The organism is Pseudomonas berkeleyensis (assembly GCF_014109765.1).
GTDB lineage: Bacteria > Pseudomonadota > Gammaproteobacteria > Pseudomonadales > Pseudomonadaceae > Aquipseudomonas > Aquipseudomonas berkeleyensis.
This window is the reverse complement of sequence record NZ_CP059139.1, coordinates 5,355,281-5,470,623: the sequence shown is the minus strand read 5'-3', so window position 1 is coordinate 5,470,623 and position 115,343 is coordinate 5,355,281. Positions and strand designations below refer to the sequence as shown.

Sequence of the window (115,343 nt, the reverse complement as noted above, 5' to 3'; positions counted from 1 at the left end):
CTTCCGGCTGGTCAGTTCACGGCCAGCAACAATGTAGAGCGCTCGCTGGTGTTCGATGTGGATCGGGAGGAGGGACGCTTCTCGCCCACGCTAGGGCTGGCGATCAAGCCGGGGTTGGACTGGCTGCAGCTCTACACGCGCTGGGGTAAGGGCTGGCGTCCGCCGGCTGTGACTGAGGCGTTCATGTCCGGCCGCCCTCACGGCGGTGGTGGATCGGAGATGGTCTACCCCAACCCATTCCTCGAGGCCGAGCGTTCCCACAACTGGGAGGTGGGCTTCAACATCTTCAAGGAGTCCTTGCTGCGAGATGGGGATCGCCTCGGAGCCAAGGTGGCCTACTTCGACACACGCATCGACAACTTTTCCTTCATGGACATAAACGTCAGCGTGCCGGGCGGTACTGTCGGCGGTATCGGTCTGGGGCGCTCGGCTTACCAGAACAATCTGGAGGAAACCCGTTTCCGCGGTATCGAGTACAACCTTGATTACGATGCCGAGGACTACTACGCCCGTATTAGTTACACCCACATGATCGGTAGCAACGACTTCTGCTCGAAGGAGTTCTACATGGGCGGCGCGCAGGAGCGTGTTCAGGTGGGCACCGTGCCCGGCTTCATTCAGGTCGGGCCCATTCAGATTCCAGTGCAACGCCCTCTTTACGAGGCGCGGCCCAATGCTGCGCTGAACGATCTGGTCACCTGCAGCCAGATCATGGGCAATGCGTCCTATATGCCGGCTGATCGAGGCTCGCTGACGTTGGGTATGCGCTTTCTCGACAAGCGCCTGGATGTGGGCGCGCGCCTGCGTTACAGCAAGGGCAACGGTGAGAACCTCGAGTCTCATGGGTATACCCAGATCGACCAGGCGCTCTGGCCGCAATACAAGGTCTACGACCTCTACGCCAGTTACTGGATGACGCGCAGCCTGAACCTGGCGCTGTCGATGGAGAACGTCACCGACCAGGCCTACTTCGTCGCCATGGGGGATGCCAACAATCTCTCCCTGGCGCGCGGTCGCACCCTCAGTGGGATGCTCGAATATCGATTCTGAACGGCCCCGGCCAAGGGCCGGGGCAAGGCTTTGCCCGTTTCGGGCAAAGGCGGTGGTACCTGATGTATCGCCGTCCAAACTCTCTGTACTAGAGGACTTGTCATGAGCGTTTCTGTTACCTACGACCCAATTTTCGGCAGCTCGACCATCGATGACTACCTGGCGTTCTGGTCGACCGGCTTCGCCACGGCGGGGCACGGCTACAGCAACACCGGTGGCTTCAGCAATGGCACCTTCAGCGGCGATCAGTACGCCACCCACGGCGCCAACGGCTCGGACTACGCCTTTATCGCTGACAGCGACACGAGTCTGAATTACGTGTTCAACCCGGCTCTGCCCGCCAGCAGCAATCAGAACCACTACCTCTACGGCCAGCTGGACAACATCTCTCTGGGTGAGGTGCTCGGCGGTGGTTCGGGTAGCGATTTCAGCCTGAGCAATTACGTGGTCACCTTCAGCGGCCTGGATCTGTCCGCTGCCTTTGGTGCTGGCCGTGTCGGCAACGAAGTGCACGAGACGCTCTACAGCCTGATGCAAGGCAATACCGCTCCACTGGAAACGGTGCTGGACGACCTGTTCGCCGCCTACGGCGTGTCCACCGACGACACCTTCGACGTGGTCGCCGCTGCCCTGGCGGCTGGCCCGCTGAGCACCAGCTCGGCCGAGCTGATCGGTGTTCCGGAACTGGCGGACGATCTGGCCCTCGCGGCCTGACCGAGCGGTGATGAAAAAGGCGGCGGGGAGATCGCTCTCCCGGCCGCCGGCAACGACCACCGTGGTGCTGGCCTGAACAACTCGCGCCACGGTGGCCGACGAATTCTCGACATGCGCGGCCTGCTGCGTCAATCCGGCAGGCGGCGTTTCTGGGGCCCGAAGGCATGCAACCCTCCAATGAAATCCTCGCCGCCCTGGCGATCTGTCGGCGTGGCTTCCTCAGCGTCGGCGCGTTCAGCGCAGTGATCAACCTGCTGATGCTGGCTCCAGCGCTGTACATGCTGCAGGTCTACGACCGTGTGCTGGCCTCGGGCAACCAGATGACCCTGGCCATGCTGACCCTGATGGTGCTCGGTCTGTATGTCTTCATGGGGGGGCTGGAGTGGGTGCGCAGCCTGGTGGTGATCCGCCTTGGCGCGCAGATCGACCAGCGCCTGGGCGCTCGCGTCTACGATGCCACCTTCGATGCCAGCCTGCGCGTGGGGCGTGGCAGCAGTGCACAGCCGCTTAACGACCTGACCAGCCTGCGCCAGTTCGCCACCGGCAATGCCTTGTTCGCCCTGTTCGATGCGCCCTGGTTTCCGCTCTACCTGGCGGTGCTGTTCCTCTTTCATCCCTGGCTCGGCTGGTTGGCATTGGGGGGCGCGGTATTGCTGCTAGCGCTGACCTGGGGCAATCAGTGGCTGACTCGTGCGGCCCTGGCCGAGGCCGGGCAACTGGCGATCCAGTCGACCCAGGCGGCCAGTGCGCACTTGCGCAATGCCGAGGCGACCGAAGCCATGGGCATGCTGGCGCGTTTGCGCCAGCGCTGGCAGGCCGAGCACGGCCGTTTCCTGCACCTGCAGAACCGTGCCAGCGAGCAGGGCGCTGGTTTCGCGGCAGCCTCCAAGGGCGTACGCCTGGCATTGCAGTCGCTGATGCTCGGCCTCGGCGCACTGCTCGCCGTGGAGGGTCAGATCACCCCCGGCATGATGATCGCCGGTTCCATTCTCGCCGGCCGTGTGCTCAGCCCACTGGATCAGTTGATCGGTGCCTGGAAGCAGTGGAGCGGCGCGCAGCAGGCCTATCAGCGCCTGCGCGACCTGCTGCGTGCGCAACCGCCGCGTGCCAGCGGCATGCGCCTGCCGGCACCGCGTGGCGAACTGCGTGTGGAACAGTTGTCGGCCTGTGCGCCGGGTTCGCGCACACCGGTGCTGGCAGGGGTCAGCTTCGCCCTGGAACCGGGCCAGCGCCTGGTGGTTCTGGGGCCCTCCGGTTGCGGCAAGTCCAGCCTGGCGCGCTTGCTGGTAGCGGCGCAGGCGCCGTTGTCCGGCAAGGTACGCCTGGATGGTGCCGACCTGCAGCAGTGGGACAAGAGCGTGCTCGGCCCGTATCTCGGCTACCTGCCGCAGGACGTGCAACTGTTCGCTGGCAGCATCGCCGAGAACATCGCCCGTTTCGCCGAAGTCGAGGCGGACAAGGTCGTCGCGGCAGCGCAGATGGCTGGGGTGCACGAGCTGATCCTGCGCTTGCCGCAGGGTTACGACACGCGTCTGGGCGAGGGCGGTGCCGGGCTGTCCGGCGGGCAGAAGCAACGCATCGGCCTGGCCCGGGCAGTCTACGGCTTGCCGGCGCTGATCGTGCTCGACGAACCCGACGCCAACCTCGACGAAGCGGGCGAGCAGGCACTGCTGGCCGCGCTCGACCGTCTGCGCGAGCAGGGGCGTACGCTGGTGCTGGTCAGCCACCGCCCGGCGCTGCTCAAGGGCGCCGACCAACTGCTGGTACTGCGTGGCGGGCAGATGCAGGCCTTCGGTCCGGCCGCCCGGGTGCTGCAGGATCTGCAGCAGGCCGCACGTCCGACGCCGCAGAGCGCACCGGTACGGCGTGTCGCGCCGACCCTGAGCATGAGCTACGGCGCCGTGCCGGGAGGCCAGCAATGAGCGCGCCAGCGACGCTTCAGCCCCTGCACGTCGTCGATGCCCGTGCACCGACGCGGCTCGGCTGGTGGCTGCTGCTCGCCGGTTTCGGTGGTTTCCTGGCCTGGGCCGCGCTGGCGCCGTTGGACAAGGGCGTACCGGTAAGTGGAACGGTCATGGTCAGCGGCAATCGGCAGGCGCTGCAGCACCCCACTGGTGGCACCGTACGGCGCATTCTGGCTCGCGATGGTGATGCGGTTCAGGCCGGCCAGCCGTTGTTGGAGCTGGATGACCAGGCGCTGCTGGCGCAAGCCGAGGCACTGCGGGCGCAACTGATAGGCAGCCGGGCCAGCGCCGCGCGTTTGGCGGCCGAGCGCGATGGCGCCGACAGCATCGACTTCGACCCCTGGTTGCTGGCGCAGCCGGACGATCCCCTGGTGGCCGCCAGCCTGGAGCTGCAGCGCCAGTTGTTCGCCAGCCGCCGCCAGGCCCTGGCCTTGGAGCTCGACGGCCTGGCGCAGAATCTGGCCGGCAGCGAGGCGCAACTCGGTGGCCTGCGTGCGCTGCGCATCAGCAAGCAAGCTCAGTTGCATGTGCTCGACGAGCAACTGTTGGGCCTGCGTGAGCTGGCTGCTGAACAGTACATCCCGCGTAACCGCCTGCTCGATGTCGAACGCCAGCGTGCCGAGCTGAGCGGCCTGCTGGCCGATGACATTGGGCGCATCGCCCAACTGCAGCGGCAGATCGCCGAATTAGGTCTGCGTGGCGCGCAGCGCCGTGAGCAGTTCCAGGAACAGGTGCGTAGCCAACTGGCCGAGACGCAGGTTCGCAGCGAAGAATTGCACCACCGCCTCGCCGGAATCGAGGCCGAGCGGCAACTCACCCTGCTGCGTGCCCCGGCCAGCGGCCTGGTGGTCGGGCTCAGCGTCTTCACCGAGGGTGGTGTGGTCGCACCTGGGCAGGCATTGATGGAGATCGTCCCACAGGATCAGCCGCTGCTGGTCGAAGGCCGCCTGAGCCCGGCCCTGGTGGATAAGGTGCACCCCGGTCTGCCGGTGGAGTTGCTGTTCACCGCCTTCGAGCAGCGCACCACGCCCCGTGTCGCCGGTACGGTGGAGTTGGTTTCCGCTGATCGACTGCAGGATGAGCGCAGCGGCGAGCCGTACTACGCCATTCGCATCCGTGTCGACGAATCGGCTATGCAGCAACTGGACGGGCTGCGCGTCCGCCCTGGGATGCCGGTGGAGGCGTTCATCAGCACCGGCGAGCGTTCGCTGCTCAACTACCTGTTCAAGCCGCTGCTCGACCGTACCCACCTGGCCATGGCGGAGGAATGAGCGTGCGTCTGCTCTGCTTGTGCCTGCTGTTGTGCTGTGTCCTGCCGGCGCATGCCCTCGGCCTGCTCGATGCCTATGCCCTGGCGCTGCGCCATGACCCGACCTTCCAGGCTGCCATCGCCGAGCGTGATGCGGGCCTGGAGAGTCAGGCCATCGGCCGTGCCGGACTGTTGCCACGGCTATCGTGGAGCTACAGCAACCAGCGCAACGACTCCGAAGTGACGGCAGGGGAGCAGCGCGTCGACCGTGACTACCGCAGCTACGCCTCGGTGCTCAGCCTGCAGCAACCGTTGTTCGACTACGCTGCCTGGGCCGACTACCGCCAGGGTGTGGCGCGTACCCTGTTGGCCGACGAGCGCTTTCGCGGGCGCAGCCAGGAGCTGGCGGTGCGTCTGTTCGAGGCCTACAGCCAGGCGCTGCTGAGTGACGAGCGCATCGCCCTGGCACGAGCCCAGCGCCGTGCCCTGGCCGAGCGCCTGCGCCTCAATCAGCGCCTGCTGCAGGCCGGTGAGGGCACGCGCACCGACGCGCTGGAAACCGAGGCGCGCCTGGCCCTGGCCGAGGCCGAGCTGATCCAGGCGCAGGACGACCTGGACGTGGCCCTGCGTGCGCTGGAAGCCATCGTCGGCGAGCCGTTGGCGCACAGCGACCTGCAACCGTTGCTCGATGACTTCCCGATCCAGCCGCCGCAGCCGTCTCGTTTCGAGGCCTGGCGCGACCTGGCCGTGGCCGGCAACGCCGATCTGGCGGCGCAGCGCCGTGCTGTCGACGTGGCTGCACAGAGCATCGAAAAACAGCGCGCCGGCCATCTGCCGACGCTCAGCCTGGTGGCCAGCAGTCGCCTGACCCGCTCCGATTCGGAGAGCAGCTACAACCAGCAGTACGACACCGACAGCATCGGCATCCAGCTTAGCGTGCCCTTGTTCGCCGGTGGCGGGGTGAGCGCGGCGACCCGTCAGGCCACGGCCGCCCATGTCCAGGCCGGCTTCGAGCTGGATGCGCAGACCGCCGAGGTGCTTACCCGCCTGCGTCAGCAGTTCAACCTGTGCAACAGCGCCGCCGCGCGCGTGCGCGCCTACCGTCTGGCAGTAAGCGCCGCGCAGACACTGGTGGAGGCGACGCGCAGGAGCGTGGCCGGCGGCGAGCGGGTCAACCTCGACGTGCTCGACGCCGAACAGCAACTGCACAGTGCCCGCCGCGACCTGGCCGAGGCGCGTCACGGCTACCTGCGGGCCTGGTTGCAGCTGCGTTATCTGGCGGGAATATTTGATGAGCAGGATCTGCTCAGTCTGGCGGGGTATTTCGTTGCGGAGCGGGGGTAGGGGGCGCCATGCGCACCAATTCTGGCGGCGAACGGCCGGTGCGCGTGGCGCACCCTACGGAAGGCGGCGCGCCCTGGCGTGCGGATGATTCACGCAAGGGCGGCCGGAGGGGGCTTAGATATCCCAGACCAGGTTGATCGCGAAGTTGCGACCGGGCTGGCTCAGGCGGTCGAGGTTGGCTGGAGCGGTAACACCTGCCTCACCATTACCGTCGTAACCGCGTACGTCGTCCCACAGCCAGTACTGCTTGTCGGTCAGGTTGTACAGGCCGGCGTTGATGGTCAGATCGTTGGTCAGCTTGTAGTAACCGGTCAGGTCGAGGATGCCGTAGCCGGGCGTGGCGAACTGGCTGCCGTCGCCGGTCGGGGAGTTGAATCCGCTGTTGTCGATACGGCTCTTGCGTTTGACCAGCGTCCAGTTCAGCAAGCCACCGAAGCGCTCCTGCTCGTAGCCCAGACCGAATACGCCGGTCAGCGGGTTGACGCTGTTCAGCGGCTCGCCGCTTTCTTCGTCACGACCGCGGGCATAGGCAATCGAACCCTGGGTGTAGAGACCTGGCAGCGCGCCGAAGCTGTCCAGATTCAAACGTCCCTTGGCCTCGGCACCGCGGATGGTGGCGCGGCTGATGTTGCGGCTTTGGAATATGGTCTGGCCGCCATTGGCTCCTACGGCATCTTCATCGATGAAGTCGCGATAACGGTTGTAGAACACCGCCAGGCTGAAGTTGCCGCCTTCGAAGTTACCGCGCAGGCCGGCTTCCAGGCTGCGACTGGTTTCCGGGTCGAGGTTCGGGTTGGGTTCCACGATGTAGGACGGATTGTTGTTCTGGAAGCGACCATACATCTCCTTGGCCGTAGGCGTACGGAAGCCTTCTGCGTACTGGGCGAAGCCGGTGTATTGCTCATCGAAGGCATAGGTCACGCCGAGTTTGGGCGAGACGCGCTGCCAGGTCTTGCTTGCCTCGGTGGGCTCGAAGGTGCTGGTGGGCGGGGCGCTGGCAAGGTACTCGTCGGTCAGGTCGGGCTTGAGTTTGGTGCGGTCGTAACGCAGACCCGGCAGGAAGGTCCACTGATTCCAGCGGATTTCGTCCTGCAGAAACACGCCGTAGACATCGACGGTTGGGTCTGGGAAATCGCTCTGGGTGGTGAGGGTATCGCCCGTGTTGTTGCTGATCGCACCGACGCTGGGGCAGTTGGTGCCCAGTGCCTGCAGGCATACACCATAACCGCTGCGTTGGCCGGTTACATCCTGGTGCTTGAGGTTGAAGCCGTAAGTCAGCAGGTGATCCGTTTCACCCAGGGCGAAGGCTTTGTCCAACTGTGCGTTGAGCACCCACTGGCGATCCTTGTAGTCGGTGCTGCGATAGCGCATCACGTCGCGGGTGATGGCCTGGGTAAAGAAGTTCCTGGCGGTGTAGTGCTCCTGGGTTCTCTGGTCGGTCTTGGCGATTTGGTAGTTCAGGCTCCATTTCAGGCTGTCGGCCAGCAGGCTGTCCAGGGCTAGGCTGTGCTCCAGGCCGAAGCGCTCACGGGTGATGGTGTCGTTGCCGCTGCGGCCCGCGTAGTAGTTCTGCCCCACACCAATGGTCGGGGCATTGAACGGCCCGCCGACGGCACTGAGTTGATTGCTGTCGCGGTCGTCTTTGTACTTCTCGTAGGTCAGTTGCAGGCGGTCGCTGTCGTTGTAGTTCCAGCCCAGCTTGGCCAGAACGTTGGTGGTGCGTACGTCCTCGGGGTTGGCCTCGGTGCGGCCCAGGCCGGTACCGCCGTGGTTACCGTAGGACTCGGTCTCGTGGCCGTTACGCTGAGATAGATGCAGCAGGGCATCGAAGTCCTGATAGCGGCCTGCGATGGTCGCCGAACTCAGCCAGCTTTCGTCTGCGGAGCTGTAGCCGCTTTTCAGCCGAGCACCGACATCGCGGCCTTCCTTGATGATGTCGCTCGCGTCGAGTGTGAAATAGCTGACCGCCCCGCCAATGGCATTGCTGCCATACAGGGCCGAGGCCGGGCCGCGGAGGATTTCCACCCGCTTGATGATTTCCGGATCGACATAGTTGCGCTGGGTATTGGCATAGGGGCCGTAGTAGAAGCTGGCAGGGATCTCGACACCGTCGACCTGAGTCAGCACCCGGTTACCATCGATACCGCGGATGTTGTAGCCGGTGAGGCCGGAGCGCTGACCAGTTCCGCCGACAGAGACGCCTGGCTCGTCGCGTACCAGCTGCTTGATGGTGTTGATGTTGTTGCGATCCAGAACGGTTCGATCACGCACGCTGACCGTGCTGGGAACGGCGTTTACATCCTGCTCGTGAAGCGTGGCGGTGACCGTCATCGCTTGCAGGGCGAGCGATTGAGACGGGTTCTTCACCAGCACCACGCTGCGCTCACCAATGCTGCGGTAGCTCAGGCCGGTGCCTTCGAGCAGGCGCGCCAGGGCCAGCTCTGGCGACAGTCGGCCATTGATCCCCGGTGATTCAATGCCGTCGGCCAATTGTGCCGGCAGGCCAATCTGCCAACCCGTGACGTCACTGAATGCGTTCAGCGCAGCAACCAGGGGCTGGCGCTCGATGGCGAAGCGGTAACCGCTCTGACTCTGCTGTTCGGCGGCGGGTGAACCATCGGCGGCTTGAGCCAGCAGTGGCAGGCTGGCGCAGGAAATGGAGAGTGCCAGTAGCGACAGGCTGGCGCTGGACAGCCGCAGGGAACGCTGGCGTCGGGTGTGAAGGGACATGGGTAAGCTCTCTGTGTGCGTCGGTCAGTTAATGCGAATTGTTTGCATTGTTCTGACGAGACGAACGACTCTTGCGAGAGCGTAAAAATTATTCTTCTCAGTTGAGAATCAGTAGCGACGGGTATTCGTGAAGCTGGGCCGAGGTCACTTGTGCCAGCGAGCGCATGATGTCGGTGGGTTCGCTCAGGCGATAGTTTCCGGTGATGCGCAGGTCATCCAGGCGGGAATTGCCGTTGATGATCCAGCCGGGGTAGTAGCGGCGCAGCTCGTCCAGCACTTCGTGCAGAGGGCGATCATCGAAGATCAGACGGCCCTGAACCCAGGCGAGTTGGTTGGCCGTGGCGCCGTGGGTGCGATTGCCAATACCGTCTGGGCCGACCCGGATGCTGTCGCCGCTGGCCAGGTAGATGCGGCTGTCGTTGCCTCGTGTGTGCACCTCGATCTCGCCGCGTTCGACGCTGACTTCGGCCTCGTCGCCGAGATAGCGGACGGAGAATGCGGTGCCGCGTACCGAGATCAGAATGGGCCCGGCGGCAACCTGGAAGGGGCGGCTGCTGTCCTTGGCAACGTCGAAGTAGGCCTCGCCACGCAGCAGTTGCGTGACGCGCTGGCGCTCGTCGATCTGGCTGGAGAAGGCACTGCCGGTGTTGAGCAGTACGCGCGAGCCGTCGGCCAGATCCAGGCTTTGCCGTTGGCCGATGGCCGTGACATGGTCGGCCCGCAAACGCAGTAGCAGGTCGCTTTGCAGGGTGATACCGACTACCAGCAGCAGTGAGGCGGCAATCGCCAGGGTTCTGCCGATGCGCCGCGAACGCTTGGGTGCTGTCTGTCTGCTGCGCTCCAGGCGAGCGGCGGCGGTCACCAGTATGGGCGCTTGCCAGCAGCGCTGGGCGCGTTCGAACGCTTCGGCATTGGCCGGGGAGGCGGCCAACCACTCGGCGAATCGCGCCCGACAATCGTCGTCGGCATTTTCCAGCAGGAGCAGCCAGTCCAGCGCCTGGCTCAACGGCGTGTCGCTGTCGGTGGGTGATCCCTGCTGCTGATGCATCGGGCTGTTCTCGAAACCGGGGGGCAATATTCTGGCCGAAGGTGTGAGTGAGCGATAGTCGCTCATGTCGGCGGGCTCAGGCGGTCGAGCAGGGTCATGCACAAGGCCATGATCAACTTGAGCTCTTTTTGTACCGTGCTGGGTGAAACACCCAGCTCGGCGGCGATCTCGGCATAGCCCTGGCCATGCAGGCGGCTGAGGATGAAGATGCGCTGCTGGCGCTCGCTTAATTGCTCCAGTGCACTGCCCAGGCGCTGCAGGAGGCGCTCGGCATGCAGGCTGTCTTCACTGGATGAGCCGGGTGCCGGGACGGCCTGCATGATGGCGTCCGGCACGTCATCAAGCATGGTGCGCGACTGCATGCGTTCGCGGCGCAGGTGGTCGAGCGCCAGGTTGCGCCCTGTCTGGAACAGAAAGGGCTCTAGATGATCGACCGGTTTTTCGCGCAGGCTACGGGCCACCCGTAGGTAGGTTTCCTGCACCAGCTCCTCGGCGATGCTGGCGTTCTTCACGATTTTCACCAGGGTACGCAGCAGCGGGGTGCGCTGGTTGATGAATACGCTGTCTAGGTTGGAAATGGTCACTGGCAAGCCCGGTTCGCCGACTACAAAATAAATAATAATCATTTTTAATAAGGTCGACTAGCGAGCGGGGCACTGGCGCGTCGTATCGGGCGAGACCTCGCTGTATTTCACCGTTATTTTTACGGAGGTTGGCAGGTTCGTTCGTCTTTATAAGGCAGTGGTGGTCGAACGCCTTGCGCATCTCGCGCAGCTATCCAGGGCGTTAGATCGGTCTAACTTCATGCCAGTCATCAGCGAGCTTTTCATGAACGCCTCTTCGCAACTTTCCCATCCGCTGCGTTCGCAGCGCCTGAACCAGGTCACTCACGAGCCGCATAGCAAGCTCGACAATCTGGTGAAGAGCCATGATCCGTTCGGCAGCCCGGAGCGGTTCTCCCACTTCGTGGCGGCCCAGTATCTGTTCCAGCGTGATCTGGAAAAACTCTACAACGATCCCGAGTTGATCAAACTGGTGCCGGATCTACCGCAGCGTTGCCGCGTCGAACAGGCCAGGCTGGATCTGGCCGATCTGAACCGCGCACTGCCCGAGGGCGATGACAGTATCCGCAACACGACCATGGGCACCGGTGAGGCCTTGGCCTGGCTGTTCGTGTCCGAAGGTTCCAAGTTGGGCGCGGCTTTCCTGCTCAAGCGCATGCCGGCGCTGGGTTTGAGCGAGACCTTCGGCGCGCGTCATCTCGGTGAGCCGGAAGGTGGTCGTGCGCAAGGCTGGAAAGCGTTCACGGCGGTGCTCGATAGCGTCGAGCTGGATGCCGAGCAGGAGCGTCTGGCCGAGGCGGCGGCGATTGCCGCTTTCGAGCGCTTCACCGTGCACCTGGAACGTTGTTTTGCCTGAAGCCACGCTGGCGCGTTCGGCCTGGCAGCGCTGGCTGTGGTTGCTGGTGGCCTACCTGAGCATCGGCATGGCCATGCTCGGCGTGATACTGCCGGGGCTGCCCACTACCGAGTTCGTTCTGCTTGCCGCCTGGGCGGCTTCACGCAGCTCACCACGGTTGGCCGCCTGGCTGGAGAACCATCGTATCTTTGGCCCACTGCTGCGTGACTGGAAGAACGGCGGTCTGATCGCCCGACGCACCAAATGGGTGGCCAGCCTGAGCATGCTGGTGGCTTTGGCCGTCCTGTTGCTGACGGTCGATCACCTGCCGTCGGTGCTGTTCGCCGCGGCCGGCATGAGTTGCGGTGCGCTGTTCATCTGGACACGGCCGGAGAAACCGAAGGCCGGGTAGGGGGGCAAGATCCCGTAGCCCGGATGCAATCCGGGACGGTCAGCGTGCATCCGGGCTACAGGGCTGTGGCTCCGTAGGGTGCGCCGTGCGCACCGGCGATCTCGTGGTGCGCACGGCGCACCCTACCCAAAGGCGCTCCAGAGGAGCGCCTTTTCCCTTCAGAACAAGGTCTGCGGCAGTTGCTGCGCCCGCGCCCGGCGCAGTTGCAGCCAGCCCATCAGGCCGAGCAGGAGAACCGCTGGAATCCACATGATTTCCTTGGGAGGACGGTGGGATTCCATCTGCAGTTCGAGAATTTCCTGATCGAACTGCAGGCCGGCGCGTTCGGCTGCCGATCTGAAGCTCACCGCGTCGATCAGGGTGCGCTCGCCCTCTTCATACAGCGTCAGGCCGAGGGCCTCCAGGCGTTCCTCGGGCACACTGTCCGGCACCTTGAACATCACCGTCAGGTCGCGGGTGCTGCCGTCCACTTCCTCCTGGCGCACCACCAGGCGTAGATCGTCGCCGGGTTCGGCCTGCTCCAGCGCTTCGGCGAAACGTGCCGGTGGCTCGCTGTGGTAGGGCGGGGTGATGCGATCCAGCCAGAAGTCCGGGCGGAACAGGGTGAAGGAAATCAGCAGCAGCAACGGCAGTTCGAACCAGCGGTTGCGGGTGATGAACCAGCCTTGGGTGGCCGAGGCGAACACCAGCATCGCCAGCGTGGCGCTGAAGAAGGTGATGATGCCCTGGGTGACGGTCACGTCGATCAGCAACAGGTCGGTGTTGAAGATGAACATGAACGGCCAGACGATGCTGCGCGCATCGTAGATGAAGGCCTGGATACCGGTCTTGATCGGGTCGTCCTTGGCGATTGCCGCCGCCGCGAACGAGGCCAGCCCCACCGGTGGTGTGGAGTCGGCCAGCAGGCCGAAGTAGAAGACGAACATGTGCACCGCGATCAGCGGCACCACCAGACCGTGCTGCTGGCCGAGCGAGACGATCACCGGCGCCATCAGCGACGACACCACGATGTAGTTGGCAGTGGTCGGCAGGCCGAGGCCGAGCACCACGCAGAACACCCCGGTGAGCACCAGCATCAGCAGCAGGTTGCCCATCGACAGGGTTTCCACCAGGTCGGCGAGAACGATGCCGACGCCGGTCTGCGAGATGGCGCCGACCACGATGCCGGCGGTGGCGGTGGCCACGCCGATGCCGATCATGCCGCGTGCACCAGCCTGCAGTGCGGCGTACAGGTCATACAGACCATTGCGCAGGGTGCCGGCGCGACGCAGCGGGTCGCGGCGCATCAGGTTGAGCAGCGGGCGTTGGGTGATGAGGATGACGATCAAAGACAGCACGCCCCAGAAGGCCGACAGGCCGGGGGACAGGCGCTCGACCATCAGGCACCAGACCAGGATCACCATCGGCAGCAGGAAGTGCAGGCCGGAGAGGAACACCTTGCGGGTGTCCGGCAACTGGGTCAGGGCGGTTTCCGGGTCTTCCGCGGCGAGCTGTTCGACCCCGGCGGAAATACGGATCAGCACCAGGTAGGCAATGGCGATCAGCCCGGCGATCACCCAGCTGGCATTGCTGCCAAACAGCGGCTTGAGCCAGCCGAGGCCGTAGTACACGGCCAGGGCCAGGGCGCTGACCAGGGCGATGCCGAAGCTCAGCGTCATCAGGCGCAGCAGAATGGGCTTCGGCGTTGGCCGCGGCAGGCCGGCCATGCCCTGCTTGACCGCTTCCAGGTGCACCAGCCAGAGCAGGGTGATGTAGGAAATGGTCGCCGGCAACAGGGCGTGCTTGAGCACCTCGACATAGGGAATGCCGACGTACTCGATCATCAGGAAGGCTGCAGCGCCCATTACCGGCGGCATCATCTGGCCGTTGGTCGAGGCGGCCACTTCGATGGCGGCGGCCTTGGTGCCGGGGTAGCCGACCTTCTTCATCATCGGAATGGTGAAGGGGCCGGTGGTGACCACGTTGGCGATGGACGAGCCGGACATCAGGCTGGTCAGCATCGAGCCGATCACCGAGGCCTTGGCCGGGCCGCCGCGCATGTGCCCGAGCATGGAGAACGCCAGCTGGATGAAGTAATGGCCGGCGCCGGCGCGGTCGAGCATGGCGCCGAACAGCACGAAGAGAAAGACGAAGGCCGTGGACACGCCCAGCGCCACGCCGAATACACCTTCGCTGCTCAGCCACTGGTGGTTGGCCAGCGCCTCCCAGGACACACCGCGGTGCGACAGCATGCCGGGCATCCACGGGCCGGCGACGGAATAGACGAGAAACACCAGGGCGATCACCGCCAGCGCCGGGCCGAGGCTGCGGCGCGTGGCTTCCAGCAGCAGCGGGATGCCGATCAGCGCGGTGAGCAGGTCGAGGCTGGTCGGTGTGCCTGGCCGGCTGGAGAGTTCGCGGTAGAAGATGAACAGGTAGAGCACCGCCGCGCCAGCCAGCAGGGCGAACAGCAGGTCGTGCCAGGGCACGTGGCTGCGCGGTGAACGACTGAATGCGGGATAGACCAGAAAGGCCAGGGTCAGGGCGAAGGCCAGGTGGATGGCCCTGGCTTCGGCATCATTGAAGATGCCAAAACTGAAAATGAACGGCAGGGGTGAAACCAGCCACAACTGGAACAGCGACCAGCTCAGGGCCAGGGTGGCGATCAGCCCGGCCATCACCCCGCTCGGGGAACGAGCACCGGTTTCCTGGGCAGCGAGTTCGGCAGCGCTCTGTTGATTCATGGGTGCAGCTCCAAATCAAACGGCCGATCCTGAAGGATCGGCCGGTAATCTCGGTGACGCGAGTGGTCTCTCCGCTTGCCCGGCTCAGACCGCAACAGGCGGGGTGGCGGCTCTGTCAGAGCCAGCCACGCTCCTTGTAGTAACGCTCGGCACCTTCATGCAGCGGGGCGCTCAGACCGGCGGAGATCATCTCCTTCTCTTCCAGATTGGCGAAGGCCGGGTGCAGGCGCTTGAAGCGGTCGAAGTTCTCGAAGATCGATTTGACCACCAGGTAGACCAGTTCCGGATCGGTCTTGCTGCTGGTCGCCAGCAGCGCCTTGCCGCCCAGCGACGGTACCGGCTGGTCGACGCCCGGATAGAGGCCGCCAGGTACTTCGGTCTTGATGTAGTAGGTTTTCTCTTCGAGGAACTTGTCGATGTCCGGGCCTTCCACCGGGATCAGTTTGCCGGAGACCACGCTTAGGCCTTCCTGGATCGCGCCGTTGGGGTGGCCGACCACGTAGGTCATCACATCCAGGCGGTTGTCGGCCATGGCCGAGGCCATTTCGGCAGGGCGCAGTTCAGCGGCCAGGGCGAAGCTGGAGCGCGTCCAGCCCTTGGCTTCCATGACTTCTTCGAAGGTGTCGCGGCTACCCGAACCTGGTACGCCGATATTGACGCGCTTGCCGGCCAGGTCATCGAAGCTTTCCACACCGGAGGCGACGCTGGCGAGGATGGTCAGCACCTCGGTCTGCATCGACAGCACGCTGCGCATCTCTTCCATCGGGCCTTGCTTGTCGAACGGCGCCAGGCCGTTCATGGCCTTGTACTGGTGGTCGGACTGGATGAAACCGAAGTTGAATTCACCGGTGCGCAGGGCGTTGATGTTGTACACGCTGGCGGCGGTGGACGGTGCGTTGCAACGTACGCCCTGGTCGGTGCCCAGGCGGTTGACGAAACGGCAGATGGACTGCCCGGCAACGTAGTAGACGCCGGTCTGGCCGCCGGTGCCGATGGTGACGAAGCGCTCCTGCGCATGACTGAGCGAGCTGGTGGCGGACAGGGCCAATGCCGCTGCCACGGAGGTGAATACACCGGAAATCGCGAATTTCTTCATGGGATGCTTCCTGTTGTTCTAGTCGATTGTTGTGCTTGGCCCAAACCGCAGGCCTTGCCTATCCAATGGCTATCACCGCGCCACTTAACCCTGTTCAAGGCTCGCTGCGCTTCGGCACTGCTGCATCAGGAGCAGGCTTCGGCTCGCGAAATTCTCAACAGTCTCAGGCTCACTCCGGGAGGGCGGCGGTCAGCATGATTTCCACCAGTACATCCTCGGATGCCAGCGGAGCCTGAAGGGTGGCGCGGGCAGGTGCGCTATTTTGCGGCAACCAGGCAGCCCATACCTCGTTCATGGCCGAAAAGTCTGTCGCAATATCTTTCAGCCAGATCTGCGCGCTGAGCAGACGAGTCTTGTCGGTGCCGGCGCGGGCCAGCAGATCGTCGATCTTGGCCAGGACTTCGCGGGTCTGTCCGGCGCAGTCCAGGCTGCGGTCGGTTGGCACCTGGCCGGATAGGTAGACCAGCCCGCCGTGGATCACCGCGCCGCTGAGGCGAGGATTGCTGTCGATACGCTGGATGCTCATGGTGTTCTCCTAATGGTGCGCAAGGTTCAACCGGCACGCAGGCCGGTCAGGTCGATGGGGCTGGCTGCGCCGCCGATCAGTTCGGCGAGAATCTGTCCGCTGGCGCAGGCCAGGGTGAAACCGAGGCTGCCGTGGCCGACGTTGAGCCAGAAATTGTCGTAAGGTGTAGCGCCCAGTAGCGGCGTGCCGGTGGCGGTGGACGGGCGCTGGCCGGCCCACTCGCGCGCTTCGGCGTAACGGCCGGCGCGGGGAAAGGTTTCTTCGCAATTGGCGCGTAGCGCCTGCATGCGCCGTGGGTCGACTTGATTGTCATGAGCACCAATGTCGACCATGGCGGCCACTCGAAGCTGGCCGCCGAGGCGGGCGTAGACCGTCTTGCGGTCGAAATCGGTGACGCTGATCTGCGGGCAGCCATCGCCGTTGGCGGCAGGCAGCGACAGGCTGTAGCCCTTGAGCGGATAGAGTCCCAGCTTGATGCCCAGCGGTGCGGCGATGGCCTGGCTGCCGTTACCGGCGGCGAGGATGAACTCGTCCGCTTCCAGCTCCGAGCCGTTGGCCAGGGTCAGGGCCTTGATGCGAGAACCTTCGTGGTGGGTGCCGGTTACCTGATCGCGCAGGCGCCAGTAACGGACGCTGGCTTGCAGGCGCTGCTCCAGTGCCTGGCAGAACAGGAAACAGTCGGCAGCTTCGTCGGATGCGCTGAAGATGCCGCCCGCCAGCTTGTCGGCCACATCGGTCAGCGCGGGCTCCAGCGCCAGGCATTCGTCGACCGAGAGCGCTCGTTGTTCATCGCCTTCGGCAATCTTGCCGGCTGCAGTAGCGAAGGTTGCTTGCGAGCGATAGACCACCAGCTTGCCGTTGCGCTTCCAGGCGAAGCCGTCGAGGCCATCCTGCTCGCGCCACTGTTGCAGTACCGCCTGGCTGTAAAGGGCAAGGCGCAGCAGGTGACCGCCGTTGCGCTGGTTCACCGAACGGCGGCAGGCAGCGAGGAAGTTCAGGCACCACTGCCACTGATCGGTCGACAGGCGCGGGCGGAACTGCAAGGGCGCGCTGGCGCCCTGCAGCATCCAGGCGATGGCTTTCAGCGGCACGCCGGCATCCGGCAGCGGCGACACGTAGCGGTAGCTGAGCTGGCCGCCGTTGGCGAAGCTGGTCTCCAGGCCAGGCTGGGTCTGCGCCTCGATCAGGGTTACCTGATGCCCGGCGCGCACCAGTGCATAGGCACTGGCCATCCCGATGACGCCACCGCCAATGATGGCAACCTGCTTGGACATGTCACAGCCTCGAACAATGAAACATGCGTCGGACTGTAGCGGCGCCTCGCAGGCTGGAACCAATGAATAGATGGCTCTAGAGTATTACCTTTGGTTATGTTCTTGAGGGTTGCGCCGTGCGCCTGCGCCATATCGAAATCTTCCAGGCGATCCTGCAGACCGGTTCGGTGACCGGCGCCGCCAGCCTGCTCAATGTCTCTCAGCCGGCGGCGAGCAAAGCGCTACAGCACGCCGAGGCGCAGCTGGGCTTCACCCTGTTCAAGCGGGTGCGTGGTCAATTGTTGCCTACCCCGGAAGCGCGAATCCTTGAGCAGTCCACGGCGCGGGTATTCGAGGAGCTGCAGCGCGCCCGGCGTCTGGCTGGTGGGCTGCGTCAGCAGAGCGCGCGCAGCTTGCGGGTGGTGGCGACACCGAGCCTGGCACAATCCCTATTACCCAAGGTTATTCCGCGCTGGATGAAGCGCTTTCCGGGCGTGCCCTACGAGCTGGCGACTCACCACACCCCGGAGCTGGTGGAGAATCTGCTGCTGCACGAGAGTGATCTGGCGCTGACGTTGCAGGATCCCAAGCATGCCGGTCTGAGCATGCGCACCCTGGCGCAGGGGCAGATGGTGGTCATTGCGCCGCCTGGCCACTGGCCGATCCACAGCCTGGACGAGCCGCTGGATATTCAGGAACTGGGCGGCGAACCGCTGCTGGCGCTGGATACCCGCGATGCGCTGGGCAGCCTGCTCGATCATCATCTCGGCGAAGCGCCGCAGCCACCGCAGGTGGTCGCCCGCGTGCAGACCTGGCTGCTGGCGCGCTCGCTGGTCGCCGAAGGGTTGGGCTTGGCGGTGGTCGACCCGCTGACCGGTTATGGGCCGGGGGCACCGATCCAGGTGCGGGCGTTGCGGCCGATGTTGCCGGTCAAGTTCTACGCACTGACGCGTCCGGATGAAGGCACCAGCGAAGCGCTGGAAGGCCTGCTGGAAGAGCTGAGCAAGGAGGCGGCGGGGTTGATGGGGTAGGGTGCGCCGTGCGCACCAGGGAATACGCGCTGCCTGCAAGGTGCGCATGGCGCACCCTACGGAGAGGGCCAAACGAAAACCCCGCCTGTTGGCGGGGTTTTCGTTGGGGCGAAGGCGATCAGAACGCCGGCACCACTGCGCCTTTGTACTTCTCTTCGATGAACTGCTTCACCTCGGCGCTGTGCAGGGCCTTGACCAGCTTCTGCACGGCATCGCTGTCCTTGTTGTCGGCGCGGGTGACCAGGATGTTGACGTACGGCGAGTCGCTGCCTTCGATGGCCAGGGCGTCCTGGGTCGGGTTCAGCTTGGCTTCCAGGGCGTAGTTGGTGTTGATCAGGGCGAGGTCGACCTGGCTCAGCACGCGCGGCAGGGTGGCCGCTTCCAGCTCACGCACCTTGATCGCTTTCGGGTTCTCGACGATGTCCTTCGGCGTGGCGAGGATGCCGGCTTCCGGCTTGAGTTTGATCACGCCGGCTTTCTGCAGCAGCAGCAGGGCGCGGCCGCCGTTGGTGGCATCGTTGGGGATGGCCACGGTGGCGCCTTGCGGCAGCTCGCTCAGGTTCTTGATCTTGCTGGAGTAGGCGCCGAAGGGCTCGACATGCACGCCGGCAACGCTGACCAGATCGGTCTTACGGCTGGCATTGAACTCGTCCAGGTACGGTTGGTGCTGGAAGAAGTTGGCGTCCAGGTTGCCCTGCTGCACTTGCAGGTTGGGCTGCACGTAGTCGGTGAACACACGCACCTTCAGCTCCACGCCTTCTTTGGCCAGGGCCGGTTTGACGAACTCGAGGATCTCCGCGTGCGGCACCGGGGTGGCGGCGACGTTGAGGGTTGCGGCCTGGGCCGAGAAGGCCGCGCAGGCGGCGATGACAGTCAGCAGTTTCTTCATATCAAGGTTCCTTTTGGGAAGGTTGGTGCGGGTCTCGCGGGTGGCGAGTCGCCGCTTTTCATCATCACTTACGAGAAAAATGTACGACCAGTCGATCACCGACCATCTGCAGCACCTGTACCAGGATCAGCAGCAGGATCACTGTCACGGCCATGACGTCCGGCTGGTAGCGCTGGTAGCCGTAGCGTACCGCCAGGTCGCCGAGGCCGCCGCCGCCAATCAGGCCGCTCATGGCGGTGTAGGACACCAGGGTAATCGCGGTGACGGTGGTGGCCGCGAGCAGGCCGGGCAACGCCTCGGGAAGCAGCGCGCGGGTGATGATCTGCCAGGTGGTGGCGCCCATCGCCTGGGTCGCCTCGATGATGCCGCGCTCCACTTCACGCAGGGCGGTTTCCACCAGGCGCGCGAAGAACGGCGTGGCACCCACCACCAATGGCGGGATGGCGCCGGCGACGCCCAGCGAGGTGCCGACCAGCAGCTCGGTGAAGGGAATCATCAGGATCAGCAGGATGACGAAGGGCACCGAGCGCAGGATGTTCACCACCAGCGACAGTGCGCCGTACAGCGCCGACTGCTCGAACAGCTGGCGCGGGCCGGTAAGAAACAGCAGCACGCCGAGGGGCAGGCCGAGCAGTACGGTGAACAGCATCGAGCCGAGCAGCATGTTCAGGGTGTCGAGGCTGGCCTGCCAGATTTCCGGCCAGAACACGTTGGGCAGCAGTTGTTCGAGCATCAGCGCAGTACCTCCAGATGCACGTCGGCGGCGCCGAAGCGCGCCAGCGCGGCGTCAATGTCGCCACCGGTCAGGGCCAGGGTGAGCTGGCCGTAGGGAGTGTCCTTGATGCGGTCGATGCGCCCGGCGAGGATGCTGTAGTCCACTCCGGTTTCACGGGCCACGGTGCCCAGCAGCGGCGCATAGGTGGCGTCGCCCTGGAAGGTCAGGCGCAGGATGCGGCCTTCGACATGGGCGAAGTCATCACGCTGTTCGGCTTCGTCGACGTGCTCGGACTCCTGCACGAAACGTCGTGTGGTCGGGTGTTGCGGGTGCAGGAACACCTCGGCCACCGGGCCCTCTTCGACGATGACGCCGGCATCCATCACCGCCACGCGGTCGCAGACACGGCGGATCACGTCCATCTCGTGGGTGATCAGCACGATGGTCAGGCCCAGTTCGCGGTTGATCTCGGCCAGCAGGTGCAGCACGGCGGTGGTGGTCTGTGGGTCGAGGGCGCTGGTGGCCTCGTCGCACAGCAGTATCTTCGGTCGCGTGCTCAGCGCACGGGCGATGCCGACGCGCTGTTTCTGCCCGCCGGAGAGTTGTGCCGGGTATTTGGTGGCGTGATCCTGCAGGCCGACGCGGGCCAGCAGCTCGGCGACGCGGGCGTCGATTTCGGCACGGCTCAGTTCGCCGGCCAGGCGCAGCGGCATGGCGATGTTGTCGGCGACGGTTTTCGATGACAGCAGGTTGAAGTGCTGGAAGATCATCCCGACCTGCTGGCGGAAGCGGCGCAGGCCATTGGCATCGAGGGCGGTGACATCGACGCCGTCGATCTCGATGCGACCGCCGGAGGGTTCTTCCAGGCGGTTGATCAGGCGCAGCAGGGTGCTCTTGCCGGCGCCGGAATGGCCGATGATGCCGAACACCTGGCCGCTGCCGACCTGCAGCGTGGTGGGCTGCAGTGCCGGAATCTCGCGGCCTGCGACGCGGTAGGCCTTGTGGACGGATTGAAACTGGATCACGCGAACGACCTTTTGGGTGTGTTCAGTCGCCGGCTCCAGAGGGTTGTCGAGCCGGCCATCGAGCGCCGGGTAGGGCGCAAAAGTGCGCTAGTTTACCCGGCAGTGTTTAGGCCGAGAAAATCTTTGTAGGCCTATGTTTATTACAAAATGGCATTACCGATCAGCGGTAGTACGAGTGCCCTTCCTCAGTTGCGTTGTGGGCTCAACAGCAGGCGCGGTACTTGTTGTGGCGCGATCTTCTGGCTCAGCTGCGGACGGAAGCTCGGGTCGAGCTTCTTGATCCGCGCCGAGAGCAGCGCCGCGACCCAGGGGTAATCCTTGGCCTCGCGCACTTCGATGCGCACCGCACAGCGAAAGGTCACGACATCGGCGGCTACGCCGTCGAGCAGGCGGCGCAGGTTTTCGTTGTCCTGGCTGTCCAGCATAGGCAACGCCACGACGCTGGTGGCGGCGCTTGGGTCGATCAGGCGTGCTTTGGGTGTGCTCTCGACCACGGGCGTCGGCTGGCTCGCCGCTGTCGGGGCGGTTGCTGCCTTGGTCGCGGCCTGGCGTTCACTGGCCAGGCGTTGCTGGCGCAGTTGTTCCAGGCGCTCGGCATCGAGCTTGGCGGCCGCTTCGCGGGCCTGCTGCTCGGCAGCTGCCTGGCGGGCAGCGCGGGCGCTGTCGATGGCCTGGTTGAGGTCATGGCTCAGGGCTGGGGCTTGCGGCATCAGGCTGCGGGCCTGGCCCAGCGCCTGCGCAGCGCGATCCAGATCACCCTGCTGCAGCGCTTCCTGGCCTTGCTGCATGTAGGCTTCGGCCAGTTGGCGTTGGTACTGCTCCAGGCGCGTGTCGCGGCTGGCGCGTTGCTGCAGCGCGCTGAGTTGGCCGCGCGCATCGTCAAGGCGTTCTTCGGCCAGGCTCAGGTCGAGCTGGCGGAAGGCGATGACCAGATCATCGACCGGCGGCACGCTGTGCGACGGTGTGTTCTGGCAGCCGACCAGCAGCAGAACCAGAAAAAGAGGAAGACCACGAAAAGCGAACGACTTCATGACTACGCGTCTCGAATTGTGCAAAAAACGCGCAATCATACAGGTTCGTATCGCTGATTTCACCTCGATCGGTCGCGCCGTAGCCCGGATGCAATCCGGGGAAAACGTGGTGGAGCATTCCCGGATTGCATCCGGACTACGCAGAGCGCGCCATCAGGTGTTGCGCTTGGGCAACGCGAAGCTGGCCAGAAATAGCGCGGCGGCGCTGACCACGATGGATGGCCCGGCTGGGGTGTCCTGATACCAGGACAGGCTAAGCCCTGCACACACGGCCACCAGGCCGAGCAGGCTGGCACCTATCGCCATCTGCTCCGGTGTGCGTGCATGGCGCTGGGCAGCAGCGGCCGGGATGATCAACAAGGAGGTGATCAGCAGCACGCCGACGATCTTCATCGCCACGGCGATCACCACGGCGATCAACAGCATCAACGCCAGGCGAATTGCTGCCACCGGCAGGCCTTCGACCCGCGCCAACTCTTCATGCACCGTGATTGCCAGCAGGGGGCGCCACAGCCAGGCCAGCGCTGCCAGCACCAGCGCGCTACCACCCATGATCCAGGCCAGATCGGTAGGGCTGACGGCGAGCAGGTCGCCGAACAGGTAGCTCATCAGGTCGATGCGCACGTCGTGCATGAAGCTCAACGCCACCAGGCCCAGTGACAGCGTGCTGTGGGCGAGGATGCCGAGCAGGGTGTCGGAGGCCAGCGGCTGGCGCTGTTGCAGGGTCACCAGCAGCACAGCCAGCAGCACGCAGCCGACGGTCACGGTGAGGGTTGGGCTGACGTCGAGCATCAGTCCCAGCGCCACGCCGAGCAGGGCGGCATGGGACAGGGTGTCGCCAAAATAGGCCATGCGCCGCCACACGACGAAGGAGCCGAGTGGGCCGGCCACCAGGGCCAGCGTCAGGCCGGCGAGCAGGGCGTTGAGAAGAAAATCGGGCATCAGTGCTTGCAACCAGGGCCGTGAACGTGGGCCGGGCCGTGGATGGTCAGGCCGGGCTTGACCACGCCGCCATGCAGGTCGTGATCGTGGTCGTGATGGTGGTGATAGACGGCCAGGCTCTTGGCATCCTGACCGAACAGCTCGATGAAGGCCGGGTCGCCGCTGACCTGCTCCGGGTGACCGGAACAGCACACATGGCGGTTGAGGCAGACCACCTGATCGGTGGCGCTCATCACCAGATGCAGGTCGTGCGACACCATCAACACGCCGCAGCCATGGCGCTCGCGTAGCCGTGAGATCAGTCGGTACAACTCGGCCTGGCCGGCGACGTCGACGCCTTGTACCGGCTCGTCGAGCACCAGCAGTTGCGGCTCGCGCAGCAGGGCGCGGGCCAGCAGCACGCGCTGCATCTCGCCACCGGAAATGCTCTGCAGCGGGCTGTCGATCACCTGCTCGGCGCCGACCTCGGCCAGTGCTGCCAGTGCGCGTTTGCGATCCACTCCCGGCACCAGGCGCAGGAAGCGCAGCACCGACAGCGGCAGGGTGGCATCGACATGCAGTTTCTGCGGCATGTAGCCGATGCGCAGGCGCGGTGCGCGGCGCACGTTACCGTGTTCCGGTTGCAGCAGGCCGAGTACCACGCGCACCAGGGTGGTCTTGCCGGCGCCGTTGGGGCCGATCAGGGTAACGATCTCGCCGGGCTGTACGCTGAGCTGCACGTCATCCAGCACAGCCTGGCCGTTGAAGCTGACCGCGACTCCGTCGAGACGGATCAGGGCGTCGTTCATGCTGCTGCCTTGCAACCGGCGCAGAGGCCGACGACTTCGACGGTCTGGCTCTCCACGCTGAAACCGACGCCTGCGGCGCCGTCGACGATGGCCTGACTGATGGCCGGCTGTTCCAGTTCGATGGCCGCATGGCAACTGCGGCAGATCAGGAACTGGCCCTGGTGCGCATGTTCCGGATGGCTGCAGCCGACGAAGGCATTGAGCGAGGCGATGCGATGCACCAGGCCGTTTTCCAGAAGAAAGTCCAGCGCGCGGTACACCGTCGGCGGCGCGGCGCGGCGGCCATCCTCGTCACTCAGCACGCCGAGGATGTCGTATGCGCCCAGCGGCTTGTGGCTGGCCCATACCAGCTCGAGCACACGCTTGCGCAAGGCGGTCAGGCGCAGACCCTGACGGGTACAGATGGCCTCGGCCTCGGCCAGGGCATGGCTGACGCAGCGGGAATGGTCGTGGGGGCGTGAAGCCAGGGGCATGTCGGTCATGGGCAAGGACGGCGCTGGTGAGAGACGTTATTATATTACCCGTTCAATCCCGTCCGAGTATGCCCCGTGTCGCGTCTTTTCTGTCTGCTTGCCCTGCTTTTCATCGCCAATGCCCAGGCCGAGGTGCGCCTGCTCACCAGCATCAAGCCGCTGCAACTGATCGCCGCAGCGGTGCAGGATGGTGTCGGCGAGCCCGAGGTGCTGCTGCCGCCCGGCGCCTCGCCACATCATTACGCGCTGCGACCGTCCGATGTACGCCGCGTGCGCGATGCCGACTTGCTGTACTGGATCGGCCCGGACATGGAAGCCTTCCTCCCGCGTGTGCTGGGCAGCCGCGACAAGCCGCAGGTGGCGGTGCAGGATCTGCCTGGCATGACCCTGCGTCATTTTGGCGACAGCCATGACGAGCATGATCACGACGAGCATGCTGATGAGCACGCGCATACTGCTGACGAGCTGGGTCATGACCACGACCACCGTCCCGGCAGCCTGGATGCCCACCTGTGGCTGGCTGCGGACAATGCCCGTGTGATCGCGGCGCGCATGGCTGCCGATCTGGCCAAGCTGGATGCTGCCAACGCTGCGCGTTATGCCGCCAACCTGAAAGCCTTCGAGGCGCGCCTGGATGCGCTCGATGGCCGCATCCGCCCACAATTGACAGCCTTGCAAGGCAAGCCGTATTTCGTCTTCCATGAAGCGTTCGATTACTTCGAAGCCGTCTACGGCCTCAAGCATGCCGGTGTATTCAGCGTGCTGACCGAAGTGCAACCCGGCGCGCGTCATGTCGCTGCGATGCGCAAGACCCTGCAGCAGGCCGGGCCGAGCTGCGTATTCAGCGAGCCGCCGCTGCGCCCGCGTCTGGCCGAAACCCTTACGGCCGGTCTGCCGGTCAAGTTAGCCGAACTCGATGCCTTGGGCGGCACCTTGCCGGTCAACGCCAGCGGTTACGAGCAACTGCTGGAGAATTTGGCCTCCGGCCTGACGCAGTGCCTCAGTAATCTGTAGGGTGTGCCACGCGCACCGCAGGCAACGGTCGGTACACGCCATCCTACGAACTGTAACCATCCTCACGTTGCCGCTCGCGGGGGCAAACTACTAGGCTTGCGCTTTTGCCGCGAGCGCTCGCCATGTCGCCAACTGCACCTCGCCCGTCCAACGCCACGCTGGTGCTGCTGGCGTCGTTGTACTGCGCTCAGGGCTTGCCTTCCGGGTTGATCGCTCACTCGTTGCCAGTGTTGCTGCGTCAGCATGGCGTAGATCTGGCCCTGATCGGCCTGCTCAAACTGCTGGCGTTACCCTGGCTGCTGAAAGTGTTCTGGGCGCCCTGGATCGACCGCCTGGCATCAAGGCGCCTGGGCCACCATCGTGGCTGGATCCTGCCGCTGCAAAGCGGAGTGATTGTCTGTGTGGCCGTGCTGGCGCTGCTGGCACCACAGACGCTGTTTAGTGAAGGCCTGTGGTGGCTGCTCGGCTTGCTGCTGCTGATCAACCTGCTGGCCTCCACTCAGGATGTGGCTACCGACGGCCTTACCGTGCGCCTGCTTTCGGAGCGCTGGCGCGGCCTGGGCAATAGCCTGCAGGTGGGCGGCTACAAGGTTGGCATGATCGTCAGTGGCAGCGGCCTGCTGCTGGTGATCGACCCGTTGGGCTGGAACCTGGCGGTCGGTCTGGTGGCTGGCCTGATCCTGCTGATGACCGTGCCGATCTGGTTGTTCCCCGAGCGTCGGGTGTTGCCGTTCCAGCCGGTCCTGGCGGAAACCGCCCTCGGTCCGCGCTTGCTGCTGAGCCACTACCGCGGACTGCTGGCGCAGCCCGGTATGTTGCTGTGGCTGGCGGTAGTGCTGACCTTCAAGCTGGGCGATTCGCTGGGTTCGCCGATGATCAAACCGATGCTGGTGGATCAGGGCTGGAGTACCGCAGAGCTTGGCCAGCTGACCCTGATCAGCAGTCTGGCCGGCATCGGCGGCGCCTTGCTGGGCGGCCTGGTCTACGCACGTATCGGCGTGCTGCGTGCACTGATCCTGTTCGGTACCCTGCAAGCCATCGGCATCGCCGCCCTGGCGCTGCTGGTGGGGCAAGGCGCCAACACCGGTCTGGTCTATGCCGTGACCCTGTTTGAACAGGTGGCCGATGGCATGTCCACTGTCGCCCTGTTCGCCGCCATGATGCGCATGTGCCGCCCGGAACACGAAGGCGCCGACTTCACCCTGCAGGCCTCGGCGCAGTTGCTGCTGTCCGGTTTCGTTGGGGCCAGCAGCGGGGTGCTGGCCAAGGCGTTGGGGTATGAGGGGTTGTTCGTTGGGGCGGGAGTGTTGGGGATGCTGGTTTTGATGTTGTTGATTCCGCATGGCCGCAAGATGGTTCAACAAGCGCAGCACTAGTCTGCATGCATTCGGTCAGGGCCCCGCTTGAGCTCTGATATGACGAGATTCGCATAGTCGTGACCTGAGTTTGGGCCGCATGCCTTGCGTGAGATATGTTCGTATAGCGCTTTGAGATACGTCCTGACGGGCCTGCCTAGGCTAAACGGACAACTGATTCAACAAGGATGTTTCATGAATAACCGATTGATCCTCTCTCTTCTCCTGCTCGCCACCCTGGAAATTCGGCTGGCTCGCTACTGTCGCGGCACACCACTGACCGCGCTGCGCAAACAGAGCTCGGCTGCATGTTGAAGCTCAGGATCGGCGAACGCTGGGGCCGACTGACGTCCAGCGGCAGCGGCACATTCATGCTGGTACTGCTGATAATGACGGCGATAAGCATGAGTTTCTTGTGGCTGGCCTTTGAGCCAGCGCGTGACGCCGGTGGCTGCGTTACTCAGGCCGCTCGCGGCATGCGCGGAACGCGGTCCTGCGATCAGGGGAGCGTCAACAGGCATGTGCTGTTAAGCCTGATTATCGGCATACTCTTTGGCTATCTCGCTTTGCGCATGCTCTGGCTCGCAGGTTGTGAATTTTTCAGGCCGCTGCCAGAGGAGCCGCTGAATGCCGTGCTGCAATTGCTGCTGAACCTTGAGTATGTGGAGGTTCTGAACAGAACCGAGCTGGCCGATGGCCTCCAGCTCGATCTACTGCGGCTGGATCGCAACGGTACACCCGATGCAGCTTTCCGCCTTCGCATGCTCGGCTTGCAGCAACACAGCTTCTACTCCAAGGACAGTCGTCCGCGCGACCTGTTACTGCTGCTGAAGACTGGTCGTCGGATGAGCTTTTCCCCAGCCACGTGCCTGGCCCACCCGCAGCATGCTCATATAGACGCGAGCATCTATGGGCCAAGTTTTCTGGACGGTCAGCTCACGCTGAAGGCTGCCAGCCACCGGCTCGAACGTCTGAAGTTGCCGATTGGCAATGAGCAGGTGGATGCGTAGGTGCCATCAGGAGGCTGGCCAAGGCCTTGTGTTGACGTATGTTCGGCATGAAGCCACTCCTGATGGAGCTCGTTTCGTACCTCGGCAAATAGCTCGATGACGGAGGCGTTGCAGGTCGCGCTGGCGGAAGGCTCCACTGAGACTGGACTTCGCCACCTAAGCCGGGTTCTGTCCGTTGGCAGCTTTGTGCTCTCCAGCCATTACACCTCTCCGCGTAGACGCCTCTCACGCTCTTCGCGTTGTTCGCGCCTTCTTGCTGGGCTGAAGGGCGGATCGCCAATGGTAATCATCGGTGGTATGCGGATGTGTTGTGCCGCAGGCAGTTTAGCGACCCTGTTCAAAACGGAATGCACCGACTCCGCACTGCGCTTGGTATTGATCTGCAGGTAAGGCTTTTTGCCGTATGGCACTTTTGTTTTGATGATGTAGCTACGAAACCATGTGGTGCCGTATCGGCCCAGATCTCGATAATGGTCAAGAGTCACCAGTTCAGTGATCTCCCGGTAAGGAACGAAAATACTGGCATGGACCGTCAGGTCTTGCGCATGGCCGATGGCCAGATGAAGCCCCTCAGCGTCGAAGTGAGCTTCGTAGGTGGTGTCGGGAAATATCCAGTTCGCGATTACCAGCACAATGAGCGGATATCCCAACATCAAGCAGAATAATGTGACCGTAAGTCCTGCAACGTCGACTCGGCATGACGCAATAAAAGCCAGAAGAAGTACTAACCAGCCCCATCTCAACACATGGGTCATGGACGTAGCAGAGTGGCGTTCGATCATCGAAACACCACCCGCGTCATCGACGGTGAAAATGCTATCCGGGAAAACCTTTATCAGTGCATTCATAGCGCTATGTGGCCGTGCGAGGGGGAACCCGAAAAACGGTGTACCGCACTGGTTGTGACTATGAGATCAGTGCGCTCTGGCAGTGCAATGCTCGGTCGCCTTCCTCTTTGCTACTTACGCCTTTTGCAGGCCAGTTTGTGGCGAGTTGTCCGCTGCCTGGTTGATGAGCGCGTTGGCTTCCGCCAGAAAATTCTCCGTGAGAGACGCATTACTCAGAAAGAAGCGTTGATTGTCTTCCTTCATGTCGATCGTCAGTGACTTGAAGAATGGATTGCGTCGAATGCGAATCTTCTTGATATCACTGGCGCGAAGAAGTTCGTTGCGACGGTAGGACTCGGATTCGTCAGCGTATCGAATTCCCTCGGCTGTCAAAGAGACGCTTACATATTGATCGCGTCGTGCGAGTGAAGAGGCAATGAATAGAATGATATTGGCGGTAATGGATAACCCGAGGGGCCAGCCGACTAGATAAGCTCCAAAATTAGCAATGGGAAAGAAGATAAGCGCGAGTAGGAAGCTCGTTATCATTGTGCTGAACGTAGTCCAGGACATGACGCTGAGATATTGTGCAGGGTTCCAAGTTGCTTGTGACATGATTCTTCCTTGTGATGATATATTGTTTTTGGGAGTTAATTTGTGTGTCTATTTAACGTGCCGCTGCAGTTAGTAAGGGATTGCTCCCTTGTGTGCGCATTAGGTACCTGCAAGGGGAATAGTTAGGTGTTTGTAAAAAAGACGCCATATCAGTATTGTATTTTTCTATTGTTTTTTAAACTGTAGTACCTCTTTTTTGTGGTGGAAAATAATCTGTCACTTTTCGTGATAATCCGGTTTAGCGTGATTTTCAGAATCTTAACGCAGCGGGTCTACTGGCAACGGGGCGTGGAAGAGTCAGAGTAGCGCACCAGGACGGCAGTCCTTTTCACCGCTATCTAGTGCCAAGCGCAATTGTGCGCGTACTCGCCATTCATGATGCAGGCGTGCTGTCACGCAGATTCCCCGTCCATTATCTGGCTGGTGGTGTGTTCATATACAGTTCGCGGCTATCGGGCAAATTACGACTGATGTGCTTCCCCTACCCTCGATGAACGGCATCGAAGTCATCGGCTTTGGGAGTGGCTGTTATGCCCCTGGCTTCCTGGCTGCGGTAATAGGCTTCGATGCTCAGGCGGGGATCGATCTTTGCCTGCAGGATGCAGGGCTGCTGTTGCCATTTGTGGTCGCGATTACGGGCCATGGTCTCGGCCCTGCCACGACGCTCCCACGCACGATAGGGCATGTCACGCCAGCGACGGGGTGGGCGGCCTTGCTGTTGATCATGGGCAGCGGTAACCGGATCCAAGTGGCGAAACTGTTCGAGTAGAGGCAGATCCGGCAGGGGCTGGGTGGCGTCCATGTAGCGCTGCAAGCTGTCCCAAAATGCCAGGGATTCTTCGAGATTCATGCCCAGCGACTGGAGCTTGCCGCCCAGTGCGACCTGGACATCACAGTAACGGTGATGCAACCAGATGGCGAAACCGCTGTTGCCATGAGAACCTGGACGAAATTCCAGGGTGGCGTCGAACTCGTAGAGTGGCGCCGAGAAGGGTTTGCGCCAAAAGCGACCTATGGTGAGCATGCCGGTCTGACGATTGAAACCACTGCCATCATGGGCAAAGAGACGCAAATAAAGATCCTGCAGGTAATCCCAGCCGATCAGCCCCATAAAGACGCTGAAGGCCATGGCTGCGCAGGCCAAAAACAAATTTGCTCCATGCTGGGACGTTTGGAATGTCAGTATTGATGCAGTAAGTGCAATAAAAAAGCCGATTCCTACTTGGGCCAGATAAGCTCTGGATTTTGGTGTGTCTCGCCACATAAGCCAACTACTCACACCTATCATGCATATGGAAAGAAAAACCAGTATGATTTCGGCTGTGATTTTTAATGACTCATTGCTAAAACTGGGTGTTGGAATGGTAAGCATCCAAAAAAACCATGGAGCAAATAAAATCGACCACCATTTTAAATATGGGATCAAGATCATCCACTTGCTGGAGTTTTCGAATTTCCAGCGTTTATGGTTGATATAAAGATCGTCCTCTCCCTTGCCATCGAGGAAGTTACGCATACCGGGTTGAAGTTGTGCATCGATATCCTGCCAGGGCTCCAGATGGGCATAGTGTCCCCAGCGCAGTGGTGTGCGAGTGGGGCCGTTGCGGTTGGCATCCTGCGGCCATTTGTGTGGCGGCTGGGCAGGGATAGCCGTGCTGCGGTAGGCGGACGGGGCGTAGTGATCAGATGGGGCAGGCGCATTCATTGGTCGGCGAAGTCTCGTTTGCTGATCAGCCAGTAAGCGGCTTCAACACGGGTTTCCAGATCGGCAGGCAAGCCTGGGGAGTAGGGCTGCCATTGACGTGGCGTGGGTTGCGGCAGGGTGATGCGGTTATAGCCGGGGAAGGGGTCGTTGGCATAGCACATGGCTTCCCCCAGGTGGAATTGAGCGCAGACCTTCAGGCCGTATTGGATGGTTTGCAGATTACGGCGTGGATCGCGTTGGGCGATCATCTGGTGCATGGCCGGCAACACGAACAGTAGGCGGTTGTCTTTCAGCAGCACCGCTCCCAGCTTCTCCTTATCGATCTTGATGGGGCGCTGGTTGTTCCAGCCTGAAAAATGGCTACGGGTGCGCAGGCGCTCCCAGGCAAGCAGGTTGAAATCCAGGCCATTACGAAACTGGCCGAGCAGTGGGCTGGCAATCTCCACTGCCCAATCTTCTGTGCTGAGTACGACACGCTGCTCCTGCTGGCTCACTTGTAGGCGCTGGCGGTCATCTTCGCTGGCTTGTTCTCGCCACTGCGCCATGCGTTCGATACGGACGACAGGAGCGCCCATGATACCGAGCAGTTGCTGGTAGGCCTGAAGAGGGTCATTCATTTGCTCCAGACGCTGCTGGCGACCAAACGGCCCGTGCTTGATAGCCTGCTCCAGCGGGCTGGCTGCCATCAGCACAGTGCCGACTACGCCGGCCAGCAGTAGGGTTACCCCAATACCGAGCAACCAGGGACTGGCGATAATGCCAATGGTATAGAGCGCCCATACTCCCGCGCCGCTGGCGGCCACCATATTGGCGATGGCAACTTCGTTATCGCCGTCACGAAAAGCACGGTAAGCGTCCCACGCGAATAGTGTAGCGGTGACAGCCATGGCGGCAGCGGAACCGATGCGCGATAAGTTGAGCCAATGGTTGCCCGTACGTTTCATCAGGTTTTTGGCCCAGAAACCCGAGGTGTTAAATCGTCCGCGCTCCCAGAAAACATGCCAAGGATGAGCTCCTCGTTTTGCATCCGTTAATAGTTTCAGCGCAAGATTATTGGCGGCTAAGCCAAGGTCAATGAGCGCTCCACCTGCTCCGACTCGAAATCTCCATGCTTCACTATTAATTAACTCTTTCGTCCCAACTGTATTCGCATAAAGACTATACGCTGCACACACCGTCGCCAGTATTGGGATCGTTTTGCTATTGGCCAGCGCTTTGGCCGTATCTAGTCGTGGTGCAACGCTGCGCCACTGTCTGAAATCCTCCACCAATGGATCGTTGGCTTCGGCCACTACGACCATGACCTTGCCCAGATCCTTGCTGGCGAAGCCGAGACGCTCGGCTGCCTTGGCGCTACTGGTGGCCACCGTTCTGCCTCGATTGGTCAGATTGGCGTAGTAGTAGTTGTTTCGGGTTAGGGTGAGGCGCTCGGCCGCGGTGATACCGAAGCTGACACCGCCACCGTGTACGCCCAATACCACTTTATGCTCTAGCAGTGCCTTGCCTTGAGGTAGCAATTCCAGGCCCTTGGCCTGGCTATGCAGGTGCTTGAGGGTCTTGAAGGTTGGCAGGAAGCTGCGGTGCAGTTCGACTTGGGTTACGTTCGGGCTTTCTGTTATGCGCTTGATCGCTAGCATGGTGGCGGTCGCCACATGGTTGAGCACTTCGTCAGTTGCCGCTGCCATGTTCTGGGCGATATAAGCGCCGTTTAGGAAGCTGAGGGCGCTGAGGCCGAGGCGCTCGGGGCGTATTGGCTGGCCGCTGGCAAGGTGCTGCTCCAGGCGCTCCAGGGCTTTGGGAAGCTTATCGGCCTGGGGCAGCAGGTCGCGGGTCAGCGCATGGGTGGCTTGCACCAGTTGTTTGCTGAGTTTTTCCACATCTTTGGCGACCTTGGTGTCCGCCGGCTCGATGCAGCGAGGATCACAGCTCTTGGGCGAGCATGTCAGTACCTCCAGTAGCTCTACAAGTTGCACATACGGCTCCAGCAGGCGTTCGTCCTTGCTATGCACGTAGTCCTGCCAGGCAGGTTGTAGCTGTTGCGTTAGGGCGAGTAAGCGCTCTTGTTGGCGGTAGAGTTGCTCGCGGGCTTGTTCCCGCTCGTCGTGGAGGGTGGCCTTCTTGAGTGCGGCCAAATCGACATGGTCGCGGAACTCCTTGAGCGAGCCGGCAGGCGTGAGCATTTCCTGATATAGCACTTCGGCATAACGACCAAACGACTGATGGGGAACCAGGGCATTGAGTGTTTGCAGGAGCTCTGTGCATAGCTTGGTCTGAGCGACGGCATGGCGAAGGGCGAAGATTGGGTCGTGAAGCATGATGCCGACTAGGCGTGGATAGCCACGTAGTTGATATTCGTTCAGTAGATCCTTGTTCTCAGGCAACGGCGGCAATGGCTCTGGTGCAGGTCCTTGAGTCTTGGCAGCCAATTCCTGATGGCGTTGTTGTAATTGGTTGACCAGTGAGTTGACCGGTAGCTCCGTCAGGCCAGAGGTGTAGATCAGTGGATCTTCGAGGAGCGTTTCGAAATGCAACTCGCGAGCACATAGCCCTTTGCTGAGGCGGGTGAGTGGGATGATTGGCATGGCTTGTGTAGCTTTCCACTGCTCGGGGCCGACCACGGCAGCCGACCATGCCGGCGCGACATTCTGGCAGCGCTGCTTGATGCGACCGCTACTGGCTTCCAGCCACTCGATGTATTCCCACGTCCAGGGCAATTCGCTGTAAGCCATTTCATACTGGTCACCTACAAAGCGCCCTTGCAACAACATTGGCAGCAGCAACAGGTATTGCTTGGCACCGACAGGTTTACGTTCATCTGCTTCGCCCCCTGCTTTGGCGATTTTGCGCCAGTGCGGCACATCTACTTCGAATAGCTGACCCTGACCGTCACTTTCCAGCTCGCGCCATAGTTTGCCTTGACAAAAAACATACAACCTGCCTGGGCGCAGCACAGCGCCTTTTGGCGCTTCTCCAAGCTTGTCGTAGCCTGGCAGTCGTCCCATGGGAACAACGGCGAGAAAGGTATTCTGTTGAATGTTTTCCTCTTCCTCGTGGCTACGCATCTGCTGCTCCACGGGAATGCGCAAGGTGCCACCGTCCTGGCGTGGTACATTCAATGCCATAGAGGCACGGCGTGAATTGTCATAGTCCGTACGCTTGCGAACACCTTGCTCGATAGGTTGATCCTTCAACTCGCTCATGCTTCTTCCTCCGGGTCGAGCAATTCAACTTGTCCGCCTTGCTCCGGGTCACCCCAGACGTCCACGATCAATTGTTGCGGCCCCGTAGCCCCTTTTTCAGTTGGAGCCGGCAACTGGTTGATATTGGCAGTGCCGGTTTTCTCGCCTACTGGTGCGGTATCGGCAGGCTTGGGCAATGTCGGCAAGATGGGCGCCGCCCCCGAGCCACTGCCCGGCGCACCGCCAGAGTTGATCTTGATCACCGGCCCCACCAGGGTCACGCCGCCGCCGTCGAGTTTGATGAAGCTGCCGCCACCTTTGAGGGTCAGTTCGCTGCCGGCTTCGAGTACGACTTTCAGGCCGCTGGAGAGGTGGATTTCCTGGCCGGCCTTGATGAATTGGCCATTGCCGAGCTTGATGTGCTGGCTGTCGCCAACGGTGAGGTGATCGTTGGCCTTGATCTCGGTCTTGCGGTCGCCGTGGGTGGTGCGGTGCTCTTCGGCCTTGAAGTGGCTGTAGGCGTTGGCCTCGACGGTGTCGTGGCGTTCGTTGCCGACGCGGATTTTCTGGTCGTGCTCGATGTTCTCGTCCCAGTCACGCTGGGCATGCACGTAGATCTGCTCGGCGCCTTTGCGATCTTCGATGCGCAGTTCGTTGTAGCCGCCACCGCCAGGGCTGCTGAGTGTCTTGAACACGCTGCGGGTCTTGTTCGCCGGCAAGTCGTAAGGCACCACGTGTTCAGCGTGATACAGGCAGCCGGTTACCAGGGGCTGATCGGGGTCGCCTTCGAGGAAGGTGACCAGCACTTCCATGCCGATGCGTGGAATGGTGATGGCGCCGTAGCGGTCACCGGCCCAACTGGAGCTGACACGCAGCCAGCAGCTGGTTTTTTCATCCGCCTGGCCCTCGCGATCCCAGAAGAACTGCACCTTCACCCGGCCGTATTGGTCGCAATGGATCTCTTCGCCAGCCGGGCCGGTGACTACGGCGCTCTGGCTGCCGAGGATGCGCGGTTTTGGATGGGCCAGGGATGGGCGATAGGGCACGTCCCAGGGCGTGGCAGTGAAACGGTTGCGGTAGCCCTGAGTGAAACCGTCGGCAGGCTGGGTGTCGCTGGTCACCGACTCTTCCAGCACCTGCGGCTGTTTACCTTCATGAAGGACTTCGGTGAGCAGCCAGAGCTGGTTCCACTCTTGGCGTGGATGTTCGCTCAGGTCGAGGAAGTGACCACTGACCAGCGTCGGTGAGTCGCCGTCGCCCTGTGCCAACTCGAAGTCGTGGCGGTGCCGTTCCAGCGCGCGCTTGGCCAAGTGCTTGCCGCGTTCGCGGTCGGTGTAGCGGCCGGGATAGTCGTAGTCTTCCAGCTTGGGTTGGGCGTCGCCTTCGGCCTTGGCTTCCAGTTGCAGGCGCGGCTTCTCGAAGTCGTAGTCGCGGCGCGTCACCTGGCTGGTACGGGTTTCCACGCGCACGCCGAAATGCTTGATCACCGGGTCGTCGGCCACCAGGCCGGTGTCCTGCTGGTAGGCCAACGGTGTCAGGCGCGGGAAGGCGGTCTGGTCGTCGCCGAAGGTCAGCACATGACCCTCGCTGCTGTGCTGGAAGTGGTAGTGGATACCTTCTTCTTCGCACAGGCGCTGGATGAAGTGCAGGTCGCTCTCGTCGTACTGCACGCAATACTCGCGCTCGGGATAGATCGAGCCGAGCTGGAATTGATAAGCGTCGGCCTGGATGCCGTGTTCCTCGAGCACTTGGCCGATGATCTTCTCCACCGTCAGATGCTGGAAAATTCGCTGGTTGGTGCGATGAGCCAGGTAGGCCAACTGCGGCACCAGGGTCAGTCGGTAGCGCGTCATGCGCTTGCCGGACTCGCCTTGTGCGATGCGGTGGATCAGGCCGTGGATGCCGGTGTCATTCTGGTCGAAGGCGAGAAAGGCGCGCTGGTGCAGCAGGCTTTCCAGATCGAGGTCGGGACGTTCGCTGATCAGTTCCACGTCGAAGGCGTAAGGCTGGCTGACCGCCTCGCGCCCGCTGAACTCGAGCACCTGCAGGTCGTGCTCGACGCCTTCGATGCTGAGACTGAAATGGGTCTGGTTGGCCTGGGCGAACATTCGTTGTTCCTCTCGATCATTCCATGATGGGCGCGTGGCGCGCTCCAGGTTGTAACCGAATCGGCCGCGCCGTGCTGGCAACGGTCGAGGTTTTCGGCGATCTGCCGGCGCGTTCTATGCGCGGCTTGCCGAAACGCAGCGGCCAGGACGATGCCTGGCCGCTGCGGTGACGCGGACGCGATCCCGGCTTACGCGGAGATCGGGGTACGCCAGTCGTCGGAGCCGGAAGTACCGGAGACTTCGTGGGTCCAGACGATCTTGCGGTAGGTGAAGTAGACGTCTTCCAGGTGGGTGAAGTGGGCCATGTTCGGATCCTGGCAGTTCGGCATGCGCGACTGCACGTCGACGATCACGGCGTCTTCCAGTTCGATGGTGAAGTAGTGCTCCTGGGTACCGGTGGAGGAGGTGCGGTACCACTCCAGGCGGCACTTGCTCAGACGCTCACCGGAGGTCAGGGAGTTGAAGATCAGCGGCGAGGACTTGTCGAAGACCTTGGTGATCATCAGCGGCTTGTGTACGCGCTGGCCGGTCGGTTGGCCGGACTGCGGGTCACGCGGGATGATGACCTGGTGGTTGTAGGCTTGAACCAGAATCTGGTCTTCATGACCTTCCTGGAAAATGTTGCCGACCGAGTCCTCGGTGAAGGTGCCAGCGGTGATCAGACCTTGCTTGGTGCCTTCGAGGGACAGATACGCGGGTGTTGGCATGAGTGCTCTCCTTGCCTGGGTCATGGATCGTGTTCGATCCGGGAGCCAGGGTTATAGCGAGCGGCATGCCAGAAATTGAAAGATCAATAAAAACAAAGAGTTGATGTGACCTGATGGCTGGTGGTGGTCATGATGAGTGTTAGGTCACGCAAAACTGTGCAGCAAGTTGCGCAGTGCTGTGCAGGTTGTTGCGCAGGATGCTGAATGGCGCGTACTTCCTGGCTTGCGCCCGCTTGAGCGCGGTTTTATCCACAGCGCTCTGCGCAAGAATTTGCCAGGTCGATCACTCGGCCCAGTGTCGACCGTGGCGTTCCAGCAGGTGTTGCAGTTGCTCCGGGCCATCGCTGCCGGCCGGGTAGGGGCGCGGGCTCTGGTAGTGCTGGTGCCAGCCTTGCAGGATCGGGTCGACCCATTGCCAGGCCGCTTCGACTTCGTCGCGGCGCATGAACAGGGTGGAGTCGCCTTCGATCACGTCGAGCAGCAGGCGCTCGTAGGCGTCCCAGCGGCGTTGCTGATTGAAGGCGTTGGCCAGGTTGAGATCCAGTTCCACCGGTTTCAGGTGCATGCCCTTGCCAGGGTTCTTGGCCATCAATTGCAGGGTGATGCGTTCTTCCGGTTGCAGGCGGATCAGCAGCTGGTTGGCTTCGCCACCATTGAACAGGCGATGCGGCACTGGCTTGAACTGGATGAGGATTTCCGACGCCTTCTTCGCCAGGCGTTTGCCGGTGCGCAGGTAGAACGGCACGCCGGCCCAGCGCCAGTTGTCGATCTCCACCTGCACGGCGACGAAGGTTTCGGTGTCGCTGTCGTTGTCGACGTTCTTCTCGAAGTAGTAGGCGGGCACGTCGTGGCCGCCGATCTTGCCGGCGGTGTACTGGCCGCGCACGGTCTTGTCCTGCACGTCGAGGCCGTTGATGGGTTTCAGCGCTTCGAGGATTTTCACCTTTTCGTTGCGCACCGCCTCGGCGTCGAAGCGTACCGGCGCCTCCATGGCCACCAGGCAGAGCAGCTGCAGCAGGTGGTTCTGGATCATGTCACGCATGGCGCCTGCGTTGTCGTAGTAAGCGCCGCGGTTTTCCACGCCCAGGGTTTCGCAGACGCTGATCTGCACATGGTCGATGTGTCCGGCGCGCCACACCGGTTCGAACAGGGCATTGGCGAAGCGCAGCGCCATGAGGTTCTGCACGGTTTCCTTGCCCAGGTAATGGTCGATGCGGAACACCCGTGCCTCATCGAATACGGCGCCAATGGCGGCGTTGATTGCGCGGGCCGATTCCAGCGAATGGCCGATGGGTTTTTCCAGCACGATACGCGCTTCGGGGCCGGCCAGGCCGGCGTTGGCCAGGTGGGCAGCGATGTCTTCGAACAGGTTTGGTGCGGTGGCCAGGTAGTAGACCCGTACCCTGCCTTCGTCGCGCCCCAGACGTTTGGCCAGGCGGCCAAAGTCGGCGCTTTGCGCAGCGTCCATGGCGAAATAGTCGAGGCGCTCGGCGAAGCTGGCCCAGGTGTCTGTGGCGAAATCGGCGCGAGCGACCTGAGCGCGGCAGTGACGCTCGGCCAGGGCCTGGTAGGCCTCGCGAGAGTGGCTGCTGCGAGCCAGGGCGAGGATGCGCATATCGCTATGCAAGCGACCTTCGCGGTGCAGGTGATAGAGCGCTGGCAGCAGCTTGTGCAGGGCCAGGTCGCCCGTACCACCGAAGACCAGCATGTCGCAGGGAATACTCAAGGGAAACACTCCGACTCGTTTTTGCAGGCGGGCTGCAATCATGGGGAAACGGCCCGGCAGTATCCATCTGCTGCGCTTGGCTGGGTGCTTCAGGGCGTCTTTTCCACCGCGTATCGGTTTTAAACTGCCTGTTGGCTGTGCGTGAATGCAAGCCATGTAGTATAACTACAAGGTCACTACAACTGCCGACTGCTGATCATAACCGAGCTATGGTCAGTCGAGTGCCCGCGGTAGACCCTTTTCTGCATAGAGCCAATCTAAGTGAATCTGTTGCAACACATCGCCCAGTCGCGCCACCTGCTGCGCAAATCGGAACTCAAGGTGGCCGATCACGTCCTGCTCGACCCTGCATCGGTCATGCACAGCTCCATGGCTGAGCTGGCGCATAGCGTTGGTATTAGCGAGCCGACCATCGTGCGCTTCTGTCGTGCCATCGGCTGCACCGGTTTTCAGGATCTCAAGCTGAAACTGGCGCAGAGCCTGGCCGCTGGCGCCAGCTTCGGCCAGTTCGCCATCCATGAGGACGACTCGGTCGCCGACTTCAGCCTGAAGATCTTCGACACCACGCTGCACACCCTGATGGAGGTGCGCGAGAAGCTTGACCCCGAAGCACTGCAACGTGCCATCGCTGCCTGTGCGCAGGCGCAGCGCGTTGAGTTCTACGGTTTTGGCGCCTCCGGTGCGGTGGCGGCCGATGCTCAGCACAAGTTCTTCCGCCTGTTGCTCAATGCGGCGGCGTATTCCGACCCGCACATGCAGGCGATGAGTGCCGTGACCCTGAAGCCGGGGGATGTGGCCATCTGCATCTCCCAGTCCGGGCGCTCCAAGGATCTGCTGATCAGCGCCAACTTGGTGCGTGAGGCCGGCGCCAGCCTGATCACCCTGTGCCCGAGCCAGACGCCATTGGCCGATCTGGCCACCGTCAACCTGGCCATCGACGTGCAGGAAGATACCGAGATCTATACCCCGTTGACCTCGCGTATCGCCCACCTGGTCGTGATCGACGTGCTGGCCATGGGAGTCGCCATGGCGCGCGGTCCGACCTTGGTCAATCACCTCAAGAGCGTCAAGCGCAGCCTGCGTAGTTTGCGCCTGTCGCCGAAGTCGCTGCGTAACAGCGAGGATTAAAAACAAGGAGTCTTCAGGGATGAAGCGTTTTGTCGGACGGGCCGCGCTGATTGCGTGGATCGTTCTCGTGACTGGGTGCAGCAGTTTTTTCTCTCGCGTAGGGTCGGACAAGCAAGTTGAGCTGTACCCGGCGACGAATGCCACGATGGAGGCCTTCGGTGATCTCTGGTGCTGGATGTTCCTGGCGTGCCCCGCACTGATAATTTCCCTACCCGTCGATGTGGCACTGGATACGCTGCTGCTACCGGTCGATACGGTACGCCTGCTCAATCATCGCGACGACTCGGAGAAAAAGCCTGAAACCAGTGCGGTGCCAGGTGTCACCGAGGCTTCATAGCGCTGCCGCCAAAGCGTCATCTGCCTGAGCGATGCTGGGGACTCCAGCCTTTCGTTCCGGGAGAACCGAGATGCCTCGTATCTTCGATGACGCGCAATTGCACGATCAGTCTGATGCCAAGACCCGCCGCAAACTGCAGGATCAACGGCGCATGGCCTACCGACGGGCCATTGAGGACTACGCCGAACAATGCCAGTTGCAGCGTGAGCTGGCCGACTATCCCGAGCTGATTTCTGCCGGTCGGATGCAGGCTGTCGACCGAGTGCAGCGCAACGCTGCCTGATTGGCGAGCACCGCTCCGCGACTGGCGGGGCGGTGCGCTTGCCCGATTCTACGAACTTATTGCCCGCTTCTGCTGATCTGTCCGGCTCACCGCGACAGCCTCTTTCGTGCCCACTACAGTTAGTGTCTGGCCCCTGAGTGCGGGGTTGACCGTGAGCGCCGGCAGGCCATGCCGGAACCATCAGACACCATCAAGATAAGGTGGGCAGATCATGATTACCCTGAATCTCAATGGCACCGACCATGAGCTGGATGTGGCCGGCGACATGCCGCTGCTCTGGGCTTTGCGCGACGTTGCCAATCTCACCGGTACCAAGTACGGCTGTGGCATGGCGCTGTGCGGCGCCTGTACGGTCAATGTCGAGGGACAGCCGACCCGCTCCTGCGTGACGCCGGTGTCGGCAGTGGCAGGCAAGCGCATCACCACTATCGAGGCCGTTGGCGACGACGCCGTGGGCAAGGTGGTGCAGGAGGCCTGGCGCCAGCTCGACGTGGTGCAGTGTGGCTACTGCCAGTCCGGTCAGATCATGGCGGCGACGGCTCTGCTGAGCAGCAACAAGGCGCCAACCGATGCCGATATCGACGCGGCCATGAGCGGCAACATCTGCCGCTGTGCCACCTATGTGCGGATTCGTGCCGCCATTCACGAAGCTGCTGGGCAACTGGCCTGAAACCTGTCCAAGGTCTGCTGCGCGTCGGTCGTGCTGCGTTAAAAATCGGTTCGGAAAGCCGCTTGCGGCTAACGCGCTTTAGCGCGATCCGAAGGGCGAACGAAGTGAGTAATGCTCATTTACAGCTCGTAAACTCGAATGCGAGCCCAGTCCGTTCCTCACCGATTTTCGCCTTGCACGCCTCTAGCTCGCGAGACCTTGGAGCAGGTTTTCCTCGGAGAACTAAATCATGGGCAAGATCGAAACCCCCGACAGCGCCGCTCGCGGCATTCTCAACGTCAGCCGGCGCAGCCTGCTCAAGGGTGCTGGCGGTCTGGCGCTGGGCTTTTTCCTGGCGCCGTTGATGCGCGGTGGCGAGGCGCTAGCGGCGACCGCCAGCCAGCCATTCGGCCCCAACGCCTTCGTGCGCATCGATAGCGACGGCATGGTGACCGTGTTGGCCAAGCATCTGGAAATGGGCCAGGGCAGTTACACCGGGCTGGCCACGCTGCTGGCCGAAGAGTTGGACGCCGATTGGAGCAAGGTGCGGGTGGAAGGTGCGCCAGCCGACGCCAAGCTTTACAACAACACGGCCTTCGGCCCGATGCAGGGCACCGGCGGCAGTACCGCGATGGCCAACTCCTGGGAGCAGATGCGCAACGCTGGCGCTACTGCAAAGGCCATGCTGGTCGCTGCTGCGGCGCAGCGCTGGGGCGTGCCGGCCAGTGAGATCCGCGTCAGTCAGGGTGTGGTCAGCCATGCCGGTTCGGGACGTCAGGCGGGCTTCGGCGAACTGGTGGAGGCGGCTGCACAATTGCCGGTGCCGCAGCAGGTGCAGCTGAAGGATCCGCAGGACTTCAAGCTGATCGGCAAGCTCGACCTGCGCCGTAAGGACAGCCATGGCAAGACCGATGGCAGTGCCGTCTTCACTCAGGACTTCAAACTGCCGGGCATGCTGGTGGCGATGGTTGCCTATCCACCACGTTTTGGCGGCGTGCCGCGCTCGGTCGATAGCAGCAAGGCCAAGGCCGTGCGCGATGTGGTCGACGTGGTGGAGTTGCGTGATCTGCCCCATGGCCGCACCGGCGTTGCCGTACTGGCGAAGAACACCTGGGCCGCGCGTCAGGGCCGTGATGCGCTGGTGATCGACTGGGACGAAAGCCAGGCATTCACCCTCGGCAGCGAGGAAATCCTTGCCCAGTACCGCGAGAATGCCGGCAAGCCGGGCTTGCCGGCGACGCGCAATGGTGACGCCGAAGCCGCGTTGGCCAAGGCGGCGAAGGTGGTCGAGGCCGATTACGAATTCCCCTACCTGGCGCATGCGGCGATGGAGCCGATGAACTGCCTGGTGAAACTATCGGATGACCGCTGCGAAATCTGGAATGGCGAGCAATTCCAGACCGTGGATCAGAACCTCATCGGTGCATACCTGGGGCTGCCGCCGGAGAAGATCACGCTGAATCAGCTCTACGCCGGCGGCAGCTTCGGTCGCCGCGCCAGCTCGGTGTCGGATTACCTGCTCGAGGCGGTGGCGATCACCAAGGCCGCGCGTGGCAAGGGCGTCGATGCGCCGGTCAAACTGGTCTGGACGCGCGAAGACGATACCCGTGCCGGTTCCTATCGACCGTTGTATCTGCACCGTGTGCGCATCGGGCTGGACGAGGCGGGCAATCTGCAGGCCTGGCATAACCGCCTGGTCGGCCAGTCGATCATCGCCGGCACTTCGCTGGAGGCCGCGCTGGTGCACGACGGTATCGACCATACCTCGGTCGAGGGTGTCTCCAACCTGTCCTACGCGGTGCCCAACCTGCAGGTGGAGTTGAGCACGCCGACCAATATCAAGGTGCCGGTGCTGTGGTGGCGTTCGGTGGGTCACACCCATACCGGTTACGTCGCCGAGACCATGATCGACGAAGCCGCCGTTGCCGCCGGCAAAGACCCTTATGCCTTCCGTGATGCGCTGCTGGAGAAGCATCCGCGCCACCGTGGTGCGCTCAAGCTGGCTGCCGAGCAGGCCGGCTGGGACAAACCGCTGGCCGCCGGTGCGGATGGCGAGAAACGGGGCCGTGGTATCGCCGTACACGAGTCGTTCGGCTCGTTCGTGGCGCAGGTTGCCGAGGTCACAGTGAAGGCCGATGGCAGTTATCGCCTGGATCGCGTGGTGTGCGCCGTGGATTGTGGCATCGCCATCAACCCGGACGTGATCAAGGCGCAGATGGAAGGTGGGATCGGCTTCGCCCTTGCGATGGCGCGGCATAGCGCAATCACCTTGAAGGAGGGGCGTGTCGAGCAATCGAACTTCCACGACTTCCAGGTGCTGCGGATGAACGAGATGCCCAAGGTCGAAGTGCACATCGTGCCTTCTGCCGCGAACCCGAGCGGCGTCGGCGAACCGGGTGTGCCGCCGCTGGCTCCGGCTCTGGCCAATGCCCTGTTCGCGGCGACCGGGGTGCGTCTGCGCAAGCTGCCGTTCCCGGCGCAGATCAAGGCCTGAGGCTGGCTGCAGCAAACAAAGCGCCCGGGCAACTGCCCGGGCGCTTTGTTTGTGGGGGGCTGTGGGAAGCGCTTTAGCGGCGAGATTGCTGCAACGGCGTCGCTGCTAAAGCCCCTCCCATAGGGGTAGATCAGCCGTTTTCCAGATGGCGCTCTTATGTAGGAGCCGCTTCAGCGGCGAGCTTTGGCGATGGATCGCGGCTGAAGCCGCTCCTACGAAGGTGGCGAGCAGTATCCCCGATGTAATCCAGCAGGTAGGGTGGGCTTTAGCCCACCAGACCAGCCGTGGTGGGCTGAAGCCCACCCTACTAGCCTGTGGCCTCGATGCAGTCCGGGGGGCTGGACGCACTTAGCCTGGTCGCCGGCTCGATATTGCTGCAGTCCAACGGGGTCGGCGCATGGATCGCGGCCTGGCGATGCTTGAGCATGCCGCCATTACGTTGATTCAGTGCTGCCGTCATTTCCGCAAGAATCGCTGTGGCCACGCTTTCCGGCGTGTCACCGCCGATATCCAGGCCGATGGGGTAGTGCAGGCGCTCCAGTGCTGGCAGTTGTGTGGTCTGCTGGCGTATCTCGGCAAGCAGACGTTCGGTGCGATCGCGTGGCCCCAACTGGCCGATGTAGGCGGGATTGCCCTGCAGCACGCCGCCCAGCCAGTGGCGATCCTGGCTGTAGCTATGGCTCATGATCGCCACCATAGCGCCGTCGGTGAGATGACCTAGTTCGTATGGCGGACGTGCATCGGCCTGCAGCACCAGGTCGGCATCCGGAAAGCGCTCGGCGCGGGCGAAATGAGCGCGACCGTCCACCACCGTCACATGCCAGTCCAGCAGCTTGGCCATATGACTCAACGGCTGGGCGTCGTGACCGGCGCCGAAGATCACCAGGCGCCGCTGCGGTGCCAGGTATTCGCAGAACACTTCTATCTCGCCCCTTTCGTCGCGGTAGGTGTGTAGCGAGGAGCGGGTCTGCGCCAAGGTCTCGGCCAGGTCGGTGCGTATCTGTGCATCGAGTGCGGGGTCGATCAGGCGGCTGCTGTCGGCCAGCGACGGGTGCAGCGACAAGCGATCGCCCACCCGTACGCGGGCATTGCGATAGCTGGCTATCACCGTGGCCACGGCGCCGGCCTGGCCGCTCTCGCGCACCTGGCGCAGCAGGTCGAGTATCGGTAGCGGTTTCTCGGGGCTGTGACGCTCGAGCAGTACGTGCACGGTGCCATTGCAGCCGAGGCCGAAGGTCAGTGCGGCATCCTGATCGTCATCGTCGTCCTGGGTCGCGGTGCTGTAGCGGCGGATTACCGCTTCACCGCCATCGGTCAGCCACCAGGCCTTCTTCGCCACCTCGGACTCCAGGCAGCCGCCGCTGATGGTACCCACCGTGCCGCCATAGAGCGGGATCAGCATGCGCGCGCCGGGACGCCGATAGGCCGAGCCTTCGACCTTTACCACCGTGGCGAGCACGGCCTGGCCGCTCTCGCGTTCGAGCGCGGTGACGGCGCTGAGCAGGGCGCTGGTTCCCGACAGCATAGGCTTCTCCCAGGCAGGTTTCGTTGGAGTGATCCCAGGGTGGCAATGTCCCGCATGTCAGTTAAGAAGGGTTAGGCCGATCCTGCGAGATTCTTGCCCGATCCTGTGCCGCTGTTCTGGAAGCGTTCCTCCAGCTTGGCGATCGCTGCGCGCTCGCTGCGAATGAAATCGACGAACGCCTGCGCCACTGGCGATAGCCGCCGGCCACGGATGTTCACCACGCACCAGCTGCGCTGCAGCGGCAGTTCGGCCACTGGCAGCTCGCGCAGCAGGCCGTGCTGCAATTCCAGACGTACGGCATGGCGCGGCAGCAGGGCCAGGCCGAGCCCGGCCAGTACTGCCTCGCGCTGCGACTCCAGCGAGCCGATTTCCAGTACCAGTGGAAAGTGCGTGCGCTTCTGGTGGCAATACTCCTCGCAGGCGCGGCGTGTGCCCGAGCCGGTTTCGCGAATCAGCAGCGGGTAGCTGGTGAGATCCTGCAGTTGCAGGCTTTCCTCCGCGCACAATGGGTGATCCGAAGGGGCGACGGCGACGATCGGGTTGTTGAGAAAGGGCAGGAAGTCCAGCGCCATGTCCTGTGGCACCTGGCTCATGATCATCAGGTCGTCGCGGCTCAGGGTCAGGCGGCGCACGACCAGGCTGTGATTGACCACCGTGAGGTTCAGGCTGACCTCCGGGTAATGCTGGCGAAATTCGGCGAACAGGTGGGGAATGAAGTACTTGGCGCTGGATTCGACGCACAAGTTGAGCTGACCCTGCAATGACCCCTGCAAGTCCGAAAGCTGCATGTCCAGGCTCTCCAGCCGACCGAAGATGTCGCTGCTGGCGCGGCGTAGAGCCTCGGCCGCTTCGGTCAGGTAGAGCTTCTTGCCGACGTATTCGAACAGCGGCTGACCGACCAGCTCCTCCAACTGGCGAATCTGCAGGCTCACGGCCGGTTGGGTCAGTGCCATCTCGTCTGCGGCACGGCTGTAGGAGCCGTGTTCGCACACTGCGCGGAACACCTGCAACTGGCGCAATGTCATGCGCAACAGGGTTTTACGCACCGTTTCGTCCCCTTTCGATCAATCTATAAGTAATTGCTTATGACTGATCAAATAATTATTGATTTTAGTTAATTCGTCTAGCCGGCTAGGTTAGCGGGGCGTTCGGCGTACTGGCCGCCGCCCCTGACAGCTTTGCGCTGAGGATTCGAACCGTGATCAAGAAAATCCTGATCGCCAACCGTGGTGAGATTGCCGTCCGCATCGTGCGTGCTTGCGCCGAGATGGGCATCCGCTCGGTCGCCATCTACTCCGAGGCCGACCGCCATGCGCTGCACGTCAAGCGTGCAGACGAAGCGCACAGCATTGGTGAAGATCCGCTGGCCGGTTACCTGAACCCGCGCAAGCTGGTGAACCTGGCGGTGGAAACCGGCTGCGACGCGTTGCATCCCGGTTATGGCTTCCTTTCCGAGAACGCTGAGCTGGCGGAAATCTGCGCCGAGCGCGGGATCAAGTTCATCGGCCCGTCGGCCGAAGTCATCCGCCGCATGGGTGACAAGACCGAAGCCCGCCGCAGCATGATCAAGGCCGGTGTGCCGGTTACCCCAGGTACCGAAGGTAACGTCGCCGACCTGGACGAAGCCCTGCGTGAAGCCGAGCGTATCGGTTACCCGGTGATGCTCAAGGCCACTTCCGGTGGCGGCGGCCGCGGTATCCGCCGCTGCAACAGCCGTGAAGACCTAGAACAGGCTTACCCACGGGTAATTTCCGAGGCGACCAAGGCCTTCGGCAGCGCCGAAGTGTTCCTGGAAAAGTGCATCGTCAATCCCAAGCACATCGAGGCGCAGATCCTCGCCGACAGCCACGGCAATACCGTGCACCTGTATGAGCGCGATTGTTCGATCCAGCGCCGCAACCAGAAGCTGATCGAGATCGCCCCCAGCCCGCAGCTGACCCCCGAACAGCGCGCCTATATCGGCGACCTGGCGGTGCGCGCCGCGCAGGCGGTGGGCTACGAGAACGCTGGCACCGTGGAGTTCCTGCTCGCCGAGGGCGAGGTGTACTTCATGGAGATGAACACCCGGGTGCAGGTGGAACACACCATCACCGAGGAAATCACCGGCATCGACATCGTTCGCGAACAAATTCGCATCGCCAGCGGCCTGCCGCTGTCGGTCAAGCAGGAAGACATCATTCACCGTGGGTATGCCCTGCAGTTCCGCATCAACGCCGAGGATCCGAAGAACAACTTCCTGCCCTCGTTCGGCAAGATCACCCGCTACTACGCGCCTGGTGGTCCCGGTGTGCGCACCGACACGGCGATCTACACCGGCTACACCATTCCGCCGTATTACGACTCGATGTGCCTGAAGCTGATCGTCTGGGCGCTGACCTGGGAAGAGGCGATGGATCGCGGCCTGCGCGCGCTGGACGACATGCGCGTTCAGGGTGTGAAGACCACTGCGCCGTACTACCAGGAAATCCTGCGTAACGCCGAATTCCGCAGTGCCGAGTTCAACACCAGCTTCGTCGAGAGCCATCCGGAACTGACCCAATACTCGATCAAGCGCAACCCGTCGCACCTGGCCATCGCCATCGCCACCGCCATCGCTGCCCACGCGGGCCTGTAGGGGACATCATGAGCAAGAAGATCACCGTTACCGATACCGTCCTGCGCGATGCCCACCAGTCGTTGCTGGCCACGCGCATGCGCACCGAAGACATGCTGCCGATCTGCGACAAGCTCGACCGCGTCGGTTACTGGTCGCTGGAAGTCTGGGGTGGCGCCACTTTCGACGCCTGTGTGCGCTTCCTCAAGGAAGACCCGTGGGAGCGCCTGCGCCAGCTCAAGGCTGCGCTGCCCAACACCCGTCTGCAGATGCTCCTGCGCGGGCAGAACCTGCTCGGTTACCGTCACTACAGCGATGACGTGGTCAAGGCGTTCGTGGCCAAGGCGGCGGTCAACGGCATCGACGTGTTCCGCATCTTCGACGCGATGAACGACGTACGTAACCTGCGCGTGGCCATCGAGGCGGTCAAGGCCGCGGGCAAGCACGCCCAGGGCACCATCGCCTACACCACCAGCCCGGTGCACACCACCGACGCCTTCGTCGCCCAGGCCAAGGCCATGCAGGCGATGGGCATCGACTCCATCGCCATCAAGGACATGGCCGGGCTGCTCACGCCTTACGCCACCTTCGAACTGGTCAAGGCACTGAAGAGCGAAGTGGATCTGCCGGTCTACATCCACAGCCATGACACCGCCGGTCTGGGCTCGATGTGTCAGCTCAAGGCCATCGAAGCCGGTGCCGACCATATCGACACCGCCATCTCCAGCCTGGCCTGGGGCACCAGCCATCCGGGTACCGAGTCGATGGTCGCCGCGCTCAAGGGCAGCCAGTACGACACCGGCCTCGACCTGGAACTGATTCAGGAAATCGGCATGTACTTCCACGCCGTGCGCAAGAAGTACCACCAGTTTGAGAGCGAGTTCACCGGCGTGGATACCCGCGTGCAGGTCAACCAGGTACCGGGCGGGATGATTTCCAACCTGGCCAACCAGCTCAAGGAGCAGGGTGCGCTGAACCGCATGAACGAAGTGCTGGAAGAGATTCCACGCGTGCGTGCCGACCTCGGCTTCCCGCCACTGGTGACTCCGACTTCGCAGATCGTCGGCACCCAGGCGTTCTTCAACGTGCTGGCTGGCGAGCGCTACAAGACCATCACCAACGAGGTGAAGCTGTACCTGCAAGGTCGTTACGGCAGGGCGCCGGGCAAGGTCGACGAGCAACTGCGCAAGCAGGCCATCGGCAGCGAAGAAGTGATCGACGTGCGCCCGGCCGACCTGCTCAAACCCGAGCTGGCGCGCCTGCGTGAAGAGATCGGCAGCCTGGCCAAGTCCGAAGAGGACGTGCTGACCTTCGCCATGTTCCCGGACATCGGCCGCAAGTTCCTCGAAGAGCGCGCTGCCGGGACCCTCAAACCGGAAGAGCTGCTGCCCATGCCCAATGGCCAGGGCGCTGCGCCGGTCGGCGGCGAAGGTGTACCGACCGAGTTCGTGGTCGATGTGCATGGCGAGAGCTACCGCGTGGACATCACCGGCGTCGGCGTGAAGGGCGATGGCAAGCGTCACTTCTACCTGTCCATCGACGGCATGCCGGAAGAAGTGGTGTTCGAGCCGCTCAACGATTTCGTCGCAGGCGCCGGTGGCAAACGCAAGCAGGCCAGCGCGCCGGGCGATGTGTCCACCACCATGCCGGGCAACATCGTCGATGTGCTGGTCAAGGAAGGTGACACGGTCAAGGCTGGTCAGGCGGTACTGATCACCGAAGCGATGAAGATGGAAACCGAAGTGCAGGCGCCGATTGCCGGCAAGGTCAAGGCCGTTCACGTGGCCAAGGGCGACCGCGTCAATCCGGGCGAAGTACTGGTGGAAATCGAAGGTTAACCTCTATGGAGCCCGGCCTGTTGGATGGGCAAATTTGACGGGGCGTAACCCGGGCTCCTTTTTTATTCACTGGCGCTTCACTTGAGGCGCCATAGGGTTTGAGACCCAGGAGCCGCAAGGCTCCTTTTTTTACCCCGGTTCTCTGGCCATGCCCCAGGTGCGCGAGCACAGCGCGGGCGATCAGCACCGCTGGCGCGGGGCATGGCCCTTTCCTTTCAGGCGGTCGGCGCGTTTGGCGCCTGCCTACAATCTGCTGAGCGTCAGCCCAGCGAGATCGTAGACAGGTGTTTTACGTCCTGGCCGTTTCGTTTCAGGCCTGCGGAAAGCGTGCGCGCGGCGTGGCCATCGGTACCTGGTCACCATCGAGCGGCAGGAAGCTGCCCAGCTCGGCGTCGTACGCCTTGATCTGGCTGGTTTCGATGTCGTACACCCAGCCATGGATGAACAGCTGGCCGCGGGCCAGCTTGGCTGCCACCGAGGGGTGAGTGCAGAGGTGGTTGAGCTGCGCCACCACGTTCTCTTCGGTAAGGATGGCCAGGGCCTCCTTGTCGTCACTGCAGTTGCAGTTCTCCGCTACCACGGTGCGCGCCACTTCGGCATGACGCAGCCAGGCCTTGACCGTGGGCATGGTTTCCAGCGATGCCGGATTGAGCACCGCCTTCATCGCGCCGCAATCGGAGTGACCGCAGACCACGATGTGTTGCACGCCCAGGGCCATCACCGCGTATTCGATAGCGGTGGAAACGCCGCCCATCATTTGCCCGTAAGCAGGTACCACATTACCGACGTTGCGGTTGACGAACAGGTCGCCTGGCGAGCTTTGGGTGATCAGTTCGGGCACCACGCGCGAGTCGGCGCAGGTGATGAACATGGCGCGCGGGTTTTGCGCGGTGGCGAGCTTCTTGAACAGCTCTTCCTGTTGCGGGAACACCTCGTTGCGAAAGCGTTTGAAGCCTTCGACGATGTTGTGCAGGGCCTGCTCGGCGGTTTCCTCGCCCTCGTGGGTCTGAAGCGGAATGACCTGGTGTTTGTAAGGCATGCGCTAAACCTCGTTGTTATCGAAAATACGCTGCTAGAACGACAGCCGCAGCGGGGTGCGAGTCACACGCCAAGTGTCGCCTCCGCCAGGCGGCGCGACAACTGGCAGGTTTTTGCAATTCGTGGCGCAGGGGCAGCCTAGCCGTTCATGTCGGTTGGCCAGGGTGTTGTCTCGGAGGTTGGGCCTGGCCCGGTGCGCTGGTGGTGTCGGAACATGTTTGGGAATCGGTGCGCATGGCCAAGGTGGCCCCGCGACACCCTAAGGTCTTTTGCGTACTGTCGCTTAGAGCAGGCTCAACTGTGCGCCCGGCGGGCAGAACTGCGAACAGTCCAGCATCACGCTGCCGCGTCGATCCAGACCGAGCTTGCGCCGCGCCAGGCGAAAGCGCTGTTCCAGCAGATCGGCGAATTGGCCCTCACCGCGCATACGGCTGCCGAAGCGGCTGTCGTAGTTCTTGCCGCCGCGGCTCTGGCGAATCAGGCTCATCACGTGGGTGGCGCGATCCGGAAAGTGCACCTGCAACCATTCCTCGAACAACCCGGCGATCTCCAGCGGCAGGCGCAGCAGCACGTAACCGGCCGAGCGGGCGCCGGCATCACGGGCGGCTTCGAGCAGCGCCTCCAGCTCCATATCGTTGATCATGGGAATCATCGGCGCGCAGATGGCGCTGACTGGCACGCCAGCCTCGTGCAGCGTGCGCATGGCGCGCAGGCGCGCCGCAGGTGCGGCGGTACGCGGTTCCATGATGCGTTTGAGCTCGTCATCCAGGGTGGTCAGGCTGAAGGCCACGCTGACCAGGTTGTGGCTGGCCAGTTCGCTGAGCAGGTCGAGGTCGCGCAGGATCAGCGAGCCCTTGGTGATGATGTGCAGCGGGTGCTTGTAGCGCAGCAGAACTTCCAGAGCCTGGCGGGTCAGGCGCTGCTCTCGTTCGATGGGCTGGTAAGCGTCGGTGTTGATGCCCAGGGCGATGGGTTGCGGCACGTAGCCGGGTTTCTGCAGCTGCTCTTCCAGGCGCTCGGCGAGGTTGGTCTTGGCGATCAGGCGGGTTTCGAAGTCGATGCCGGGCGACATGTCCCAATAGGCATGGGTGGGTCGGGCGAAACAGTAGATGCAGCCATGCTCGCAGCCACGGTAAGGGTTCACTGAACGATCGAAGCCGACATCCGGCGAGTTGTTGCGGGTGATCGCCGTCTTCGCTTTCTCCTTGCGTACTTCGGTGGCGCGGCTGTGCGGTGTCTCGTCCTGGTACCAGCCGTCATCTTCCTGCTGCGAGCGGGTGGGCGCATAGCGGTTGTGCGGATTGCTGGCGGTGCCGCGACCGCGCGGCGGCAGGTTCAGGGACATGTGAAGCGCTCCATATACTGTATGCATGAACAGTATATGGGTTGTCCGATTCGCGCCAGTGCTCCGCGTCGTTCAGTAGTCTTCTTCGACCGGTGGCGGCGGTGGTGGGGTAAAGGGCTCGACCACGTACTGGCGGCCGTAGCGGCGGCAGTCTTCCAGCGTGCCGTTTGCCTGGCGCAGGGTGACGAGGAAGGTGCTGCCCTGCGGGTCGTCGGCATCGATCACGCCGGTCTGCAGGTTGACGGCCTTGTTGAAATACCACTCGAACTCATCGTCCGCCCAGCTCGTGCCGCCGTACCAGCGCACGATCAGTCCGCCTTCGCGCCAGTGTACGGAGGCAAAGGAGTGACCATCCGGCCAGCGGTAGCCGACGATGCAGAAGTGGTTGCGGGTGCTGTAGGCCTTCTTCGACTGCAGCAGGATACGCAGCTCGGGTTCAGGATCCTGATAGGGCGGCGTCGTGGCGATATCGAAGCGGGCGTCCATTCCGGCGTAGATCGACTGGCCGAAATCCGTGGCCAGGGCGGTTGACGCGGCACCGAGCAGGGCCGCGCCGATCAGCTGTGCGAGAGGGCGCATGAACATCCTTGTGAGCGTGGATAACGCCCTGCACGCTAGCGCATCACAGGGCTGCTCAGGAAGCGGTCTTGCTCTCGATCACGTCACATTCCGGACGGCGCGCATAGCGCTGGGCGAGAACGGCGCAGACCATCAGCTGGATCTGGTGGAACAGCATCAGCGGCAGGATCAGTACGCCGATGCTGCTACCGGCGAACAGCACCTGGGCCATGGGCACGCCGGTGGCCAGGCTCTTCTTCGAGCCGCAGAACAGGATGGTGATACGGTCTTCCAAGTTGAAGCCCAGCCACTTGCCGAGCAGATGAGTGATCACCAGCGCCAGTGCCAGCAATACGCAGCAGGCGAGAATTACCGCCAGCAGGGTGAGCAGCGGCACCTGTTGCCACAGCCCGCCGATCACCGCGGCGCTGAAGGCGGTGTAGACCACCAGCAGGATCGAACTCTGGTCGACGTACTTCAGCCAGTTCTTGTTCTTCGATACCCAACCACCGATCCAGCGCTGGGCGATCTGGCCGAGGATGAAGGGCAGCAGCAATTGCAGGCTGATCTTGCCGATGGCATCGAGGATCGAGCCATTGTCGCCGTGCACGCCCATCAGGAAGGCCACCAGCAACGGGGTGAGGAAGATGCCCAGCAGGCTGGACGCTGCTGCACTGCAGATCGCCGCCGGGATGTTGCCGCGTGCCAGCGAGGTGAAGGCGATGGCCGATTGCACGGTGGCCGGCAGCGCACAGAGATAGAGCATGCCCATGTACAGGTCTTTGCCCAGCAGTGGTTCCAGCGCTGGCCTGAGCGCCAGGCCGAGCAGCGGGAAGAGGATGAAGGTGCAGGAGAACACCAGCAGGTGCAGGCGCCAGTGCCCAGCACCGGCGAGAATCGCCTCGCGCGACAGCTTGGCACCGTGCAGGAAGAACAACAGGGCAATGGCCAGGTTGGTGATCCACTCGAAGATCGTGGCGATCTGGCCGCTGGCAGGCAACAGCGTGGCGGCGAGTACCACGGCGAGCAGGGTCAGGGTGAAGTTGTCGGGCAGCAGGCGGGAGCGGGCCATGTTCGATATCCGGTGGTTGTCAGACTGGCCCGGCCACTCTAGCCTGAGTCGCATCGACCGACTAACGCCATCAGGCCAGAGAATGTCGCCTAACGGACAAAACCTGCTTCCCGAACGCGCGGTGCCGCGTTTGCCGCATCTGCCGCGGCCACTCTATGCACGCACCGAGTCGCTGGCGCGGGCTGTCAGCACGCCGCGACATAGCCATCCCTGGGTGCAACTCTCCTATGCGCTGGAAGGGGTGCTGCACGTACACAGCGCGGCGGGCAGCTTCGTCGCTCCGCCGCAGCGGGCGATCTGGATTCCTGCCGATCTGGAGCACGAGGTGGTCAGCTCGCCGGGTACCGAGATGCGCAGCCTGTATATCGACTGCGCCACCAGCGCCTGGGCGCCACCGCGCTGCCGCGTGCTGGAAATCGATAACCTCAGCCGCGAGCTGATCCGCCGCTTCTGCGAACTGCCGGTGGAATACGACGAGGGTGGCGCTGATGGTCGTTTGGCGCAGGTGCTGCTGGATCAGTTGCGTGCAGCGCGGGAGGTGGGCCTTTCATTGCCGCTGCCACAGGATGCGCGGCTGCTGCGCCTGTGCCGTGCGTTACAGGCGCAACCGGACGACAGTCGTAGCCTCATGCAGTGGAGCCAGGCCCTTGGCGCCTCGGAGAAAACCCTCAGCCGCCTGTTCCTGCGCGATACCGGCCTGACCTTCCGCGCCTGGCGCCAGCGCTTGCGCTTGCTGGCGGCGTTGGAGCCTCTACAGCGTGGTGATCGTGTCACCGACGTGGCGCTGACCTGCGGCTACGACTCCACCTCGGCCTTCATCGCCGCCTTTCGTCAGCAGTTCGGCGAGACGCCAGGAGAGTTCTTTCGCGATTAATGTGGATCGGTAGCGGGAGGAGGATCAGTAGATACCGTCTTGCGCCTTACCGTGCAATTGCCAAAGCAAGATCGAAAGGTTTGCGCGATTTCAGTACGCCATAAGCGATGCACAGCAGCTTGCGCATCGCTGCGCAGACGGTTTGTTTACCCCTCTTGCCCCTGGCTCTCAGGCGCTCAGCCTGCGCTTTGATCGCTGGGTTATAAGTGAGCGCCACCACGGCAGGCAGGTACAACGCAGTCCGTAGTCTGGCCGAGCCCGTGCGAGAGATGCCGCTATGGCCTCGGGCGACACCAGACTCTTGTAACCGTGGATCTAAACCGGCAAATGCCGTGACGGCACGTGCATCGGTAAAGCGTTCGATATCACCGAGTTCAGCCATTATCAGAGCCGCGGTCTTCTCGGCGATACCATTGATGCTCACGAGCAAGTCGCGTTTACCACGCAAATCCGGGTCATCGTCGATATGTCGCTTGATCTGTTCTAGCGTCCAGGCGATCTGTTCATCGAGCCTTTGCAGAACCGCCTGAATCGAGCTTTGAACAGTGCTCGAGCTGACGTCGAGTCGATTGAGCTCCATCTGCCGCAGCGACTGCAGATCCTCCAGGCGCCGGGTCAAGGCACGCAGCTGACGCACGGACACCGGCTCCGGGTACCAGCCACGCAAGTGCTCGACGTGTAGCTGGCCATAGGTGGCGATCAGCTTGGCGTCCAGTTTGTCCGTTTTACTGCGTTGCAGTTGGCTCTGGGCATAACGGGCGATCTGCGACGGGTTGAGCACCGCGATCCGATAACCCAGTTCATGGAAATGCTCAGCAAGCGCCTCGTGATAGATGCCCGTGGCCTCCATCACGATCCATGCGCCAGGCTCGGCATGTCGCTGCAGCCAGTCGGCGAAGACCGCAAAGCCTGCCTTGTCGTTGCTCAGTTTGCTTTTGGTTCGGTGCTTGCCGTTAGGTTGCAAGATCGCCAGATCGAAGGTGCGCTTGGCGATATCAACGCCCACTACCGCTGCCATAATGTCCTCCTCCACAGATTTGCACCGATCATCACGTCATCCTGTCCAACCTTGCTGATGCGAGCTCGAAGCTCTGGATACCGTTCGGACTTGGCGGATGAGTGCGGAGAAGCGCAGCGCAATCTACGAGGCAAGCTCAAGGCTTAAGGGTGGGTACGGCCTGCAGCTCCTCCCCCGATGATCAGTCGGGAACCATAACCTCGCAGGAGGCTATGGTCGAGATACAAGGGTGGGTTAGCCGCCTGCCACGCAGCTCAGTCTTTACACGACCACTGTGGCGGCGTAACCCACCATAGGCGCTACGCGGCCTACAGGCTGGTGGGTTAGGCGACGCGCCACGAGCGAGGCGGCTGTCGATTCGTCTTCTGCGCCGCTAGCCCACCCTACGGTTCTCCGAAACCGTGCTAGCCGCTTAATGCAGCTCTACCGATAGTGCCTGGCCGCCGTCCTGCTGCCAGGTACCGCGCAGTGAACCGTCGGCCTGAAGCTGCAGATCGAATGTGGCCGGTGTGTCGCCACTTTCTCGAAGATGCAGGTGGCCGTCGCGCAACTCGTTACCGCTGAGCTCGATACGCGTGGCGTACTTGTCGTAGAAGTAGCTACTGGACTGTGGGCGGCTGTTCTGGCTGGTACCTACGACCAAGGTGATGGGATAGCGGCCGCCAATTTTGCCCCAGTACACGCCGCCGGCCTTTAGATCGCCTGGATGGTGACAGTCGCTGCGTTGCTCCAGCAGCAGGCAGCGCCCGTAGGGGCTGAGGTCAGTGTCTAGCTCCGCATAGGGCACGCTGTTGACGAAGTCGCCAAGGTCATCCAGTGCACGTGTTACATGGGGTGCGCAACCACCGGCAGTCAGCGTCAGTTGTTGTTTGCCGAGTTGCAGGCGGTCGTAACTGAGGTCCGCTTTGCTACGACTGGGCAGGCACTGGCGATACATATCCCGCTGTTCGTCGCTGCGTTCGTCGTGGTCGTCAGGGGAGAGCGATACCAACTCGTCGGTATTTCCGCCGGGTACCGGGATACCGGCCAGATAGTCTTCGATACGCTTGTTTCGTTCTCGGCCGATGCGCTCGCCCAGCCGTTGCAGACCGGCCGATGTGAAGAGCTGGCTCAGGCCGATGGGGTGGCCGCTGGCCAGGTCGAACAGATAAGTGACATGGCCCATGCTGGTATAGGCCCCGGTGTACTCGCCGCTGATGGTCAGGGACAGAAAGCCGGGTTGTTCCGTGTCGATCTGGTAATCCAGGCTGTTGGTACCCCAGATTTCCCCTTCCTTGGGCCAGATACGTTCGAAAGGCGAACGCTCGAAGCGTCCCGGCAAACCTTCCAGTTCCATGGCGTGCAAGTAGGTATTGATGCGCCGGACAGCCAGGCTATCGCCTTGCAACAGGGGGAAGCGATAGGTCTCCCAGTCGCTTCGCTTGGCTTCCAGGTTTTCGAAGCGCAGCTCAGCGGCCACCGGCAATGCGGCGCTGAGCAGGAAGAGGAAAAGAAAACGCATAAGGCCCTCCGTGGCCAGAAGTGAGCTACTCGCTGGGCTTTTTCAGCTTGGGATTGGGGAAGAACTGCACGGCCTGAACGCCTGCACTGGCCTTGGGTTTCAGGCCGCTGACGTTGACCCGCGTGGGAACCTCCTTGGGCACTGAATTGCCACGCGCATCGAGGGTGTCGGCGTAGCCGCAGGCCACGCATTCGCGGTGCGGTACGCCATCTTCGTCCCACATCTGGATCTTGTCCTGCTCGCTGCAGGCCGGGCACACGGCGCCGGCAATAAAACGCTTTTTCACGCTGCCTCCTGGCTCAGGCCGAGGTGGCGCAGCAGGGCATCGATACTTGGCTCACGGCCACGGAAGTCGACGAACAGCACCATCGGTGCCTGCGAGCCGCCACGGGCGAGGATGGCCTCGCGGAAGGCGCGGCCGGTGTCGGCGTTGAACACGCCTTCTTCCTCGAACTTGGAGAAGGCATCGGCGCTCAGCACCTCGGCCCACTTGTAGCTGTAGTAACCCGCCGCATAGCCGCCTGCGAAGATATGCGCGAAACCGTTGGCGAAGCGGTTATAGGCCGGCGGGCGCAGCACCGAGACTTCGCTGCGCACGCCTTCGAGCACGTCCAGCACGCTGCGGCCATCGCCATGGGTGGCGTGCAGTTCGAAGTCGAACAGGGAAAACTCCAGCTGGCGCACCATCATCAGCCCGGACTGGAAGTTCTTCGCCGCCAGCATCTTGTCCAGCATGGCTTGTGGTAGCGGTTCGCCGGTTTCGTAGTGGCCGGAGATCAGCGCCAGGCCGTCCGGCTCCCAGCACCAGTTCTCCATAAACTGGCTGGGCAGCTCGACCGCGTCCCAGGCCACGCCGTTGATGCCCGAGGCGCCGGCATGCTCGACGCGGGTCAACAGGTGGTGCAGGCCATGGCCGAATTCGTGGAACAGCGTGGTGACCTCGTCGTGGGTCAACAGCGCCGGCTTGCCGCCGACGGGCGGAGTGAAGTTGCACACCAGGTTGGCCACCGGAGCGATCAGCTTGCCGTCGGCGCTGCGGCGCTTGTCACGCGCGCCATCCATCCAGGCGCCGCCACGCTTGTTGGCGCGGGCGTAGAGGTCGAAGAAGAAGCGGCCGACATGCTCGCCGTTCTCGCTGATCTCGAACAGACGCACGTCCGGGTGCCAGGTGTCGAAGTCTTTCAGTTCGCGGATGTCGATGCCGTAGAGCTTCTTGACGATGGCGAACAGGCCGGTGAGCACCTTGTCCACCGGGAACCAGCCGCGTACCTCTTCCTGCGAGATGCTGTAGCGCTGCTGGCGCAGGCGCTCGCTGTAGTAGCCGACGTCCCAGCTCTGCAGATCGTTCAGGCCCTGCTCGGCGGCGAAGGCTTGCAGTTCGGCCAGATCCTGTTCGGCGAACGGCTTGCTGCGCACGGCGAGGTCACGCAGGAAGCTCAGCACCTGATCGGTGTTCTCGGCCATCTTGCTGGCCAGGCTCAGCTCGCTGTAGTTGGCGAAGCCGAGCAGGCGCGCCAGTTCCTGGCGCAGGTCGAGAATCTCGGTCATCAGCGGGCCGTTGTCGTTCTGCCCGGCATTCGGCCCCTGATCGGAGGCGCGGGTGCAGTAGGCGGCGTACACCTCTTCGCGCAGGGCGCGGTCGTCGGCGTAGGTCATCACCGCGTAGTAGCTGGGGAATTCCAGGGTGATCAGCCAGCCATCCAGTTCCTTGGCTTCGGCGGCTTGTTTCATCTGCGCCTTGGCCGAGTCGGTCAGGCCGGCCAGGCGGCTTTCGTCATCGATCAGCTTGGTCCAGGCCTGGGTCGCGTCGAGCAGCTGGTTGGAGAATTTGCTGGTCAGCTCGGACAGGCGCATCTGGATCTCGCCGTAGCGCTTCTGCTGCTCGGCCGGCAAATCGATGCCGGACAGGCGGAAGTCGCGCAGGGCGTGTTCGAGAATGGTCTTCTGCGCCACATCGAAGTTGGCGGCGGCCGGGCTGTTGGCCAGGGCTTCGTAGGCGTCGAACAGCGGCTTGTTCTGGCCCATCTCGGTCCAGTACTCCGACAGTTTGGGCAGGCAGGCCTCGTAGGCGGCGCGCAGTTCAGGGCTGTTGCGCACGGCGTTGAGATGGCTGACCGGGCTCCAGGCGCGGCCTAGGCGTGCGCCGAGTTCGTCCAGCGCCAGCACCAGGCCGTCCCAGCTCGGATTGGCCTGCTGCGCTTCAAGCAGCTTGGCGATGGCGCTGCGGCTGTCAGCGAGGATCTGGTCGACAGCGGGCTCGACGTGTTCAGGTTTGATCTGCGAATAGGGCGGCAGGTCGAAGTCTTGCAGCAGGGGATTGTTCGCGGTCACGACGAGGCACCTGTGGCGAATGAAGGGAGGGTTGCGGCGCAGAGAGCGGCAATAATTCTGGCGCGATAGCAACCGACATGGGGGCCATCTTAATTAGAATCAAGTTTTCCCGCAGCCCAGGAGATTTCTATCGTGGCGATTCGTAATTACCAACAGGCCACTCCACAGCTTGGCGAACGGGCCTTCGTCGACGCCAGCGCCGTGGTTATCGGCGATGTGGTACTGGGCGAGGACAGCTCGGTCTGGCCGATGACCGTGATCCGCGGCGACATGCACCGCATCCGCATCGGTGCGCGCACCAGCGTGCAGGACGGCAGCGTGCTGCATATCACCCATGCCGGGCCGTTCAACCCGGATGGCTACCCGCTGATCATCGGTGACGAGGTGACCGTCGGGCACAAGGTCACCCTGCATGGCTGCACGTTGGGCAACCGGATTCTGGTCGGCATGGGCAGCATCGTCATGGACGGCGCGGTGGTCGAAGACGAAGTGATCATCGGTGCCGGCAGCCTGGTGCCGCCGGGAAAGCGCCTGGAGAGCGGCTACCTGTACGTCGGCAGCCCGGTGAAACAGGCCCGCCCGCTGACCGACAAAGAGCGCAACTTCTTCAGCTATACCGCCGGCAACTACGTGAAACTCAAGGATCTGCACTTGGCTGAGGGGTACGACCAGTGAGCGCCGCCGCATTGGTCATCCGGCCTATCGAGGCTGCCGACTTCGATCAGGTCTGGCCGATCATCCGTGACGTGGTGCAGGCGCAGGAAACCTACGCTTTCGACCCGGACATGGATCGTGAAACTGCCTGGAAGATCTGGGTCGAACTGCCACGCGCGACCTTCGTTGCCGAGCAGGGCGGGCAGATACTTGGCACTTACTACATCAAAGCCAACGCCGCCGGGCCGGGCAACCATGTGTGCAACTGCGGCTACATGACCGCTCCCGCCGCCCGCGGTCAGGGCATCGCCGGCCGGCTCTGCGCCCATTCGCTGGACGTGGCCCGCCAACTGGGCTTCAGCGCCATGCAGTTCAACAGCGTGGTCTCGACCAACGAGGTCGCCGTGGCGCTGTGGCAGAAGCACGGTTTCGCAATCGTCGGCACCCTGCCCAAGGCCTATCGCCATGCGCGACATGGGCTGGTGGACTGCCATGTGATGTTTCGTGGTTTGGACGTGTGAAAGGCCGTGCGGCAGCGAGTCGTATCTGCGATCCCGCTTAGACGAACTGCTTGGTTCCGGACACCAATACCAGCGTAGGGCGGGCTCAGGAGCGAAGCGAACAGCCCGCCAATTGCTGCCTACGCGGCAGTGAAGCAGCCAAGGCCGAGCCTGCTGCGGCGCGTGCGTTTCTGAGCTGCCTACACGGCAGTGAAGCGGGCGGGTGGGTGACTTCGAGGCTATCGTCTTTTCTGAGCTGCCTACACGGCAGTGAAGTGCTGTCGCTGCCGTTGGCGGCAACCGTCGCTTTTCTGAGCTGCCTACACGGCAGTGAAGCACGTTACATAGTGCTGATCGCCACTCGGCAGTTTCTGAGCTGCCTACACGGCAGTGAAGGAGCGGCGCACTTTCTTGAGGCCCGAATTGCTTTTCTGAGCTGCCTACACGGCAGTGAAGGCCCTTCTCGCCAGCCATGCGGAGGGTGGGAATTTCTGAGCTGCCTACACGGCAGTGAAGCCGATTACCGAAGCCACCTGCGTGTTGCTGATTTTCTGAGCTGCCTACACGGCAGTGAAGGCGCGACTCTGGATGACCTGACCCGCGAGATTTTTCTGAGCTGCCTACACGGCAGTGAAGTTTCCGGCTGATGCGACAAGGTGAGTCCCAAATTTCTGAGCTGCCTACACGGCAGTGAAGGCCTTGCGTGAGGCGCGGCAGACGCTGGAGGATTTCTGAGCTGCCTACACGGCAGTGAAGAAGACCGACTATCAGCAGATCGTCGACGCCTGTTTCTGAGCTGCCTACACGGCAGTGAAGGTCGAGACGCCCGTCGTTCGCCATTTCATCAATTTCTGAGCTGCCTACACGGCAGTGAAGCTACCCTCTGCCGCTTCAGCCACGCTGTTCCATTTCTGAGCTGCCTACACGGCAGTGAAGGGCGACTTCCAGGCGAAGGACGAGCTGGAGAATTTCTGAGCTGCCTACACGGCAGTGAAGGATCCAGCTACTGCGAGGGTCGTCGCCCTTACTTTCTGAGCTGCCTACACGGCAGTGAAGTTTTCTCGCGGACTCAGCAGTACTCCACATCTTTTCTGAGCTGCCTACACGGCAGTGAAGACTCAGCGGCACAGCCGCCTTGATATCCGCCATTTCTGAGCTGCCTACACGGCAGTGAAGACGGTATTGAGGCTAGGTGTCTGTACATGGCTTTTCTGAGCTGCCTACACGGCAGTGAAGGACCTGGACGTTACAGGCGCGGACGGGATCCGTTTCTGAGCTGCCTACACGGCAGTGAAGGAGCAGTCAGGTGCATCGTGTAACCCTGGTAATTTCTGAGCTGCCTACACGGCAGTGAAGGGGGGCCTGTGCTTCCTGGCTTATCTGGTCTTTTTCTGAGCTGCCTACACGGCAGTGAAGGATGCCACCGTGGCCCGCCTGCAGTCGGAGCTTTTCTGAGCTGCCTACACGGCAGTGAAGAAGGACAACGAGAAACGAGCCAAGCCCGAAATTTTCTGAGCTGCCTACACGGCAGTGAAGAACGTTGTGCCGCTGCTGCGCTTCGTGCAGGTTTTCTGAGCTGCCTACACGGCAGTGAAGAATGCCGTACTGGTTGGTGTCCTGGACTTCGATTTCTGAGCTGCCTACACGGCAGTGAAGTAGAGACGATAGCGCCCAAGTTGCTGTTTCTCAACGCTGGAGGCCCTTCTCTGGCGGTTTGACCCTTTTTTCAGAGCTATCTCCAACTCCTTGATTTTTAAAGAGCCAGGGTATGGGGCCAGAAAAAGGGTATCAGTCCGGTTTCGAGCCCATGTGGGTTACCGCACGCAATCGGTGGGCGGTGCTTTTGCCTGCAAGGCATGGCGGCTATGCTCGCGTACATTCGATACATGCACCTAACGACAAGGATCGTTCATGACCCAAGCCAACCCTTTCGATATTGCCCCGCTGTCAGCACCTGCCGCTACGCGTGAGTCTCCGGCGCTGCCACATTACCTGGTAGGCGTTGCGCTGTTGGTTGGGGTGATCGGCATCCTGATCACGATGGCCACCCTGATGTTCAACTCGCCCATGGAGAACCTGGGCGAGTGGATGCTGCGCTACGGGGTGAGAAACTGGATCAGCCATCTGCTGATGGCCGGGCTGTGCGTGTACTGGCTGACGCAGAGCTATCTGGAGTGCAATGGCCTGGGCGACTATCGACAGCCCGCCGGTTTGCTGGTCGGTTATGGCCTGGTGTATCTGTGTTTGTCATGGTTGGGTGGTTACGCGATTAGCTATCTGTTCATGTGGAGCTATGAACAACTGAGCAATGGCGCGCTGACCAGCCTGTTCTGGTGGGCCTCGGAATTATTGCGCTTTGGCATCGAAGCCCTGCTGCCGCTGTGGCTGCTGCTTTATCTGTTTCGCTACAGCGCCGAGAAGGTTTCTGAACCGTTGAAAATGCCAGGGCAAACACTGGCCTGGTGTTTCGCGCTGGGCGTGGTGGTGATCTATCTGCAACTGTGCGCCCTGGCCATGCAACTGCTCAGCGGCATGCTTTACAGCTATGCGTTGGAAGGTTGGGAGGGCTGGATCGTCCTTGGCCACGGGCAGATCAATTTACTGGTGGCGTTCTTCGCAGCGCGTGGCGCCTTGCCTGAGCAGGTACTGGGGTTCAATGGCGGGCGCCTGGCGTTGGCCTGCCTGATCACCATGCTGCTGTGGATCGGCACTGCGCTGGTGTGCTCGGCACTCATGCTGGTGCTGTTGCTCTTCGGTGGTGCTGGCGAGAACGTCCTGCTGATTCTGCTGGGCCTGCTGCAATTGGTGTTGCTCTGGCCCTTCACCCGTCTTGGCCTGCGCTGGGGCTACCGGGCGCAGGCCGCGGTCTGACTCGTGAATTCACTGAGTGGGCGCCGTGCTCCAGCCCCCACCCAGCGCTCGTGCCAGGGCCACGCTGCTTTGCAGGTGGGCCAGGCGTAGCAGGGCGCTCTGGTCTTCGGCGGCATACAGCGTGCGCTGGGCGTCGAGCAGGTTGAGCAGGTCGTCAGCGCCCGCCTGGTAGCGCCGCTCGGCCAGCTGCAGGGCGCGCTCGGCCTGGGCCTGAACCTCCTGTTGCGCCTGCCATTGCGCTTCCACGCCGGTACCGGCGTTGAGCGCCACTTGTACATCCGCAAAGGCTTCGATGATGCGTTGGCGATAGCTGGCCAACAGCTCTTCGCACCTGGCATCGCTGCGATCGCGTTCGGCGGCCAGGGCGCCGCCGTCGAAGATCGGCGCGGTGAGCGCGGCGGTCAGTGAATACAGCGGGTCGGCGAATACACGGCCCAGGCTGCCGGCCGAGCCGTTGGCACCAGCAGATAGATTCAGACGCGGCAGCAGGGCGGCGCGTGCTGCACGCAGGTTGGCGTCGGCGGCACTGAGCTGAGCTTCGGCACGGGCCAGATCTGGGCGGCGCAACAGCAGCTCGCTGGGTAGGCCGGCCGCCAGCGAAGGTGCCTGCAAGGCGGCGAGCGAGGCTGAGGATGTTGTCGCCGGCTCGCCCTGGCCGAGCAGTACGGCAAGGTTGCTGCGTACGTCATCGGCCTGCTGGCGCAGTGCTTCGCGGCTGCGGCGTTGTTCGGCGACCAGGCCACGTTGCTGGGCCAGTTCCAGTGGTGTAGCAGCGCCAGCGTTGGCGCGAGCCTGCACGGTGGCAAGTACGCGTTCGGCGTTACTCAGGTTGAGGTCGGCCAGGCGCAGGCGTTCGTCCAGCGCGACCTGGCGCAGCCAGGTTTCCACCAGGCTGGCGGTCAGGCTCAGGCGCAGGGCATCGCGGTCGAAGCGGCTGGCAGCCAGCTCGGCCTGGGCGGCGTCGTAGTCGGCGGCCAGGCGGCCCCATAGATCGATTTCATAGCTGGCGGCGAGGCCGCCGCTGTAGCGATTGCCGGTGGCTTCGCCATTACCACCAAGACGGCCTTCACGACTGGCGCCGAGGTTGCCATCCAGACGCGGTAGCAGTGGGGCGCCGGCAGCGCGGCTGCTGGCTTGGGCCTGGCGCAGGCGCGCGGCGGCCGCAGCCAGATCCTGATTGTTGCGCAGCGACTGGTCGATCAGTGCATTCAACTCGGCACTGGAAAAACTGCGCCACCAGGTATCGGTCACGCTTTCGCCGTCCTGCGCATGTCGCCACTGCGTCGGAGCAGCGGGCAGCTCGGCAGGGGCTTCGGGCCTGTGACTGCAGCCGCTTAGCAGCAGGGCGGCGCATAGCGCAGGCGTGAGATAGCGGGTCATGGAAAGTCCTGTCATTGCGCGGCCAGCGCCACGACCGGGTCTAAGCGCGCGGCAGTCTTGGCCGGCAGGTAGCCGAATACCAGGCCTGTGCCCACCGAGCAGGCGAAGGCCAGCAGCATGGCCGACAGTGAGAACACCAGCGGTACGTCCCAGAGGATCAGCAGGGCGCCGAACAGCAGCCCGCTGGCCACGCCGACGCTGCCGCCAAGCAGGGTGACCAGCACCGACTCGGTGAGGAACTGGCGCATGATGTCGCGCTGGCGTGCTCCGGTGGCCATGCGGATGCCGATCTCGCGGGTACGCTCGCGCACGGTCATCAGCATCACGTTCATCACGCCGATGCCACCGACCAGCAGTGACACGGCGGCGATCAGGCCGAGCATCAGGGTCATGCTCTGCCGCGTCTTGGCTTCGGCCTGCAGCTTGGCGGCGGAGTTGTACACGCGAAAATCCGTGCGGCCGTGTCGTTGTTGCATCAGCTCTTCGATGGCGCTTTGCGCCTGCATGACCAGGTCGCTGCTGCGCACCTGAATCGCCCCGTAGCTCTCATCACGCAGCTTGGGGAACACCCGCACCACGCCAGTGCTGTGCGGCACCAGTACTTGCTGGTCGGGGTAGTTGCCGCCGGCTTCGCTGCCTTTTTCGCTCATCACGCCGATCACTTCGAAGGGCGAGCTGTTGATCAGGATGATCTTGCCCATCGGGTCGCTGCCATCGGGAAACACTGTCTCGTAGACCTCGTGGCCGAGCACCGCCACCGGGGCGATCTCGCGGTTTTCCGCAGCGCTGAAGAAGCGCCCGCGCGCCACGGGCCAGTGGTGGATCTGCGGCAGCTTGTCGCCGACGCCGAGTACTTCGGTCTGCAGCGCCTCCTGGCCATGACGGATCAGGGCCGGGTCACGCAGGATGGGCATCACCTCGGCCACTTCGCGCAGCTCACCGATGGCGGTGAAGTCATCCAGGGTCAGCACGCCGATCGGGCCGCCGGTGCGCGGCACGTCGCTGCCGATGTACATCATGTTGGCACCCATCACACCCATTTCGGCGACCACCTTCTGCCGCGCACCTTCGCCGACAGCGAGCATGACGATCACCGAGGCCACGCCGATGACGATGCCGAGCAGGGTCAGTGCTGTGCGGAAACGATGAATCAGCAGTACGCGCAAGGCGCCGCGTAACATGTCGCCCAGCTCACTGAAGAACGACGCGCCGCTGTCACGCCCAGCCTGCTGCATGTCCGTGGCGGGCAACGCATTGCTTGGCACCGCTGCGCCGCTGTCGCTGATCACCTCGCCATCACGGATTTCGACAACCCGCCGCGCCTGGGCGGCGACGTCGCGGTCGTGGGTGATGAGGATGATGGTGTGGCCCGCGTCCGCCAACTCGTGCAGCAGCGCCATGACCTCCTTGCCACTGCGGCTGTCCAGCGCGCCGGTGGGTTCGTCGGCGAGGATGATGCGCCCGCCGTTCATCAACGCCCGGGCAATCGACACGCGCTGCTGCTGGCCGCCGGAGAGCTGGCTGGGACGGTGCTCCAGGCGCCCGTCCAGGCCCAGACGATGCAGCAGTGCCGAGGCGCGCTGGTGGCGCTGTTCGGCTGGCATGCCGGCATAGACGGCCGGCACCTCGACGTTCTCCCGCGCCGTCTCGGTGGCGATCAGGTTGTAGCCCTGGAACACGAAGCCGAACGCCTCGCGGCGCAGCCAGGCCAACTGGTCGGCGTCGAACGCAGCGACGTCTTCACCGGCGAAGCGGTAGCTGCCGGCGCTGGGGCGATCCAGGCAGCCGAGGATGTTCATCAGTGTGGACTTGCCGGAGCCGGAGGTGCCGACGATGGCGACGAATTCGCCGGCCTGCACTGCCAGGTCGATGCCACGCAGCACGTCCACGGCCGGCGCGCCGTTGTCACCGCCGTAGGTGCGGCGAATGCCCCGCAGTTCGATCAGCGGGGCTGTTACTGGCACTACCACTGGAACCTCGACATGCCGTCATCGGCCTGCGCTTCGCCGGTCACCAGGTGTTCGCCTTCGGCCAGGCCGTCGGTGATTTCCGCCACCTGGCGATCCCGTGCGCCGACCTTCACCGCGCGCAGCTCGGGCAGCTCGCCCTTGGCCAGGACGCGCACCTGATAGTCGCCGGGCTTGCCTTGCAGGGCGTCCAGCGGTGCGGTGAGCACGCCCTTGGCCGAGGCGGTGACGAACACCACCTGGGCGGTCATCTGCGGCATCAGCTCGCCGTCGTCGTTGTCCACTTCGAACAGTACGGTGTACTGCACCACCTTCTCGGTTTCGCTGGCGCTGCTGCTCGACTCGCCCTGGCTACCAGCCGGCACTGGTGGCGCCGGGAGTACCTGGCGCACGCTGCTGTGCCAGCGCCGTTCGTCACCGCCGAGGGTGGTGAAGTAAAGCGGCAGGCCGGTCTTGACCCGGCGGATATCGGCTTCGGAAACGCGCGTCCAGCCGGTCATGCTGGAAAGGTCGGCGATGCGCATCACTGTGGGCGTCTGGTAGGTGGCGTTGAGGGTCTGGCCCTGTTTCACGTCGACGCCCAGCACCGAACCGGCGATGGGCGCGTAGATGCGCGTGTAGCTGAGCTGCGCTTCGTTGCCGCGCAGGCGCGCCTGGGCCTCGGCGATCTGCGCGCGCATTTGTTTCAAGCGGGCTTCGGCGGAGCGCAGGTTGGCGACGGCGATCTGCACGTCTTCCTCGCGGGTGGCTTCGTCGGCGAGCAGGCGTTGCTGGCGACGATGCTGCTGCTGCGCCAGGTCGAGTTGCGCCTGTTGCTCGGCCAGTTGCGCGCGCAGGCCGTCGAGAGCGGCGCGGTCGGCTTCCACCGTGGCTTCGTGCAGGCTGGCATCGATCTCGGCGAGCAGTTGGCCCTTTTCCACCTGATCACCTGGCTCCACGTGCAGGCGCATGATCTGCCCGGACACCTGCGCACCGACCTCCACCGAATGGCGTGGCTGCAGGGTGCCGATGGCCACCACCGTGGCTTCGACATCGCCGCGTGATACGGCGACGGTTTCATAGGCGATGGTCGGTGAGCGGTGAAGCCAACCGGTGAGGGTCAGCAGGATCGATACGATTGCAGCCAGCAAAACCAGGCGACGCGGGGAAAAACGGGAAAACACCATGCTGAAGCTCGACCTCTGCCTGAGCGCTGAAAGACCGGTCATGAACCTGCGCAGCGGCTGCGTGGTGCATGGGGGTGTGATGCGGATAAGGGAACTGGCCGCCCTGTTCTGGCGGCGCCGAGAGGGTAGAACTGGTGTTCCTAACTACAAAGACGGACGAGTGGCGCAAACCCGCTGTCCGTTCGTCGGGGCAGATGAAACAAAATGTTTCTGAATGGTTGGGCTCGATCGAGAGGAATCCAGAGCGTTGGGTGCTGCGCGCAATTGCCTTATCCTTCGTCTCCCTCCGCACAGGTGAAGTACGACGCGCTATGCACTACAGCAATATCCTCTTCGATCTCGACGGCACCCTGACCGACCCGCGCGAGGGCATCACCCGTTCGGTGCAGTACGCCCTGAGCAAGCTGGGTATCGATGAGCCGGATCTGACCGCGCTCGAGCACTTCATCGGCCCGCCGTTGCTGCAGTGCTTCATGGCCACCTATGCACTGGACGAAGCGACCGGCTGGCAGGCGGTGAATCACTATCGCGAGCGCTTCCGGGTTACCGGTCTGTACGAGAACCGGGTGTTCGAGGGTGTCGAGGCGCTGCTTGACGCGTTGGTTGCGCAGGGCCGCACGCTGTATATCGCTACCAGCAAACCGACGGTGTTCGCCGAGGAAATTGCCCGGCACTTCGGTTTCGCCCGCTATTTCAAGCGTATCTACGGCAGTGAGCTGGATGGCACGCGCACCAACAAGGTCGAGCTGCTGGCGCACCTGCTGCAGAGCGAGGGGCTGGCGCCGGATTCGGCGTTGATGATCGGGGATCGCAAGCACGACCTGATCGGCGCGCGCAGCAATGGTCTGCATGCGGCGGCAGTGGGCTATGGCTTCGGCAGTCGCGAGGAGCTGGCGGGCGAGGCGCCGGCCTATCACTTCGATACGCTGGTGCAGTTGCACGAAGCGTTCAGGCGCTAAGGTATTCGGTGGGCTGAAGCCCACCCTACGGATGAATATAAACAGGTAGGGTGGGCCGGGCGGCGCTCCGCTTCAGCCCACGAAAGGATGCCGCCATGGGTTGGCGGAGATGCTGGAGCAGGAAGGCGGTGTGCAAGAGCTGGCTCCCGCGCTCAGGCGGGAGCCAATCAGAGGCAGGTATCAGCCATTACGCTGATAAACGATCTTCTTGGTGCCGCCGTCGCAGCTGCCGACGACCATGCTCTGATCCTGGACTTCGGCGTTGGGCACGATTTCCAGGGTGTAGCTGGGCACGTTGTTGGCCTGAATCTTCACTTCGATCTCGGACTTGAGCTCTTCGCAGGGCTTGGGCGCGGCCAGCGCGCCGCCTGCAAGCATCATCAGGGCCAGGGCGGGAATCAGTCGTTGCATCGCTTGTACCTCCGGTGTTGGGCGAAAACCTGAATAGGTTGGACTGGCAATGTGCCAATCAGTTCTAGTCCTTTTGCCGCAGGCTTTCCAATTCAGCCCGACGATTTGCCTCCGGCAGCCGACCGAGCGCGGCCACGGCAGCATAGAAGGCTGGCCAATCCCGTCCTTCGCGCTCGAACAGCCGGGCGAAGGCCTGCACCCATTGGTCATACAGCCCGAAGGGCAGCAGCTTGGCGTTGTTCAGCGGGCTTTCGATCCAGGCGTCATAGCGGCCTTGGCCGCCCCACTCGCGTTGGCGCAGGGCACGGTAGTCGCGGCGCAGGCGCTCGAACTCGGCCTGCTTGGCCGTGCGCATGGCCGCCGCCGGCAGGTTGCTGGCATAGAGTTGCTGCAGGCGTTCACGGCTGGCCAGTACCAGTTCGATGAACTGCTGGCGCTGGCGGTCGTCGCTGGCCGGCGGTGTTTCCCCACGGGCGGCATGCCATTGGCGCAGCCCTTCGCGCTCGACGAAGGTGGCGAAGGATTCATTGAAGGCGGTATCACCCGGCAGGTAGTACTGCTGATGCGCGAGCTCGTGGAAGATTACCGCGATGAAACGCTCGTCGCTCCAGCGCAGCATGGTGTTGAGCAACGGATCGTCGAACCAGCCCAGGGTGGAGTAGGCCTCCACGCCGCCGATGTAGGTGTCCAGCCCCTCCTGGCGCAGCAGTGCCGCGGCGCCACGGGCGCGGCCTTGCTGGTAGTAGCCGCGATAGGCGACGCAGCCGGCGATGGGAAAACAGTGCAACTCGGGGTCGAGGGAGAACTCCTTCGTGGCGAACACGTTCCACACCACAAAAGGGCGGCCCAGATCGGCGTACAGGCGATAGCTACGGTTGTCCGGCAGATGCAGTCGTGCGCTGGCGAAATCCCTGGCCTGCTGTGACAGGCTCAGGCGCCTGGCCAGGTCGGGGTCGGTAGCAGGGTCGCTCAGCAGACGTTCGACCGGCTGGCGCGCTTGCAGCAAGTGCCACTGACCCTGGCCGAGATGAGCGTAGTAATCGACAGTCGAGCAGCCGCCCAGCAGCAGCGCGAGCAGGGGAACCGCGAAGCGGCGCGGCAGGTCGATAAAGAAGGCGTTGGGCATGCCGTCACGCTAGCTGATCGCGTCGTTTGCCTCCAGCCCTGTGCGTATGAATACGCCCGTTTCGCCTCGGTTTTGCCCGCCTCCCGGTGTAGGCTGGTGTCTGAACCCTTCTCGGAGGTCGCCATGCGCGCCCTGCTTTTCGCTCCCGCCCTGTTGATGCTCGGGGCCTGTGCGTCACCCCTGCCCAAGCCCGATCCTCAGCAGGCCTGGGTCGAGCTGTATTCCACTGCCGACACGCTGCTGATGGCTGACCGCCTGGATGACAAGCGCTGGCCTGATGGTCGCTACTTTCAGGTAACGCCCGGCAAGCACGAGCTGGAAACCCGTTTCCAGTTCGAAGTCCGTGGTGGTGGCGGGCTTGGCATGATGAGCGAGCCGTTGCGCATGACCTGCGAAATTCGCGTGCGCTACGACGGTTTTGTCGCTGGTCAACGCTATCGCCTTGAAGCACGGCAGATGCAGATGAAGGCGCAAGCCTGGCTGTATGACGATCAGCGCAACGTGTTGGCACGCGGTGAGGTGCTGCGCTGCGGCACGGCCATCTAGCGGATGGTGATATTGAATGTCGTGCCCTTGTCGGGTGGGTTAGCGGCGCTGAACACGGATCAATAGCCGATGCGCTCGTGCCGCGTCGCGTAACCCACCAGGCGCTGGATCGCGTTGCGCCGATGGTGGGTTCGCGTGGCGGCCATCCGCCACACCCGTTCCGACGCATCGAATCGGCACTGCTTCAGGCGGCTAACCCACCCTGCCAGCTGCGTAGCGCGAGTCGAGGTCAGCTGTCGAGCACGGCTTCCAGGGTGATCGTGGCGTTGAGTACCTTGGACACCGGGCAGCCGGTCTTGGCGGTTTCCACGGCCTTCTCGAAGGCGGCGCGGTCGGCACCGGGGATTTTCGCGCGCAGCGACAGATGCACGGCGCTGATCTCGAAGCCGCCATCCACCTTGTCCAGCGTCACCTGAGCCTGGGTGTCGATGCTCTCGGCGGTCATCCCGGCTTCGCCCAGTTCCTTGGACAGCGCCATCGAAAAGCAGCCGGCATGAGCCGCGCCGATCAATTCTTCGGGGTTGGTGCCGGGCTTGTCCTCGAAGCGGGTGTTGAAGCCGTAGGGCGAGTCCTTGAGGGCGCCGCTCTGGGTCGAGATGGTGCCCTTGCCGTCCTTGATGCCGCCCTGCCAGTGGGCCGATGCTGTCTTTTTCATGTGCGTCTCCCATTGCATGAACACGGCCGCCGGTCTGGCGGCCTGTTCTGATTCAGAGGGCTGTCAGGCGCACAAGTTCGAACTTAGCCGCGTTGCAGCTCGGCGAGGATATCGAAGGCATGCAGGCGATCAGCGAAGTCATACATGTCGCAGGTGAAGATCAGCTCGTCCGCTTCGGTCTGCTCGAGTAGTTGTTCGAGGCGCTGGCGCACGGTCTGCGGCCCGCCGATGGCGGCCAGGCCGAGAAACTCGCCCACGGCCTGGCGTTCGTGTGGCAGCCACAGGCCGTCCATGCTCGTCACCGGCTTGCGCTGCACCAGGCTCTGGCCGCGTACCAGGGCAAGAATGCGTTGGTAGGCGGAGGTGGCCAGGTATTGCGCCTGCTCGTCGCTGTCGGCTGCCAGCAGTGGTACGCCGAGCATCACGTAAGGCTTGTCCAGCACCGCCGAGGGGCGGAAATGGTTGCGGTAGATGCGGATCGCCTCATGCAGGTAGCGCGGCGCGAAATGCGAGGCGAAGGCGTAGGGCAGACCCTTCATGCCGGCGAGCTGGGCGCTGAACAGGCTGGAACCGAGCAGCCAGATCGGCACGTTGGTGCCTGTGCCGGGCATGGCGATCACCCGCTGCCCTTCCTGGCGGGGGCCGAGGTAGGCCTGGAGTTCTTCGACATCATTGGGAAAGTCTTCGGCGCTGCCATCGCGGCTGCGGCGCAGTGCGTGGGCGGTGTACTGGTCGGCGCCAGGTGCACGACCCAACCCCAGTTCGATCCGGCCGGGGTAGAGCGTGGCCAGTGTGCCGAACTGCTCGGCGATCACCAGTGGCGCATGGTTGGGCAGCATCACGCCGCCCGCGCCGAGGCGAATGCTGTTGGTGCCGGCGGCCAGGTAGCCGATCAGCACGGACGTGGCGGAACTGGCGATGCCGTCCATGTTGTGGTGTTCGGCCACCCAGAATCGTTCGAAGCCCAGACGCTCGACATGCTTGGCCAGCGCCAGCGAGTTATGCAGGGCCTGAGCGGCGTCACCGTCGTCGCGGATCGGCGCCAGGTCGAGGGTGGAGAGCTTGATGGAAGCCAGTCGGCTCATGGGGAGTCTCCTCGTTGCTTGGCCGCCTACTCTAACCCCTTGGGTTCAGGCTGCGCACGCCGCGCAGAGGCATAGTCATCATCGACGGGGGTGATGCGCTGGTGTTCATGCGGCCTGCTTGAGGCCCAGCAGGCCTGGCCGTGCAAGGCACGCAGGGCGTCTCATGCCTGTACGCCTTGCGCGCGTTTTTCACCGCCGAGCGGACACCACAGGCCATCGAAGCAATCTTCACCGCTGAGCAGGCGTTGCAGCTCCAGCGGACTGCGAGGGCGGCTGAACCAGTAGCCCTGAGCGTAGTGACAGCCTTCGCTGCCGAGGAAGTCCAGTTGCGCCTGTTTCTCGACGCCCTCGGCCACCACGGTCAGCCCCAGGCTGTGGCCTAGGCCGATGATCGCCCGGCTGATGGCCAGTGATTCGGTGTCCTGAGGGGCACCTGCGATGAAGCTCTTGTCCACCTTGATGATGTGCAGCGGAAAGCGCTTGAGGTAGCCCAGCGAGGAGTAGCCCGTGCCGAAATCGTCGAGGGCCAGCTGTATACCGAGGCTGGCCAATTCGCGCAGGCAAGCCAGGTTTTGCGCACTGTCCTCCATGAGCTGGCTTTCGGTGATTTCCAGCACCAGGCTGGAGGGCGGCAGGCCTGTCTCGCTCAGGATGTCGGCGACCCGTGCGGCGAAATCGTTCTGCTGCAACTGGCGGCTGGACAGGTTGACCGAGCAGCGCAGTTGCGGTTGCCCGCTCTGTTGCCAGGCGCGTACCTGGCGGCAGGCCTGCTGCAGTACCCAGTCACCCACCGCGAGGATTTCACCGGATTCCTCCAGGCAGGGAATGAACTCCAGCGGCGAGATGTCGTGGCCTGCATGCTGCCAGCGCAGCAGCGCCTCCACGCCGATCAGTTGCGGCTGATTGCCGTCGAGTTGGCAGATCGGCTGGTACGCCAGGCGTAGCTCACCACGTGCACTGGCCTGTGCCAGTGCGTTCTGCAGCTCCAGCTGGCGCTGCGCCTGTTGCTGCAATTCGTTGCTGTAGCGGGCGAATTGCGCTTTGCCCGCGCTCTTGGCTCGGTACAGGGCCAGGTCGGCAGCCTGCAGCGGGTCGAGCGGCTGACCGCTCTCCTGTAACGCGGCGATGCCGATGCTGGCACTGACTGCCAGCGTCTGTTCCTGCAGCCTGAGCGGCGTGTGCAAACTCTCGAGCATACGCTGGGCGACGCGCTCGGCGTCGCTCATGCAGGCCAGGTCGTCGAGCAGGGCGACGAACTCATCGCCTCCGAAGCGCGCCAGGTGATCCCCAGGCCGCAGGCAGTGACTGAGTCGCTCGGCTACCTCCACCAGTACACGATCACCGATCTGATGACCGAGGCTATCGTTGATCAGCTTGAAGCGATCCAGATCGATGAACAGCAGGGCTGCCTCACGTGCCCCCGGCCGTTGCTGGCGTTGTACGGCTTGTTGCAGCAGCTCGCCGAGTCGGGCGCGGTTGGCCAGACCGGTGAGCGGGTCGTGGCGCGCGGCGTGGTGCAACTGCTCCTCGGCAGCGCGTCGCTGACTGATGTCGCTCTGCGAGCCGGCCATGCGCCGCAGGCCGCCGCTGCAGGTATCGGCCACGCCACGCACCAGCACCCACAGGTAGCTGCCGTCCTGCCGCCGAATGCGGTATTCGTGATGAAGAAAGGGCGTGAGGCCGCGCAGATGGCTGTCGATGGCCTGGCGCAGGCCGGGCAGGTCATCACCATGGACGCGGCTGAACCAGCTGTGGCTGGTGGGCGAGAGGCTGTCGCGGTCGAGATCGAGCATGCGAATCCAGCGCTCGGAGAGGTACAGCTGATCCTGCTCCAATTGCCATTCCCACAGCCCGTCGTTGGCGCCGCGCATGGCACGGGCATAGCGTGCCTCGCTGTCCTGCAGCGCCTTGCGTTGGGCGGCGCCGTAGCTGTCCAAGGCCAGACCGATGTCGAAGAATACCTTCTTGATCAGGCTGGAGAAGCAATCGCTGGCCACCGAGGAGCCGAGCAGCTCGCCGAGCAGCCGATCCAGATACAGGCGGTAAGCGCCCAGGTACCACTTCAGGTCGACACCCGTGCGCTGATGCACCCAGCCAATGCGCAGTCGCTCCAGCACGTAGTCTTCGTCCAATGAGCTTTGCCACAGGCCGCGGTAGTAATCGGCCTGGCGTTGCTTGAGGCGTTCGGTGACGGCCGGGTCGCTGAGGATGGCCGACGGCGCTGGATAGTCGGCGAGTTGCTGATAGAGCGTGTCGACGAAGTGCTGGTTGGCATGTTCGACGCGTTGCGCACAACGCGACAAACGCTCGTTGTCGACCTGGCGCCAGTCGAGGAAGCGCAGGCGCTGGCGCAGTTCATCCAGATCCGGGGCGATGTGTTGGAGCAGATCCTGGAATTCTTGTTCGTTGCCCATCTCGGCCTCGTGCTTGTCCTTCAGCGCTAAAGATCGCCGGGAGCATTGCTAGGTGCTCGCGGCAGCCCGCTGGGTGTCTGCCATAAATGGCAGGCCAAAAAAAAGCGCCGCCGGCCGCGCTTCCTCGAAGGAAGGCGGCCAGCGGCGCTCTGTCTTGCAGGCCCTGTGTCCTGCCCGGCAAAGCCGGTCTCCGCATGCGGCGGAACCTACTGCGGCTAGCTTTTACCGCAATTACCCCAGGCGGGACAACTCTTCGCGCAGCTGACACAGGCGTTTACGCAGTTCGGCCAGTTGCACGGATTTGAAGGCATGGCGACTACGTTCCAGCACATCGATGGCGTCATCCAGGCTGGCATGGACATCCCCCAGGCTGGCTGTAGGCAGGCGCTGTACCCACTGACAGAGAGGCTTTTGCCGGCAACTCTCGATCTCGGCGATGACCTGGCATTGAGGCGCCTGACGGTGCAACAGATGCGCTACCCGTTGGCAGGCGTCTGCATCCGGCAGACTGAGCAGCAGATGGGTCTGAGGCATGGTGGTCGCGCTATATGGCAGATGGCTAGCAATGCTAGAGCGCGACCGCTGGTGGTTTATTGATCAGGGTCAGTGAGGCGGCTGTCACGCTCGACGCGAATCGGTTCAGCGTGACGCTTCGCTGCAATAACGGGCCCGGTACTCACCGGGCGTCAACCCGCTCCATTGGCGGAAGGCGCGAAAGAACACGCTGGGTTCGGAGTAGCCCAGCAACAGGGCAATTTCGGCTGCCGGCAGGCGGCCTTCGCGCAGATGCTGTTCGGCCAGTTGCCGTCGGGTGTCGCTGAGCAGTTGCTGGTAGCTGCAACCTTCCTCGGCGAGGCGCCGCTGCAAGGTGCGTTCGCTCAGGTTCAGCTTGCGCGCCAGCTCGCCGCGATCCGGCTCGCCATGGGCCAGTTGTTCGCCGAGCAGGCCGATCACCTGGGCACTCAGGCTGGCGCTGGGCAGGCGCGCGAGCAGGGCTTCGGCGTGTTGTCGCAGCAATTGCTGCAACGGTGGATTGGCCTGCATCAATGGGCGCTGACACAGGGTGCGGGGCAGGACGATGGCGTAATCCCTGGCGGAGAACTGCAACGGGCAGGCGAACACGTCCTGATAGGGGGCCAGATCTGTCGGCTCGGCATGGCGGAACTGGGCGCCGAGCAGATGAAAGTCGTCGAGCAACGGGGTGGTGATCTGCACCCAGCAAGCCAGCATGGCCAGCACACGAATGCGCGTGGCCGGGTGCTCGGGATGCAGCGGGCGGTAGATCAGCAGCAGGGCGGTGTCCTGCTCCTCGACCTGCAACTCGCCACCTTCGCCGCCCAGACGCTGGTAGCGCAGCGCGGCGGTCAGCGCATCGCCCAGCGTGGCGCTGCTTTGCAGCAGGTAGCTGAGTACGCTGAAGGGGCCGGGCGTGAGGTTGCGCCCCAGCAACAGGCCGGGCTCCGGGTGTTGCAGACGGCAGTCCAGTTCCTGCCAGAGGCGCTCCTGAACACTGAACGGCACGCGCGCATCGGGGTCGATCAGTTGCTGTTCCTGTAATCCACAGGCGCTCAGCAGTGCCTGGCGATCCAGGCCGAGACGGCTGGCGGCGTGCAGAACCGCCTGGGTCAGGCTGGCGCTGACCGAGGCCTGCGTGGCGTTTGCGAGAGGGTTTGGCATGCGTCGATTCTGCCCAATGCGCAGAGCCGGCGATAGTGCGTCGCTGCGTATCGCTGGCAGGCTGGCGCTGAGCGTTTAGGCTGTTGTGCTGCGCGCCGGGCTTCAGCGCAATTTGGAAAAGGAGATGTGCACATGAGAGGCAGAGCCATGGCATGGCTGGCGGCGCTGATGCTGGCCGGCGTCGTCGAGGCCGAGGAAACCTTCGTCACCATCGGTACCGGAGGCCAGACCGGCGTTTACTTCGCCACAGGCCAGTCCATCTGCGCCTTCCTCAACCAGCGCTCTAGCGAGCACGGCATTCGCTGCAACGCCACGGCCAGTGGTGGTGGCATCGCCAACGTACACGGCATGCGCAATGGTGAGTTCGACTTCGGCGTCATGCAGGCCGATCACCTGTTCAAGGCCCGCGAAGGCATCGGCCCGTTCCACGGTGAGGTGGCGATGAGCGACATTCGCGCGCTGTTCTCGCTGCAGCGCGAAGTGTTCACCGTGCTGGCCCGGCGTGATGCCGGGATCCAGGGCCTGGACGACCTTCAGGGCAAGCGCATCAATATCGGCAACTCCGGCTCGGGCCAACGCGATACGTTGGAGGAGATCATGGTCGCCAAGGGCTGGGATCGCTCCACGTTCGCCCTCGCCAGTGAACTCAAGGCGGCCGAACAGGCCAGCGCACTGGGTGAGGACAACATCGATGCCATGACCTACTTCGTCGGCCACCCCAACGGTGCGGTCGAGGAGGCTACCGATACGGTGGATGCGGTTCTGGTGCCGGTTACCGGCGAAGCTATCGAGCGTCTGCTGGTCGAAAGGACGTATTACAGCCGCGCGGAGATTCCCGCGGGTTTGTACAAGGGCAACCCACAGGCAACGCCGTCGATTGGAGCAAGAGCGGTGCTGGCGACATCGACGAATACCGACCCGCAGGTGGTGTACGAACTGGTCAAGGCGGTGTTCGATAACCTTGAGCGGCTGCGCGAGTTGCATCCAGCCCTTGCCGAGCTGCAGGCCAGTGAAATGATCAGCACGGGTCTGACGGCGCCGCTGCATGAAGGCGCCGAGCGCTACTACCGCGAGCGGGGCTGGCTGTAGTGCGCTATTCGCCGCCTTCGAGTTGCAGCGCACCGGTTTCGCCGTCGGCCAGCACCACATAGGCGCTGGCGCAGAACAGCGAGTTGAGGCGCTTCATGTCGGCGATCAGATCCAGATGCAGCGAGCTGGTCTCGATGCTCTGCACCACCTGCCGCTGCAGGCGACCGATGTGCGCGTGTGCCAGGCGCCGCTCCTGCGCACGGAAGCGGCGTTTCTCCCGTAGCAGTTGGCTGGCGCTGGCACGATCCGCGCTGAGAAACACGCTCAGCCCCAGGCGCAGGTTGGCTATCAGTTGTGCATGCAGGGTGGTGAGCTCTTCCAGCCCCTTCTCGGAGAAGGCGCGCCGTTGTGCGGTTTTCTCGTTCTGCAGCTTGTTCAGCATGCGCTGGATCAGGTCGCCAGCCTGCTCCAGGTTGACTGCCAGCTCGAGAATTTCCGCCCAGCGCTGGCGCTCCAGCTCACTCAGTGCCTCGCGCGGGATCTGCGCCAGGTACAGCTTCACGGCCCGGCACAGGCTGCCGACTTCGTCATCGAGGCGGCGCATTTCCTTGCTCAGCGCCGGCTGGTTGGTCGCCAGCACCGGCAGAAGGTGGTTGAGCATGGTGTCCACCTGGTCGCCGATGCGCAGGGTTTCACGCACGGCATTGGCCAACGCCAGGCTGGGTGTGGACAGCGCGGTCGGATCCAGATGGCGGGGGTTGGCGCTGTCGATGTCTTCGCTGCGATCAGGCAGCAGCCAATTGCAGAAGCGCGCCATCAAGCCGACCGTAGGCAGCATCAGCAGTGCGCGCAGGCTGTTGTAGAGCAGGTGGAAGAAGATCACCAGCTCCGCTGGACGCCAGTTCAGGCCGTCCAGCCAGGTGGCCAGTGGTTGCAACACCGGCAGCACCAGCAGCAGGCCGATCAGCTTGTACAGCAGGCTGCCGAGTGCCACGCGGCGTCCAGCCGGGTTCTGCAGGCTGCTGGTGAGAAAGGCCAGCAGGCCACTGCCGATGTTGGCGCCGATCACCAGGCCGATGGCCACCGGCAGGCTGATCAGCCCGGCGCCGGCCAGGGTTGCGGTGAGCAGCACGGCGGCCAGGCTGGAGTAGGTGAGCAGGGCGAACAGTGCGCCGACCAGCGCATCGAGCATCAGGTCACCGGTGAGCGAGGCGAACAGCACGCGGATGCCGCGCGCCTCGGTGATCGGCGTGGCGGCGGCGACGATCAGTTCCAGCGCCAGCAGCATCAGGCCCAGACCGATGGCGACACGGCCGAGTTGGCCGGCGCGGGTTTGCCGACGTGAGAGAAAGAAAATCACCCCGATGAAGATCAGCAGCGGGCTGAGCCAGCTCAGATCGAGGGTCAGCACCCGGGCCATCAGCGCTGTCCCGACATCGGCGCCGAGCATGATCGCCAGGCCCGGTGCCAAAGCCATCAGACCCTGGGCGACGAAGGAGGTGACCAGCAGCGCGGTGGCGTTGCTGCTCTGTACCAGCGCAGTGACGCCGATGCCGGCGACGAAGGCCAGTGGTCGGCGGCTGATGTTATGACTGAGCACCGTGCGCAGCTGCGAGCCGAACACGCGCAGGATGCCGGTGCGGACGATTTGGGTGCCCCAGACCAGCAGGGCGATGGCAGATAGAAGATTGAGCAGGGTCAGCATAAGGCGGCTCCCCCCGAAGCCGGCCGGTTGGAGCGTCGAGCGATCCGGCCTTTACTGAGCATCGGTCGAAAATCGCCGATGCGCCAGTGACGAGGGGAAATCCGTTCAGCCGTCGCGCAGTACCTTGAGCTCGGCATCGTCGGCAGAGAAGCCTCGTTCGAGCTTGAATTTTAGGCTGAGGTCGGTGCGCGAGTCCGCGAATTTCAGGGCCTCGGCCAGGCTGATGCGGCCGGCTTCGAGCAGGGCGAACAGGTGCTGGTCGAAGGTCTGCAGGCCCTGTTCGGCGGCCCGCGCAATGGCCTCGCGCAACTCGTCCAGCTCGTCGCGCTGGATCAGGTCGCGGATATAGGGCGTGCCCAGCATCAGCTCCACCGCTACCACGCGCTTTTGCGCGATACCGGGCACCAGGCGTTGACCGATCACCGCCAGCAGGTTGTGCGCCACATCGGCCAGCACCTGCTTGCGCGCCTCGTCCGGGAAGAAGCGCGCGATGCGCTCGATGGCATGGCTGCTGCTGGTGGCGTGCAGCGTAGCCACGCACAGGTGGCCCGTTTCGGCGTAGTGCAGGGCATGCTGCATGGTGGCGGCGTCACGAATCTCGCCGAGCATGATCACGTCTGGCGCCTCACGCAGCACATTGCGCAGGGCGTCGTCGAAACTGTGGGTATCGAGGCCCACCTCGCGCTGGTCGATGATCGAGCGCTGGTGGCTGTGCAGGAATTCGATGGGGTCTTCGATGCAGACGATATGCCCGCTCTTGTGGCGGTTACGAAAATCCAGCATCGCCGCCAGGGTGGTGGACTTGCCCGAGCCAGCGGCCCCGGTGACCAGGATCAGACCGCGATCCTGCATGGCCAGCTTTTCCAGCATCACTGGCAGGCCGAGTGCCTCGAAGCTGGGGATCTGGCTCTTGATCAGGCGCACCACCATGGCGACTTCGCCACGCTGGTAGTAGACGTTGACCCGATAGCGTCCAGCATTCTGCAGGCTTACCGCCAGGTTCATCTCCAGATCGCGTTCGAACTCGGCGACCTGCTTCTGGGTCATCAACTGATAAGCCAGTTGTTGCACCTCACCGGCCTTGAGTACACGCTGTCCGACCGGCTGGCTATGCCCTTCGACTTTCATGTGCGGTGGTGCGCCGACACTGAAGAACAGGTCGGAGCCCCCATGCTGGTGCATCAGTTGCAGGTAGGGGAATACGTCGGGCTGATCCGGGTTGTGCGTATCGTTCATCGGTAGGCCGTTGCGTGTTCGTGTTGCGGCAAGGATAGCGGGCGTCTGAGCCGTTCGATTGTTTTGCATCAAGAAACCGGGGCGGATTGTCGCCCTATAGGCGAATCAGGCTGAACAGCCTTGGTATCGCGGACAAGAGTCAATCATCGGTGCACTCAGGCAGGCGAGTGTCCAGAGGCTGGAGGAGCAGGGTGGGATATTGGCTGGCGGCTCTGTTGAGCCTGCTGATCAGCACCGCAGTGCGGGCGGAGAGCTTGCACCTGGCGACAGGCGACGATTACGCACCGTTCACCGGCAAAGCCCTGCCAGGCCAGGGCATGTTGACCCAGGTGGTGAGGGCGGCGCTGGCCGATCAGGGTGTGGTGATCACGCTCGACTGGTTGCCCTGGAATCGCGGCTATCTGAAGGCGCAGCGTGGGGAGTACGACGCGACCTTCCCCTATGTACGCTCCGCAGAGCGCGAAGCGGAGTTTCTCTATTCGGCGCCGCTGTACGTTGCCGAGCAGCATGTGTTCAGCCGTGCTGGCGATCGTGTCGAGCTCGACGAACTGCCTCATCTGCATGGCAAGCACCTGTGCTACCCGCTGGGTTGGCAGCCTCCGTTGGAGGTTCAGGCGTTGATCGAGCAAGGGGTATTGCGGCGACACTCACCGCTGGGGCTGAAGGAGTGCGCGCGCCTGTTGCTGCTGCAGCGTGACGACCTCTTCATCTCGGATCGCAATCTTGGCGAAAGCGCTCTGCGCAGCACGGGGGCCGCCGCGAATCAGTTTCACCGATCGACCTCGGCGTTTCGTAGCAACACGCTGCACTTCATCGTGTCTCGGCAGCATCCGCGCGCGGCCGAGTTGATCGAACGCTTCGACCGTGGTCTGGCCGCGCTCAAGGCGCGGGGGGAGTATCAGCGCCTGATCGAGAGTTACGTGGAGTAGCGCTAAGCCGATATCGCCGCTCAGGCCAGCAGCGTCATGATTGCCACCAGGCTGCCAGCCGCCAGCAGCGTCTGCAGGGTGATGATGCCGGCCATCAACTGGCTGTCACCGCCCAGCTGACGGGTCAGGACGTAGGCGGTCGGTGCGGTGGGCAGGGCGAAGAACAGCACCAGCACGGCGCTTTCCATCGCGGGCAGGTTCAGGCCCCAGGCCACGGCCCAGGCCAGCAGTGGCATGGCCAACAGACGCAGCGCGCTGCTCCAGCCCAATGCTGGAACTTCCCCGCCCAGCTGTTCGGGCTTGAGTGCCGCGCCGACGCAGAGCAGGCCCAGCGGCAGACTGGCGGCCGCGAGCAGGCTGAGCAGGCGATCCGTACCGCCCGGCAAGCCGATACCGGTGAGGTTGAACAGCGCGCCGCCGGCGCAGGCGAGTATCAACGGATTCTTCAGGATCGGCAGCAGCAGGCTGCGGGCGCTGACGCCACGCTCGGCAGTCAACGACCATACCGAGAGCACGTTAACCGTCGGCACCATCAGCGCCAGCATGATGGCCGCCAGGGTCAGGCCTTCCTGGCCGAACAGGCTGCCCACTGCCGCCAGGCCGAGGTAGGTATTGAAGCGCAGAATGCCCTGGGTGAAGGCGCCGAAGCGTCCGGCGGGCCAGCCGCGTAGCCGTCGCACCAGCAGCAGGGCCAGCCAGGCGATGCCCAGGCCGAGCAACACGGCCAGAGCCAAGCGCGGCAGTGCCGGGTTGTTCAGCGGCGCTTTGGCCAGGCTGGAGAACAACAGGGCGGGAAACAGGATGAAGTAGTTGAGGCGCTCGGCGCCTGGCCAGAAGGCCTCGCTGGGAAACGCTCGCAAACGCAGCCAGTAGCCGGCGACTATCATGGCGAACAGCGGCCACAGGGCCAGCAACAGGTCGATCACGGGAGCCCCCGGTAGCGGTGAGCGCCTATCTTGGTCAGCGCACCGCCGCATTGCAAGACGGAGACGGCATGAGCGAGAGACATGAAGGCGGTTGCCAGTGCGGCAGCCTGCGTTACCGCATCGAGGCACCGCTGCAGGACATCGCCCATTGCCATTGTTCGATCTGTCGACGTAGCGGCGGAGGTATTCTCACCACCTGGGTCACCGTCTCGCGCCAGGCGTTTCAGTGGTTGCGCGGCACGCCTCGTGCCTTCGCTTCTTCGGCCAGCTGCACGCGCTATTTCTGCGGCGACTGCGGCGCGCACCTGGCGCTCTTTACCGACCTCAGCCCCGACACGCTGGACGTTACCGTCGCCACGCTGGACGAGCCCGAGCAGGCGCCGGCGGATCGGCATATCTGGGTTGGCAGCCGGCTGTCGTGGCTGACGGTCGATCCGCAATTGCCGGAAGAGTGGCAAGAAGAGATAGATTAGGCCGCTCAATGTAGACGCTTAAGCTGAGCGATTCAGAATCAGCCGCAGATTGATTTTTGCGCCGAAAAGCATTCCCATGAAGCGATGTCTATGTCACATTTCGAAAAATTAAGTGCAGCTAACGTTTGAATACAAAAGGCTTTTTAGCCTTGCTGACTAACGCGATCTTCCAAAGTCATTTGGAGTGATTGTGCCGTAATTTCTATCTTTCAGATGGCCAGGGAAAGGATGACCGCACATGCCAGGCGCATTGCTCCGCACGGGTAACCTTCAGGAATTCAAGGCGCTGGGTGTCGATGGTCAACCGGTCTACAGCGCCGCGCTGCAACTGCGCGAGGCCATTCGCCTGAAGATGGGGCGCGAAGCTTCCAGTTGCCTTGCCATTCCGCAGCCCAACGAAACCGGTGACCGTATCGATTGGTACGCGCCTGCGGAGGGCGACGTGATCCCTTGGTCGGCGGCCACGGTTGAAGAGCGCGCGGGTGCCTATGCTCAGCTCGAGGTGATGCACGCCAAATTGGGCGCTACCAGCGAAAGCATGCGTGCTGACGCGCAGAACCGGGAAAAGCAGATATTCGGTCGCCTGCTGGAAAAAACCGTTCACTTTCCCGACAGCGACCATGTCTACCTGGTCGATGGCAAGCCCGTCATCACCTTCTGGGGGTTCACCGATCACGCGGGAACCTATGATCACGACCCGCTGTTGTGCCTGCGTCCGCCTGTGCCCAGCGCTGCGCCAGTAGTACCGCTCGCGCCGCCTCCGCTGGCCGCCGCCGTGCCTGTTGAGGTAGTGAAGAAGTCGCGTTGGTGGCGCTGGCTGTGGCTGTTGCTCCTGCCATTGCTCCTACTGTTGCTGTTGTTCTTGCTACGCGCCTGTGCGCCAACAGTCGAGTTGCCACTCGGCCTCGATCGCATCGAGCTACCGGGATTGCCGGTGCATGAGCGTGATATCGGCGTGTTCGGTCGTGGTGGTACGGTCGATGGTGTCGGATCGGGTGCTGCTATCGATGGTCAACTGCCGGACGGACAAGAGTCTCCCGCTGCTGAGCAGGAGGAGGGCGCTGCTGTACCCGACGAGCCTGGGGCTTCGGGCGAAGAACCGCCGCCGCCCGTGCCTGAGGATGCCGCCGCGGAGGAGCCATCTGCCGAGCCACCCCAGGAGCAGCAGAAACCTCGCAAGCAACCGCCGGGTCGGGACGTACCACAAGACCTGAGTATTCCCCCGCAGGCACTGGAAACCGGCTCCACTGAGTTCCTCAACGGTAACTGGAAAGCGGGTGCCGGTATTCAGGACGCGCAGACCGGCAAGCCCATGCAGCTCGACTATGACTTCAAGAATGGCAAGGGGCAGGTCAAGGTACGACGTGGTGATGGTGTCGAATGCTCGGGTGCGGTGAATGCTGCGATGCAGGGCGGCAAGCTGGCGATCAACAACCAGGGGCAGGCTGCCTGCAACGATGGCAGTAGCTACAAGCTGCCGGAAGTCGTGTGCAGCCCGGATAGCCGTAGCGCCGCTGACTGCACGGGCAGTTATGAGAACAAGCAATTCCCCATGTCCATGAGGCAGGGCGTCCAGTAACAGGCCCTTGAAATTCCAGGCAGTTCCAACGGCCTGCCACGACCCGAGAACAGGGCGGAAAAACGCATCATGTTTCCAGAAAAGACCGACTACGAAGATAAGATCACCCTGATCATGGGCAGCGGTGTCCAGTTCCTGGATTTCGCTGTGACCCTTGAACTGCGTCGCGAACTCCCAGGCGAGTTCGTGCGCCAGCGCAACGATGGCCCGTTGGCGCGGCTGATGTTCGATGAACGCAGCAACAGCTTTTTCCACCCGGCAGCCCCGGGCAGTCCTGTGAGTCCGCTCTACAGTGTAGCGGTCGATCAGTCGGTGCGTCTGCTCAAGGGGCTCTGGCTACCCTTGCCATTCTTTCGCTTCAGCCCGCCTCGGCGTTTCGACGATGGCCCGTCGAACTGGGCGCGTATGCGCATCATCGAGCTCAAAGAGGGTGAGGACCCAGATGGTCATACTCATCGGGTGACCCTGGCCTTCGATACCAAGGTATTCGCCAGTCGCAGCGATACCGCCTATCTGGCACCGACCAGTGACGATGTGCGAGCTGGCGCTGCATTTGCTCTGGCACATCAGGCCGACGAGATGGGCTGGTTCCTCGACCTGGCCTGGGTCGATGGCTGGCTACGCGAAGTGTTCACCGAGCAGGCGCAACTGCCGCCGATACGCATGCAGCTCGATGACATCGAGCACGAGTGTCAGGCTCTCTATCACCAGGCGCACTACCTCAACCTGCTGCACCTGCTCGGTACGGCGTTGCCGGTGCCGGAGCTCAAGGTGGTGTCCAACCGCGACAGCGACCTGCACAAGGCGATTCCGGTGGACATGGTGCTCGATGTCGGCAACTCGCGTACCTGCGGCATCCTGATCGAGGATCACCCGCAGGAGAACGATGGCCTGAGCAAGCGCTACGAGCTGGAATTGCGCGACCTGACCCAGCCCGAGCACGTTTATCCGGAACCCTTCGAAAGCCGTATCGAGTTCGCTCAGGCGGTATTCGGCAAGGATCACTTTTCGGTGCAAAGTGGCCGTCGCGAGGCCTTCCAGTGGCCGACCATCGCCCGCATTGGTCGCGAGGCCGGACGTCTGGCGAGTCGCCGGCGTGGCACCGAAGGCTCGACCGGCCTGTCTAGCCCGAAGCGTTACCTGTGGGACGAGGACAACTACGAGCCGGGCTGGCGCTTCAACTGTGCCTACGTCAAATCCGAAAGCGAGCCGCACGCCACTGCTGCGCCAGTCGCCGGGTTGATCAACGAGAAAGGTCAGGCGCTCTACAGCCTGCCCTTCGACGAACGGATGCCGGTGTTCCACCCGCACTATTCGCGCAGCTCGTTAATGACCTTCATGCTCTGTGAAGTGCTCGGCCAGGCATTGATGCAGATAAACAGCCCGTCGCAGCGTCTGCGCATGAGCCATTCGCGCGTGCCGCGCCACTTGCGCTCGATCATCCTCACCGTGCCGCCGTCGATGCCCAAGCCCGAGCGCGAAATCTTCGCCAAGTGCATGGAGCAGGCCATCGGCCTGGTGTGGAAGAGCCTTGGCTGGCACCCGGAGGACGATCCGATCAACATCAAGGACGCCAAGAGCCGCGAGACCGCTTGGCCCTTCCTGCCGGAAGTGCATGTGCAGTGGGACGAGGCCACCTGCGGCCAGGTTGTCTACCTGTTCAACGAAACGCAGAACAACTTCGCCGGTCGTCCGGAGGAGTTCTTTGCCACCATGGCGCGCCCGGATCAGCCGCACAAGGATCGTCTGACTATCGCCTCGATCGATATCGGGGGTGGTACCTCCGATCTGGTGATCACCGAATATCGGCTCGATGATGGCGTGGGCAGCAACGTCTATATCACCCCGTCGCAGCGTTTTCGCGATGGCTTCAAGGTCGCCGGTGACGACATCCTGCTCGATGTGATCCGCCAGTTCGTCCTGCCGGCATTGGGTTCGGCGCTGCGCGCTGCGGGTGTCGACAACCCTGATGCGATGCTGTCCAAGCTGATCGGTAGCGAGCCCCTGGCCGTGCAGGACGCCGTGCTGCGCCAGCAGCTGACTCTGCAACTGTTCAGCCCTATCGGTTTGCGCTTGCTCAAGGCCTACGAACAATATGACCCGCTGGATGCCGGCACCCTGGTCAGTGGCACTTTCGGCGAACTGCTTGGCGACGAGCGTCCCACCGACGATGTGCTCGACTATTTCAGCAGCGCCGTACGCCGCCAACTGGGTAACGGCAGCGAGCCATTCGACCTGCTGGCGACAACGCTTAACGTCAGTCTGCGGCGCATTCACGAGGCGTTCATCGGCGATCGCATGAACATCGGCAAGACCATTCAGGCGCTGTGCGAAGTTGTCCACAGCTACCCCTGCGATGTGCTCCTGCTCACTGGGCGTCCGTCGCGTCTGCCTGGTGTGCAGGCGCTGTTTCGCAAGCTGCTGCCGTTGCCGCCGGGACGCATCTTGCCGCTCAACCAGTACCGCACCGGTGGCTGGTACCCGTTCAATAAGCTCGACCGTATCGAGGATCCGAAGACCACGGCCGCAGTCGGCGCCATGCTCTGTTTACTCAGCCGCAGTCTGCGGCTGCCCAACTTCTTCTTCCGTTCGGCGGCGTTCAAACCCTACTCGACGTTGAAGTTCCTCGGTTTGATCGACAATAACAACGTGATCAAGGACGGCAACGTCTACTTCCGCGATATCGATCTCGACGACCCCGAGTACGAGCTGCCCGAGTTGACCTTCGATATGCGCGGCACCATGCGCCTGGGCTTCCGCCAACTGGCCAACGAACGCTGGTCGGCAGCGCCGCTGTACATCCTCAGCATCGAGAACCAGAAGCTGCGCGAGCAGGTCGCTTCCCAGGGCCTGGTGCTCAAGGTGCGTCTGGGCATCAAGCCTTCGCGCAATCCAGTCGAAGGCAGCGAGAGCTTCGAATTTCTTGGCGCCGAGTCCAACAGTGGTTCGGTCAGCCGCTCGCACATTCGCCTGCGCCTCAACACCCTGTCCGACGCCGGGCTGGGTGAATCCCAATATTGGCTCGACAGCGGGAGCGTGTTTCGCAAATGAGTAACTCGCCTGAGCAACTGACTCGACACTGGGCCGCCATTCATACCGGTGCCGGCGAGGCGATCCGCTGGATTGGCGATGTGCGCCGCAGTGCACCACGCCTGGATAACGAAGCGGACGACCTGATCCTCAGCCTGCGTCGCGTGCGCAATACCGCCCGACGCCTGGGTGGTGTTTCCGGCCTGCCGATGACCGTGGGGTTCTTCGGTCTGTCCCAGGCCGGCAAGTCGTACCTGATCTCGACCTTGGCCGCCGGTACCAACGGCAAGCTGGAGACCGATTTCGGGGGCAGCCGCCTGGACTTCCTGACTCACGTCAACCCACCGGGTGGTGGTAAAGAGGCCACCGGCCTGGTCACCCGTTTCAGCCGCACTGCGCGCGCCGGGCCGGACGATTTCCCGCTGGAGCTGAAGTTGTTCGGCGAGGTGGAAGTGGCCAAGGTGTTGGCCAATTCCTTCTTCAACGACTTCAACACCGAGAAGGTGTCGTACCGCTTCGACGAAGCGGCCATCCGCCAACTGCTCAAGGAACTCGGCAAGCGCCGCCAGCTCAAGCCGGTGCCCGGGGTCAGTGAGGACGACGTGGTGGCCCTGTGGGACTACCTGCAAGGCAGTTTCCCGGCGTCGCTGAGCGGTCTGGCCGGGTACTACTGGCCAGTGGCAGTGGAGCTGGCGCCCTGGCTGGCGGTGGAGGATCGTACCCGGCTGTTCTCGATCTTCTGGGGTGAGATCAACGAGTTGAGCGAGGCCTACCAGAGCTTCGCCAGAACCCTGGGCAGCCTGGGTAACGCCGATCGCGTATTCGCTCCGCTCGATGCCCTGGTACGGCAGACCGACAAGGGCCTGTCGCAGGCTGACAGCATCATGAACGTCGACATGCTCGAGCGCCTGGGTAAGGACAGCGACAAGCGCATCGGCGTGCGCCCGTTCATCGACGGCGAGCTGCGTGCGTCGGTCGAGCTGTCCCTGGCGCAACTGGCGGCACTCACCGTCGAGTTGGTGTTCCCGTTGGTTGAGCCTACTAGCGAGCCGCTGTTCGAGCAGGTCGACCTGCTCGATTTTCCCGGCTATCGCGGCCGCTTGTCGGTCGAGTCGCTGGACGACGTGCGTCGTGCGGTAAGCAGTGACGAAGCCAGCCCGGTGGCGCAGCTGATCCTGCGCGGCAAGGTTGCCTATTTGTTCGAGCGCTACACCGACAGCCAGGAAATGAACGTGCTGATCGTCTGTACGCCATCGAACAAGCAGTCCGACGTCACCGCTGTCGGTCCGGTACTGACCCGCTGGATCGACAAGACTCAGGGCGCCAAGCCTGAAGAGCGTGCTCTGCGTAAGCCGGGGCTACTGTGGGCCATCACCATGTTCGACATGCGCATTGGCAGTGACTTGGACAAGGGCGAAGACCTGCTGCGTCTCGGTTGGGGTAGCGGCGGTATGATGAAGATGACCATGCTCGAACGCTTCGGTCAGTACACCTGGCTGCAGGAGTGGACGGCCGGTCAGCCCTTCGATAACACCTTCCTGGTGCGCAAACCGCGCATGAAGGTGACTTTCCTCGATGTGCAGGCTGGTGAAGAGATTGGTATCAACGCCGCCGCCCAGGATTCACTGGGGCTGATGCGCAGCACCTTCGTCGAAGACGAAACTGTACAGCGCCACGTCAACCAGCCGCTGCAGGCCTGGGACGCGATGCTGGAGCTGAACGATGGCGGCATGGGCCGTATTAGCCAGTACCTGCGTGGCGTGGCGCTGCGCGAGGTCAAGCTGGGGCGTATTCGTGAACAGCTCGATGATGTACTGCATCTGCTGGAAAACCGGCTTGGCCACTGGTATCAGGCAGAAGGCGCTGGCGAGCTGGAGAAGAAGCGCAAGATCGCCAAACAGATCTTCGACGCGGTCTGGCCGCGGCGCATTCTGCTGGGTGAACTGTTGCAGAGAATGCAATTGCCTGACGATCTGGTTCGGGGTCTGTACCTGCGCGCCGATGACGAAGAGCCTACTGCTCTGGTGAGCGATAGTGGAAGCAGCGGTGTTGTGAGTGGGGGGGCGCTCAACCTGGGTGATGACCTGGGTCACGACGATGGTTTTGATCTGTTCGGTGACAGCGAGTCGGCACCTCGCTCGTCGAGCAATGACTTACCGCCGCGCTCCAGCGGTAGCGATGCACGTTTCGCCCAGGCCGTGCTGCGTGAGTGGATCAGCCACCTGCGCCATCTGCCTGAGGACATGCGTCTGATGACCTATCTGGGTTTCTCCAAGCCCGCGGTCGAGGCTCTGGTTGATGAGCTCATCACCGGCGCCAGTCGCCTCGACCTGCAAAAACGTCTGCTGCAGGCCATCGTCAGTACCGAGCAGATTGGCACCAAACGCGAGCAGCTGGCCGGACGCCAGGTGCTCACCGCGAAAACCGTGCTGGGCGATTTCATCGGTTGGCTAGGGTTCATCGAGTCACCGCAGGAGCAGCGTCCTGACAGCCGCATTGAGCGTGGCGCCAAGCTGTTCCAGGCGCCACCGGTTATCGTCCCGGGCAAGCTGCCGCAACTGCCGGCGCAACCCCTGGAGCACACGCGCAACTATGTGGGCGACTGGCTGGTGGCGCTGGCCAAGATCGCTGAAGACAATGCCGGTCACAGTGCCGGCCGAGAAATCACACCGGAGCAGAACGAGACGCTGGGCAAGGTGCTCGCCACCCTGCATGCGGATCGGACGGAATAAGTCATGTTGAGAATCGAACTGAAGGCAGCGCACAGCGGCCAACCTGGTCATGGAGAGCTGACCGTACATGGTTGGCAGGAGGGCAGCGACGCCCTCGAGCTGACCGTGCAGCGCAATCAGGATGGCCGCTACCTCGGTGAAAACGGCGAATGGGATACCAGCCCGTCCTGGCATGCGCTCGATGGCTTGAATCTGGTCGATGAAAAACTCAGTGGCGAGGTCGGCCCCTGGCTGATCGATCCGTTGATGCTCGATCCCCAAATGGCCTACATGCTGCAATTGCGTAACGAGGACGGCAGCGACAAGGGTGTGCTGCGCATCCTTGGCACCATTCTGTCCTCCAAGGCCGCGGGCAACTCGACGTATGACGAAAAGAAGGTCGAGCGCAAGGCCGAGCCCGAGCCAGAAATCGTACCGGTTGTGCCAGAAGTATTGCCCGAGCCGCCTGCGCCTGAGCCCGAGGTGATGTCAGCATCCGTGCCTGAGCCCTTGGTTGTCGAAGCGCCGCCTGCTCCACCACCTCAGACCCCGGTGGCAAAGAAAGGCAGCAAGCTGCCGCTAATCCTGATCACCGTACTGTTCATCCTGGCCTTGGCGGTTGCGGCCTGGTGGTTCCTGCTGCGCGCGCCGTCGACCGATATCACGCCAAGCGACACGCCGGCTCCAGTGGTAGGGGCGATGGCCGCGTGCAGTTCGCAAGCGCTGTCTGATGCCAGGGAGGATTTATCTTTCATCCAGGCCTGCCTGAAGTCCAATCCGTCCAGCGAACAGGTGCTGGAGGTGATCGCCGTTGCCAAGGATGCCAAGCGCTGTGGGGTGGTGCAGCGTCTGTATGCGCACAAGGCGCAGTCGGGTGATGCCGCGATTGCCTATGCCTATGCCCGCGAGTACGACCCGGCGCATTACTCCAGTGGTGGTTGCATCGAGGCGGCTGACGCTGAAACCGCCATGTATTGGTACGAGATTGCTGTGAACAACGACCCGGACAATCAGGACGCCAGCCAGCGGCTGGAGGAGCTGAAGAAATGACCATGCGCACCGCCCCGGGCGTCAAACTGTTGTTTGCAGGCCTACTGCTGATCGCGGCAGCGCCACTGATGGCTGCAGACAAACCGCTGCTGCAGGAAGGCAAGAAGACCCTCTACCAACGCGTGCTGACCACCCCGACCTGCCAGCTTGGCGATAGCGCTGGCGCTAGTGGCGGCAAGGCGCAGCCAGCGTTCACCCGATTCTACGTGTATCAGCGTGAGCAGGCAGGCAACGCCGAGTGGCTGAAGGTTGGCCCCGACAGCTATGGCAAGACCGTAGGCTGGATCAAGGGCGACTGCGCCGTTCCTTGGAAGATGCAGATGACCCTGGCTCTGACCAACCCAGCCGGTCGCGATCCGCTGCTGTTCTTCCGCAACAAGGACAGCCTCGAAAAGCTCTTTGCCAAGGATGACCCTGCGCCGCTGCTCAAGCCGATCCTGGCCAACATGAAGGCCAAGGGCCGTGATCCGGCGGTGGTTGCCCGTGAGCCGGATTATGCAGTGGATCTGACGAAGAACTTCTACCTGTTGCCGGTGCTGGAAGCCGAGGAAACCTTCACCGAGAAGGGTTTCCAGGTGCGCCTGCTCAACGTCGCTTCGGTGAGTGCGGCGGAGTCGGCCGATAAGCAGGGCGCGGACAAAAACGCCAAGGCCGATGCCAATACGCTCAAGGGATTCAGCGCCGCCGTGGTGTTCGTCATCGACTCGACCATTTCCATGGGGCCATACATCGACCGTACCCGTGAGGCGGTCAAGCGTATCTACGACCACGTCGAGCAGGAAAAGCTGCTGGATCAGGTCAAGTTCGGTCTAGTCGCCTACCGTTCCAGCACCAAGGAAGTGCCCAAGCTTGAATACGTCAGCAAGATGTACGTCGACCCGAGTACAGTCAAGGACGGTAAAGACTTCCTGGCCAAGGTCGCCGAGCTCAAACCGGCAACTGCGTCCAGCAGCAGTTACGACGAAGACACCTACGCCGGCGTGATGCAGGCGCTGGATCAGGTCAAGTGGAATGAGTTCGGTGCACGCTACATCGTACTGGTTACCGATGCGGGCGCAGTCGATGGTGACAGCAAGCTGTCGTCTACTGGTCTGAACGCCGACCAAGTGCGCCTGGAGGCCAAGTACCGTGGTGTGGCGATCTACAGCCTGCACTTGAAGACCCCGAGCGGTTCGAAGAACCATGCCTCGGCCGAGGCGCAGTACACGGATATGTCCACCAACGCTTTCCTCAATAAGCCGCTGTACTACCCTGTGGACGCCGGAAACGTCGAGAGCTTCGGCAAAATGGTCGACAGCCTTGGTGATGCCATCACTGCACAGGTCAAGGCGGCCTATCGCGGCGACATGGCGGCCGGTAGCGCGCTGGGTGCCGATGCGGAATACGCCAAGGCAAAATCCGGCAAAGGTGGCGATGCCGCCCTGGCCGAGGATGCCGAGCTGCTAGGGCACGCCATGCGTCTGGCCTACCTCGGTGAAAAGACCGGAGCCAGTGCGCCGCCGGTGTTCCAGGCCTGGATCAGTGACCGTGACTTCGTGCGTCAGGACGTACCCACTACCGACGTGCGTGTGCTGATGACCAAGAGCCAGCTCAGCGACCTTAGCGATGTGGTCAAGCAGATCGCCGATGCTGCTAACGAAGGCCTGATCTCGCCTAGCGACATGTTCGAACGCCTGCGCTCGGTGGCCGCTACCATGGGCAAGGATCCCAACCAGCTCAAGGACAAGACCATCAAGGTCGCCGACATGGGTCTGATGGCTGAATACCTTGATGGCCTACCTTATCTCAGCGATGTGCTCAGTCTCGACGAGGAAACCTGGAAAGGCATGGAAGGGCTCGAGCAAGAGAAATTCATTCGGCGCCTTAACACCAAGCTCAAGTACTACCAGCGCTACAACGCCGATGCCGACCGCTGGGTATCCCTGGCGCCGGGTAGTGACCCACGCGAGCACGTTTACCCTGTGCCGCTGGAGGCTTTGCCTTAGGACTTGGGTCATGTTGCATATCGAGGACATGCGCATTCGTCGGGGTAGTGACTACCAGATCGTCTTGCCGCGCCTGATTCTTGGCCGTGGCGAGGTGGCGGCAATCACCGGCGCCAGTGGTTGTGGCAAGAGCACGCTGCTGGAAATGATTGGTCTGATCCTGCGCCCCGACGGGCTCGGCCAGTTCCGTCTGGGAGATGCCGATGGGCTTGATGTTGCCGCGCTGCTACGTGATGACCGCCAGGCGCAATTGGCTGATATTCGCGCTCAACGTTTGGGCTTCGTATTGCAGAGCGGCGGCCTGCTGCCTTTTCTCAGTGTGCAGCAGAATATCGAGTTGCCCCGGCGCATGCTTGGTCTACCAGGCAAGAGTGAGTTGGTTGACGAGGCCATCTCTCGCCTGCGCCTGCAATCCTTGCTGGGCAAACTGCCGGCGCAGCTGTCTATCGGCGAACGCCAGCGTGTGTCCTTCGTCCGTGCCATCGCTCACGAGCCCGACCTGTTGCTGGCCGATGAGCCGACCGCCGCGCTCGATCCTCTGCAGGCGCAACGCTTGTTCGAGCTGATCATCGAAATCGTTCAGCGCTTCCAGATCGCTGCGTTGCTGGTTACCCACGACTGGGATCTGGTGCGCGATTGTGCGATCCGCAACATCGTCGGCACGCTGCAGGGTGGTACCGCCGACGCTAGCGCCGATGGTACGGTGTTTCATGACGCGGCCTAAGGCTCGTCCCCGCCTGCGCCTGCTGATCGAGTTGGCAGCGCGTGACCTGTGGCACGACCGCAAGGTGTCGCTGTGCATCGTCGCCTCGCTGGTAGCGGTGATCGCGCCCCTGCTGCTGTTGTTCGGCCTCAAGCATGGCGTGGTCTCACAGCTCAATGACGAATTGCTCAGCGACCCGCGCAACCTCGAAGTGCGCATGCTTGGTAACTATGACCTGGCCGGCGGCTGGTTCGAGCGTTTGCGTGCCCAGCCCGGCGTAGGCTTTGTCATCCCGCTGACCCGTTCGCTGAACACCCAGGCCGACCTGCAGCGCGACAGCCAGCATTTTGTCGCTAATGCCGAAGTCATCCCTACAGCCAGTGGCGATCCGCTGATCGCTGCCTTGCCGGCGCCCGCGACGCTGGAGCAGGTACTGCTTAGTGCCAGTGCGGCGGGCCGACTCGGTGTGCAGGTTGGTGATACCTTGCGTCTGCTGGTGCTGCGCAAGCTCGATGGCAGCAACGAGCGTGGCGAACTGACGGTGACCGTTGGTGGGGTGCTGGAGAACAGCGCCTTTACCCGGCCGGCGGTGCTGGTGCACCTTGATCTGCTGGTGGCGATGGAAAATTTTCGCGATGGTTATGCCGTGCCGATGTTCGGCTTCCTCACTGGCGACGTGGCTCCGGTGCGCGAGCGCTATGCTCGTGCGCGCATCTACGCCCGGGGCCTGGATGATGTGGCCAGCATTGCCAGTTGGCTTGATGGCGAGCGCATAGAGAGCAGCACACGGGCGCGTGAGATCGAATCGGTCAAGGCCATCAGCCATGTGCTTGGCCTGATCTTCGCGGTGATCGCCTGGACTGCGGTGATCGGCTGCGTGGCCTCACTGGCCGGCGCCTTTCTCGCCAATATTGATCGCAAGCGTAAGGATCTGGCGCTGTTGCGTCTGCTTGGTTTTCAGCGTTCGGCAGCTGGCGCCTACGTGATGGTTCAGGCGGCGTTGCTCACCTGTCTGGCTTTTGCTCTGGGCTACGCTGCTTACCTGGTCGGTAGCCAGGTGTTCAATACAGCGTTGGGCGCCAACCTGTCCGACGACGGCTTCGTCTGCAAGCTGGAAAACATTCATATTTTGCTGGCCTTCGCCAGCGCATTGCTGATCGCCATCGTCGTGGCGGCTGTAGGAGGGTTTCGTGCGATCCACATTCAACCGGCTGAAAGCCTGCGTGACCTCTGAGCAGGCGTTGTTGGCAGCTGTGACGTTGCTGGCGCTGGGCAGTCTGCCTGCCCAGGCTGCCTGGGAGGAGAAGTACTACAACCCCAAACCGCTGGCCGATGACGTCATCCTGCCGATGCCATGCGAGGGCTCGTTGGTGTTGCGTAAGGTACAGGTTCCGGTCGCCAGCCCGATGGGTGACTATGGCGTGACCCTCGGTCAGGACAGCGATGAGTGGGGCTACATTGAGCAGGCCCGCCCCAGCTACATCGCCGGTAGTTTCACCGTGCAGAAACCGGAACCAGGGCGCTATTACCTGCTGGCCAAGTACGAGTTGAGCGAGCTGCAATACCAGGCCGTGATGAACGATACTTGCCCGACGCCTTCGACCAAGCTGCGCCTGCCGCAGGTCGGCATCAGCTGGTTCGACGCCACTGCCTTTGCCGACAAATACAGTCTGTGGCTACGTAAGAATGCCGCTGCCAAGTTGCCTAAGGAGGACGGCGCAGCGGGCTTCCTGCGTCTGCCGACCGAGGCCGAGTGGGAGTTTGCAGCGCGTGGTGGCATGGCTGTCTCCCAGGCCGAGTTTCGCGATATTCGTTTCCCCACGCCCGATGGTGGGCTCGGTGCTTATGCGTGGTTCGCTGGTGCGCAGTCGGCCAATGGCAAGCTGCAACTGACCGGTTTGCTCAAGCCAAATCCGCTGGGTCTACATGACGTTCTGGGCAACGTCGATGAGATGCTCTTCGAGCCCTTTCGCCTGAACAAGCTCGATCGCCAGCACGGCCAGGCAGGTGGCTACATTGTGCGTGGCGGTAACTACCTGACGCCGCAGGCCGAGTTGCGCACCGCATTACGTCAGGAACAGCCTTACTACGCCAGCGCTGGCGAGCAGAACAAGCTCAAGACCGGAGGTGTGCGCCTGGCTCTGGTGGCGCCGGTGCTGACCTCGCGCGAGCGCATCAAGCAGGTCGAGCAGGACTGGAAGAAACTCGGTACTCCGGCAGCGAGCAAGGCCTCAGGCAGCAAGGACAGCAAGGATCCGGTCGCAGAAATCGCCAGTATCGCCAGCGGCGTGCAGGATGATGCGCTCAAGCAGCAACTGGAAAAGCTGCGCGGCGATCTGCGTGCCAACACCCAGGCGCGTGACGAACAACGCGACCAGGCGATCCGCTCCGAACTGCAATTGGGCGCCTTCCTCTGCACCAAGCTCAAGGACGACGGCATGTTCCTCGATACTCTGGAAGGCAACTACAAGCGCAGTTGTGAAGCGGGTGAAGATGACCAGATGAGCCGCTGCGATGCGCGCAAAGAGCAGCTCGAAGGTCATCGAAAGGTGCTCGACTTCATGCTCAACTATTATGCCGACACAGTGGTCAGCGGCGCGCTCAACTACACCTCGGCCACCGTCGAGCCGCAAGTCAGTGTGGTGGCTCAGCAAATGGCGGCGCGCAGCAAAAGCAACCTGCGCAGTTACCTCGACACCCACTGGAAAAATCTGAATAGCTACATGAAAAGCGGCAAAGTAGCGCGCAGTCAGTGGCTGGAATCCTGTAAATCCATTTAAGCGAAGGACATGGACATGAAAGCAGTGACGTTGTTGGATCAACGGATGAAATGGGTCGCTCTGGGTCTCGCTCTCGTATTGACTGGTTGTCAGACCACCGGCACGACGCCAGCTGCCAATCAGGCGCCGGTCGACCCAAGACTTGCCAACAGCAGTTCGGCGCAGTTCTTCAGCAAGTCGGGCTGGCAAGCCTGCGCAGGTGGCGCGGTGGTCGGCATGCTCGCCTGCCAGCTGGGTAACCCGAGTAAGAAGGCTCAGTGTATGGTCGCTGCCGGGCTGGCTGGCTGTGGCGTGGGTATGGGCGCCAACTACTATCTGGATAACCAGCGCAGCCAGTATGCCAACGCGGAGGATCGCCTGGACGCGACCATCGCCGATGTGCGCAAGGATAACCAGGAACTGCAGATGCTCAGCGATACCGCGCGTAGCGTGATTGCCGATGACAAGCGCAAGATCGAGCAGATCAAGCAAGACATCGCCGCCAACAAGGTGCAGAGCGCCCAGGCGCAGAAGCAGATCGCCGAGATCGATGCCAACACTGCCTACCTGAAGAAATCCCTAGCCGACGTACGCTCCAAGCAGCAGGAGTGGACCAAGGTTGCCGCCGCCGAGCGCAACAATGGTGCCCGTACCGATACCTTGGATGCGGAGATCGGCAAGATGCAGAAGCAGGTTGCGCAGCTGGAGTCGGAAATTGATCAGCTGTACCAACAGCGCTCGTCGATCCGACTCGGTTGAGAGTCTGTTCGCGACCTGAACAGCTTTCGAGAAGCTCTCGGCCAACATGACAGGTAAGGTGCGCTTTGCGCACCTTTGCCGACTTTTTCGGTGTGCGCGGCACACTCTGCAGCGACAGCCTAATCAGGCTCCAAGGAATACGTCCATGCTTCCACTTCGCTCTCTTGTCTTGCTGGCTGGCATCGCTACGCTCGCCGGTTGTGCCGTCAGTTCGCAGGAATGCGACCCGCGTAATGCCGATGCCGGGTTCGCCACCAAATTCGGTTGCAAGACCCAGGGCGTTTACGCCCAGCGCGTCGAGGAGAAGGAAAAGATCCTGCTTGATGAGCAGAAAACTAACCAGCTATTCCGTGATGTCTACGCCGCCATTGAGCAGGAGAAAGCGTCTGTCGGCAAGGATCTGGCGACCCAGCAGGCGCAGTACGCTTCCTTGAACAAGTCGCTGAACGCCCTGCTTGGTGAACTCAAGAATAAGGCCAAGGGCAATCGGCGCATCGAGACAGAAATTGCTGCACTAGAGAACGACCTGAAAAATATCAACCTGCAGGAGAATCCGGCCGTGCTGCAGAAACAGGTTGAGCTGCAGAAACTACGTAGCAAGGTTTCCAGTCTGGAAAGCGATCTTGGCTTGCGTTGATCATTGCCGTTACACCTGCATGCTGATCGTTCCGCCAGCAGGCTTTTCCCTGACTACCTCAGCAGGAAGCTGACCGCCATGAAGCGAATTTCCCGCCTGTCCTCCCAAAACCGTAGCGCGGCAGATGCGCTGGCCGGTCATGGCGAACTCACGCAGATCCTGCGCCGGCACCTGCCGCCGAGCACGGCGACCCTGTACGCCAAGCCGAAGCAGGCTGAGGGTGATATCGTCGAGTGGTATTCGGATCTTGGCGGCCAGCCGGTACCGTTCAGCCAGTTGGATGAGAAGGAGGCGGCGCAGGTGCGCCACCTACTTGACGAGCGACTGGCTTCTATCGAACAACTGGCTAGCCAGCTCGATGCGCAGGGTGGCGATGGTGTACGCCAGGCGGCTCTGTTGCGTGAAGCGGCCCGTTATCCCGACACCTCGACCCTGTATTCGCTCAATGGCCAGCCGCTGGTGACCTTCTGGGGCGGTGGCCAACCCCCTGCGCCATCGATCACACCTGTTACCGCGGAAGCTGGTGCGTTACCGCCAGGTGCAGCAGCCGTGGTCAGCGAGGTGCCACGCAAGCGGCGCTGGTGGTTGTGGTTGCTGCTTGCCCTGCTATTGCTGGCCCTACTGGCGGCGCTCTGGTGGTGGTTGTTCTGTCGTGAGCCGGAAACCCCGCCTGTACCGGTCGAGCCCCCGGTGGCCGAAGAGGCGGCCGTGCCTGAGGAGGTTCCATCCGAGCAGGAGCCAGTGGAAGAGGAGCCTGTGATCGAGGAGCCCGAACCCGAGCCGGAAATTCCGCCGCCACCGCCGATTCCCGAGCCCAAGCCTGAACCAAAACCCGAGCCCAAGCCGGATCCTGCCGAGCTGCTGAAAAAACGTATCGATGGCATCGCCCGAGACTGTTCGGCCCTGCAGAAGCTGCAGCGCGAAGAGCCGTTGCTCAAAGACAACGCTGCCCTGCGGGAGCAGGTCGAGCAGAACTTGGCTAAGAACTGCAAGGAGCAGTTGATCACTAATGCCAAGAACCTGTGCCCCGATGAGCGGCCGAAGGAGTTGGCGCCGGAGATGGTCATTGTCTTCGATGCTTCCGGCTCCATGGATATCAGCATGCTGGCCACACCCAAGGAAATCGAACAGGCAACGATGGTGCAAGGGGTGGCCAATATCGCCACGCAACTGCTGCTTGGAACCAATGCCCCGAACACGATGGGTCGTGTATTCCGTGAACCCAAGCGCATCACCACGGCGCGCGAGGCGACTATTGGCGTGGTGCAACAGCTGCCCAGTGATGCCAACGCCGGACTGGTGCTGGTGGAGAGCTGTCCGGGCGCCCGCAGCGTCGGCTACTTCGGCCCTGGCCAGCGAGCCGATCTGCTGTCACGCCTACGCAACGTGACGCCGGTACAAGGCACGCCTCTGGCCGATGGCATCGCTAAGGCCGGACAGATGCTCGATGGGGTCAACCGGGAGTCGGTGATGCTGGTGGTGTCCGATGGCGAGGAGAGTTGCAATCAGGATCCCTGTGCGATAGCCCAGGCCTTGGCTCGCAGCAAACCGCACTTGAAGATCAACGTGGTCGATATCCTCGGCACCGGTGCCGGGAATTGCCTGGCGGCGGCGACCGGGGGCAAGGTGTTCACCGCGCGCAATGTCAATGAGCTACAGATCATGACTAGCCAGGCCGCGCAGGACGTGCTGCCGCCAGCGCACTGCAAGCGCTAATAACTAGGGCGGGTGCAAAGGGCGAGCGAGGCTAGGTTTGTATAGTGACCTGCATTTCAACCCTCGCGCTGCAGTGAGTGCAGGTCTGCGCCAGCATGTACCTTACGGTAACTCCAGCCCGCCACTGGCCTTGTGCAAGGCCCGCAGATGCTCGCCGAGGGCGACCAGATTCGCCTCGTTGGCTTCCAGCTCGGCCAGGCGCTCGGGTTGCAGCAGGTTGCGCACTTCTCCATCCAGCTCGTCGCTGAGCTGACGCAGTTGCTGCTGGCGGTCGCGGCTGCTGGCTTCCAGGCGTTCCCACTCGGCCTGTTGCGGCAAGCCGTAGCCGCCTTCGAGCAACTCTGCCGGGCGGCTGAGAAAGCCGCTGTTGGCGAGGATCTGTTCCAGTGCGATGCCAGCCTTGTTCAGGCTCGGGTCGCCGGCGGCGCGGCCGGTCAGGTAGCGGCGCTTGAGTTCATCCTGGGCCAGTAGCAACTGACGGCGCAGCGCGGCCTGCTCCAGCAGCAGCAAGGCAGCGCTGGCGCGCAGATCGGCCTGGTCGAACCAGCTGCGGCGTGCCTCGGCGGTCTGTTCCAACCAGGTTTCGACGCTGTCCTGAGTAATCGGCAGGCGTTCTCGCAGCACCTTGAACATGGCCTGGTACCGCTCACGGAAAGAGTCGAAGCGATAACCCAGCCGCAGTGCCTCGCGCGGGTCGTCGAGTACCTGGGTGTCGGCCAGACCGCGGGCGTCCATCAGTTCCAGCAGGCCGTTGGGCAGAATGCTGTCCAATGCCTGTAACTGCGGGTGATCGGTGCCGCTGCGCAGCAGCTTGAGGGTTTCTACCGCGCAGTTGTTGGAGATGAAGTAGTAGTCGCCGTCATAGCTCCAGTGCTGTTCGGCGGAACGTGCGACCAGTTGTTCCAGTTGCTCTCGCGAGAGCTTCAGCGGAACCGAAGACAGGCTGCGCAGTTCCACCTTGGTGTATTCGTCGATCACCTGCTCCAGGGGCAGGACGAATAAGCGCGAAGGGTAGACGCCGGTCAGGCCATCCCAACTGGAGAGCTGCAGATCGCCAACGAAGGCGCGATAGGACAGCACCAGGTGTTGGTCGAGATCCAGGCGGCAATCCGGGCCGCGTGGCCTACCGGGTGCGCAGATCACCAGGCGCAGCATGCTGTGGCCCCAACGGCTCATCCAGGCTTCGTTGGCTTCGGCCAGCAGGTAGTCGACCTGATAGACCCGCTCCGGGTCGAGGCGGGCCAGCGGCTGGTTGGCGAAGTCGCGACCGGCATTGAGGTAGGCGTAACCGTCGGTGCAGGGAGCGTCTGTTGGCGACCAGTTGAAATGTTCGCGGAAGTAGCGCGCCAGTGATGGACGCCGACAGGCGTAGCTGGGGTCGAGCAGGAAGTACTCGAGGTTGACCGCGACAAACTCCAGAGGGCTGCTCAGTTCGTACGGATCGGGGCTACGTGCGACCTGGCCATTGTCCATCTCACGCGCGCCGCGCTTGCCAACTCGTTGCGGCCAGCCTGCGAGATCGAGCAGGCGCGGATCATCACTGAGGGTGAAGCGGCGCTCGGTCTGACCGCGGCAGTCGTCCGGCAGGCCGACCGAACCCAGGCTGGCGGCGCGCTGGCGGCAGCGCTGAAGTTGTCTGCGCTGATCTGCAGGCCACAGGCGTGCGCGGTCATAGAGATGCGTCAGTTCATGAATCAGCGTAGCGAGTAGTTCGCGGCGCTGAGTGCCATGGGAGCGCCCTGTTTGCTGGCGCGCGGCAGAGCCGTCGACCAGCTTCGGCAGCAGGCTGGCATTGAGCTCGATACCGCTGAGGCGCCCCACCTGGCCGTAGACCGCTTCTGGCATGTCCTCACGCCAACTGACGCGTACGGTGCGATCCAGGAGTTCGATGAAGCGCGGCGGCAGGGCTGCCATGGCTTCTTCCAGCAGAAGCTGGCTGGCCTGGCGTTCGACTGGCGCCAGGCCGCGCTCGTCCAGTTCGAGGCGTAGCTGCGCCTGGGTAGCGCCTGCGGCGATGGCCAGCAGAGTGCTGAAGCCCCAGGCGCACAGGCGCATCACAGCGCGAGAATGGCTTCGGCCAGTTGCAGGTCGCTGGCGTTCTGCGCTTCGGGCAGTTGCTGGCGGATGGTCTGCAGGGCGGCTTCCAGTTGTACGCCACGAATCTCGCCCGCGCTGGCGACGAAGCTGGCGGCGTCGTCACGGGCCTGTACTACGGCTTTCATGTCGCGTAGCGAGGTGGTGGTGTCGGAGGTGAAATTGATGCTGCGATCCAGAGCGCGTACGACGATGTTGCTGGTGGCGACCACGGTTTGAGCCTGGGCAAGGCCACTGAACAGGGCGCAGACGGTGGCAAAGGTGAGAAGTGAACGGCGCATGGAGTGACTCCGAAAAACGGCGGATGAAGGCTTGGACGAAGTAGATGCCGGCCGGTTCCCGGACACCGTACGGCTTCGCTTGCGGGCGCTAAGGCTAGCGGAATCCGGGGTGAGGGCCAAGCTGTCGCCGTTCAGCTGTCTTCCCAGGCGAGGATGGCTTGCGCGAGCTGATCGTCACTGGTCTCGGGGTAGTGTGGACGCAGGTGCTGCAGGGCGGCTTCCAGGCGCACACCGATGATGGCGCCGTGGCTTGCCACGAATGCTGCCGCCTCGTCCCGAGCAGCCAGCAACATCTTCGTGTCACGCAGGCTTGCCTGACTGGCTTCGGTTATCGGTTCCGAGGTGAGGTCATTGGCCAGGATCGTCGGACCGATGATCGGCACTACCGTGGTTATCCAGGACATCATCAGAATCAACCAGCCTTCGTAGCTATCGCTGGACTGGGCGTGTGCGGGTTTTAAGGGGCAAAGCAGGAACAGGCAAAGCACCAGGCTGCCTGTGCGCAAACGAGCGTTCATCCATGAACCTTAGATAGATGTAGCGAAGGATTGTGAGTGTACGGCGTTCAGCTGATGCCTGCGGCTGCAGGGTTCACAGAATGCCTGCTGCCTTACTGGCTGAGGATGGCCTGCGCCAGTTGCAGATCTCCGGTATTCGCCAGTTCGGGGGCATGGCCGCGGATGAGAGCCAGGGCGGCCTCCAGGCGCACGCCACGAATGGCTCCGGCGCTGGCGACGAAGCTTGCAGCATCGTCACGTGCGGCGCGTACCACCTTGCTGTCACGCAGTGAGCTGGTCGCGTCGGAGAGGGCTTCGGCACTGGCCGCAACTGCTCCCAGCAAGGTATCCGTGGTCGCAACGAGGCTGCTGGCGCAGGCGCTACCAGCCATGCCCAGTGTGAGAAAGCTGGCGAACAGGGTTTTCTTCAGATGCATGCAGGACACTCCAGACGATGCGAGCACAGAGGCTGCTCGCTGGCGCAGCTTAGCCCAACGGTGTTGCTCGCTCCATTGCTGGCTCAGCGCCAGAAGGGTTTTTCCAGTTCCTCGCTGCGCTGAGCGTTACTGATGCCGGCATCGGCCAATTGCCGCGCATCCAGGCGGGCGAGTTGGCGGCGTGTGCGCATGTTGCGGTACCAGAGACGGATTCTGGAATAGAGCCCAAGCCAGTCAAGACCAGTAGGTTGGATGATGTCCGGGTGTTGTTCGCGTGTACGTTCCATGGCGGCTCTCCTGCCGAGAGACAAGGATGGGTAGCACATGATCGTATGCAGGCTCTTGCGAGTGCAGAGGCAATGAGGAGGAATTGTGCAGGGTCAGTTGTGCTTTTTTGACAACTGTACTGGTGATGATGATGCTGACTGTTGCGGATAAAACGAAAGCCCCACCGCAGCAGAGACGGTGGAGCTCTCAGAAGATCCCAACTTTGGGAGGGAGCAAAACGGTGAATCAGCGCCAGAACGGCTTGTTCAGTTCGGTGTAGCGCTGGTTCTCGCTGATGCCGGCGTCGGCGAGCAGGCGTGCATCCAGTCGAGCCAGTTGACGACGGCTGACGATGCGGCGCTGCCAGAGAACGAGGGTAGCGATCAGGCGCAGCGGCAGCGAGGCATGATTGCTGGAAGCAGTGCGTTGAGGGAGCAGGGCGGAACCGAGGATACGTTCCATGGTGGTCATCCTTCCGCTTGTGGCGGGTTGGTGTGCTGTTGATGGGTTCATTATCCCGAGCAGGCCACCGATGACGTAGTCACAGCTATAGAAAATTGCAGGGCTATTAGATAGTTTGCTTTGTAAGTGTTATGCCTGTTTTAAAGCCATCTGTACTGCCTATAAGTGAATATCCTGTGACTCTGCTTGAACATCAGGAGAATTTCCTGTGTAAGGCCTCTGCGGCTTAAGCTTTCGAGCAGTACAGTTACAAATTGATCTGTTCTGTTAGCTGACCTGAAAATCAGCTTTTCCTTTGCTGGTAGCCACAAAAAACCCGGCTCGAAGCCGGGTTTCCTGTCGGGTTGGTCAGCGTTTATTCCACCGCCTTGACCATGTCTTCGATGACTTTCTTGGCATCGCCGAAAACCATCATGGTCTTATCCATATAGAACAGTTCGTTATCCAGGCCGGCATAACCGCTGGCCATCGAACGCTTGTTGACGATCACGGTCTTGGCTTTGTAGGCCTCGAGGATCGGCATACCGGCGATCGGCGACTTCGGATCGTTCTTCGCCGCCGGGTTGACCACGTCGTTGGCACCGAGCACCAGCACCACGTCGGTCTGACCGAATTCGGAGTTGATGTCCTCCATCTCGAACACCTGCTCGTACGGTACTTCGGCTTCGGCCAGCAGGACGTTCATGTGGCCGGGCATACGACCGGCGACCGGATGGATCGCGTACTTCACGGTGACGCCACGGTGGGTCAGCTTTTCCGCCAGTTCCATCAGTGCGTGCTGGGCGCGGGCCACGGCTAGGCCGTAGCCGGGGACGATGACCACGGTGTCGGCGTTGGTCAGCAGGAAGGCGGCGTCATCGGAGGAGCCCGACTTCACGTTGCGCTCCTGCTGCGCGCCGGCTGGGCCGCCAGCGTCGGCATCGGCGCCGAAGCCACCGAGGATGACGTTGAAGAACGAACGGTTCATCGCCTTGCACATGATGTACGAGAGGATGGCACCCGAGGAGCCCACCAGCGAGCCGGCGACGATCAGCATTGAGTTGTTCAGTGAGAAGCCGATACCGGCTGCTGCCCAACCCGAGTAGCTGTTGAGCATCGACACCACCACCGGCATGTCGGCGCCGCCAATGGGGATGATGATCAGCACACCGATGACGAAAGCCAGCGCCACCAGGATGGCGAAGGCGGTGATGTCGCCAGTGAAGGTGTAGTACAGGCCCAGGCCGAGAATCGCCAGACCGATCACCAGGTTGAACAGGTGCTGGCCCTTGAATACCACAGGGGCGCCCTGGAACAGGCGGAACTTGTACTTGCCCGACAGCTTGCCGAAGGCGATCACCGAACCGGAGAAGGTGATGGCGCCAATGGCTGCACCGAGGAACAGTTCCAGGCGGTTGCCTGCCGGGATAGCGTCCCCCAGTGCGGCGACGATGCCCAGCGATTGCGGCTCGACCACCGCCGCGATGGCGATGAACACGGCAGCCAGGCCGATCATGCTGTGCATGAAGGCGACCAGCTCCGGCATCTTGGTCATCTCGACGCGCTTGGCCATGATGGTGCCGATGCTGCCGCCGACCAGCAGGCCGACGATGACGAAGCCCAGGCCTTGTACGGCAAGCTCGCTGCCGAGCTTGTAGATCAGACCCACGGTGGTCAGCACGGCGATGGCCATACCGATCATGCCGAACAGGTTGCCGCGACGCGACGTGGTCGGGTGCGACAGGCCCTTGAGCGCCTGGATGAAGCACACCGAGGCGACGAGGTAGAGAAGAGTGATCAGGTTCATGCTCATCAGTGCTTCTCCGCCTGCGCTTTCGGCGCCTTCTTCTTGAACATTTCCAGCATGCGTCGGGTGACCAGGAAGCCACCGAACACGTTCACCGCAGCCAGGGCCACGGCCAGGGTACCCATGGTCTTGCCCAGCGGGGTGACGGTGAGCGCGGCGGCCAGCATGGCGCCGACGATCACGATCGCGGAGATGGCGTTGGTCACCGCCATCAGTGGGGTGTGCAGAGCCGGGGTGACGTTCCAGACCACGTGGTAGCCGACATAGATGGCCAGCACGAAGATGATCAGGTTGTAGATACCGTCGGAAATCAGATCCATGTCCCTACTCCTTAGCCGTTCTTGCGCACGACTTCGCCGGCGTTGCACATCAGGCAGGCCGCGACGATGTCGTCTTCGAGGTTGAGCTGGAACTGGCCTTCCTTGTCGATCACGAGCTTGAGGAAGTCCAGCAGGTTGCGTGCATACAGGGCGGAGGCATCTGCCGGCACCAGTGCGGCCAGGTTGGTGTGGCCGACGAGGGTCACGCCGTGTTTGACCACCACTTGGTCTGCTTCGGTCAGCGGGCAGTTGCCGCCTTGCGCGGCGGCCAGGTCGATGACCACGGAGCCGGGCTTCATTTCTGCCACTGTGCTCTCATGGAGAAGCGTCGGCGCCTTGCGGCCCGGAATCAGCGCAGTGGTGATGACGATATCGGCCTGCTTGGCCTTCTCATGCACAGCCTTGGCCTGGCGCTCCATCCAGGATTGAGGCATCGGTCGGGCATAACCGCCCACGCCTTGCGCGCACTCACGCTCTTCGTCGGTTTCGAACGGTACGTCGACGAACTTGGCGCCGAGCGACTCGATCTGCTCTTTCACGGCAGGGCGTACATCGGATGCCTCGATCACCGCACCCAGGCGCTTGGCCGTGGCGATGGCCTGCAAGCCGGCGACGCCTGCGCCGAGGATCAGCACGCGAGCAGCCTTCACGGTACCAGCGGCGGTCATCAGCATGGGCATGAAGCGCGGATAGTGGTTGGCGGCGAGCATCACGGCCTTGTAGCCGGCGATGTTGGCCTGCGAGCTCAGTACGTCCAGGCTCTGTGCGCGGGAGGTTCGCGGTGCGGCCTCCAGGGCGAAGGCGGTGACGCCGCGAGCGTTCATGCGCGCGATGGCGTCATTGCAGAACGGGTTGAGCATGCCCACCAGCACGGCGCCGCTCTTCATATGAGCCAGTTCGGCGTCGGTGGGTGCGACCACCTTCAGCACCAGATCGGCGCCAAACGCGGCCGAGTCGTTGCCAATGGTGGCTCCAGCGGCTTCAAAGGCGCTGTCCGGGATGCTGGCACTGATGCCGGCACCGGCCTGGACGGTCACCTGGTGGCCCTGGCCAACCAGCTTCTTGACGGTCTCGGGCGTCGCGGCAACCCGCGTCTCCCCAGCATGGGTTTCGAGAGGAACACCGATGTGCACTTCTAATCTCCTGCGTGATCTTTTGAGTGAACCTGCGCACTACGCTGGCACGCCGGTGATTGGGGATCAGCACATAACCCGCCGGAAGGTGGCGAGCGCGGCGATTGTGCAATCGAACGCAGACCCTTACAAGAAGTTATGGAGTAAAAAAAATGGATTACTACAAGTAATGGGTCTATGAGGGATTTTTATACTGCGCGCAGCCCGCGTGGATTCTGGGGAAAGACAGGCAAGACGCAGCTTAGGACGTTGCTCAGGCATTCACGGCGAGAATGACCGCTGGTCGATTGATATCGGGTGTGGAAGGTAATGCACAGGGTGTTCGAAATAGTGCTATAGCCCGAAAGTAGTGGCCTTGGCGTACTTTTTCGCTAATTGGTTGTGTAGCGTGACTTATTTTTCGCTACTAGTCCCTATTTGTCCTTCTTGTGGCTCTAGGGTGTTAGTGGTGTCTACGGCTGCGCGTGGGTCATCGTTGCTGGTAAGCGTGCGCCTCGCCCAGTAGCCAGTCACGAAAGGCCTTCAGCGCTGCAGACTCGGACTTGCGTTCCGGCACCATCAGGTAGTAGGCGCGGTCACCGTTCGGTACGGTGCGGTCGAGGGCGATCACCAGGCTACCCTCTTCCAATTCGCGCTGGATCAGGAAGGGTGGGATCAGCGCGATGCCCATTTCGTGTCTCGCTGCCTGGGCCAGCATGGAGAACAGTTCCAGGCGAGGGCCGGTCATGTCGCGGGCGACGCTCATGCCCTGGGCTGCGAACCATTGGCGCCAGGCGTAGGGGCGAGTGGTCTGCTGCAGCAGGGGCAGGGCGGCGATGTGCTCGACTGTCACCGGGGTGTCACCCAGCAATCCCGGGCTGCACACCGGCAGCAGGTGTTCGTGCATCAGAAAGTGTGCCTCGGTGCCCGACCACTCGGCATCACCGTAATAGATGGCGGCATCGAAGTGGGTATCGGCGAACAGGAAGGGGCGTGTGCGGTTGGTCAGGTGCACCGTCACTTCCGGGTGCAAGCGCTGAAAGGCACGCAGGCGGGGGAGCAGCCACTGGGTGCCAAAGGTCGGCACCACCGCCAGTTCTATGCTGGTCGTGCCCTGGTTGCCCATCAGGGCCAGGGTGTCGCGCTCCACTGCATCGAGCTGCGCTGCGACTTTGCGGCTGTAGGCCACGCCCGCCTCAGTCAGCACCACGCCGCGCCGCGACCGCCGGAACAGCTCGACATTGAGGAAACTCTCCAGCCCGCCGATCTGCCGACAGATCGCGCTTTGCGTGAGGTTCAGCTCGTCGGCCGCCTTGGTGAAGCTCTGGTGACGTGCGGCCGACTCGAAGGCGACGAGGGCGGCGGTGCTGGGGATCTTGCGACGCATTGATGCAAAAGCCTCACTCATGAGCAGTATTTATGCCTGGTTAAGCTAGCTCGAAGTGAGGGAAAAGCACAGGTCTGTGCAAAATCTGCGTTTGTCCATTGCCTGCGGCCGGCCTAGGATCAATGTCATACCGGGTCGGCTGGATCGACCGCTCACATCACTGCTTCGAGGTTTCTCGTAATGGCCAAGGCAAGCTTCAACTGGATCGACCCTCTGCTGCTGGATCAGCAACTGACCGAAGAAGAGCGCATGGTGCGCGATAGCGCCCAGCAGTTCGCCGATGACAAATTGGCGCCGCGCGTGCTGGAGGCCTTCCGTCATGAGCAGACCGATCCGAAGATCTTCCGTGAGATGGGCGAAACCGGTCTGCTGGGGGCGACCATTCCTGAAGCCTACGGTGGCAGTGGTCTGAACTACGTGTGCTACGGCTTGATCGCGCGTGAAGTGGAGCGCATCGACTCTGGTTATCGCTCGATGATGAGCGTGCAGTCGTCGCTGGTGATGGTGCCGATCAACGAGTTCGGCAATGAGGCGACCAAGCAGAAGTACCTGCCCAAGCTGGCCAGTGGCGAATACATCGGTTGCTTCGGTCTGACCGAGCCGAACCATGGTTCCGATCCGGGCTCCATGGTCACCCGCGCCAAGAAGGTCGAAGGCGGCTACCGCCTGACTGGCAGCAAAATGTGGATCACCAACAGCCCGATTGCCGATGTCTTCGTGGTCTGGGCCAAGGATGATGCCGGCGAGATTCGTGGCTTCGTGTTGGAAAAAGGCTGGGAAGGCCTCTCTGCTCCGGCGATTCACGGCAAGGTTGGTCTACGCGCGTCGATCACCGGCGAGATCGTCATGGACAACGTGTTCTGCCCCGAGGAGAACGCCTTCCCGGATGTGCGCGGTCTGCGCGGCCCGTTCACCTGCCTGAATTCTGCCCGTTACGGCATCAGTTGGGGGGCGCTGGGTGCTGCCGAGTTCTGCTGGCACACCGCGCGCCAGTATGTGCTGGATCGCAACCAGTTCGGCCGCCCTCTGGCCGCCAACCAACTGATCCAGAAGAAGTTGGCCGACATGCAGACCGAGATCACTCTGGCGCTGCAAGGCTGTCTGCGTCTCGGTCGGATGAAAGACGAAGGCACCGCAGCGGTGGAAATCACCTCGATCATGAAGCGCAACAGCTGTGGCAAGGCGCTGGATATCGCACGCATGGCGCGCGACATGCTCGGCGGCAATGGCATCAGCGACGAGTTCGGCATTGCCCGGCACCTGGTCAATCTCGAAGTGGTCAATACCTACGAGGGCACGCATGACGTGCATGCGCTGATCCTCGGTCGCGCACAGACTGGCATTCAGGCGTTCTTCTAACGCCTCGTCCCTCTCAATGATTCCTGGTGCGCGTGGCGCACCTTATGGAGAAGCTTCATGTCTGGCGCCCTTTCCCATATCCGTGTGCTCGACCTGTCCCGTGTGCTTGCCGGCCCTTGGGCGGGGCAGATCCTCGGTGACCTCGGTGCCGAAGTGATCAAGGTGGAGCGACCGGGCTCGGGTGATGACACCCGACATTGGGGACCTCCTTATATAAAGGATGCCGAGGGCAATGATTCGCGTGAGGCAGCCTACTTTCAGAGTGCCAACCGCAACAAGCAGTCGCTGACCCTCGATTTCACCCAGGCCGAAGGTCAGCGCTTGGTGCGTGAGCTGGTCGCGCAGTGCGACGTGTTGCTGGAAAACTTCAAGGTCGGCGGCCTGGCGGCCTATGGCCTCGACTATGAGTCGTTGAAGGCGATCAACCCGCGCCTGGTCTATTGCTCCATTACCGGTTTCGGCCAGACCGGGCCCTATGCCAAGCGCGCCGGCTACGACTTCATGATCCAGGGGCTGGGCGGCCTGATGAGTCTGACTGGGCGTCCGGACGGTGAGGAGGGCGCTGGGCCGATGAAGGTCGGTGTGGCGCTGACCGACATACTCACCGGGCTCTATGCCACCGTAGGTGTGCTGGCTGCACTGAATCAGCGTGAGCAGTCTGGTGTCGGTCAGCATATAGATGTGGCATTGCTCGACGTGCAGGTCGCCTGCCTGGCCAATCAGGCCATGAACTACCTGACGACAGGTGTATCGCCCAAGCGGTTGGGTAATGCTCATCCCAATATCGTCCCCTATCAGGATTTCCCCAGTGCTGATGGCAACTTCATCCTGGCGGTTGGTAACGACGGACAGTTCCGCAAGTTCTGCGAAGTCGCAGGTATTGCACACCTTGCCGATGACTCGCGTTTCGCCACCAACAAGGCGCGTGTCGCGCATCGTGCTGAGCTGATCCCGCTGCTGCGCCAGGCGACGGTGTTCAAGAATACGACCCAGTGGATCGAACTGCTGGAAACGGCCGGGGTGCCCTGTGGGCCGATCAATGATCTGCAGCAGGTGTTCGCTGATCCTCAGGTACAGGCGCGGGGGCTACGCCTTGATCTGCCCAATGCGCTGGGTAGTAGTACACCGCAGGTCGCCAGTCCGCTGCGCCTGTCTGCTACGCCGGTAGCGTATCGTTCAGCTCCGCCACTGTTAGGGCAGCACACCGAGGCCTTGCTGGAGCGGCTACTGGGCATGAGTGAAGCTCAGGTTGCTGCGTTACGTGAGGGTGGAGTGGTCTAAGTATTTCCGCCCTCTATATAAGAAGGCGAAGGTCTCTGGAGCGATATGCGCATTTTTTGCCTTTCAGGGGTTTACAGCGCGCCGCGCTCATGTAGAATGCGCGCCTCGCTGAGACGAACCCTGGTTCGGCGAAGCGCTAAGTTGTTGAGATAGAAAGAAAATTTCTTCAAAAACAACTTGACGGAGTAACGAGGTGCTGTAGAATGCGCGCCTCACTGAAGCGGAAGAGATGAAGCTGAGGTTGCTCCAGGCGGTTGAGTAGAAAGAAGTTTCTCCGGAAACAAAATCGAAAAACAGCTTGACAGATAGAAAGGCTGCTGTAGAATGCGCGGCCTTGGTTGAGGCGAAAGACTTAACCGAATGTTCTTTAACAACTGAATCAAGCAATTCGTGTGGGTGCTTGTGAGGTAAGACTGGTAGTCGACTGATTATCAGCATCACAAGTAACACTCGTGAATTCGAGAGTTTATTTGCGATTGCTGAGCCAAGTTTAGGGTTTTCTCAAAACCCAAGCAGTATTGAACTGAAGAGTTTGATCATGGCTCAGATTGAACGCTGGCGGCAGGCCTAACACATGCAAGTCGAGCGGATGAAGAGAGCTTGCTCTCTGATTTAGCGGCGGACGGGTGAGTAATGCCTAGGAATCTGCCTGGTAGTGGGGGATAACGTTCCGAAAGGAACGCTAATACCGCATACGTCCTACGGGAGAAAGCAGGGGACCTTCGGGCCTTGCGCTATCAGATGAGCCTAGGTCGGATTAGCTAGTTGGTGAGGTAATGGCTCACCAAGGCTACGATCCGTAACTGGTCTGAGAGGATGATCAGTCACACTGGAACTGAGACACGGTCCAGACTCCTACGGGAGGCAGCAGTGGGGAATATTGGACAATGGGCGAAAGCCTGATCCAGCCATGCCGCGTGTGTGAAGAAGGTCTTCGGATTGTAAAGCACTTTAAGTTGGGAGGAAGGGCAGTAAGCTAATACCTTGCTGTTTTGACGTTACCGACAGAATAAGCACCGGCTAACTTCGTGCCAGCAGCCGCGGTAATACGAAGGGTGCAAGCGTTAATCGGAATTACTGGGCGTAAAGCGCGCGTAGGTGGTTCGTTAAGTTGGATGTGAAAGCCCCGGGCTCAACCTGGGAACTGCATCCAAAACTGGCGAGCTAGAGTACGGTAGAGGGTGGTGGAATTTCCTGTGTAGCGGTGAAATGCGTAGATATAGGAAGGAACACCAGTGGCGAAGGCGACCACCTGGACTGATACTGACACTGAGGTGCGAAAGCGTGGGGAGCAAACAGGATTAGATACCCTGGTAGTCCACGCCGTAAACGATGTCAACTAGCCGTTGGGTACCTTGAGTACTTAGTGGCGCAGCTAACGCATTAAGTTGACCGCCTGGGGAGTACGGCCGCAAGGTTAAAACTCAAATGAATTGACGGGGGCCCGCACAAGCGGTGGAGCATGTGGTTTAATTCGAAGCAACGCGAAGAACCTTACCTGGCCTTGACATGCAGAGAACTTTCCAGAGATGGATTGGTGCCTTCGGGAACTCTGACACAGGTGCTGCATGGCTGTCGTCAGCTCGTGTCGTGAGATGTTGGGTTAAGTCCCGTAACGAGCGCAACCCTTGTCCTTAGTTACCAGCACGTTATGGTGGGCACTCTAAGGAGACTGCCGGTGACAAACCGGAGGAAGGTGGGGATGACGTCAAGTCATCATGGCCCTTACGGCCAGGGCTACACACGTGCTACAATGGTCGGTACAAAGGGTTGCCAAACCGCGAGGTGGAGCTAATCCCATAAAACCGATCGTAGTCCGGATCGCAGTCTGCAACTCGACTGCGTGAAGTCGGAATCGCTAGTAATCGTGAATCAGAATGTCACGGTGAATACGTTCCCGGGCCTTGTACACACCGCCCGTCACACCATGGGAGTGGGTTGCTCCAGAAGTAGCTAGTCTAACCTTCGGGGGGACGGTTACCACGGAGTGATTCATGACTGGGGTGAAGTCGTAACAAGGTAGCCGTAGGGGAACCTGCGGCTGGATCACCTCCTTAATCGAAGACTTCAGCTTTCTCATAAGCTCCCACACGAATTGCTTGATTCATTGTAGAAGACGATGCTGTAACGCGACCCTGTTATAGGTCTGTAGCTCAGTTGGTTAGAGCGCACCCCTGATAAGGGTGAGGTCGGCAGTTCAAATCTGCCCAGACCTACCAATTCAGGTGCAGATGCTTACGGGGCCATAGCTCAGCTGGGAGAGCGCCTGCCTTGCACGCAGGAGGTCAGCGGTTCGATCCCGCTTGGCTCCACCACTTACAGTTTGATCGTAGTGAAAGAGTTCAGAAATGAGCATTCCTGCTGAGGCAGAAGAGTGTTGATTTCTGGTCTTTTGACCAGTCGAAACATCGTTCTTTAAAAATTTGGGTATGTGATAGAAGTGACTGATTAATTGCTTTCACTGGCAATTGATCTGGTCAAGGTAAAATTTGTAGTTCTCAAGACGCAAATTTTCGGCGAATGTCGTCTTCACGATTGAGACAGTAACCAGATTGCTTGGGGTTATATGGTCAAGTGAAGAAGCGCATACGGTGGATGCCTTGGCAGTCAGAGGCGATGAAAGACGTGGTAGCCTGCGATAAGCTCCGGTTAGGTGGCAAACAACCGTTATGACCCGGAGATCTCTGAATGGGGGAACCCAGCCAGCATAAGCTGGTTATCTTGTACTGAATCCATAGGTGCAAGAGGCGAACCAGGGGAACTGAAACATCTAAGTACCCTGAGGAATAGAAATCAACCGAGATTCCCTAAGTAGTGGCGAGCGAACGGGGACTAGCCCTTAAGTTGATTTGAGATTAGTGGAAGGTTCTGGAAAGTTCCGCCGTAGTGGGTGATAGCCCCGTACACGAAAATCTCTTATCAATGAAATCGAGTAGGACGGAGCACGAGAAACTTTGTCTGAACATGGGGGGACCATCCTCCAAGGCTAAATACTACTGACTGACCGATAGTGAACCAGTACCGTGAGGGAAAGGCGAAAAGAACCCCGGAGAGGGGAGTGAAATAGAACCTGAAACCGTATGCGTACAAGCAGTGGGAGCCTACTTTGTTGGGTGACTGCGTACCTTTTGTATAATGGGTCAGCGACTTATATTCAGTGGCGAGCTTAACCGAATAGGGGAGGCGTAGCGAAAGCGAGTCTTAATAGGGCGCTTTAGTCGCTGGGTATAGACCCGAAACCGGGCGATCTATCCATGGGCAGGTTGAAGGTTAGGTAACACTGACTGGAGGACCGAACCGACTACCGTTGAAAAGTTAGCGGATGACCTGTGGATCGGAGTGAAAGGCTAATCAAGCTCGGAGATAGCTGGTTCTCCTCGAAAGCTATTTAGGTAGCGCCTCGTGTATCACTGCTGGGGGTAGAGCACTGTTTCGGCTAGGGGGTCATCCCGACTTACCAAACCGATGCAAACTCCGAATACCAGCAAGTGTCAGCACGGGAGACACACGGCGGGTGCTAACGTCCGTCGTGAAAAGGGAAACAACCCAGACCGTCAGCTAAGGTCCCAAAGTTATGGTTAAGTGGGAAACGATGTGGGAAGGCTTAGACAGCTAGGAGGTTGGCTTAGAAGCAGCCACCCTTTAAAGAAAGCGTAATAGCTCACTAGTCGAGTCGGCCTGCGCGGAAGATGTAACGGGGCTCAAACCATACACCGAAGCTACGGGTTCATCCTTTGGATGAGCGGTAGAGGAGCGTTCTGTAAGCCTGTGAAGGTGAGTTGAGAAGCTTGCTGGAGGTATCAGAAGTGCGAATGCTGACATGAGTAACGACAATGCGAGTGAAAAACTCGCACGCCGAAAGACCAAGGTTTCCTGCGCAACGTTAATCGACGCAGGGTTAGTCGGCCCCTAAGGCGAGGCAGAAATGCGTAGTCGATGGGAAACGGGTTAATATTCCCGTACTTCTAGTTACTGCGATGGAGGGACGGAGAAGGCTAGGCCAGCACGGCGTTGGTTGTCCGTGTTTAAGGTGGTAGGCTGATTTCTTAGGTAAATCCGGGAGATCAAGGCCGAGAGCTGATGACGAGCGTTCTTTTAGAATGCGAAGTGGTTGATGCCATGCTTCCAGGAAAAGCTTCTAAGCTTCAGGTAACTAGGAACCGTACCCCAAACCGACACAGGTGGTTAGGT

General features: G+C 62.2%; 94 protein-coding genes, 2 tRNA genes, 2 rRNA genes, 1 pseudogene and 1 CRISPR repeat array (2 of these 100 running past the window's edge). Of the genes and pseudogenes, 45 read left to right on the top strand and 54 right to left on the bottom strand.

Annotated features, from left to right (window positions below; all coding sequences use genetic code 11):
- From HS968_RS25475 to HS968_RS25455, 5 genes are all read left to right on the top strand, one after another.
- A protein-coding gene (locus tag HS968_RS25475) for a TonB-dependent receptor (protein WP_182371688.1) crosses the window boundary here: on the top strand, window positions 1-1,050 show its 3' end. Its footprint begins 1,635 nt before the window's first position; the window shows 1,050 of its 2,685 coding nt (coding positions 1,636-2,685); the start codon falls outside the window, past its left edge; it ends in the stop codon at window positions 1,048-1,050.
- Window positions 1,051-1,152: 102 nt separating this feature from the next.
- Window positions 1,153-1,764 (top strand): heme acquisition protein HasA, encoded by a 612-nt coding sequence (locus tag HS968_RS25470; RefSeq protein ID WP_119694921.1) that lies wholly within the window; start codon window positions 1,153-1,155, stop codon window positions 1,762-1,764.
- Window positions 1,765-1,928: 164 nt separating this feature from the next.
- The gene (locus HS968_RS25465) at window positions 1,929-3,686 is read left to right on the top strand and encodes a type I secretion system permease/ATPase (protein WP_182369306.1); all 1,758 of its coding nucleotides are present in this window, start codon (window positions 1,929-1,931) and stop codon (window positions 3,684-3,686) included.
- Window positions 3,683-4,999: an HlyD family type I secretion periplasmic adaptor subunit gene (locus HS968_RS25460; RefSeq protein WP_182369304.1), complete on the top strand. Its 1,317-nt coding sequence runs from the start codon at window positions 3,683-3,685 to the stop codon at window positions 4,997-4,999. Before HS968_RS25465 ends, HS968_RS25460 begins: the two co-directional genes overlap by 4 nt.
- Window positions 4,996-6,321, top strand: coding sequence for a TolC family outer membrane protein (locus tag HS968_RS25455; protein ID WP_182369302.1), 1,326 nt, complete (start codon window positions 4,996-4,998; stop codon window positions 6,319-6,321). The genes HS968_RS25460 and HS968_RS25455 overlap by 4 nt, the downstream gene beginning before the upstream one ends.
- Window positions 6,322-6,435: 114 nt before the next feature.
- On the opposite strand, the gene HS968_RS25450 is transcribed toward HS968_RS25455, so the two are convergent.
- The 3 genes from HS968_RS25450 to HS968_RS25440 form a co-directional block, all read right to left on the bottom strand.
- A complete protein-coding gene (locus HS968_RS25450) occupies window positions 6,436-9,051 on the bottom strand; it encodes a TonB-dependent receptor (RefSeq protein WP_182369300.1) in 2,616 nt (871 codons plus the stop codon).
- Between the two features lie 97 nt (window positions 9,052-9,148).
- Complete coding sequence (locus HS968_RS25445; protein ID WP_238338982.1) at window positions 9,149-10,099, bottom strand: FecR family protein; 951 nt, start codon at window positions 10,097-10,099, stop codon at window positions 9,149-9,151.
- Window positions 10,100-10,161: 62 nt separating this feature from the next.
- On the bottom strand, window positions 10,162-10,683 hold the full coding sequence (locus tag HS968_RS25440; protein ID WP_182371687.1) for an RNA polymerase sigma factor: 522 nt from the start codon (window positions 10,681-10,683) through the stop codon (window positions 10,162-10,164).
- Between the two features lie 244 nt (window positions 10,684-10,927).
- Between HS968_RS25440 and HS968_RS25435 the strand changes: the two genes are divergently transcribed.
- A complete protein-coding gene (locus HS968_RS25435) occupies window positions 10,928-11,518 on the top strand; it encodes a biliverdin-producing heme oxygenase (RefSeq protein WP_182369296.1) in 591 nt (196 codons plus the stop codon).
- Window positions 11,511-11,909 carry a YbaN family protein gene (locus HS968_RS25430; RefSeq protein ID WP_182369294.1) on the top strand — a complete coding sequence of 133 codons (399 nt, stop codon included), beginning with the start codon at window positions 11,511-11,513 and terminating at the stop codon, window positions 11,907-11,909. Before HS968_RS25435 ends, HS968_RS25430 begins: the two co-directional genes overlap by 8 nt.
- A 158-nt stretch (window positions 11,910-12,067) precedes the next feature.
- Here the strand turns inward: HS968_RS25430 and HS968_RS25425 are convergent, their stop codons facing one another.
- From HS968_RS25425 to HS968_RS25410, 4 genes are all read right to left on the bottom strand, one after another.
- Window positions 12,068-14,632: a TRAP transporter permease gene (locus HS968_RS25425; protein ID WP_182369292.1), complete on the bottom strand. Its 2,565-nt coding sequence runs from the start codon at window positions 14,630-14,632 to the stop codon at window positions 12,068-12,070.
- 115 nt (window positions 14,633-14,747) lie between these two features.
- Window positions 14,748-15,728: a TAXI family TRAP transporter solute-binding subunit gene (locus HS968_RS25420; RefSeq protein ID WP_182369290.1), complete on the bottom strand. Its 981-nt coding sequence runs from the start codon at window positions 15,726-15,728 to the stop codon at window positions 14,748-14,750.
- Between the two features lie 169 nt (window positions 15,729-15,897).
- Window positions 15,898-16,254 carry a RidA family protein gene (locus HS968_RS25415; protein ID WP_119694911.1) on the bottom strand — a complete coding sequence of 119 codons (357 nt, stop codon included), beginning with the start codon at window positions 16,252-16,254 and terminating at the stop codon, window positions 15,898-15,900.
- Window positions 16,255-16,280: 26 nt separating this feature from the next.
- A complete protein-coding gene (locus tag HS968_RS25410; RefSeq protein ID WP_182369288.1) occupies window positions 16,281-17,528 on the bottom strand; it encodes a D-amino acid dehydrogenase in 1,248 nt (415 codons plus the stop codon).
- Window positions 17,529-17,644: 116 nt separating this feature from the next.
- Here HS968_RS25410 and HS968_RS25405 point away from each other — a divergent pair, with 116 nt between their 5' ends.
- On the top strand, window positions 17,645-18,538 hold the full coding sequence (locus HS968_RS25405) for a LysR family transcriptional regulator (protein ID WP_182369286.1): 894 nt from the start codon (window positions 17,645-17,647) through the stop codon (window positions 18,536-18,538).
- A 118-nt stretch (window positions 18,539-18,656) separates the two neighbouring features.
- On the opposite strand, the gene HS968_RS25400 is transcribed toward HS968_RS25405, so the two are convergent.
- The 7 genes from HS968_RS25400 to zur all read right to left on the bottom strand — a co-directional run bounded on the left by HS968_RS25400 (window position 18,657) and on the right by zur (window position 24,410).
- Window positions 18,657-19,427 carry a MetQ/NlpA family ABC transporter substrate-binding protein gene (locus tag HS968_RS25400; RefSeq protein WP_182369284.1) on the bottom strand — a complete coding sequence of 257 codons (771 nt, stop codon included), beginning with the start codon at window positions 19,425-19,427 and terminating at the stop codon, window positions 18,657-18,659.
- A gap of 64 nt (window positions 19,428-19,491) precedes the next feature.
- Window positions 19,492-20,160 carry a methionine ABC transporter permease gene (locus HS968_RS25395; protein WP_064493588.1) on the bottom strand — a complete coding sequence of 223 codons (669 nt, stop codon included), beginning with the start codon at window positions 20,158-20,160 and terminating at the stop codon, window positions 19,492-19,494.
- Window positions 20,160-21,167 carry a methionine ABC transporter ATP-binding protein gene (locus tag HS968_RS25390; protein ID WP_182369282.1) on the bottom strand — a complete coding sequence of 336 codons (1,008 nt, stop codon included), beginning with the start codon at window positions 21,165-21,167 and terminating at the stop codon, window positions 20,160-20,162. Before HS968_RS25390 ends, HS968_RS25395 begins: the two co-directional genes overlap by 1 nt.
- Before the next feature lie 185 nt (window positions 21,168-21,352).
- Window positions 21,353-22,198, bottom strand: a complete 846-nt coding sequence (locus tag HS968_RS25385) for a PA5502 family lipoprotein (protein WP_182369281.1) — start codon at window positions 22,196-22,198, stop codon at window positions 21,353-21,355.
- Window positions 22,199-22,351: 153 nt separating this feature from the next.
- Window positions 22,352-23,140, bottom strand: a complete 789-nt coding sequence (znuB, locus tag HS968_RS25380; RefSeq protein WP_182369279.1) for a zinc ABC transporter permease subunit ZnuB — start codon at window positions 23,138-23,140, stop codon at window positions 22,352-22,354.
- A complete protein-coding gene (gene znuC, locus HS968_RS25375; RefSeq protein ID WP_182369276.1) occupies window positions 23,140-23,928 on the bottom strand; it encodes a zinc ABC transporter ATP-binding protein ZnuC in 789 nt (262 codons plus the stop codon). The genes znuB and znuC overlap by 1 nt, the downstream gene beginning before the upstream one ends.
- The gene (gene zur, locus HS968_RS25370; RefSeq protein WP_106738105.1) at window positions 23,925-24,410 is read right to left on the bottom strand and encodes a zinc uptake transcriptional repressor Zur; all 486 of its coding nucleotides are present in this window, start codon (window positions 24,408-24,410) and stop codon (window positions 23,925-23,927) included. Before zur ends, znuC begins: the two co-directional genes overlap by 4 nt.
- Before the next feature lie 66 nt (window positions 24,411-24,476).
- On the opposite strand from zur, the gene znuA reads away from it, so the two are divergent.
- The 3 genes from znuA (at window position 24,477) to HS968_RS25355 (ending at window position 27,780) form a co-directional block, all read left to right on the top strand.
- Window positions 24,477-25,415, top strand: a complete 939-nt coding sequence (gene znuA, locus HS968_RS25365; RefSeq protein WP_182369274.1) for a zinc ABC transporter substrate-binding protein ZnuA — start codon at window positions 24,477-24,479, stop codon at window positions 25,413-25,415.
- Between the two features lie 122 nt (window positions 25,416-25,537).
- Entirely contained in the window at window positions 25,538-26,791 is a 1,254-nt protein-coding gene (locus HS968_RS25360; protein ID WP_182369272.1) for an MFS transporter, read from the top strand.
- A 287-nt stretch (window positions 26,792-27,078) separates the two neighbouring features.
- Window positions 27,079-27,780, top strand: a complete 702-nt coding sequence (locus tag HS968_RS25355) for a hypothetical protein (protein ID WP_182369270.1) — start codon at window positions 27,079-27,081, stop codon at window positions 27,778-27,780.
- A gap of 200 nt (window positions 27,781-27,980) precedes the next feature.
- Here HS968_RS25355 and HS968_RS25350 read toward each other — a convergent pair whose 3' ends face one another.
- From HS968_RS25350 to zwf, 7 genes are all read right to left on the bottom strand, one after another.
- A complete protein-coding gene (locus tag HS968_RS25350) occupies window positions 27,981-28,628 on the bottom strand; it encodes a hypothetical protein (RefSeq protein WP_182369268.1) in 648 nt (215 codons plus the stop codon).
- A 114-nt stretch (window positions 28,629-28,742) separates the two neighbouring features.
- Window positions 28,743-29,222 carry a hypothetical protein gene (locus HS968_RS25345; protein WP_182369266.1) on the bottom strand — a complete coding sequence of 160 codons (480 nt, stop codon included), beginning with the start codon at window positions 29,220-29,222 and terminating at the stop codon, window positions 28,743-28,745.
- A 481-nt stretch (window positions 29,223-29,703) separates the two neighbouring features.
- The gene (locus HS968_RS26460) at window positions 29,704-30,927 is read right to left on the bottom strand and encodes a hypothetical protein (protein ID WP_238338882.1); all 1,224 of its coding nucleotides are present in this window, start codon (window positions 30,925-30,927) and stop codon (window positions 29,704-29,706) included.
- A complete protein-coding gene (locus HS968_RS25335) occupies window positions 30,924-34,127 on the bottom strand; it encodes a hypothetical protein (RefSeq protein WP_182369264.1) in 3,204 nt (1,067 codons plus the stop codon). The genes HS968_RS26460 and HS968_RS25335 overlap by 4 nt, the downstream gene beginning before the upstream one ends.
- Window positions 34,124-36,214 carry a type VI secretion system Vgr family protein gene (gene tssI, locus HS968_RS25330; RefSeq protein WP_182369262.1) on the bottom strand — a complete coding sequence of 697 codons (2,091 nt, stop codon included), beginning with the start codon at window positions 36,212-36,214 and terminating at the stop codon, window positions 34,124-34,126. Before tssI ends, HS968_RS25335 begins: the two co-directional genes overlap by 4 nt.
- A 188-nt stretch (window positions 36,215-36,402) precedes the next feature.
- The gene (locus HS968_RS25325) at window positions 36,403-36,921 is read right to left on the bottom strand and encodes an Hcp family type VI secretion system effector (protein ID WP_106738114.1); all 519 of its coding nucleotides are present in this window, start codon (window positions 36,919-36,921) and stop codon (window positions 36,403-36,405) included.
- Between the two features lie 283 nt (window positions 36,922-37,204).
- Window positions 37,205-38,689 carry a glucose-6-phosphate dehydrogenase gene (gene zwf / locus HS968_RS25320; RefSeq protein ID WP_182369260.1) on the bottom strand — a complete coding sequence of 495 codons (1,485 nt, stop codon included), beginning with the start codon at window positions 38,687-38,689 and terminating at the stop codon, window positions 37,205-37,207.
- Between the two features lie 219 nt (window positions 38,690-38,908).
- Here zwf and hexR point away from each other — a divergent pair, with 219 nt between their 5' ends.
- The 5 genes from hexR to HS968_RS25295 all read left to right on the top strand — a co-directional run bounded on the left by hexR (window position 38,909) and on the right by HS968_RS25295 (window position 43,538).
- Entirely contained in the window at window positions 38,909-39,775 is an 867-nt protein-coding gene (gene hexR, locus HS968_RS25315) for a transcriptional regulator HexR (protein ID WP_106738115.1), read from the top strand.
- A 19-nt stretch (window positions 39,776-39,794) separates the two neighbouring features.
- Window positions 39,795-40,112 (top strand): YceK/YidQ family lipoprotein, encoded by a 318-nt coding sequence (locus HS968_RS25310; RefSeq protein ID WP_182369258.1) that lies wholly within the window; start codon window positions 39,795-39,797, stop codon window positions 40,110-40,112.
- A 70-nt stretch (window positions 40,113-40,182) separates the two neighbouring features.
- A complete protein-coding gene (locus tag HS968_RS25305) occupies window positions 40,183-40,395 on the top strand; it encodes a PA3496 family putative envelope integrity protein (protein ID WP_182369256.1) in 213 nt (70 codons plus the stop codon).
- Window positions 40,396-40,606: 211 nt separating this feature from the next.
- Window positions 40,607-41,065: a (2Fe-2S)-binding protein gene (locus tag HS968_RS25300; protein WP_179623111.1), complete on the top strand. Its 459-nt coding sequence runs from the start codon at window positions 40,607-40,609 to the stop codon at window positions 41,063-41,065.
- 229 nt (window positions 41,066-41,294) lie between these two features.
- A complete protein-coding gene (locus HS968_RS25295) occupies window positions 41,295-43,538 on the top strand; it encodes a xanthine dehydrogenase family protein molybdopterin-binding subunit (RefSeq protein ID WP_182369254.1) in 2,244 nt (747 codons plus the stop codon).
- Window positions 43,539-43,845: 307 nt separating this feature from the next.
- On the opposite strand, the gene HS968_RS25290 is transcribed toward HS968_RS25295, so the two are convergent.
- Both HS968_RS25290 and HS968_RS25285 read right to left on the bottom strand, forming a co-directional pair.
- On the bottom strand, window positions 43,846-45,063 hold the full coding sequence (locus HS968_RS25290; protein WP_182369252.1) for an XdhC family protein: 1,218 nt from the start codon (window positions 45,061-45,063) through the stop codon (window positions 43,846-43,848).
- Window positions 45,064-45,134: 71 nt separating this feature from the next.
- The gene (locus HS968_RS25285) at window positions 45,135-46,109 is read right to left on the bottom strand and encodes a LysR family transcriptional regulator (protein WP_182369250.1); all 975 of its coding nucleotides are present in this window, start codon (window positions 46,107-46,109) and stop codon (window positions 45,135-45,137) included.
- 152 nt (window positions 46,110-46,261) lie between these two features.
- On the opposite strand from HS968_RS25285, the gene HS968_RS25280 reads away from it, so the two are divergent.
- Together HS968_RS25280 and oadA are read left to right on the top strand one after the other, a co-directional pair.
- Entirely contained in the window at window positions 46,262-47,677 is a 1,416-nt protein-coding gene (locus HS968_RS25280) for an acetyl-CoA carboxylase biotin carboxylase subunit (protein ID WP_182369249.1), read from the top strand.
- An 8-nt stretch (window positions 47,678-47,685) separates the two neighbouring features.
- Window positions 47,686-49,494: a sodium-extruding oxaloacetate decarboxylase subunit alpha gene (gene oadA, locus HS968_RS25275; RefSeq protein ID WP_182369248.1), complete on the top strand. Its 1,809-nt coding sequence runs from the start codon at window positions 47,686-47,688 to the stop codon at window positions 49,492-49,494.
- A gap of 310 nt (window positions 49,495-49,804) precedes the next feature.
- Here oadA and HS968_RS25270 read toward each other — a convergent pair whose 3' ends face one another.
- The 4 genes from HS968_RS25270 to HS968_RS25255 all read right to left on the bottom strand — a co-directional run bounded on the left by HS968_RS25270 (window position 49,805) and on the right by HS968_RS25255 (window position 53,507).
- Window positions 49,805-50,533, bottom strand: coding sequence for a carbonic anhydrase (locus tag HS968_RS25270; protein ID WP_119694889.1), 729 nt, complete (start codon window positions 50,531-50,533; stop codon window positions 49,805-49,807).
- Window positions 50,534-50,815: 282 nt separating this feature from the next.
- Window positions 50,816-51,877 carry a PA0069 family radical SAM protein gene (locus HS968_RS25265; RefSeq protein WP_182369247.1) on the bottom strand — a complete coding sequence of 354 codons (1,062 nt, stop codon included), beginning with the start codon at window positions 51,875-51,877 and terminating at the stop codon, window positions 50,816-50,818.
- 72 nt (window positions 51,878-51,949) lie between these two features.
- Window positions 51,950-52,456 (bottom strand): hypothetical protein, encoded by a 507-nt coding sequence (locus HS968_RS25260; protein WP_119694887.1) that lies wholly within the window; start codon window positions 52,454-52,456, stop codon window positions 51,950-51,952.
- Window positions 52,457-52,511: 55 nt separating this feature from the next.
- Window positions 52,512-53,507, bottom strand: coding sequence for a bile acid:sodium symporter family protein (locus HS968_RS25255; protein WP_182369246.1), 996 nt, complete (start codon window positions 53,505-53,507; stop codon window positions 52,512-52,514).
- 82 nt (window positions 53,508-53,589) lie between these two features.
- Here HS968_RS25255 and HS968_RS25250 point away from each other — a divergent pair, with 82 nt between their 5' ends.
- Entirely contained in the window at window positions 53,590-54,381 is a 792-nt protein-coding gene (locus HS968_RS25250; protein ID WP_182369245.1) for an AraC family transcriptional regulator, read from the top strand.
- A 46-nt stretch (window positions 54,382-54,427) separates the two neighbouring features.
- On the opposite strand, the gene HS968_RS25245 is transcribed toward HS968_RS25250, so the two are convergent.
- From HS968_RS25245 to prlC, 4 genes are all read right to left on the bottom strand, one after another.
- Window positions 54,428-55,399, bottom strand: coding sequence for an IS110 family RNA-guided transposase (locus HS968_RS25245; protein WP_182368261.1), 972 nt, complete (start codon window positions 55,397-55,399; stop codon window positions 54,428-54,430).
- Window positions 55,400-55,811: 412 nt separating this feature from the next.
- On the bottom strand, window positions 55,812-56,900 hold the full coding sequence (locus tag HS968_RS25240) for a DUF3298 domain-containing protein (protein WP_182369244.1): 1,089 nt from the start codon (window positions 56,898-56,900) through the stop codon (window positions 55,812-55,814).
- Between the two features lie 25 nt (window positions 56,901-56,925).
- Window positions 56,926-57,186 (bottom strand): YheV family putative zinc ribbon protein, encoded by a 261-nt coding sequence (locus tag HS968_RS25235; RefSeq protein WP_179623101.1) that lies wholly within the window; start codon window positions 57,184-57,186, stop codon window positions 56,926-56,928.
- Window positions 57,183-59,231, bottom strand: coding sequence for an oligopeptidase A (gene prlC, locus HS968_RS25230; RefSeq protein ID WP_182369243.1), 2,049 nt, complete (start codon window positions 59,229-59,231; stop codon window positions 57,183-57,185). Before prlC ends, HS968_RS25235 begins: the two co-directional genes overlap by 4 nt.
- A 132-nt stretch (window positions 59,232-59,363) precedes the next feature.
- Here prlC and HS968_RS25225 point away from each other — a divergent pair, with 132 nt between their 5' ends.
- From HS968_RS25225 to HS968_RS25215, 3 genes are all read left to right on the top strand, one after another.
- Window positions 59,364-59,906: a gamma carbonic anhydrase family protein gene (locus tag HS968_RS25225; protein WP_182369242.1), complete on the top strand. Its 543-nt coding sequence runs from the start codon at window positions 59,364-59,366 to the stop codon at window positions 59,904-59,906.
- Window positions 59,907-59,917: 11 nt separating this feature from the next.
- Window positions 59,918-60,406 carry a GNAT family N-acetyltransferase gene (locus HS968_RS25220; RefSeq protein ID WP_182371685.1) on the top strand — a complete coding sequence of 163 codons (489 nt, stop codon included), beginning with the start codon at window positions 59,918-59,920 and terminating at the stop codon, window positions 60,404-60,406.
- Between the two features lie 167 nt (window positions 60,407-60,573).
- A CRISPR array of direct repeats spans window positions 60,574-62,041; the repeat unit is 28 nt; unit sequence TTTCTGAGCTGCCTACACGGCAGTGAAG.
- A gap of 255 nt (window positions 62,042-62,296) precedes the next feature.
- On the top strand, window positions 62,297-63,256 hold the full coding sequence (locus tag HS968_RS25215; protein ID WP_182369240.1) for a hypothetical protein: 960 nt from the start codon (window positions 62,297-62,299) through the stop codon (window positions 63,254-63,256).
- Between the two features lie 9 nt (window positions 63,257-63,265).
- On the opposite strand, the gene HS968_RS25210 is transcribed toward HS968_RS25215, so the two are convergent.
- Genes HS968_RS25210 through HS968_RS25200 form a run of 3 tightly spaced genes read right to left on the bottom strand, consistent with a single transcriptional unit; the run spans window position 63,266 to window position 67,769 of the window.
- A complete protein-coding gene (locus HS968_RS25210) occupies window positions 63,266-64,636 on the bottom strand; it encodes an efflux transporter outer membrane subunit (RefSeq protein ID WP_182369238.1) in 1,371 nt (456 codons plus the stop codon).
- Between the two features lie 11 nt (window positions 64,637-64,647).
- Entirely contained in the window at window positions 64,648-66,600 is a 1,953-nt protein-coding gene (locus HS968_RS25205; RefSeq protein WP_202884197.1) for a MacB family efflux pump subunit, read from the bottom strand.
- Window positions 66,600-67,769 (bottom strand): efflux RND transporter periplasmic adaptor subunit, encoded by a 1,170-nt coding sequence (locus HS968_RS25200; protein WP_182369235.1) that lies wholly within the window; start codon window positions 67,767-67,769, stop codon window positions 66,600-66,602. The genes HS968_RS25205 and HS968_RS25200 overlap by 1 nt, the downstream gene beginning before the upstream one ends.
- Between HS968_RS25200 and HS968_RS25195 the strand changes: the two genes are divergently transcribed.
- Together HS968_RS25195 and HS968_RS25190 are read left to right on the top strand one after the other, a co-directional pair.
- Entirely contained in the window at window positions 67,768-67,983 is a 216-nt protein-coding gene (locus HS968_RS25195; protein WP_182369233.1) for a hypothetical protein, read from the top strand. The two genes, HS968_RS25200 and HS968_RS25195, sit on opposite strands and share 2 nt — an antisense overlap.
- A gap of 97 nt (window positions 67,984-68,080) precedes the next feature.
- Window positions 68,081-68,728: an HAD family hydrolase gene (locus HS968_RS25190; RefSeq protein WP_182369231.1), complete on the top strand. Its 648-nt coding sequence runs from the start codon at window positions 68,081-68,083 to the stop codon at window positions 68,726-68,728.
- A 180-nt stretch (window positions 68,729-68,908) separates the two neighbouring features.
- Here the strand turns inward: HS968_RS25190 and HS968_RS25185 are convergent, their stop codons facing one another.
- On the bottom strand, window positions 68,909-69,139 hold the full coding sequence (locus tag HS968_RS25185) for a DUF1161 domain-containing protein (RefSeq protein WP_182369229.1): 231 nt from the start codon (window positions 69,137-69,139) through the stop codon (window positions 68,909-68,911).
- 64 nt (window positions 69,140-69,203) lie between these two features.
- Window positions 69,204-70,265: an aminopeptidase gene (locus HS968_RS25180; RefSeq protein ID WP_182369227.1), complete on the bottom strand. Its 1,062-nt coding sequence runs from the start codon at window positions 70,263-70,265 to the stop codon at window positions 69,204-69,206.
- A 123-nt stretch (window positions 70,266-70,388) separates the two neighbouring features.
- Between HS968_RS25180 and HS968_RS25175 the strand changes: the two genes are divergently transcribed.
- Entirely contained in the window at window positions 70,389-70,811 is a 423-nt protein-coding gene (locus HS968_RS25175; protein ID WP_119694873.1) for a PA0061/PA0062 family lipoprotein, read from the top strand.
- Between the two features lie 229 nt (window positions 70,812-71,040).
- Here the strand turns inward: HS968_RS25175 and HS968_RS25170 are convergent, their stop codons facing one another.
- The 5 genes from HS968_RS25170 to HS968_RS25150 form a co-directional block, all read right to left on the bottom strand.
- Window positions 71,041-71,466 (bottom strand): OsmC family protein, encoded by a 426-nt coding sequence (locus tag HS968_RS25170; protein WP_106738145.1) that lies wholly within the window; start codon window positions 71,464-71,466, stop codon window positions 71,041-71,043.
- Window positions 71,467-71,549: 83 nt separating this feature from the next.
- Window positions 71,550-72,551, bottom strand: coding sequence for an LLM class flavin-dependent oxidoreductase (locus HS968_RS25165; protein ID WP_182369225.1), 1,002 nt, complete (start codon window positions 72,549-72,551; stop codon window positions 71,550-71,552).
- A 161-nt stretch (window positions 72,552-72,712) separates the two neighbouring features.
- On the bottom strand, window positions 72,713-74,965 hold the full coding sequence (locus tag HS968_RS25160) for a putative bifunctional diguanylate cyclase/phosphodiesterase (protein WP_182369223.1): 2,253 nt from the start codon (window positions 74,963-74,965) through the stop codon (window positions 72,713-72,715).
- A gap of 231 nt (window positions 74,966-75,196) precedes the next feature.
- On the bottom strand, window positions 75,197-75,499 hold the full coding sequence (locus tag HS968_RS25155) for a DUF465 domain-containing protein (RefSeq protein ID WP_238338881.1): 303 nt from the start codon (window positions 75,497-75,499) through the stop codon (window positions 75,197-75,199).
- Between the two features lie 105 nt (window positions 75,500-75,604).
- Window positions 75,605-76,642, bottom strand: coding sequence for an AraC family transcriptional regulator (locus tag HS968_RS25150; RefSeq protein WP_182369221.1), 1,038 nt, complete (start codon window positions 76,640-76,642; stop codon window positions 75,605-75,607).
- 132 nt (window positions 76,643-76,774) lie between these two features.
- Between HS968_RS25150 and HS968_RS25145 the strand changes: the two genes are divergently transcribed.
- Window positions 76,775-77,731, top strand: a complete 957-nt coding sequence (locus HS968_RS25145) for a TAXI family TRAP transporter solute-binding subunit (protein ID WP_182369219.1) — start codon at window positions 76,775-76,777, stop codon at window positions 77,729-77,731.
- Window positions 77,732-77,735: 4 nt separating this feature from the next.
- On the opposite strand, the gene HS968_RS25140 is transcribed toward HS968_RS25145, so the two are convergent.
- Both HS968_RS25140 and HS968_RS25135 read right to left on the bottom strand, forming a co-directional pair.
- A complete protein-coding gene (locus HS968_RS25140; protein WP_182369217.1) occupies window positions 77,736-79,376 on the bottom strand; it encodes a Na/Pi cotransporter family protein in 1,641 nt (546 codons plus the stop codon).
- 105 nt (window positions 79,377-79,481) lie between these two features.
- Window positions 79,482-80,612 carry a PilT/PilU family type 4a pilus ATPase gene (locus tag HS968_RS25135; protein ID WP_182369215.1) on the bottom strand — a complete coding sequence of 377 codons (1,131 nt, stop codon included), beginning with the start codon at window positions 80,610-80,612 and terminating at the stop codon, window positions 79,482-79,484.
- 191 nt (window positions 80,613-80,803) lie between these two features.
- Here HS968_RS25135 and HS968_RS25130 point away from each other — a divergent pair, with 191 nt between their 5' ends.
- Window positions 80,804-81,541, top strand: coding sequence for a substrate-binding periplasmic protein (locus HS968_RS25130; RefSeq protein WP_182369213.1), 738 nt, complete (start codon window positions 80,804-80,806; stop codon window positions 81,539-81,541).
- A gap of 20 nt (window positions 81,542-81,561) precedes the next feature.
- On the opposite strand, the gene HS968_RS25125 is transcribed toward HS968_RS25130, so the two are convergent.
- Window positions 81,562-82,518, bottom strand: coding sequence for an AEC family transporter (locus HS968_RS25125; RefSeq protein WP_182369211.1), 957 nt, complete (start codon window positions 82,516-82,518; stop codon window positions 81,562-81,564).
- Window positions 82,519-82,535: 17 nt separating this feature from the next.
- Between HS968_RS25125 and HS968_RS25120 the strand changes: the two genes are divergently transcribed.
- The 12 genes from HS968_RS25120 (at window position 82,536) to HS968_RS25065 (ending at window position 99,869) form a co-directional block, all read left to right on the top strand.
- Complete coding sequence (locus HS968_RS25120; protein ID WP_182369210.1) at window positions 82,536-82,940, top strand: GFA family protein; 405 nt, start codon at window positions 82,536-82,538, stop codon at window positions 82,938-82,940.
- Window positions 82,941-83,178: 238 nt separating this feature from the next.
- Window positions 83,179-84,519 carry an SrfA family protein gene (locus HS968_RS25115; protein ID WP_182369208.1) on the top strand — a complete coding sequence of 447 codons (1,341 nt, stop codon included), beginning with the start codon at window positions 83,179-83,181 and terminating at the stop codon, window positions 84,517-84,519.
- Between the two features lie 69 nt (window positions 84,520-84,588).
- Complete coding sequence (locus HS968_RS25110) at window positions 84,589-87,570, top strand: virulence factor SrfB (protein WP_182369206.1); 2,982 nt, start codon at window positions 84,589-84,591, stop codon at window positions 87,568-87,570.
- On the top strand, window positions 87,567-90,281 hold the full coding sequence (locus HS968_RS25105) for a putative virulence factor (RefSeq protein WP_182369204.1): 2,715 nt from the start codon (window positions 87,567-87,569) through the stop codon (window positions 90,279-90,281). The genes HS968_RS25110 and HS968_RS25105 overlap by 4 nt, the downstream gene beginning before the upstream one ends.
- 3 nt (window positions 90,282-90,284) lie before the next feature.
- Window positions 90,285-91,310 carry a flagellar basal body-associated FliL family protein gene (locus HS968_RS25100; RefSeq protein WP_182369202.1) on the top strand — a complete coding sequence of 342 codons (1,026 nt, stop codon included), beginning with the start codon at window positions 90,285-90,287 and terminating at the stop codon, window positions 91,308-91,310.
- Entirely contained in the window at window positions 91,307-93,295 is a 1,989-nt protein-coding gene (locus HS968_RS25095; protein WP_182369200.1) for a vWA domain-containing protein, read from the top strand. Before HS968_RS25100 ends, HS968_RS25095 begins: the two co-directional genes overlap by 4 nt.
- Before the next feature lie 10 nt (window positions 93,296-93,305).
- Window positions 93,306-94,019, top strand: coding sequence for an ABC transporter ATP-binding protein (locus HS968_RS25090; protein WP_182369198.1), 714 nt, complete (start codon window positions 93,306-93,308; stop codon window positions 94,017-94,019).
- Entirely contained in the window at window positions 94,006-95,232 is a 1,227-nt protein-coding gene (locus HS968_RS25085) for an ABC transporter permease (RefSeq protein WP_182369196.1), read from the top strand. The genes HS968_RS25090 and HS968_RS25085 overlap by 14 nt, the downstream gene beginning before the upstream one ends.
- Entirely contained in the window at window positions 95,222-96,778 is a 1,557-nt protein-coding gene (locus HS968_RS25080; protein ID WP_182371684.1) for a formylglycine-generating enzyme family protein, read from the top strand. The genes HS968_RS25085 and HS968_RS25080 overlap by 11 nt, the downstream gene beginning before the upstream one ends.
- 15 nt (window positions 96,779-96,793) lie before the next feature.
- Window positions 96,794-97,516 (top strand): hypothetical protein, encoded by a 723-nt coding sequence (locus HS968_RS25075; protein ID WP_182369194.1) that lies wholly within the window; start codon window positions 96,794-96,796, stop codon window positions 97,514-97,516.
- A gap of 145 nt (window positions 97,517-97,661) precedes the next feature.
- The gene (locus HS968_RS25070; RefSeq protein ID WP_182369192.1) at window positions 97,662-98,153 is read left to right on the top strand and encodes a coiled-coil domain-containing protein; all 492 of its coding nucleotides are present in this window, start codon (window positions 97,662-97,664) and stop codon (window positions 98,151-98,153) included.
- A 78-nt stretch (window positions 98,154-98,231) separates the two neighbouring features.
- Window positions 98,232-99,869: a VWA domain-containing protein gene (locus HS968_RS25065; RefSeq protein ID WP_182369190.1), complete on the top strand. Its 1,638-nt coding sequence runs from the start codon at window positions 98,232-98,234 to the stop codon at window positions 99,867-99,869.
- 102 nt (window positions 99,870-99,971) lie between these two features.
- On the opposite strand, the gene HS968_RS25060 is transcribed toward HS968_RS25065, so the two are convergent.
- The 10 genes and pseudogenes from HS968_RS25060 to HS968_RS25015 all read right to left on the bottom strand — a co-directional run bounded on the left by HS968_RS25060 (window position 99,972) and on the right by HS968_RS25015 (window position 108,512).
- Window positions 99,972-101,927, bottom strand: coding sequence for a DUF7844 domain-containing protein (locus tag HS968_RS25060; RefSeq protein WP_182369188.1), 1,956 nt, complete (start codon window positions 101,925-101,927; stop codon window positions 99,972-99,974).
- Window positions 101,924-102,244, bottom strand: coding sequence for a DUF2388 domain-containing protein (locus HS968_RS25055; protein ID WP_119694858.1), 321 nt, complete (start codon window positions 102,242-102,244; stop codon window positions 101,924-101,926). Before HS968_RS25055 ends, HS968_RS25060 begins: the two co-directional genes overlap by 4 nt.
- Before the next feature lie 131 nt (window positions 102,245-102,375).
- Window positions 102,376-102,762: a DUF2388 domain-containing protein gene (locus tag HS968_RS25050; protein ID WP_238338880.1), complete on the bottom strand. Its 387-nt coding sequence runs from the start codon at window positions 102,760-102,762 to the stop codon at window positions 102,376-102,378.
- A gap of 92 nt (window positions 102,763-102,854) precedes the next feature.
- Window positions 102,855-103,178: a DUF2388 domain-containing protein gene (locus HS968_RS25045; RefSeq protein WP_182369186.1), complete on the bottom strand. Its 324-nt coding sequence runs from the start codon at window positions 103,176-103,178 to the stop codon at window positions 102,855-102,857.
- An 83-nt stretch (window positions 103,179-103,261) separates the two neighbouring features.
- A pseudogene (locus HS968_RS26860) lies at window positions 103,262-103,366 on the bottom strand (DUF1127 domain-containing protein); the annotation flags it as partial.
- 325 nt (window positions 103,367-103,691) lie between these two features.
- Window positions 103,692-103,907, bottom strand: coding sequence for a DUF1127 domain-containing protein (locus tag HS968_RS25035; protein ID WP_106738161.1), 216 nt, complete (start codon window positions 103,905-103,907; stop codon window positions 103,692-103,694).
- Window positions 103,908-104,262: 355 nt separating this feature from the next.
- Entirely contained in the window at window positions 104,263-105,699 is a 1,437-nt protein-coding gene (locus HS968_RS25030; protein ID WP_119694854.1) for an NAD(P)(+) transhydrogenase (Re/Si-specific) subunit beta, read from the bottom strand.
- The gene (locus tag HS968_RS25025) at window positions 105,699-106,013 is read right to left on the bottom strand and encodes an NAD(P) transhydrogenase subunit alpha (RefSeq protein WP_003241061.1); all 315 of its coding nucleotides are present in this window, start codon (window positions 106,011-106,013) and stop codon (window positions 105,699-105,701) included. Before HS968_RS25025 ends, HS968_RS25030 begins: the two co-directional genes overlap by 1 nt.
- 11 nt (window positions 106,014-106,024) lie before the next feature.
- Window positions 106,025-107,146 carry a Re/Si-specific NAD(P)(+) transhydrogenase subunit alpha gene (locus HS968_RS25020; protein WP_182369182.1) on the bottom strand — a complete coding sequence of 374 codons (1,122 nt, stop codon included), beginning with the start codon at window positions 107,144-107,146 and terminating at the stop codon, window positions 106,025-106,027.
- Between the two features lie 469 nt (window positions 107,147-107,615).
- Window positions 107,616-108,512: a LysR family transcriptional regulator gene (locus HS968_RS25015; protein ID WP_182369180.1), complete on the bottom strand. Its 897-nt coding sequence runs from the start codon at window positions 108,510-108,512 to the stop codon at window positions 107,616-107,618.
- A 180-nt stretch (window positions 108,513-108,692) separates the two neighbouring features.
- Here HS968_RS25015 and HS968_RS25010 point away from each other — a divergent pair, with 180 nt between their 5' ends.
- From HS968_RS25010 to HS968_RS24985, 6 genes are all read left to right on the top strand, one after another.
- Entirely contained in the window at window positions 108,693-109,871 is a 1,179-nt protein-coding gene (locus HS968_RS25010; RefSeq protein WP_119694851.1) for an acyl-CoA dehydrogenase, read from the top strand.
- A 57-nt stretch (window positions 109,872-109,928) separates the two neighbouring features.
- Window positions 109,929-111,152: a CaiB/BaiF CoA transferase family protein gene (locus HS968_RS25005; protein WP_182369179.1), complete on the top strand. Its 1,224-nt coding sequence runs from the start codon at window positions 109,929-109,931 to the stop codon at window positions 111,150-111,152.
- Window positions 111,153-111,672: 520 nt separating this feature from the next.
- Window positions 111,673-113,209, top strand: a 16S ribosomal RNA gene (locus HS968_RS25000).
- An 85-nt stretch (window positions 113,210-113,294) separates the two neighbouring features.
- Window positions 113,295-113,371 (top strand) — tRNA-Ile (locus HS968_RS24995).
- A 20-nt stretch (window positions 113,372-113,391) separates the two neighbouring features.
- Window positions 113,392-113,467, top strand: a tRNA-Ala gene (locus tag HS968_RS24990).
- A 253-nt stretch (window positions 113,468-113,720) separates the two neighbouring features.
- Window positions 113,721-115,343, top strand: a 23S ribosomal RNA gene (locus HS968_RS24985); it runs 1,272 nt beyond the window's last position.
- The 16S and 23S rRNA genes sit together here with 2 tRNA genes alongside, the layout of an rRNA operon.

What these genes read in the sequence shown, in the direction of transcription:
- HS968_RS25420 (WP_182369290.1), bottom strand. Translation starts at nt 15,728, where the DNA reads ATGAAGAAATTCGCGATTTCCGGTGTATTCACCTCCGTGGCAGCGGCA.
- HS968_RS25255 (WP_182369246.1), bottom strand. Translation starts at nt 53,507, where the DNA reads ATGGCCCGCTCCCGCCTGCTGCCCGACAACTTCACCCTGACCCTGCTC.
- HS968_RS25125 (WP_182369211.1), bottom strand. Translation starts at nt 82,518, where the DNA reads ATGCGGCGGTGCGCTGACCAAGATAGGCGCTCACCGCTACCGGGGGCT.
- zwf (WP_182369260.1), bottom strand. Translation starts at nt 38,689, where the DNA reads ATGATTGCAGCCCGCCTGCAAAAACGAGTCGGAGTGTTTCCCTTGAGT.
- HS968_RS25175 (WP_119694873.1), top strand. Translation starts at nt 70,389, where the DNA reads ATGCGCGCCCTGCTTTTCGCTCCCGCCCTGTTGATGCTCGGGGCCTGT.
- HS968_RS25325 (WP_106738114.1), bottom strand. Translation starts at nt 36,921, where the DNA reads ATGCCAACACCCGCGTATCTGTCCCTCGAAGGCACCAAGCAAGGTCTG.
- HS968_RS25160 (WP_182369223.1), bottom strand. Translation starts at nt 74,965, where the DNA reads ATGGGCAACGAACAAGAATTCCAGGATCTGCTCCAACACATCGCCCCG.
- HS968_RS25290 (WP_182369252.1), bottom strand. Translation starts at nt 45,063, where the DNA reads ATGCTGTCGGGAACCAGCGCCCTGCTCAGCGCCGTCACCGCGCTCGAA.
- HS968_RS25345 (WP_182369266.1), bottom strand. Translation starts at nt 29,222, where the DNA reads ATGTCACAAGCAACTTGGAACCCTGCACAATATCTCAGCGTCATGTCC.
- HS968_RS25155 (WP_238338881.1), bottom strand. Translation starts at nt 75,499, where the DNA reads ATGCCTCAGACCCATCTGCTGCTCAGTCTGCCGGATGCAGACGCCTGC.
- HS968_RS25335 (WP_182369264.1), bottom strand. Translation starts at nt 34,127, where the DNA reads ATGAGCGAGTTGAAGGATCAACCTATCGAGCAAGGTGTTCGCAAGCGT.
- HS968_RS25050 (WP_238338880.1), bottom strand. Translation starts at nt 102,762, where the DNA reads ATGAACGCTCGTTTGCGCACAGGCAGCCTGGTGCTTTGCCTGTTCCTG.
- HS968_RS25250 (WP_182369245.1), top strand. Translation starts at nt 53,590, where the DNA reads ATGTCGCCTAACGGACAAAACCTGCTTCCCGAACGCGCGGTGCCGCGT.
- HS968_RS25100 (WP_182369202.1), top strand. Translation starts at nt 90,285, where the DNA reads ATGTTGAGAATCGAACTGAAGGCAGCGCACAGCGGCCAACCTGGTCAT.
- HS968_RS25360 (WP_182369272.1), top strand. Translation starts at nt 25,538, where the DNA reads ATGTCGCCAACTGCACCTCGCCCGTCCAACGCCACGCTGGTGCTGCTG.
- HS968_RS25465 (WP_182369306.1), top strand. Translation starts at nt 1,929, where the DNA reads ATGCAACCCTCCAATGAAATCCTCGCCGCCCTGGCGATCTGTCGGCGT.
- HS968_RS25240 (WP_182369244.1), bottom strand. Translation starts at nt 56,900, where the DNA reads ATGCGTTTTCTTTTCCTCTTCCTGCTCAGCGCCGCATTGCCGGTGGCC.
- HS968_RS25385 (WP_182369281.1), bottom strand. Translation starts at nt 22,198, where the DNA reads ATGAAGTCGTTCGCTTTTCGTGGTCTTCCTCTTTTTCTGGTTCTGCTG.
- zur (WP_106738105.1), bottom strand. Translation starts at nt 24,410, where the DNA reads ATGACCGACATGCCCCTGGCTTCACGCCCCCACGACCATTCCCGCTGC.
- HS968_RS25310 (WP_182369258.1), top strand. Translation starts at nt 39,795, where the DNA reads ATGAAGCGTTTTGTCGGACGGGCCGCGCTGATTGCGTGGATCGTTCTC.
- HS968_RS25180 (WP_182369227.1), bottom strand. Translation starts at nt 70,265, where the DNA reads ATGCCCAACGCCTTCTTTATCGACCTGCCGCGCCGCTTCGCGGTTCCC.
- HS968_RS25185 (WP_182369229.1), bottom strand. Translation starts at nt 69,139, where the DNA reads ATGCAACGACTGATTCCCGCCCTGGCCCTGATGATGCTTGCAGGCGGC.
- HS968_RS25035 (WP_106738161.1), bottom strand. Translation starts at nt 103,907, where the DNA reads ATGGAACGTATCCTCGGTTCCGCCCTGCTCCCTCAACGCACTGCTTCC.
- HS968_RS25070 (WP_182369192.1), top strand. Translation starts at nt 97,662, where the DNA reads ATGCTTCCACTTCGCTCTCTTGTCTTGCTGGCTGGCATCGCTACGCTC.
- HS968_RS25215 (WP_182369240.1), top strand. Translation starts at nt 62,297, where the DNA reads ATGACCCAAGCCAACCCTTTCGATATTGCCCCGCTGTCAGCACCTGCC.
- HS968_RS25245 (WP_182368261.1), bottom strand. Translation starts at nt 55,399, where the DNA reads ATGGCAGCGGTAGTGGGCGTTGATATCGCCAAGCGCACCTTCGATCTG.
- HS968_RS25435 (WP_182369296.1), top strand. Translation starts at nt 10,928, where the DNA reads ATGAACGCCTCTTCGCAACTTTCCCATCCGCTGCGTTCGCAGCGCCTG.
- HS968_RS25110 (WP_182369206.1), top strand. Translation starts at nt 84,589, where the DNA reads ATGTTTCCAGAAAAGACCGACTACGAAGATAAGATCACCCTGATCATG.
- HS968_RS25075 (WP_182369194.1), top strand. Translation starts at nt 96,794, where the DNA reads ATGAAAGCAGTGACGTTGTTGGATCAACGGATGAAATGGGTCGCTCTG.
- znuB (WP_182369279.1), bottom strand. Translation starts at nt 23,140, where the DNA reads ATGCCCGATTTTCTTCTCAACGCCCTGCTCGCCGGCCTGACGCTGGCC.
- HS968_RS25190 (WP_182369231.1), top strand. Translation starts at nt 68,081, where the DNA reads ATGCACTACAGCAATATCCTCTTCGATCTCGACGGCACCCTGACCGAC.
- HS968_RS25265 (WP_182369247.1), bottom strand. Translation starts at nt 51,877, where the DNA reads ATGTCCCTGAACCTGCCGCCGCGCGGTCGCGGCACCGCCAGCAATCCG.
- tssI (WP_182369262.1), bottom strand. Translation starts at nt 36,214, where the DNA reads ATGTTCGCCCAGGCCAACCAGACCCATTTCAGTCTCAGCATCGAAGGC.
- HS968_RS25010 (WP_119694851.1), top strand. Translation starts at nt 108,693, where the DNA reads ATGGCCAAGGCAAGCTTCAACTGGATCGACCCTCTGCTGCTGGATCAG.
- HS968_RS25355 (WP_182369270.1), top strand. Translation starts at nt 27,079, where the DNA reads ATGTTGAAGCTCAGGATCGGCGAACGCTGGGGCCGACTGACGTCCAGC.
- HS968_RS25140 (WP_182369217.1), bottom strand. Translation starts at nt 79,376, where the DNA reads ATGCTGACCCTGCTCAATCTTCTATCTGCCATCGCCCTGCTGGTCTGG.
- oadA (WP_182369248.1), top strand. Translation starts at nt 47,686, where the DNA reads ATGAGCAAGAAGATCACCGTTACCGATACCGTCCTGCGCGATGCCCAC.
- HS968_RS25025 (WP_003241061.1), bottom strand. Translation starts at nt 106,013, where the DNA reads ATGGATCTGATTTCCGACGGTATCTACAACCTGATCATCTTCGTGCTG.
- HS968_RS25145 (WP_182369219.1), top strand. Translation starts at nt 76,775, where the DNA reads ATGAGAGGCAGAGCCATGGCATGGCTGGCGGCGCTGATGCTGGCCGGC.
- HS968_RS25120 (WP_182369210.1), top strand. Translation starts at nt 82,536, where the DNA reads ATGAGCGAGAGACATGAAGGCGGTTGCCAGTGCGGCAGCCTGCGTTAC.
- HS968_RS25045 (WP_182369186.1), bottom strand. Translation starts at nt 103,178, where the DNA reads ATGCATCTGAAGAAAACCCTGTTCGCCAGCTTTCTCACACTGGGCATG.
- HS968_RS25150 (WP_182369221.1), bottom strand. Translation starts at nt 76,642, where the DNA reads ATGCCAAACCCTCTCGCAAACGCCACGCAGGCCTCGGTCAGCGCCAGC.
- HS968_RS25425 (WP_182369292.1), bottom strand. Translation starts at nt 14,632, where the DNA reads ATGAATCAACAGAGCGCTGCCGAACTCGCTGCCCAGGAAACCGGTGCT.
- HS968_RS25400 (WP_182369284.1), bottom strand. Translation starts at nt 19,427, where the DNA reads ATGAAGAAACTGCTGACTGTCATCGCCGCCTGCGCGGCCTTCTCGGCC.
- HS968_RS25460 (WP_182369304.1), top strand. Translation starts at nt 3,683, where the DNA reads ATGAGCGCGCCAGCGACGCTTCAGCCCCTGCACGTCGTCGATGCCCGT.
- HS968_RS25085 (WP_182369196.1), top strand. Translation starts at nt 94,006, where the DNA reads ATGACGCGGCCTAAGGCTCGTCCCCGCCTGCGCCTGCTGATCGAGTTG.
- HS968_RS25015 (WP_182369180.1), bottom strand. Translation starts at nt 108,512, where the DNA reads ATGCGTCGCAAGATCCCCAGCACCGCCGCCCTCGTCGCCTTCGAGTCG.
- HS968_RS25350 (WP_182369268.1), bottom strand. Translation starts at nt 28,628, where the DNA reads ATGAATGCACTGATAAAGGTTTTCCCGGATAGCATTTTCACCGTCGAT.
- HS968_RS25135 (WP_182369215.1), bottom strand. Translation starts at nt 80,612, where the DNA reads ATGAACGATACGCACAACCCGGATCAGCCCGACGTATTCCCCTACCTG.
- HS968_RS25200 (WP_182369235.1), bottom strand. Translation starts at nt 67,769, where the DNA reads ATGGTGTTTTCCCGTTTTTCCCCGCGTCGCCTGGTTTTGCTGGCTGCA.
- HS968_RS25105 (WP_182369204.1), top strand. Translation starts at nt 87,567, where the DNA reads ATGAGTAACTCGCCTGAGCAACTGACTCGACACTGGGCCGCCATTCAT.
- HS968_RS25300 (WP_179623111.1), top strand. Translation starts at nt 40,607, where the DNA reads ATGATTACCCTGAATCTCAATGGCACCGACCATGAGCTGGATGTGGCC.
- HS968_RS25115 (WP_182369208.1), top strand. Translation starts at nt 83,179, where the DNA reads ATGCCAGGCGCATTGCTCCGCACGGGTAACCTTCAGGAATTCAAGGCG.
- HS968_RS25470 (WP_119694921.1), top strand. Translation starts at nt 1,153, where the DNA reads ATGAGCGTTTCTGTTACCTACGACCCAATTTTCGGCAGCTCGACCATC.
- HS968_RS25415 (WP_119694911.1), bottom strand. Translation starts at nt 16,254, where the DNA reads ATGAGCATCCAGCGTATCGACAGCAATCCTCGCCTCAGCGGCGCGGTG.
- HS968_RS25455 (WP_182369302.1), top strand. Translation starts at nt 4,996, where the DNA reads ATGAGCGTGCGTCTGCTCTGCTTGTGCCTGCTGTTGTGCTGTGTCCTG.
- HS968_RS25260 (WP_119694887.1), bottom strand. Translation starts at nt 52,456, where the DNA reads ATGCGCCCTCTCGCACAGCTGATCGGCGCGGCCCTGCTCGGTGCCGCG.
- HS968_RS25295 (WP_182369254.1), top strand. Translation starts at nt 41,295, where the DNA reads ATGGGCAAGATCGAAACCCCCGACAGCGCCGCTCGCGGCATTCTCAAC.
- HS968_RS25030 (WP_119694854.1), bottom strand. Translation starts at nt 105,699, where the DNA reads ATGAGCATGAACCTGATCACTCTTCTCTACCTCGTCGCCTCGGTGTGC.
- HS968_RS25305 (WP_182369256.1), top strand. Translation starts at nt 40,183, where the DNA reads ATGCCTCGTATCTTCGATGACGCGCAATTGCACGATCAGTCTGATGCC.
- HS968_RS25450 (WP_182369300.1), bottom strand. Translation starts at nt 9,051, where the DNA reads ATGTCCCTTCACACCCGACGCCAGCGTTCCCTGCGGCTGTCCAGCGCC.
- HS968_RS25195 (WP_182369233.1), top strand. Translation starts at nt 67,768, where the DNA reads ATGCTGAAGCTCGACCTCTGCCTGAGCGCTGAAAGACCGGTCATGAAC.
- znuC (WP_182369276.1), bottom strand. Translation starts at nt 23,928, where the DNA reads ATGAACGACGCCCTGATCCGTCTCGACGGAGTCGCGGTCAGCTTCAAC.
- HS968_RS25410 (WP_182369288.1), bottom strand. Translation starts at nt 17,528, where the DNA reads ATGTCCAAGCAGGTTGCCATCATTGGCGGTGGCGTCATCGGGATGGCC.
- HS968_RS25065 (WP_182369190.1), top strand. Translation starts at nt 98,232, where the DNA reads ATGAAGCGAATTTCCCGCCTGTCCTCCCAAAACCGTAGCGCGGCAGAT.
- HS968_RS25445 (WP_238338982.1), bottom strand. Translation starts at nt 10,099, where the DNA reads ATGCATCAGCAGCAGGGATCACCCACCGACAGCGACACGCCGTTGAGC.
- HS968_RS25005 (WP_182369179.1), top strand. Translation starts at nt 109,929, where the DNA reads ATGTCTGGCGCCCTTTCCCATATCCGTGTGCTCGACCTGTCCCGTGTG.
- HS968_RS25270 (WP_119694889.1), bottom strand. Translation starts at nt 50,533, where the DNA reads ATGCCTTACAAACACCAGGTCATTCCGCTTCAGACCCACGAGGGCGAG.
- HS968_RS25165 (WP_182369225.1), bottom strand. Translation starts at nt 72,551, where the DNA reads ATGAGCCGACTGGCTTCCATCAAGCTCTCCACCCTCGACCTGGCGCCG.
- HS968_RS25210 (WP_182369238.1), bottom strand. Translation starts at nt 64,636, where the DNA reads ATGACCCGCTATCTCACGCCTGCGCTATGCGCCGCCCTGCTGCTAAGC.
- HS968_RS25095 (WP_182369200.1), top strand. Translation starts at nt 91,307, where the DNA reads ATGACCATGCGCACCGCCCCGGGCGTCAAACTGTTGTTTGCAGGCCTA.
- HS968_RS25395 (WP_064493588.1), bottom strand. Translation starts at nt 20,160, where the DNA reads ATGCTCGAACAACTGCTGCCCAACGTGTTCTGGCCGGAAATCTGGCAG.
- HS968_RS25090 (WP_182369198.1), top strand. Translation starts at nt 93,306, where the DNA reads ATGTTGCATATCGAGGACATGCGCATTCGTCGGGGTAGTGACTACCAG.
- HS968_RS25170 (WP_106738145.1), bottom strand. Translation starts at nt 71,466, where the DNA reads ATGAAAAAGACAGCATCGGCCCACTGGCAGGGCGGCATCAAGGACGGC.
- HS968_RS25055 (WP_119694858.1), bottom strand. Translation starts at nt 102,244, where the DNA reads ATGCGCCGTTCACTTCTCACCTTTGCCACCGTCTGCGCCCTGTTCAGT.
- HS968_RS26460 (WP_238338882.1), bottom strand. Translation starts at nt 30,927, where the DNA reads ATGAATGCGCCTGCCCCATCTGATCACTACGCCCCGTCCGCCTACCGC.